The sequence below is a fragment of the Zoogloea dura genome (assembly GCF_012927165.1).
GTDB lineage: Bacteria > Pseudomonadota > Gammaproteobacteria > Burkholderiales > Rhodocyclaceae > Zoogloea > Zoogloea dura.
Genome location: NZ_JABBGA010000002.1, coordinates 115,344 through 230,247 on the forward strand (window position 1 = coordinate 115,344; position 114,904 = coordinate 230,247).

Sequence of the window (114,904 nt, forward strand, 5' to 3'; positions counted from 1 at the left end):
GCGTCTGGTCGAAGTAATAATCGCCGACCAGGCAGCCAAAGGGCTCGCCGCCGAACTGACCGTATTCCTCTTCGTAGATGCGCTTGAAGACCGGGCTCTGGTCCCAGGCCGTGCCCTTGAAGCGCTTCAGGTTCTTGTGCAATTCGGCCTTCGAAATGTTCATGACCCGGATCTTCAGCATCTCGTCGGTTTCGGTGTTATTGACGAGATAGTGAAGACCCCGCCATGCCCCCTCCAGCTTCTGGAAACTGGGGTTGTGCATGATCAGGTTGACCTGCTCCGACAGCTTCTTGTCGAGCTGGGCGATCATCGCCTCGATGGATTTGACGACGTCGCTGCCGATCAGCTGGGTCTGGGAGAGCGCCTGTTTGGCCAGGGTTTCGACGGCCTTGACGACGGCATCGCGTGCCTCTTCGGACTTGGGCTTGAACTCCTTCTGCAGCAGCGATGCAAACTCGTTGCTTTCTGCCCCGGCGACGCCCTTGGCGTCGGCCTGAAGTTGCGGATCGACCATGCTCAGATTCTCCGGTGGTTATGGGTGATGGCGCACGACCAGGCTTTGCCCGGTCAGCCTTCAGACGGCTTGGGCGCCGCGGCAAGGGTCTGCAACAGGGCGGGGTCGTTGAGCAGGCGGCCCACCAACTCCTCGGCACCGGTCTTGCCGTCCATGTAGGTGATCAGGTTGGACAGCTGCTGGCGGGCTTCGAGAAGCTTGTTGAGCGCATCCACTTTCCGGGCAATTGCGGCCGGCGTGAAATCGTCCATGCTTTCAAAGGTCAGCTCGACATTGAGGTTGCCCTCGCCGGTCAGGGTATTGGGAACCTGGAAAGCCGCCCGCGGCTTCATCGACTTCATGCGGCTGTCGAAATTGTCCACGTCGATTTCAAGAAACTTGCGCTCGGCAATGGGCGCAAGGGGCTCGGTGGGATTGCCGGACAGATCCGAAAGCACGCCCATGACGAAAGGCAGCTGGACCTTTTTCTCGGCACCATACAGCTCCACGTCATATTCGATCTGCACCCGCGGTGCCCGATTACGGGCAATGAATTTCTGACTGCTGTCTGCCATCTTGTGCCTCCATGTGGGGGTGGCGATATTGCACTGCGCAATTCGCCGGGATCACGACTCCGGATTCTCGAAACGCGCACCGACCACCTTTTCGGCCTGATTCAGGCCATCGGGCGCAAGGTCGTTCATGAGTTCGAGAAAATTCATGTTCATCATCTTCTGGGCCCGCCGCAGAACCATCGGAACCGGGCTGCCCGGCTCGGTCCGGGCCAGGAAATCGCATAGCCGGTCGAGGGTCTGGAGCACGTCGGCACGGGAGTTGATTTCACCGGGACGGGCCACCGCCCTGGCCACGGGCGCAGCACTGCCGCCCTCTGGAGTGGCATCGTCAACAGCGAGCTCCGGCTCGCCGGAATCGCCGGTGCAACGTTCGACCAACTGGCGTACCGGATACAACACCGTCTGAAGCGGCTTGAGATCAATGCCCTGGCTCGAACCGACCCGCTCGGACAGCAGCGTGTCGATGCCTTTGAGCAGGCCATCCAGATTGCGCACCCTGAGCGCGAGCCCGGCATCTTCGCCGATTCCGGCGGTGATCACGCCGATGACCTGGGACTCCGACATCGGCTCGGCCCCGTTCCTGGGCTGAAGCCGCCCCGCAGCCACCTCCACATCACGGACGGCGAGTGTGCCGATCTGGCGGGAACGCACGATCCAGGCATCACGCACCGTGGCCACCATGCCTTCCGCCACAAGGCCGGCCAGGGCGTTGATCCTCTCGGTGGGATCATCGTTGTCGTCACGGTCGAGCATGGGATGGACGTTGTCCCAGAAGCGCTCGAGCAGGCCGGCAACAAGCTGCAGCCCCTTTTCCAGCCCGGCCAGCCCATCTGAATGAACCAGGGCGCGGGTCAGGAAAACAGCAACGCGGATATCCTTGGTTCGAGCGAGAAGCCCCTCCGCCAACTTGCGCACCTTGACCCAGTCGGGCCCCACCCCTTCGATCCGGGTGACGCCATCTCCGTTGTCGGTGCCGAACTCCAGCTCGGGCGTACCGCTGGCCGCTTTTTCAAGCTCGCGGAAATCGTCGTCGTATTCAAGATTGGGACCACAGGGCGGATCGCCCAGCGTGGGTTCAAGCCATGCGTCCAGATTCACACTCACCCCCCGATGCACCCATACCCAAAACAGGCGGAACCAACATTGACCAGGCCTTTCCCGGGAACGCCGACAAAAGGAAAGAGCCTATATCAAAGGACGGACGGATTGAACTTTTGATGCCGCCCGCTGCCCTCCCTGCAGAAGACGGATTGATAACATACCCGCATCAGGTTTCATAGTAGTCAGTAATGGCGCCAATCTCGACTCAATCTTGAGAGTGGCCGGAAACTTGATTCCGCGGAATAATCCCCCACCTTTCACTCATTGATTCAGCGGAGAGATGGAGCCTCTTTCATCGTGATCGTCCTCGACCTGAGCTGTGACCGCGAGCACCGCTTCGAAGCCTGGTTCGCCTCCGGCGACGCCTTCGAACATCAACTCGCCGCTGGCCTGGTGAGCTGCCCGCATTGCGGCTCCAGCGGCATCCGCCGCCTGCCCTCAGCACCTTACGTGCAGACCTCGTCCCACTCGGCACCGGTGGTGCCGGCAGCGCCCGACCCCCAGGCCATCGCCCGCCGCCTGATCGAAGCCCTGCGTCAGGCTGCCAGCCAGTCGGAGGACGTGGGAGAACGCTTTGCCGAAGAGGCCCGCCGGATCCACCACGGCAATGCGGAGGAGCGCCCCATCCGCGGCCAGGCCAAGGCGGCCGAGATGATTGAACTGATGGAGGAAGGCATCCCCGTCCTGCCCGTCCCGCCCGACAAGGAAGACCTGCACTGACAGCCCCCCGGTCAGGCACCGCGGCGCGGATCGAAACGGGAGAGCAGTCTATAAACCGGATGGCGCAAGGCCATCGGCAGCATGGAGCGGAGCAGCGGCACGAAGCAGGCCAGGCGCTTCCACACGGGCAAGCCGATCAGCGCCGCCCCCCGGTAGCCGGTGAGCGCCCGCTCCAGGGCGTCGCGGAAGGCATGGCGTAGATGGCTGCTGGCGTCAAAACGATGCCGGATCAGGGCCTCCGGCAGATTGGCAAAACGCAGCCCGGCCTTCGCGCAACGGAACCACAGGTCGTAGTCCTCGCTGCGGCGCAGGTGGGTGCGATATCCACCCAGCGCCAGGATCGCCTCGCGCCGGTACATCACGGTCGGGTGGATCAGCGGGCAGGCCCACAGGCTGGCCAGGATCTCCACATGGCTCAGGGGCATCCTCCTCAGGCGACCGGGTACACCGGCGCTGTCGATCTCCAGGGCCCAGCCGCCCAGCACGTCCACCCCGCCCTCCGCAAAGGCGGCCAGCTGGCGGGCAAAACGCTCGGGGTCGGCCACATCGTCACTGTCGAAGCGGGCCACTAGTTCATGATGGGCTGCACCCAGCCCTTCGTTGAGAGCCCTGGCCAGCCCGACGTTGCCGGGCATGACCACGGACAACAAAGGTAGCCGGGAACGGTAGGCCTCAATGACTTCGCGCAGGGCCATGCCGAGAGGCCCGTCCTCCACCAGGATCACCTCGTCGGGCAGCACCGTCTGGTGGACCAGGCTCTCCAGGGCCTCAGCCAGGTAAGCCGGGTTGTCACGCCCGTAGGTCGCCATCAGAACCGAAAACCCCACGCTCGCCCCCGCCCTTCAGATGCCCGGCGCCGGCACACAGGCCGGCAGAGGCGGGGATGATACTAAATCCAGCCCGAGGCAGGCCGTCTTCAGCCGCGCAGGAACTCCCCGCAACCGGGCAGCACGTCGGAAAACTCCGGACAGGCACCCGGCCCGTCAGTGCTCATGTCGGGAACGAACAGCGTCGCCTGCCACGGATCATCAAGCAGGAAGGCCGCCGTGTCGGGCCCGAACAGCGAGTGGCAGAGCTTGCGGGCTAACAGATCAAAGATACGGGTCATGGATGTTCTCCTGCCGGAGCCCGGCGATGGAAACAATCCTGGGACACGCTCGTGACATACTGACGACAGACTGCTTGCAGCCGTGCGACAGCGCACCAGAGAGGGGTCGGGCTGGCAGAAGGAAAAAGCAGAGGGCACCACAAAACAAAACGGGGAAAACGGATTCTTTCGAATCATCGTTTTCCCCGTCGCATTCTGGAGCGGCAGAAGAGTCTCGAACTCTCGACCTCAACCTTGGCAAGGTTGCGCTCTACCAACTGAGCTACTGCCGCTTTGTTCTACACCTGGAGGCGCGAGCCGGAGTCGAACCGACCTACACGGATTTGCAATCCGGTGCATAACCGCTTTGCTATCGCGCCGTAAATCAAGAGGGGAAGCGATGCTTCCCCTTAAAACCTGGAGCGGCAGAAGAGTCTCGAACTCTCGACCTCAACCTTGGCAAGGTTGCGCTCTACCAACTGAGCTACTGCCGCTTGGAAGACCGTCATTATAGACAAAAAATTGAGTCTGTCAAGCCAAAGATCAGATCAGCGACTCCGCTTCATCAGCTCCGGCCAAGCGCAGCGCATGTAGTAGCCCATCGACCAGAGGGTCAGCACCGCGGCCACATAGATCAATACGGTGCCCAGGACGACACTGTCCATACCCAGCACCGGCGACTGGATGAGCAGCAGGGGGATCGCCGACATCTGCGCGGCAGTCTTGAGCTTGCCGACGAAGGCCACCGCCACGCTGCCCGCCGCCCCCACCTTGGCCATCCATTCGCGCAGCGCCGAGATGGTGATCTCGCGGCCGATGATGACCAGGGCGATGAGGGAATCCACCCGCCCCAGGTGCACCAGCACGATCAGCGCGGCCGCCACCATCAGCTTGTCGGCGACGGGATCGAGGAAGGCGCCGAAGGCGGAGGTCTGCCCCAGGCTGCGCGCCAGGTAGCCGTCGAACCAGTCGGTGACGGCCGCGGTGACGAAGGTGAGTGTGGCGATCAGGTTCTTGTCCTCGGCCAGCATGACGTGATCGGGGACGTAATAGATGCCGACGAAAAAGGGGATCAGGGCGATTCTCGCCCAGGTCAGGGTGTTGGGAATATTGAGGGGCATGTCGGCGTTCGCGGGCTATCGCAAGGCATTGTATATCTGTTCGGCGAGATGCCGGTTGATGCCTTCCACACGGCACAAGTCCTCGACCGTGGCATTCCGCACACCTTCCATTCCGCCAAAGGCGGCCAGCAGCTTGCGGCGGCGGGTCGGGCCGACCCCGGCAATGTCTTCCAGGCGCGAAGTGTTGCGGGCCTTGGCGCGGCGCGCCCGGTGGCCGGTGATGGCAAAGCGGTGGGCCTCGTCGCGGATTTCCTGGATCAGGTGCAGGGCCGGCGCATCGGGGCGCATATGCACCGGCTCCCGCCCGTCGGGAAAGACCAGCTCCTCGAGCCCCGGCTTGCGGCTCTCGCCCTTGGCCACGCCGAACATCATGATGTCCAGCCCGAGCTCGGCCAGCACCTCCCTGGCCACGCCCATCTGGCCCTTGCCACCGTCGATCAGGATGAGGTCGGGACGCACCCCCTCCCCGGCCGCCACCTTTTCGTAGCGCCGGGTCAGCGCCTGGCGCATGGCGGCGTAGTCATCGCCCTCGGTGATGCCGGCGATGTTGTAGCGGCGGTATTCGGACTTCTTCATGGCCTTGTCATCCCACACCACACAGGAGGCTACGGTGGCCTCGCCCATGGTGTGGGAGATGTCGAAGCACTCGATGCGGCCCGGCGTCTCGGCCAGGCCCAGGGCGTCGCGCAAGGCCTCCAGGCGCTGTTCGCCGCGGGACGAGGTCTGCTCCCGGGCCAGCAGGGCCAGGCTGGCATTGTTCTCGGCCATGCCCATCCAGGCGCGCTCGTTCTCGTAGCGGGCGGCCATGACCGGCGCCTTGCCTTCTACGAGCGCCTCCAGGGCTTCGCGGACAGCTCCGGGCTCGAGGTTGACCAGGATCTTCCCGGGCAGGGGCTGCTCCAGGTAGTGCTGCTCGACGAAGGCCACCAGCGCATCCAGCGGCGTGCAGCCCTGGGCGTTGCTGGGGAACAGGGGCCGGTCGCCCAGGTGGCGGCCACCGCGGATCATCGCCAGGTTGACGCACACCGCGCCGCCCTGCTCCACCGCGGCCAGCACGTCCACGTCCTCGTCCTTGGCGCTTTCGACGAACTGCTTGTGCAGCACCGCCTGCAGGTTGCGGATCTGGTCCCGGTACACCACGGCCTTCTCGAAGGCCAGGGCATCGGAGGCCGCCTGCATGCGTCGCGACAGATCATCCACCACGTCGCCATGACGGCCGTTGAGGAACAGGCTGGCGAGCTGCACATCGGCGGCGTAGGCCTCCTTGTCGATCAGGCCCACGCAGGGCCCGGTACAGCGCTGGATCTGGTGCAGCAGGCAGGGCCGCGAACGGTTGGCGAAGGTGGTGTCCTCACAGGTGCGCAGGCGGAAGATCTTCTGCATCAGGTGCAGGCTCTCGCGCACCGCCCAGGAGTTGGGGAAGGGCCCGAAGTAGCGCACACCTTTCCGGAAGCCGCCCCGGTGGTAGTAGATCTGCGGAAAATCCCCGCCCGACAGGGCGATGTAGGGATAGGACTTGTCGTCCCGGAACAGGATGTTGTACTTCGGCCCGAGACTCTTGATGAGGTTGTTCTCGAGGATCAGGGCCTCGGCCTCGGAGCGGGTCGCCGTGGTATCCACCCGCTCTACCTGCCCCACCATGATGGCGATGCGCGGGCTGAGCTGGGTGCGCTGGAAATACGAGGACACCCGCCGCTTGAGGTTCTTGGCCTTGCCGACGTAAAGCACCGTCTCGTCGGCACCGATCATGCGATAGACCCCGGGCTCCTCGGTGAGGGTGCGCAGGAAGGCTTTGGCGTCGAAGGCCACGCTGGTGCGCCCGGCTCAGGCGAGGGAACGGAGGGCGTCGCGGGCGTCGGTGTACGTCGCCCAGCCGGCCAGGGTCTGCGGATCCGTCGGCGCACTGCCGGGCTTCGGCCGCAGGGCGTGGATGCGCGCCTGGCTGTCGGCACCCACCTCCGGGCGCCAGCGGTCCAGCAGTTCGATGGCCAGCTCGGGGCGGTTGCACACCAGCACCATGTCGCAGCCCGCGCCATGTGCCGCCGCAGCCCGCTCGCGTATGCCGCCCGCCACGCTGGCGCCTTCCATGGTCAGGTCATCGCTGAAGATCACCCCCCGGAAGCCCAGGCGGCCGCGCAGCACATCCTGCAGCCAGAACGGCGAGAAACCCGCCGGCCGGGCGTCGATGTGCTCGAAGATGACGTGGGCCGGCATCACCCCGCCCAGCTCGCCCGCCAGCAGGCGGAAGGGCACGATGTCTTCGGCCCACACCGCATCGAAGCCGCGCCCGTCCACGGGAATGGCCACATGGGAATCAGCCTCCACGGCGCCGTGACCCGGAAAATGTTTGCCGACTGCACGCAGGCCGGCCTGGGCCAGGCCGGCGATGACTTCCCGGGCCAGCTCCGTGGCCACCGCGGGCTCCCGGTGGAAGGCGCGGTCACCGATCACGCTGCTGACGCCGTAGTCCAGGTCGAGCACCGGCGCGTAGCTGAGGTCCACCCCATGGGCCCGCAGCTCGGCCGCCAGCACCAGCCCGGCCTGGCGGGCGCAGGACTTGCCGAAGGCCGGGTCCAGCGCCCAGGCCTCGCCCAGGCGCCGCATGGCCGGCAGACGGGTGAAGCCGTCGCGGAAGCGCTGTACCCGGCCGCCTTCATGGTCCACCGAGATGATGAGTTCCGGCCGCGCCGTGCGGATCGCAGTGGTCAGGGCGCGCAGCTGCTCCGGTTCCGCATAATTGCGGGCGAACAGGATGACGCCGCCCACCAGGGGATGCTGCAGGACGTCCCGCTCCTCGGCGCTGAGTTCGTGGCCGGCCACGTCGAGCATGACGGGGCCCGGCAGGGCGTGGGATGGCTTCATGGCTTCTCGATGACGGCAAAGGCGACGACGTAGTCGGTCTCGTCGGACAGGCTGAGATGGGCGGCAAGACCCCGCTTCCGGAGGTAATCCTCCAGCTCCGGGGCATATTCGAACAGGGGTTTGCCAAGGGCGTCGTGACCCACGCGCACCGCGTGCAGGGTGGCCGGCGCGGCCACGCCGGTGCCGAGGGCCTTGCCGAAGGCCTCCTTGGCGGCAAAGCGTTTGGCCAGGAAGCGGCCCGGCATGCGCGACGCGCTGAAGGCCTCGCGCTCCTGCTCGTGCAGGATGCGCCAGGCGAAGCGCTCCCCGTGGCGGGCCAGCGCCTCGTCCATGCGGGCGACCCGCACGATGTCGGTGCCGACCCCGTGGATCACGCCACGTCGCCCTGCTCGGCGGCCTCGCGCATCAGGCGCTTCATCTCGCGCACCGCCTCGCGCAGGCCAGTGAACACCGAACGGCTGACGATGGAGTGGCCGATGTGCAGCTCGCGGATCCCCGGCAGGCGGGCAATCGGCTGGACGTTGTAGTAATTGAGGGCATGACCGGCATTGAAGCGCATGCCCAACTGACGGATGGCCGTGCCCGCAGCGCGGATCTTGGCCACCTCGGCGAGCACCGCGGGGCTCTCGGCATCCCGCCCTGCGCCATGGAAAACGTGGGCATAGGGGCCGGTGTGGATCTCGCACACCCGGGCGCCGATGCGCGCCGCGGCCTCCACCTGGGCCAGCTCGGCGTCGATGAAGACGCTGACGGTGATGCCATGCTCCGCCAGACGGGCCACCGCGTCCTTCAGGCGGGCCTCCTGGGAAACGATGTCGAGCCCGCCTTCGGTGGTCACCTCGTGGCGCCCCTCCGGCACGAACATGGCCATCTGCGGGCGGATGCAGCAGGCGATGCCGACCATCTCGTCGGTGGCCGCCATCTCGAGGTTGAGCTTGATCTGGGTCAGCTCGCTCAGCTTGCGCACGTCCGCGTCCTGGATGTGGCGACGGTCTTCGCGCAGATGCACGGTGATGCCGTCGGCGCCGCCGAGGTGGGCCTCGACGGCGGCCCAGCAGGGATCGGGTTCCCAGGTGCGGCGGGCCTGGCGCAGGGTGGCGACGTGGTCGATGTTAACGCCGAGTTCGATCAAGAGCTCTCTCCGGGATAGGCTAGCAATTCGGTGAAGACGCGGCGGGACTGGAGCACCTGCCCGCCAAGGTAATGCTGGATCAGGCGGCGCATCAGAGCCTTGCTGCCGGCCAGGGATTCCGGGTTGCGGAATTCGCCATGGGCCATGTCGAGCAGGGTCTGGCCAGCAACCACCGAGCTGTCGTCGCCAACGCCGTATTCGTCCAGGGGCACCGCACCGCGCTCGATTATATAGGCGTAGCGCGAGTCGGGCCGGATGGGCCGTCCGTCGCAGTCGGACTCGAGCTCCAGGCCGTAGCCCAGTTCCTGCAGCATGGCTAGCTCGAAGCGACGCAGCACGAACTCCCGCGACTCGTCGTCGGCAAGCGCGCGCAGGGCTTCGCCGTAGGCCCGGTAGAGCGCCGGATGGGCATCCTCGCGGGGCAGCAGGCGCATCAGCAATTCGTTGAGGTAGTAGGCACAGAGGAGCGCCTGACCGCCCAGCAGAGGCTGTCCGCCCTGCCATTCGGCGCGCACCAGGGTCTTCATCTCGCCGCCGCCGCTCCAGTCGATGAAGAGGGGCTGAAAGGCCATCAGCACGCCCCGCAACTGGGACATGGGGCGCCGGGCGCCCTTGGCCACCAGGCCGATCCGGCCATGGTCGCGGCTGAAGACCTCGACGATCAGGCTGGTCTCGCGGTAGGGATAGGTGTGCAGCACGAAGCCCGGCTGCTGGTCGACCCGCTGCCTGACGCTCACCGGGCGCTTCTTTCCGTGGGATTACTCGTAGCCGAGGCTCTTGATGGCGCGCTCGTCATCGGCCCAGCCACTCTTGACCTTGACCCACACCTCCAGGAAGACCTTGGAGTCGAACAGTTTTTCCATCTCGAGGCGGGCTTCGGTGCCGATCCGCTTGAGACGTTCGCCCCCCTTGCCGATGACCATGGCCTTGTGGGCAGACTTGTCGACGATCACCGCCGCGTGGATGCGGCGCAGGCCGGCCTCTGCCTCGAACTTCTCGATCTCGACGGTCATGCCGTAGGGCAGCTCCTCGCCAAGCTGGCGGAACAGCTTCTCGCGGATGAACTCGGCGGCCAGGAAGCGCTCACTGCGGTCGGTGATGTCGTCCTGGTCGAAGATCCACTCGCCTTCCGGCAGGTAGGGCTCGGCAGCCTTCACCAGCTGGTCGGTATTGCGGCCCTTTTCGGCGCTCACCGGCACGATCTCGGCAAACGGGTAGACGGCGCTCATCTTCTGCAGGAAGGGCAGCAGACGCGCCTTGTCCTCCAGCAGGTCAACCTTGTTGATCACCAGGATGACCTTGGCGCCCTCTGGCAGCAGCTTGACCACCTGTTCGTCGTCGGGGCCGTAGCGGCCGCTCTCGATCACGAAGAGCACCAGGTCCACGTCGGCCAGCACTTGGGTGACGGTGCGGTTCATGGCCCGGTTGAGGGCGTTCTTGTGGCGGGTCTGAAAGCCCGGCGTATCCACGAAGATGAACTGGGCCGCCCCCTCGGTGAGCACCCCGGTCACCCGGTGCCGGGTGGTCTGGGCCTTGCGGGAGACGATGCTGATCTTCTGGCCGATCAGGCGGTTGAGCAGGGTCGACTTGCCGACGTTGGGACGGCCGACGATGGCGACAAAGCCGGTACGGGCAGGCTGGTCGCCAGGAGTATTGAATTCGGTCATTGCTTGGGAAGGAGTTCCAGCGCCCGCTGGGCGGACTGCTGTTCGGCGGCACGGCGACTGACGCCGTTGCCGCGGGTCTTGAGGCCAAGGCCGGCGATCTCGCACTCGACCTCGAATTCCTGCTGGTGGGCCTCGCCCCGGGTCGCCGCGAGGCTGTAACGGGGCAAGGGCATGCGCCGCCCCTGCAGCCATTCCTGCAGGGCGGTCTTGGGGTCCTTGAGGGCGCGGGCCGGATCGAGTTCGGCCAGCGCCGGGGCATACAGCCGGTCGATCACCGAGCGGGCCGCCTCGAAACCCGCATCCAGGTACACCGCCGCGAAGATCGCCTCTAGGGCATCGGCCAGGATGGACGGACGGCGATGACCACCGCTCTTCAGTTCGCCCTCGCCCAGGTTCAGGTAATCCCCCAGGTGAAGGCTGTCTGCCACCCGGTGCAAGGCCTCCTGGCGCACGAGGTTGGCCCGCAGGCGGGACAGGTCGCCCTCGCGCAGGTCGTTGAAGCGATCGAACAGGGCGATGGCGGTGACGCAGTTGAGCACGCTGTCGCCAAGAAACTCGAGGCGCTCGTTGTGGGGCGACCCGAAGCTGCGATGGGTCAGCGCCTGGCTCAGCAACTCCGGGCGGGTGAAGCGATAGCCGATGGCCCGCTGCAATCCTTCGAGTTTCATTTGACGGCACTGCCGGCGCTGCTCGCCGACAGATCGAACAACAGGCTCACGCCGGAGAACAGGGGCACCTTGCGGCTGTAGTCCACCGAGATGACGATCTGGCCGTTTTCCTTGGTGATGTCCAGGTCGGTGGCGCTGACGCTGGTGATCTCATCCACCAGGGCACGCTTGGAAAACGCCATGCGCAGCTGGGGCACGGTGGCGGTCTGGGGATCGGCGGCGGCGGCCACGGCCGCGATGGCGCGCTTGACGCCGAAGAACTCACTGGCCACGGGGATCAGCTTGAGGCCCAGCAGCACGACGGCCGCCAGCACCACCCCGACGAACATGGTTCCGATGAGACTGAGGCCGGCCTGACTTTTACGTGTCATGATTAGTGGAAGCTGCCTATGCGTTTCAGATCGCTGAAATTGAACCAGATGAAGAAGGCCTTGCCAACAATGTTCTGCTCCGGGACGAAGCCCCAACCACGGCTGTCGAAGCTGCCGTCGCGGTTGTCACCCATCATGAAGTAGTGCCCCTGCGGCACGGTGCAGGACACGCCACGGCTAGTATAGGTGCAGTTCTCGCGGAAGGCGTAGGGCGTCACCTGGGACACGAAGGCAGGGGCGTCCTTGTCAGTGATGATGTTGTGCTCCACGTCGCCCAGCTTCTCGGTGAAGCGACTGGAGTAATAGAGGCGATCGGCGTGGAGGTAATCACCGGCCTCCTTCTGAGACATCGCCTGCCCATTGATGGTGAGCTTCTTGTCGATGTATTCGACCTTGTCACCGGGCAGGCCGACCACCCGCTTGATGTAGTCGAGGGATGGATCACCCGGGAAGCGGAAGACCATCACATCCCCGCGCTTGGGCTGATTCACCTCGATGATCTTCTTGTTGATCACCGGCAGGCGGATGCCGTAAGTCCATTTGTTGACCAGGATGAAGTCGCCCACCAGCAGGGTCGGGATCATCGAGCCCGACGGAATCTTGAAGGGCTCAACGACAAAGGAGCGCAGGCAGAACACCACCAGGATCACCGGGAAAAAGCTGGCGCCATACTCCACCCACCACGGTGACTTGGCTCCAACCGAACGGCGCCTGCTGGCCACGAAATGGTCCAGCGCCCACAGCACGCCGCTGGCCACCAGCAGGACGAAAAGTATCAAGGCAAAATTCACGCGCTCACTCCTGGAGCCGGCACCGCCGGCTTATTTACCTTCATCCACCCGCAGCACGGCCAGGAAGGCCTCCTGCGGAATCTCGACGTTGCCGACCTGCTTCATCCGCTTCTTGCCCTCCTTCTGCTTCTCGAGGAGCTTCTTCTTCCGCGTGATGTCGCCGCCGTAGCACTTGGCCAGCACGTTCTTGCGCAAGGCCTTGATGGTTTCACGAGCCACGATGTTGGAGCCGATGGCGGCCTGGATGGCCACGTCGAACATCTGGCGCGGGATCAGCTCGCGCAGCTTGGCGACCAGTTCGCGGCCGCGATACTGGGAGTTGGCCCGATGCACGATGATCGACAGGGCATCGACCTTCTCGCTGGACACCAGCACGTCGAGCTTGACCAGGTCGGCGGCCCGGTATTCCTTGAACTCGTAGTCGAGAGAGGCATAGCCCCGGGACACGGACTTCAGCTTGTCGAAGAAGTCCATGACCACTTCGTTCATGGGCATGTCGTAGACCAGCTGCACCTGGCGGCCGTGATACAGCATGTCCACCTGGGAACCGCGCTTCTGGTTACACAGGGTGATCACCGAACCGACATACTCCTGGGGCAGGAAGATAGTGGCCTTGATGATGGGCTCGCGCACTTCATCGATCTTCGACAGGTCGGGCAAGCGGGACGGGTTGGAGATCTGCTCGACGACGCCGTCCTTCATCAGGACTTCGTACACCACGGTGGGCGCCGTGGTGATGAGGTTCATGTCGAACTCCCGCTCCAGGCGCTCCTGCACGATTTCCATGTGCAGCAGACCGAGAAAACCGCAGCGGAAGCCGAAGCCCAGGGCCTGGGAGACTTCCGGCTCGAACTGCAGGGAGGCGTCGTTGAGGCGCAGCTTTTCGAGAGACTCACGCAGCTGGTCGTATTCGTTGGACTCCACCGGGTAGAGGCCGGCGAACACCTGGGGCTTGATCTCCTTGAAGCCGGCCAGGGGCTCTTCCGCCTTGCGGTTGGCCAGGGTGATGGTGTCCCCCACCTTCGCCGACTTCAGTTCCTTGATGCCGGCGATGATGAAACCCACCTGCCCTGCCGACAGGGTTTCGCGCTGCTGGGACTTGGGCGTGAACACACCGACCTGCTCGCACAGCTGCTGCACGCCGGTGGACATGAACATGATCCTGTCCTTGGGCTTCAGCACCCCATCCACCACGCGCACCAGCATCACCACACCGACGTAGTTGTCGAACCAGGAGTCGATGATCAGGGCCTTCAGCGGCGCATCGGGGTCGCCCTTGGGCGCCGGGATGCGCGCGATCACGGCTTCAAGGATGTCCTCCACGCCCATGCCGGTCTTGGCGGAGCAGGGGATGGCGTCGGTCGCGTCGATGCCGATGACGTCCTCGATTTCCTGCTTGGCCCCCTCCGGATTGGCCTGCGGCAGGTCCATCTTGTTGAGCACCGGCACCACCTCGACGCCCTGGTCGAGGGCCGTGTAGCAGTTGGCGACAGTCTGGGCCTCGACGCCCTGGGAGGCATCCACCACCAGCAGGCCACCCTCGCAGGCCGCCAGCGAACGGGACACCTCGTAGGAGAAGTCCACGTGGCCCGGGGTGTCGATGAGGTTCAGGTTGTAGATCTCGCCATTCCGGGCGCGGTAGCTGAGCGCCGCCGTCTGGGCCTTGATGGTGATGCCGCGCTCGCGCTCGATGTCCATCGAGTCAAGCACCTGGGCTTCCATTTCCCGCGAGGAGAGGCCGCCACAGAGCTGGATGATCCGGTCGGCCAGGGTGGATTTACCGTGGTCGATGTGGGCGATGATCGAGAAATTTCGGATGTGTTGCATATCAGTACGCGCCGAGCCGTCTCAAGGGCACCGACACCCCGATGGAGGGCAGTGAACACAGTGAGAGCGGGAGTTGTTTCATATGAGCCATGAAAAAGGGTGCCGAAGGGCACCCTGATAAATTTTGTTTGCCGGCAAAGACTTGGATTCTAACCGATACGCTGGAAATGAGCACGAACGGCGCCCTCGTCGAGGAAATGGTGGCAGATCTCCACCTCGCCTTCGAGCAACACGGGCACCAGTTCGTTCCAGCGTGCCTCGAGGGCTTCATCCGCATCCACATCCACCACCTGCAGGCCGAAGCCGAACTCCGCCTGCAGGGGCTTGAGCGCCTCGATCAGATCGTGGCATAGATGGCACCACTCCCGGCTCAGTACGGTCAGTTGCCGTTCAGCGCTCAAGGGTACGCACCGGCACGAAGGTCTGGAAGTCGCCGCGCGCCACCAGCAGGGTCACGCTCTGGCCGGACTCGAGGCCGGCTACCACGCGGTTGAACTGGTCCACAGAGCGGATATCGGTGCGCACGCCCTTGCTGACCAGCGCCAGGATGCCGTCGCCAGACTGGATCTCGGAGGCACGTGCGGAGGCACTCCGCAGGGTGTCCACCACCACGCCGCCATTACCGAAGCGGCCGTCCTTGCGCTGCTCCGCATTCGGCTCCACGACGGTGATGCCCAGCTTGTTGGCGGCAGCCGGCTCAGGCCGGGGAGCGCGCGACACGACTTTCTTCTGCTTGTCATCGGGCAGCTCGGCCACAACCACGCTCAGATCCTTTGCCACCCCGCGCCGCCATACCTGCACTGCCACCTTGTGGCCCGGCCGGGTGGCACCCACGATGCGCGGCAGGTCGGACGACACTGAGACCGGCCTGCCATCGAATGCCAGCACGATGTCGCCCTGCTCGAAGCCGGCCTTGTCTGCCGGGCTGCCTTTCTCCACCGAACTGACCAGGGCACCTACCGGTTTGCTCAATTTGAAGCTGTCAGCCAGCTCGCGGGACACTTCCTGGATCGCCACGCCGATGCGTCCGCGCTGGACCCGCCCGCTGGCGCGCAGCTGGTTCTGCACGTCCATCGCCACATCGATTGGGATGGCGAAGGACAAGCCCATGAAGCCACCGGTGCGGCTGTAGATCTGCGAGTTGATCCCCACCACCTCGCCCTTCATGTTAAATAGCGGACCTCCGGAATTGCCCGGATTGATGGCCACATCGGTCTGGATGAAGGGCACGAAATTCTCCTGCGGCAGGGAGCGCCCCTTCGCACTGACGATACCGGCCGTCACGGAATTCTCGAAGCCAAAGGGCGACCCGATGGCCACCACCCAGTCTCCTACCCTCAGCTTGTTCGGGTCTCCGAGCACAACCCGGGGCAGCCCCGCCGCGTCGATCTTCAGCAGGGCCACGTCGGTGCGCGGATCGGCCCCCATCACCCGGGCCCGGAACTCGCGCTTGTCGGTGAGCTTGACGATGATCTCGTCGGCGCCGTCCACCACGTGGGCATTGGTCAGCACATAGCCATCGCTGGAGACGATGAAACCCGAACCAAGGGAGCGGTTATCGGGCTCGCCACGCGGCACCGAGGGATGGCGGGGAATGAAGCGGCGGAAGAAATCGAACATGGGGTCATCCTCGTCCATGTTCGGCACCCCGGAACGTGCCGCCTTGACCGCCTGGGTGGAGCTGATATTGACAACCGCCAGGCCCTGCCTCTCGGCCAGGCCGGCGATGTCGGGCAGATCCCGCGCCATCGCGGACAATGCGGCGACAAGAAAGAAAAAGGCGGCAAGGTATTGTCTGAAGACCCGCACACTCATCGGGAACACCCTCCGCTTACAGTCAAATCGGCCCGCTCCAGGCGCAGCTGCGGGGCGTCCTGCCTGCGGCTCCGGGCCCGCCCGGCCAGGCCGGCCGCCAGGCCGCCTCCAACGGCGCCGACAGCCGCCAGCAGGTCGCCCTGCCCCGGCGAAGCCATCAGTGTTCCGGCCGCCGCGCCGACAATGACACCCAGAACCGGCCAGCCATAGGCCAGCAGCGCGGCACGCAGGGGAACGCCATCATCAACCACCACGGCCACGGTATCGCCCGGTCTGGCCTGGATGTGATTGGCGACCCGCACACTCCTGGACGACAAGGCCAGGGGGCGCGCGATATTGACTCCACCGCAGCCGCCCGGCTCGTTGCAACGGCCACAGCCGCCACTCACCGCCACATCCACCCAGGCATCATCAGCCTCGAGACGCCGGACCACCCCCGTCACCCGCATCACCGCCTGCGCTGCTCGATACCGTCAGCAATGCGGACCAGCGCCTGGGCCGGCACTTCACCCAGCACGGTGATACGGTGCTCCGCCACCACGCGACGGAAGATGTTGAAGGATCCCGAGGTGCTCAGTCCGCTCTGCACGGTGCCCTTGCCCGACTCGTGCTCGATGAACACCGAGATGGCGGCCAGCCCGTCGGAAAAGACCACGTGGTAGGCATCGCCCCTGTCCTTGCGGACCTGGCGGGCCACCGACACGACCTGGCGGAAGCCCGGAATGCTGTTGCGGAAGACCCAGCCGATGTCCTCGATCTTCACATCGCTGCCACGCGCATTCACTACCTTCCAGTCCGGCGAGCTGGTGAATCGCGGCTTGAGCTTGTCCCTGTCGATCGGAGCGCCGATCTGCACTTCGGTGAACACGAACTGCTCGATGCTGTCGCCCTTCTCGCCGACCAGCCGCGCCCGCAACAGCAGCCCGGAGGCCATGTCGGCCCACAGGTGATGGCCGAAGCGCAGGTCATCCTTGGGTTCCAGGATGATCTGCTGGCTCTCCATGCCTGCGATGCGGGCCACATCACCCTTGCGGATGCGGTAGTGCTCGGCCAGGGCGCTGGGAGACTGGGGCAGACGGGCCGGAAAACTGCGACGGGCACCGAACTGATCGACGATCAGCAGCTTCTGCTCGGGAAGGAAACACTGCACTTCATCGTTGTTGCGCACCACTTCACGGGGACTGCCATCGAGCGCTTCGAGCTTCTCGTACTCACCGCCGGCATCCACCATGTGGGTGATCCGCGAAGTCTCGACGTGCTTGCCGCTCTGGTAGGTGAAGGTGCCGGTGTAATTGAGCCGGTGAGCTGCGCTGGAGATACGCCCCAGCCAGCTGAGCGGATCAGTGGGGACCTGTGCCAGCGCAGCACCCACACAGGCCCAGCACAGTGCCAGAAAGCACAGGAAGCGCTTCATCGTTCGCCGGCCATCCGCGTGTCGGAAACGGAACGTACGTAATAGGCCACTCCTGGCATGGCCGCCGAGGGCGCCATGGCCTGATGGGCAATCAGATATTCCCGCTCGGAAGGCTCCGCGCTGGCCGACGCCAGCCGGGCCGACACGGCCGGATCAACCGCCGCCACTGCCGGGACCGGCGCCTTGACGGCGGCCAGGGACGGCGCCGGAGTGGCACCACCGCCATTGAGCATCATGGCAACCCAACCCACTGCCGCGGCGCCCATCACAGACGCCGCGATGGGCATCAGGTGACGTACCCAGTTGTTGCGGCTCTCGGTGCGGACCGGCGCAAGAACTGTCGGCTCCTGCTCCAGCTCGGCCATCAGGCGGCTGGTGAAATCGGCGGACAGGACGGGCTCGTCCCGCATCACATCCCCGATGAGGCTGTAGCGCTCCCAGTCCCGGCGCAGGGCCGGATCCCGTCGGAGGGTATCCAGCATGCGCGCGGATGCCATCTCATCAAGGGCGCCATCCAGCAGGGCAGAAACTTTCTCTTTCATCGTCTTACCACCTCTTGTTCGGAGCCGTATCGAGCAACGGCTTGAGCTTCTCGGAAATAGCTTCCCGTGCGCGGAAAATCCGCGAACGAACCGTGCCGATCGGGCACTCCATGATCGTGGCGATCTCTTCGTAACTCAAACCTTCGATCTCTCGCAGCACGATCGCCGTTCTCAATTCTTCAGGCAGCGCTTCCATGGCCACATTGACCGTCTCACCGATCTGCTTGGTCATGAGGAGCCGCTCGGGCGTGTTGATGTCACGGAGCTGATCGCCCTCCTCGAAGGTTTCCGCCTCCTCGGAGTCGAAATCCGTGGATGTGGGCGCACGCCTGCCCTGGGATACGAGGTAATTCTTGGCGGTATTGATCCCTATCCGGTAGAGCCATGTATAGAACGCGCTGTCCCCCCGGAACGACGGCAGGGCCCGATAAGCCTTGATGAACGTTTCCTGGGCAACATCCTCCACTTCGGCGGGATCCCGGATCAATCTCGACAGTAGCCGGGCGAGCTTGCGCTGATACTTGGTCACAAGCAGGCCAAAAGCCTGCTTGTCGCCTCGTTGCACACGCTCGACCAGTTGCTGGTCAATTTCGCGATCACTCATGGTCGGGGAATGTAAACCTTTGTTGCCGTGACCGGACCGGCCACCGACCGCGGAGTATACCGCGAGAGCCCCGCTTTCCTCGCCAAAGTGTCTTCTAGACTCTGCCGCCTGCGTATAGTTCAGTCGCCGAAGGGGTCTTGCGTGCTTCGGTCGGCCGGATGGCCCATGCTATAGTCGCCGCTTCGTAATATTGCCCTTTGCGGCACCCCCCTGAAGTGACCGCTTTCGATGTCCTCATCCTGGGCAGTGGCCTTGCCGGACAATCCATCGCTCTCCGCCTCGCCGATACCCACAAGGTTGCCCTGGTCACCAAACGCTCCCTCGAAGACAGCGCCAGCGCATGGGCCCAAGGTGGAATTGCCGCCGTGCTGGACCCGGCCGACAGCACCGATGCCCACGTAGCCGATACCCACACCGCCGGTGTCGGCCTGTGCTCCGACAGCGCCACGCGCTTCGTGGTCGAGAACGGCCCGCGGGCGATCCGCTGGCTGATCGACCATGGCGTCCCCTTCACCACCGACGCCAGCTCGGCAATCGGCTACCACCTCACCCGGGAAGGTGGCCACGGCCACCGGCGCGTAATCCACGTGGCGGACGCCACTGGTGCCGCCGTACAGGCCACCCTCACCGAGCAGGTCCGGGCCCATCCGAACATCACGATCTTCGAGCAGCACATCGCTGTCGACCTGATCATCGGCGACAAGATCGGTCGCCCCGACCAGGGCTGCCTCGGCGCCTACGTGCTCGATATCGCCAGGGACGAGGTGGTCACCTTTGCCGCACGTCACACCGTGCTGGCTACCGGCGGCACCGGCAAGGTCTACCTGTACACCACCAACCCTGACACCGCCACCGGCGACGGTGTGGCGATGGCCTGGCGAGCGGGCTGCCAGGTGGCGAACATGGAGTTCATCCAGTTCCACCCCACCTGCCTGTACCACCCGCAGGCCAAATCCTTCCTGATCTCCGAGGCCGTGCGCGGCGAAGGCGGCCTGCTGCGCCGCCCTGACGGCAGCCGCTTCATGCCGGAGCACGACTCCCGGGAAGAGCTTGCCCCCCGTGACGTGGTCGCCCGCGCCATCGACTTCGAGATGAAGAAACACGGCCTCGACTGCGTCTTCCTGGACATCAGCCACAAGCCCGCGGCCTTCCTGGAAGAGCACTTCCCCAACATCCTGGCCCGCTGTGCAGAGCTGGGCATCGACATCACGCGCCAGCCGATCCCGGTCGTGCCCGCCGCCCACTACTCCTGTGGCGGCATCGTGACCGACCTGCAGGCACGCACCGGAGTGGCCGGCCTCTACGCCGTCGGCGAATCGGCCTGCACAGGCCTGCACGGCGCCAACCGCCTGGCCAGCAACTCGCTGCTCGAATGCGTGGTGTATGGCGAAGCGGCAGCCCACGATATCGCCGGCACCCCGCGCGAACTGCCCGACACTCTGCCCCAGTGGGACGAGAGCAGGGTCACCGACTCGGACGAAGCCATCGTGATCTCCCACAACTGGGACGAGCTGCGGCGCTTCATGTGGGACTACGTGGGCATCGTGCGCACCAACAAGCGCCTGCAGCGCGCCCAGCACCGGATCCGCCTGCTGACCCGGGAAATCGAGGAGTTCTACAGCAATTTCCGGATCTCCAACGACCTCATCGAGTTGCGCAACCTGGTCCTGACCGCCGAGTTGATCGTCCGCAGTGCTCTCAAGCGCAAGGAAAGCCGCGGCCTGCACTTCAGCCGTGATTACCCGCAGACCCTGCCCCGCGCCCGGGACACGGTCCTCAAGCCGGGTCGCGGACGGAGCTGATTCCCCCCCTGCCCGGTGCCGGCTCCACGCCGAACCGGGCAGGGCCCCGCAGACGGGCCCAGCGCTGCAGCTGCCGCCAATCCCCCGGGAGAAGCTGGTCGGCAAACAACACCATCGCCACACGTCGCCCCTCCTCCTGCCAGACTAGCCAGAGCACGCGCTCAAGCACCACCGAGGACGGCAGCAACCCAACCGTCCGCTCGCCAGACAAGCCCGGCTCCAGGCACAGCCCTCCATCCTCCTGCAAGGCCAGACGACGGATGCCCGACTTCCGCCGGTGGATCTGCCACCCCAGCGACACCAGCAGCAATCCCCAGACCGGCCATCCCCAGACGTGCCGGACGGCATCCGGCAGCAGCAGGAAAGACAAAGCCGCCGCGGCATGAACCCCCGAAACCAGGAGGGTGCACAGCCGCGACGGCTTCATGACTTCAATGACAGCGCTCATGGGACCGGAAAAACTCCGTGACCCAGAGGCCCCATGGCCTCAGACCTTGCGGAACACCAGCGTGCCGTTGGTGCCGCCAAAGCCGAAGTTGTTCTTCACGGCCACGTCGATCTTCATCGGGCGGGCCACGTTGGCACAGTAGTCCAGATCGCAGGCCGGATCCTGCTCGAAGATGTTGATGGTGGGGGGCGAAACCTGGTTGTAGATCGCCAGGGTCGTCAGCACCGACTCGAGACCGCCGGCACCACCGAGCAGGTGACCAGTCATGGACTTGGTGGAATTGACCACCAGTTTCTTGGCCGCATCAGCACCGAAGGCGAGCCGGATGGCCTCGGTCTCGTTCTTGTCACCCAGCGGCGTGGACGTACCGTGAGCATTGACGTACTGCACCTCGTCCGGATTGACGCCCGCATTCTGCAGGGCGTTAACCATGCTGCGGCGGGGGCCGTCGGTATCCGGCGCGGTCATGTGATACGCGTCGCCGCTCATGCCGAAACCAGCCAGCTCGGCATAGATGCGGGCGCCACGCTTCACGGCGTGTTCGTATTCCTCGATCACCAGCACGCCGGCACCTTCGCCCAGCACAAAGCCGTCGCGGTCCTTGTCCCACGGACGGCTGGCGGTGGCCGGGTCGTCATTGCGGGTGGACAAAGCCTTGGCAGAGGCGAAGCCGCCAACCGCCAGGGGCGTCACAGTGGACTCGGCACCGCCACAGACCATCACGTCGGCATCGCCGTACTCGATCATCCGGGCGCTCATGCCGATGGCGTGCAGGCCGGTGGTGCAGGCCGTGACCACCGCCAGGTTCGGGCCCTTGAGGCCGAACATGATCGACAGGTTGCCGGAGATCATGTTGATGATCGTGCCGGGAATGAAGAAGGGGGAAATCTTGCGGGGGCCGCCGGCGAGGAAATCGTTGTGCGTATCCTCGATCATGGGCAGGCCGCCGATACCGGAACCGATGTTGACACCGATCCGGTGGGCGTTGGCATCGGTGACTTCGATGCCCGAATCACGGAAAGCCTGGATGCCCGCAGCGAGGCCGTAATGGATGAAGCCATCCATCCGGCGCGCCTCTTTCGGAGAAAGATAGGCCGCAAGATCGAAATCACGCACTTCACCGGCAATCTTCACCGGGAAGGACGAGGTATCGAAGCGGGTGATTTCACCGATGCCGGAACGCCCGTTGGTAATGGCGTCCCAAGCTTCAGCCACGGTATTGCCGACCGGCGAAATGACGCCAAGGCCGGTTACGACGACTCTGCGACGGGTCAAGGCAGGCTCCGGGAGTCTTACTTCTTGAGATGAGCGGTGACGTAGTCGATCGCCTGCTGAACGCTGGTGATCTTCTCGGCTTCTTCGTCGGGGATCTCGCACTCGAACTCTTCTTCGAGGGCCATCACCAGTTCGACGGTATCGAGGGAGTCGGCACCCAGATCATCAACGAAAGAGGATTCGTTCTTGATCTCGGATTCGTTCACGCCGAGTTGTTCGGCAACGATCTTCTTGACACGCTGTTCGATGTTTTCCATTTGTGTAACTCCTTCCCAATTTGGCGGGTGAATTCAAAAACCCCCGCATTCTACCAAAAACGCGCACCCTCGCCAGCGCGGCGAGACTTACGCCATGTACATACCGCCGTTCACGTGCAGGGTCGCCCCCGTCACGTAAGCAGCTGCGGGCGAGGCCAGAAAGCCTACGACGGCCGCGATCTCTTCGGGTTTGCCGAGGCGGCCAAGGGCGATCTTGCCCTGCAGGGCCTCGCGCTGGGCTTCGGGCAATTCCTTGGTCATGTCGGTATCGATAAAGCCCGGCGCAACGCAATTGACCGTGATGTTGCGGCTGCCCAGCTCCTGCGCCAGCGCGCGGGTCATGCCCGCCACACCGGCCTTGGCCGCGGCGTAGTTGGCCTGGCCGGCGTTGCCGGAGCTGCCCACCACCGAGGTGATGTTGATGATGCGGCCGCCACGGGCCTTCATCATGCCGCGCATCACGAGCTTGGACATGCGGAAGACCGCCTTGAGATTGGTGTCCATCACCGCATCCCACTCGGTATCCTTCATGCGCATCGACAGGTTGTCACGGGTGATGCCGGCGTTATTGACCAGCACCGCCACCGCGCCCAGCGTCTTCTCGATATCGGCGATGGCCGCCTCGCAGGCCTCCGCGCTGGTCACATCCAGCGCCAGTCCGCGGCCGCTGATGCCGGCCGCCTCGAGAGCCGCCTGAATGTCGGCAGCGCCGGATTCGGACGTTGCGGTCCCCACCACAGTGGCGCCCAGTCGACCGAGCTCCAGGGCGATGGCGCGACCGATGCCGCGGGATGCGCCGGTCACCAGCGCGACCTGACCTTGCAATACCTGACTCATGCTTCCCCCGTGGTCTTCAACGTTTCTTCCAGACTCGCCACATCGGCGATAGCTCCGCCCAGCAGGCTGCCCTCGATGCGCTTGGTCATGCCGGCCAGCACCTTGCCGGGGCCGCACTCGAACACATGGGTGGCGCCGCTGCGGGCGATTGCCTGCACGGTCTCGATCCAGCGCACCGGCGAATAGGCCTGGCGCACCAGGGCATCCTTGATGCGGGCGGGCTGATCTTCAACCGCCACATCCACATTGTTGAGCACCGGGATGGACGGCACGCGCACCTCGATCTCGGACAGGCGCTGCTGCAGGCGTTCAGCAGCAGGCTTCATCAGCGCGCAGTGGAAGGGCGCGCTGACCGGAAGCAGCACGGCACGCTTGGCGCCACGCGCCTTGGCGGCGGCAATCGCACGCTCCACAGCCGCCTTGGAACCGGCGATCACGATCTGGCCAGGACTGTTGAGGTTGGCGGCGGACACCACGTCACCCTGCGCCGCTTCGGCACAGGCTTCGGCTGCCGCCGGCTCGTCCAGGCCCAGCAGCGCGGCCATGGCACCCTCGCCCTGGGGCACCGCTTCCTGCATCGCCTGGGCGCGCAGGCGCACCAGCTTGACGGCCTCGGCAAAATCGAGGGCTCCGGCAGCCACCAGCGCGGAGTATTCCCCCAGGCTGTGGCCGGCCACCAGCGACGGAGCCGCGCCACCACGGGCAATCCACTCGCGGTAGACCGCAACGCCAGCGGTGAGCATCAAGGGCTGGGTATTGACGGTCTGGGCCAGCACCTCGGCCGGACCTTCCGCCACCATCTGCCAGAGATCCTGGCCCAGGGCCTCGGACGCCTCGGCAAAGGCCTGGCGGATCACGGCGGACTCGCCGTAGGCGGCCATCATGCCGACCGACTGGGAGCCCTGCCCCGGAAACACGAAAGCAAAATTCATCGTTGCCTACCTTTGAATGGGCTTAAACAAGCACGACGGATTGAAAAGGCTCAGAACCGCAGCAGCGTGGCACCCCACGCAAAACCGCCGCCGATGCCTTCGAGAATGACTTTCTGGCCGCGCTGGATGCGACCGTCCCGCACCGCTTCGTCGAGCGCCAGGGGAATGGAGGCGGCCGAGGTGTTGCCATGATGCGAGACCGTGGCGATCACCTTGCCCATGGACACACCGAGGCGCTTGCCGGTAGCTTGAATGATTCGGATGTTGGCCTGATGCGGAATCAGCCAGTCCACCTCGTCGAGGGAGACACCACCGATCTCCGCGACCTCCCGGGCCACATCGGCCAGCACCTTGACCGCGAACTTGAACACCGCCTGGCCATCCATGCGCAGGAAGGGATCGCCGGTCACGCTGCCGCGGTTGATCTGGCCGGGCACGCACAGGATCGGGTTGTAGCTGCCATCCGCATGGATTGCCGACGCCAGGATGCCCGGCGCATCCGACGCCTCGAGCACGATGGCACCCGCACCGTCGCCGAACAGCACGCAGGTGCCGCGGTCATTCCAGTCCAGGATGCGCGAGAACACCTCGGCACCGACCACCAGGGCGCGCTTGTGGCTGCCCGAACGGATGAACTTCTCCGCCGTGGCGAGCGCGTACGCAAAACCGGCACAGACCGCCTGCAGGTCAAAAGCCGCGCCGCCATTGGTGATGCCCAGCTTCGCCTGCAGCAAGGTGGCGGTACTGGGGAAGATGCAGTCCGGCGTGGAGGTGGCGACGATGATCAGGTCGATGTCGCCGGGCAGACAGCCCGCCGCTTCGATCGCCCGGATGCTGGCCTCATAGGCCAGCTGGCTCGACGTGACGTCAGGCTCGGCCAGATGGCGGGCGTGAATGCCGGTGCGCTCGGTGATCCACTCATCGGAAGTGTCGATCCCCCGTGCCACCAGATCATTGTTGGTAACGGGCTTGCCAGGCAGGAAACTGCCTGTCCCGGCCACGCGTGCATGGATCATGCGGCAGACCTTTCGCGTTCCATTCGTTCGCTGATGCGCTCGATGAGTCGGTTGCGGGCAGCTTCGGCGGCGCGCCAGATCGCCTGCTCGAAAGCAAAGGCATCGGCGGAACCATGGCTCTTGACGACCACGCCGCGAAGGCCGAGCAGGGCAGCGCCGTTGTAGCGCCGGGAGTCGAGCTTGTGCTTGAAGCCCTTCAAGGCGGACATAGCGAAGATCGCCGCCAGCTTGGTGAGCCAGTTGCGGGAGAACTGCTCGCGCAGGAAGGTGGCCATCATCTGGGCCAGGCCTTCGGAGGTCTTGAGCGCCACATTGCCGACGAAACCATCACAGACGACCACATCCACGGTGCCCTTGTAGATGTCATTGCCTTCCACGTTACCGTAGAAATTGAGGCCGCTGTTACGAAGCAGCTCTCCGGCCTGTTTGACGGTCTCGTTGCCCTTGATTTCCTCTTCACCGATGTTGAGCAGACCGACGCTGGGCCGCTCATTGTGCTCCACCGCCGCCACCAGCATGGCCCCCATGATGCCGAACTGCAGGAGATGCTCGGGCGTGCAGTCCACATTGGCGCCCAGGTCGAGCACATGGGTCTGCCCGCGCAGGGTGGGGAGCGTACTGCAGATCGCCGGACGGTCGATGCCCGGCAGGGTCTTGAGGACGAAGCGGGAGATCGCCATCAGCGCGCCGGTGTTGCCAGCGGACACGGCCGCCTGTGCCTCGCCCGACTTGACGAGATCCACCGAGACGCGCATTGACGAGTCTTTCTTGCTGCGCATGGCCAGAGCCGGCGGCTCGTCCATGCCCACCACTTCGGAAGCACGCTGAATGCGCAGCCGTTCGCCGAACTCCGCCTGGGCGGTACCCAGGTGGGGCTCGATGGCCTCGGCGCGCCCGACCAGCACGACCCGTGCTTCGCGATCAGCCCGCATGAAATGCAGGGCCGCGGGCACGGTCACCGAGGGGCCGTGATCGCCCCCCATGCAATCAATCGCCAGGGTGACGGTCATACGGCGCAGAAAGTTGATTTCATTTGCAAAAACGGCGCGATCACCCGAAGGCGTCGCGCCGCTTCCGAAGCAGGGAGATTACTCGCCCTTGGCCTTGGCAACCTTCTTGCCACGGTAGACGCCGGACGGCGACACGTGATGACGCAGGTGCACTTCGCCGGTGGTCGGCTCGACGGCCAGCGGGGGGGCAACCAGGAAATCGTGGGAACGATGCATACCGCGCTTGGACGGGGACTTCTTGTTCTGTTGGACAGCCATGAAACACTCCTTGAGGAATACTTAAACCTTGCCGCGCAACTGGCGCAGGACGGCGAAGGGCGAAATCTCTTCATCGACGCCGGCCTTCACCGGCGGTTCGCAATCATTGTGGCGGGGCACCAGAGGCATGGCGAGGAGCACTTCATCCTCCACCAGCGCCAGCAGATCCGTCGAGGGCTCCACTTCAAGCGCGTCGATTTCGTCGTTCTCGAGCTCGTCTTCCGGCAAAGCCTCGCCGGGACGGATCAGGAGCAGACGATTCTGCACCTCACAGGGCCACACCACAGCCTCAAGACAGCGCTGGCACTGCAGAACCAGGTCACCCCGGATCGACAGATCGACGTAGAGCTTGCCCTCGTCGTCACGCTCACCCTGAAACTCGAAAGTCATCGTCCCGACAGGCTCGAGCAGGGACTCGACCAAACGGCCGAAGCTCTCTACCGGAACCGTTGCCTGCACGCGGCGCCCATCTCTGGCCAGCGCTCGCAGATCGGTGATGAAGCTTTCTTGCGACATAAGCGCGGCATGATATTATTTTCGGCTCCCTGTGTCAAAACCCTGCATCACTGTCGCCGGGCATTCCCGTCGGCGTCGCCCCCCATGAAAATCGTCCTCGCCTCCACATCGGCCTACCGCCGCGAACTCCTGCAGCGTTTCGGCCTCCCCTTCGAAACCGCTCGTCCGGACATCGACGAGTCACCCCTGCCGGATGAAAGCCCCGCCACCACGGCCGGACGCCTTGCCGAACAGAAGGCCCGCGCCGTAGCGGAGCACCACCCCGACGCGCTGATCATCGGCAGCGATCAGGTCGCACACATGGGCAACACCCGCTTCGGCAAGCCGGGCAGCGTGGAGCGTGCCGTGGCGCAGCTCCGGTCCATGAGCGGCAAGACGGTGATCTTCCACACCGCCCTGGCCCTGCTCAATACCCGCAACGGGCGGCTCCAGGTGGACGCAGTCCCGACCGAAGTGCGCTTCCGCCAACTCTCCGAGGCGGAAATCGTCCGCTATGTAGACAAGGAGCGCCCGCTGGACTGCGCCGGCAGCGCCAAATCCGAAGGGCTCGGCATCACCCTGCTGGAAGCCCTGAGCGGCGACGACCCCACTGCACTGGTGGGCCTGCCCCTGATCGCCCTGGCCCGCATGCTGCGCAACGAAGGCGTCACCCTGCCCTGACCATGCCCGGCACCCTCTACCTGATCCCCGCCAGCCTTGGCCTCGACACCGCCAGCAGCCTGACCACCCCGACCGACGTCGCCGCAGTGGCACGCGGGCTCCACTACTTTGTCGTCGAGAACGCCAAGACGGCCCGCGCCGAGCTGAAACGCCTGGAGCACCCCGGGCCGCTGCGCGACCTGGACATCCGGGAGCTGCCCGAGAAGCCCGGACAGACGGATCTGGACAGCCTGCTCGCCCCGCTCGTGGAAGGCGCCGATGCCGGCCTGATGTCGGAAGCCGGCTGCCCGGCCGTGGCCGACCCTGGCGCCCTGCTCGTCCGCCGCGCCCACGAGCGCGGCATCCGCGTCGCCCCGCTGGTAGGCCCCTCGTCCCTGCTGCTGGCCCTGATGGCCTCCGGACTCAACGGCCAGAGCTTCGCCTTCCACGGCTACCTGCCGGTGGACGAGGCCGGCCGCGACAGGCGCATCCGCGAGCTGGAGGCCGAATCCGCCCGCTTCGCCCGCACCCAGCTGTTCATCGAGACGCCCTATCGCAACGACCGCCTGTTCGAGGCCCTGCGCCAGCACTGCCAGCCGGACACCCGCCTGTGCGTGGCCCGTGACCTGACCCAGGGCGAGGAGTGGATCGCCAGCCGCAGCATCGCCGCATGGCGCAAGGGCGACGCCCCCGACCTGGCCCGCCGGCCAACCGTGTTCCTGATCCTGGCGGCGCCCGAAACCCACAGCGCAAAACCCCGTCACCCCACCAGGTAGACGCCGCCGTCCCGCTCCTCCACCTCGACAGGCACCAGGGTCCGGCCCTTGCAGGGCCCCGCAAAACAGTAGCCGCTACCTGGTTCGTAGAGGGCGCCGTGTGTGGCGCAGATCAGGTAGCGTCGATCCGAATCAAAAAAGCGGCCGGGCTGCCAGTCTAGCTCCACCGGCACATGGGCACAGCGATTCAGGTAAGCACGCACCCGCCCCCCGTGGCGCACCACAAACGCGGGCTCCTCGCCGGTCGGTCGGGTTACGGTGAAACGGATGCCATCCCCGCCATCAAGCAGGTCGCCTGACGCGCAGATCACGCATGCGCCTCCAGCCAGGCACGCAGCTCGACCGGCGTATGCACGCAGGCAAGCGGCGACTCGGCAAGCAGCTGCTCCACCGGATGCGCGCCGAAGCTCACCGCCAGGCCTGCCACCCGCGCGTTGCGGGCCATCTGCATATCGTGGGTGGTATCGCCGATCATCAGGCAGGCCTCGCTCGCGACACCCAGCTCGTCCATCAGCTCCTCCAGCATGGCCGGATGAGGCTTGGAGAAACACTCGTCGGCACAGCGGGTGGCGTGAAAGAACGGCCCCAGCCCCGAATGCTCGAGCGCCCGCGCCAGCCCCTTGCGGCTCTTGCCCGTCGCCACTGCCAGCAGGCGCCCCTGGGCATGCAGGGACTCGATCAGCTCGCAGGCCCCCTCGAACAGGTTGAGTTCATGATCCGACGCCAGGTAGTGGTAACGATAGCGCTCAACCATCTTCGGGTAGTCCGCTTCCGCCAGTTCCGGCACGGCATGACGCAAGGCGTCGCCGAGCCCGAGGCCGATGACATGGCGGGCACGCGCATCCGGCGGCACCGGCAGCCCCAGGTCGGCACTTGCCGCCTGGATCGCCTGGACGATGGCCCCCGCCGAATCCAGCAAGGTACCGTCCCAGTCAAAGACAATCAGCTCAAAACGCTTAGCCATACTCCCTCTCCTCGGCCTGCTCGACAGCCACCACATACTCTTCGAGTTCGGCCGGCAAGGCCGCGGCAAGTTCAATCGACTGATCGGTCAGCGGATGGCGGAAGGCCAGCTTCGCCGCATGCAGGAACATTCTCTTCAGCCCGACCTTGTCGAGCCGCTTGTTGAGAGCAAAATCTCCATACTTGTCGTCGCCGTATAGCGGAAAGCCCAGGTGGCTCAGATGCACGCGGATCTGGTGGGTACGGCCGGTCTTCAATTCCACCTCCACCAGGCTGCATGAATGCCAGCGCTTCAGCAGGCGCACGATGCTATGGGCCGGCTTGCCCTCGGGATTGACGCTGACACGCCGCTCCCCCTCCTCGGTCAGGTACTTGTGGAGCGGCAGCTTGACGTGCTGCTGCAGATTGAGCCAGCGCCCCGCCACCAGGGTCAGGTAGCGCTTCTGCACCCGCCCCTCCCGCATCATGTCGTGCAGCACGGTCAGGGCGCTGCGCTTCTTGGCGACGATGAGCAATCCCGAGGTCTCCCGGTCGAGCCGATGCACCAGCTCCAGGAACTTCGCCTCCGGCCGCTGCCGGCGTAACTGCTCGATCACCCCGAAGCTCACCCCGCTCCCCCCGTGCACGGCCAGCCCGGCCGGCTTGTCGAGCACCAGCAGGGCTTCGTCCTCGTAGACGATATCGAAGGGCCTACCGACCGGCACCGCTACCTCGGCCTTTTCGGCCAGGCGGATCGGCGGGATGCGCACCTCATCCCCCTCCTGGAGGCGGTAGGTCTGATCGACCCGCCTGCTGTTCACGCGCACCTCGCCGCTGCGCAGGATGCGATAGACGTGACTCTTCGGCACGCCCTTGCAGATCCGCACCAGGAAGTTGTCGATGCGCTGCCCGGCGCTGCCTTCATCGACGGAAACACGGCTTACCGCGGGTGCTTTACTCAAGGCCATCGTTTTGAAATATACTAATTAACGGTTTTTCGGTCCTGATGCGTCGTGCCCGCCAGATGCGTGTTGTGCAGAATTCAACACCGGCACTCGCCGCCCCAGAGCGACTCGGTCCTGGCCTCGCCAGTCTCGTCCCCGCTCCCGAAGAACCAAAAGGAAGGTCCATCGCCGGACAAAAAGAGGGCGATGGTACTGTATTCGACAATAAACTTGTACCTATTGCGCGCCAGCGCGCCCGCAGATTGACGGCCCTGAACACAGGGGCAGCCAGTGAGTCAAAGCAGCAAGCCCGAGGTCGCGAAAAGGCATGCGGCGGTTCGATACCCCGCTCCGGATCCGCGAGACCAGTCGTGTAGCAGCCTCACTTCCGCCCCGGCGTAGTACGCGGTTCAGGGTGACATGACGAAGCTCCGCCGCTCACCACCTAGTTTGATTTCCCCGATGAAGGATAGTCGCGACAACGCCAAACTAAGTCACCGCAACTAAGCGGCGGCGCGTTTCGTCCTGCCCCCGTCCTGCGCGCGCTGCGCGGGAGAAGAAGACGAATGAAGCGCATGCTCTTCAATGCAACGCAGGCCGAGGAACTCCGCGTTGCCATTGTCGACGGTCAGAAACTGATCGATCTCGACATTGAATCGGCCGCCAAGGAACAACGTAAGAGCAACATCTACAAGGCCGTCATCACGCGCATCGAGCCCAGTCTCGAAGCTGCTTTTGTCGACTATGGCGCGGAGCGCCACGGCTTCCTGCCGTTCAAGGAAATTTCCCGCGCCTACTTCCAGCCCGGCGTGGAAGCCAGTCGTGCTTCCATCAAGGAAGCCCTGAAGGAAGGCCAGGAACTGATCGTCCAGGTCGAGAAGGACGAACGCGGCAACAAGGGTGCCGCGCTCACCACCTTCGTCTCCCTGGCCGGCCGCTACCTGGTGCTGATGCCCAACAACCCGCGCGGCGGTGGCGTATCCCGCCGCGTCGAGGGTGACGAACGCGCCGAACTGCGCGACGTGATGGACCAGCTCGAAGTACCGGGCGGCATGAGCCTGATCGCCCGCACCGCCGCCATCGGCCGCAACGCCGAAGAGCTGCAATGGGACCTCAACTACCTCCTGCAACTGTGGCGTGCCATCGATGGCGCCGCCCAGGCCCAGGAAGGCGCTTTCCTGATCTACCAGGAAGGCAGCCTGGTCATCCGCGCCATCCGTGACTACTTCCAGCCGGACATCGGCGAGATCCTGATCGACACCGACGACGTGTACGAACAGGCGCGCCAGTTCATGGCTCACGTCATGCCCCAGAACGTGAACCGGGTGAAGCGCTACCACGACGACGTGCCGCTCTTCTCCCGCTTCCAGATCGAGCACCAGATCGAGTCGGCCTATTCCCGCCAGGTCAGCCTGCCTTCCGGCGGCGCCATCGTGATCGACCACACCGAGGCCCTGGTCTCCGTGGACGTGAACTCCGGCCGCGCCACCCGTGGCGCCGACATCGAGGAAACCGCCTTCAAGACCAACTGCGAAGCCGCCGATGAAGTGGCCCGTCAGCTGCGCCTGCGCGACCTCGGCGGTCTGATCGTCATCGACTTCATCGACATGGAGTCCCAGAAGAACCAGCGCGAGGTCGAGAACCGCCTGCGCGACGCCCTGCGCTACGACCGGGCCCGCGTTCAGACCGGCAAGATCAGCCGTTTCGGCCTGCTCGAACTGTCCCGCCAGCGACTGCGTCCGGCCCTCGCCGAGACCAGCTACATCCCCTGCCCGCGCTGTAACGGCACCGGCCACATCCGCAGCACCGAATCCTCGGCCCTGCACATCCTGCGCATCCTCGAAGAAGAGGCCATGAAGGACAACACCGGCGCCCTGCACTGCCAGGTCCCGGTCGACGTGGCCACCTTCCTGCTCAACGAGAAGCGCGACGACATCGCCAAGATCGAGATCCGCCACAAGGTCGGCCTGGTGCTGATCCCCAACCGGCACCTCGAAACCCCGCAGCACGAAATCGTCCGCCTGCGTCACGACCAGCTGAACCAGGAAGACTCCAGCGTCCCGAGCTACCGCATGGCCACCAAGCCCGCGGACGAGAACTACACCCCGCCGTCGGCCAACACCGACAAGCCTGCGCGCCAGGAAGCCGCCGTCAAGGGCATCACGCCCGACCAGCCGGCCCCGGTGGTCGAAGCCAAGGCCGCCCCTGCGCCGGCCCCCGTGCCGGAAAGCCAGCCCGGCCTGCTGGCCCGCATCTTCGCGTTCTTCCGCGGTGAGAAGCAGCCCGAACCCGCACCGGTGGTGGCACAACCCGAAACCCCGCGGCGCGAATCCCGCCCCCGCAACGAGCGTGGTCGTCGTGAAGGCGGCCGTGACGGCCGTGGCCGTGGCCCGCGTGAAGAGCGTGGCGAGCGCACCGGCGAGCGCAGTGAAAGCCGGGAAGCCCGTGACGGCAACCGTGACAATGCCCGTAACAACAGCACCGAGGCTCCGGTCGAGGCCCGCGAGAAGCCCCAGCGCCAGCGTGGCGAGCGCACCGAACGCGGCGAGCGTGAAAGCCGCAATGGCGAACGTGCCGAACGCGGCGAGCGCAGCGGTGGCGAGCGCACCGAACGTGCAGAGCGTGGTGAACGCAACCGCAACCGCAACGGCGCCGCTCCGAAGGCCGCCGACGCCGAAGGCGTCGTGGCCAGCGCAGAGCAACTGACCGCCGCCGCCGCAGTGGCCGTGGCCGCCCCTGATGCGATCGCAGAGAGCAACGCCGCTGAAGGCGAAGCCAGCACCGAGCGCAGCCGCCGCAGCCGCCGCGGCCGTCGCGGTGGTCGCCGCAACGACGAGGCCGGCACCGCCGAAGGCGCCGCCCAGGGTGAGCTGGCCATCGGCGAACAGGCCGAGGTTCAGGCCAACTCGCAGGAGCAGGCTCCGGCAGCCGAGACCGCAGTGGCTGCAGCCGTTGCCACGCAGGTAGAGGCCCCCGCCCCCGCGGCCCTCAGTGAAGCGCTTGCCACCACCGTAACGGAAGCCGCTCCGGCTGTCGAAGCCGTCCCGGCCATCGCACCGGCAGCCACACAGGAAGCGGTCGCCAACACCGCCCCCGCAGGCGACCTGATCGAGAAGGCCATGGAGGCCATCAGCCATGCGTCCGTCGAGACGCCGGCGCCGGCGATCGCTACGGCCATCGAAATCGCTCCGGCCGAGCCTGCCGCCGTGGAAGTGGCACAGGCAGAAGCCGCCCCGGTCGAGACGGCCCCGGTGCTGGAGGCCGCAGCAGTCGCGGTCGCTCCCGTCGAAGTGGTCGTGACCGCTGAAATCCCGGCGACCGAGCCGGTGGTCGAGGCCGCCGTCGCGCAGGTGGAGGCCAGCGTCGCCACCGTCAGCGAAGCCACCGCAGTGGTTGTCGAGGTCGCCCCCGTGGTGGCTCCCGCGCCTGTTGCGCCGAGCGCCCCGATCGACCTGTCGGCTGGCCTCGAAGCCAGCGGCCTGGTGCTGATCGAGACCCGTCGCAGCACGCCCCAGGACGTCATCGCCGCAGCGGCTCCGGCGCAACCCCTGGGCCGCCGCCGCCGCAGCGCTCCGTTGATTGCCGACGAACCGCTGGTCCAGGTGGAAACCGACCAGAAGTAAGGCAGGCGTGCACCAAGCAAAAAGGCCAACCCCACGGGGTTGGCCTTTTTGTTGAGCGCCTGACGGGCAAGCCCCGCACGGTGGGCTCGGTCAGCTCACCGACCTGCGTCGCCGATTGACCTCTGGCAGGATGTCCTCGATCAGCCCCTGCACAGCATCCTCGCAGAGGTCGAGCACGGCATCGAAGCCCTTCGCGCCGCCGTAATACGGATCCGGCACGTCATCCCGGCGTGATTCCCGGGCATAGCTCATGAACATCCGGACCTTGTGACGGCAGCCCTCCGGCGCCCGATCCCGCAGATACTCGAAGTGCTCCCGGTCCATGGCCAGCAGCAGATCGAATTCTGCGTAATCCTTGGGCTGAACCTTGCGGGCCCGCAAGCGGGAAAGGTCATAGCCCCGCCGCAGGGCAGCCGCCTGACTGCGCGGATCGGGTGCCTCACCGGTGTGATAACCCTGAATCCCGGCCGAATCCACACCCACGGCTTCTTCGAGCCCGGACATCGCCAGCCACCGGCGCGCCACGCCCTCTGCCGTCGGTGACCGACAGATATTGCCGGTGCACACAAACAGTATTCTCATTGTAGGTGTCCCTCCTCCCGACAATTTAAACAGCCGGCGGGCGGAACGTACAAGTGCAAGTACCAATTTATGCAGGGTCTCTCAGCCTTTGGCGTCGGGTGAAGCGGATGCATCGTGCCCCTCAGCCCCGAAGGCCTGCTGCCGCAGGCGGAACAGACGGTCCCGTGCCGCCGCCGCCTTTTCGAATTCCAGGTTGCGCGCGTGGTCCAGCATGTCCTTCTCGAGCTGACGGATCGTCCTGGCCAGTGCCTTTTCATCCATCGCACCGTATTCGGCGCGAGGTTCTGCGGCATTGACGGCGGCATCCCCTGAACCTGCATCATAAACACCGTCGATGATGTCCTTTATGCGCTTTGTCACGGACCTCGGTGTAATACCGTTCGCCTCGTTGAAGGCGATCTGCCGCGCCCGGCGCCGCTCCGTCTCGCCCATGGCGGCCTTCATCGAATCGGTGATCCGGTCCGCGTAGAGGATCGCCGTGCCATTCAGGTGCCGCGCCGCCCGCCCGATGGTCTGGATCAGCGAACGCTCGGAGCGCAGGAAGCCCTCCTTGTCGGCATCCAGGATGGCCACCAGCGAGACCTCGGGTATATCCAGCCCCTCCCGCAGCAGGTTGATCCCCACCAGCACATCGAACTCGCCCAGGCGCAGGTCACGGATGATCTCCACCCGTTCGACGGTATCGATGTCCGAGTGCAGGTAGCGCACCCGGATCCCGTTCTCGGCCAGGTATTCGGTCAGGTCTTCGGCCAGGCGCTTGGTCAGCACGGTGACCAGGATCCGCTCCTGGACGGCCAGGCGCAGCTTGATCTCTCCCAGCAGGTCATCCACCTGGGTGGTCGCCGGACGTACGATGATGATCGGGTCCACCAGCCCGGTGGGGCGCACCACCTGCTCCACCACCTGCCCCTGGTGCTCCTTCTCGTAGGCTGCCGGCGTGGCCGACACAAACACGGTCTGGGGCAGCAGGCGCTCGAACTCCTCGAACTTCAGCGGCCGGTTGTCCATCGCCGAGGGCAGGCGGAAGCCATACTCGACAAGATTCTCCTTGCGCGCCCGGTCGCCCTTGTACATCGCTCCGACCTGGCCGATGGACACATGCGACTCATCGATGAACATCAGGCCGTCCTTCGGCAGGTAGTCGATGAGGGTCGGCGGCGCATCGCCTGCCTTGCGTCCGGACATGTGCCGCGAGTAGTTCTCGATGCCCTTGCAGAAGCCCAGCTCGTTGAGCATCTCAAGGTCAAAACGGGTGCGCTGCTCGATGCGCTGGGCCTCCACCAGCTTGCCGCCCTTCTGGAAGACCTCTATGCGCTCCCGCAGCTCATCCTTGATCGCCTCCACCGCACGTAGCACAGTGGCCCGCGGCGTCACATAATGGCTGGACGGATAAACGGTGAAGCGGGCGATCTTCTGCTTGAGGTGGCCGGTGAGCGGATCGAACAGGGTCAGGTGCTCGATCTCGTCGTCGAACATCTCGACCCGCAGGGCGTGCTCGGCACTTTCCGCCGGGTAGATGTCGATCACGTCGCCACGCACCCGGAAGGTGCCGCGTTTGAAATCCACGTCGGCGCGGCTGTACTGCATGGCCACCAGGCGCTGCACCAGTTCCCGGTGCACCACCCGCTCACCCTCGCGCAGGTGCAGCACCATGCTGTGGTAGTCCCCCGGATCACCGATACCGTAGATGCACGACACCGACGCCACGATCACCACGTCGCGCCGCTCCATCAGGCTCTTGGTGGCCGACAGGCGCATCTGCTCGATGTGCTCGTTGATCGCCGAGTCCTTCTCGATGAACAGGTCGCGGGACGGCACATAGGCTTCCGGCTGGTAGTAGTCGTAGTAACTGACGAAGTACTCCACCGCGTTCTCGGGAAAGAACTCACGGAACTCAGAATACAGCTGCGCCGCGAGGGTCTTGTTGTGGGCCAGCACCAGAGCCGGACGGCCACACCGGGCAATGACATTGGCCATGGTGTAGGTCTTGCCCGAGCCCGTCACCCCGAGCAGGGTCTGGAACATCAGGCCGTCGCCGATGCCCTCCACCAGTTGCCGGATGGCCTCGGGCTGATCCCCCCCGGGAGGAAAGGGTTGATGGAGCCGGAACGGGCTCCCCTCGAAAACCACCACTCGTCCGCTATCGGATTGATCGGCCATGATAAAATTTCAGATTCAAGTCAGTGGGTAGCGCCCGGCAGGATGCCGGACAATGCCCCATTATCGCCCAGCGGCCAGCACACAGTGCCCCGCACACTTCGCACCATTTGGAGAACCCATGAGCTCGTCGATCTTTGCTGCGGTGGAAATGGCCCCCCGCGATCCGATTCTTGGCCTGAACGAAGCCTTCAATGCGGATACCCGCAGCACCAAGGTCAACCTCGGCGTTGGCGTCTACTTTGACGATAACGGCAAGATCCCCCTGCTCGGCGCCGTCAAGACCGCCGAAAAGGCCCGCCTTGAAGCCGCTCCGCCCCGTGGCTACCAGCCCATCGAAGGCCCGGTCGCCTACGCCAACGCCGTGCAGAACCTGCTCTTCGGTGCCGACAGCGCCATCATCCGCGACGGCCGCGTCGTCACCGCCCAGGCCCTCGGCGGCACCGGCGCGCTGCGCATCGGCGGCGACCTGATCAAGCGCGTGGTGCCGGGCGCCACCGTGTACATCTCCGACCCCTCCTGGGAAAACCACCGCGCCCTCTTCGAGGCGGCCGGCTTCCCGGTGGACACCTACCCGTACTACAACCCGGAAACCCGCGGCGCCAACGCCGAGGCGATGATCGCCAAGCTGAACACCCTGCCCGCCGGCTCGGTGATCGTGCTGCACGCCTGTTGCCACAACCCCACCGGCGCCGACCTCACTGAAGCCCAATGGGCCGACGTGGTCAAGGCCTGTGCCAACCGTGGCCTGATCCCCTTCCTCGACATGGCCTACCAGGGCTTCGCCGATGGCATCGAGCCAGACGCCGTCGCGGTGAATCTGTTCTCCGCCTCCGGCCTGTCCTTCTTCGTGTCCAGCTCCTTCTCCAAGAGCTTCTCGCTGTACGGCGAGCGCGTCGGCGCCCTGTCCATCGTCACCCAGAGCAAGGACGAGTCCGCCCGTGTGCTGTCCCAGCTCAAGCGCGTGATCCGCACCAACTACTCCAACCCGCCGATCCACGGCGGCGCCATCGTGGCCGCAGTGCTGTCCACCCCGGCGCTGCGCCAGGAATGGGAAACCGAACTGGCCGGCATGCGCGACCGCATCCGTGCCATGCGTACCGGCCTGGTCGAGCAGCTGGCCGCCCGCAAGGTGGACCAGGACTTCTCCTTCGTCATCAAGCAACGCGGCATGTTCTCCTACACCGGCCTCAGCGCCGCCCAGGTGGAACGCATGAAGGACGAGTTCGGCATCTACGCCGTCGGTACCGGCCGGATCTGTCTGGCTGCGCTCAACAGCAAGAACCTCGACTACGTCGCCGACGCCATCGCCGCCGTGATCAAGGCCTGAGTCTTACCCGCTCCCGGCCCCGCCGGGAGCAAGAAGGCGCACAAAAGGGTTGACGAACTCCCGTTCGAATCCTAAAATGCGCGCCTCTGTTCCTCGATAGCTCAGTCGGTAGAGCGCCGGACTGTTAATCCGTAGGTCCCTGGTTCGAGCCCAGGTCGAGGAGCCAGAACAATTTGCGGTAATTTGCATCATCAATGATGCAGGTAACCAACCCGTCAGATCCTCGATAGCTCAGTCGGTAGAGCGCCGGACTGTTAATCCGTAGGTCCCTGGTTCGAGCCCAGGTCGAGGAGCCAAGACAAGCAAGCAGAAAAGCCAATCCGCGAGGGTTGGCTTTTTTGTTGTCTGGTCGATTGCTGGTACGTGGTTTTGATGGGCAGGGCCATCATCGCCCACCGGGGACCGTCCGGATCCGCCCCCCACCCCGTTCAACGCCCCCGGCTGGCCTCGACGCCAGCCCGGCCGACAGGATCAGCCCCAATACGGAGCAAGCGCCTGTCGCCACCCAGGTCAGGTGCCAGCCTCCGACATCCGCCGCAAGCATCGCAACCGCCGGGGGGCCGAAGAACTGCCCCGTCGAGGAGCACTGCTGCATCCAGCCCACCGTCGTGGACACCGTTCGTTCACTGGGTGCCGCGTGCACCACCTCCGCAAATAGCGAGCCGGGAATCAGCCCGCCGATGGCGGAATACAGCACGACGGCAAGGTAGCGCAAGACGGACAGATCGGCCGTCAGCGGATGGAATGCCAGGAAGGCCGATGCAGTCATGCTCAGGTAGCCGACATACAGCAAGTGCCGGGCGGAGACACCCCGATGCAGCAGACGCCCGGCGGCAACGCTGCCGCAGACATTCACGAAACAGGCGAAGGCGGTCAGCGCACCGGCGGCCGGCTTGCTGAACCCGGCCTGCTCGCAGACCAGGGGCAGAAAGCCGATGACCGCAAGCCACTGGCTGGTGTACAGGGCGAAGGCGATGGCTACGCGCCAGGGCTCCTTGCTGCTCAGGGTCAGCCTCAGGCGCTGCCACCAAGGGTCGGGCGCCGACGGGGCGGAGGAAGCCGCCATGGAGGCCCGCCGCCGCGCGTCCGACGGAATCGCGATCGACACCCAGGTCGCCATCCCGGCAGAGAGTGCCGCCAGCAACACCCACAGCCCCCGCCAGCCGATCAGCGCCATGATCGACGGCGCTCCCAGCAGGGCCAACGCGGCCCCCGTCGCCATGTAGGCCCCCCACAGCCCCAGATACGGGGTGAGCTGCCCGAGGGGAACCAATTGGCGGATCAGCCCGGGCGCGGACAGCACGGTGAGCAGAAAGCCCAGGCCTTCGAACGCCCGGAGCAGCAGCAGCGTCTCCGGTTGCTGGACCCACATGCTGCCCAGGCCGGCAATGGCGAGTATCAGCTGCCCGGCAATCACGCTGCGCCGCAGGCCGATCCCGTCGGTGGCGGTACCGATCAGCACGCCGACACTCATTCCGGCGAACTGCACGGTGGCAAGCAGGAAGCCGGCTTCGACCAGATTCACGCCCAACGCCTCGCGCAGGACCGGGATGGCCACCGGCATCTTGCCGATGTGCATGGCGGCGACAACGCCGGACAGGATGACCAGCAAGGCGGGTTCGATACGGTTCGCTGGCATGGTTCTCCTGAGGCGGCGTGGTTAGCAGGCTTGTGGAGACGATGATAATTGTTGATCCAGAACGGATAAATATCCGCTAGATTGCATGACTGCTTACTCCAGAAAAGCAATCATGGACCGACTCCACGCCATGCGGCTGTTCACCCGGATCGTCGAACTCGGCAGCTTCAGCCGCGCTGCCGAGCAGTTCAACCTCACCCGGGCCACCGCCACACAGATCGTCAAGCGCACCGAAGCCCAGCTCGGCGTCCGCCTGCTGTTGCGCACGACCCGGCAGGTGACCCCCACCGTCGACGGCGACGCCTACTACCAGCGCTGCATCACCATCCTGAACTACGTCGATGAGGTCGACGCCGAGTTCACCCAGGCGGCCCGGCAGCCGGAAGGCCGCATCCGCGTCGACCTGTCCGCGGCCATGTGCCGGCTGGTGCTGATACCGGCACTGCCCGCCTTTTTCGAGCGCCATCCGCTGATCCAGCTGGAGGTCAGCGTCAGCGACCGGCCGATCGACCTGATCCGGGAAGGCGTCGATTGCGTGCTGCGCAGCGGAAAGGTCGGCGACGTCGACCTCATAGCGCGGCAACTGGGCCTGCTGCCCCAGGTGACCTGCGCCAGTGCCGGCTATCTGGCGTGCCACGGGCAGCCCGGAACGCTGGAAGATCTGGCCGGCCACCATGCGGTCAACTACCTTTCGGCATCGAGTGGCAAGTCGATCCCCTTCGAATTCAGCGTCAATGGAGAGCTCCTCACGCGCCACCTGCCATCGAGCCTGGCGCTCAACAGCGGCGCGGCCTCCGTCGATGCCTGCGCGGCCGGCCTCGGCCTGATCCAGATACCGGCCTTTCTTGTGGCGCGGCAACTGGCGAGCGGTGAGTTCATCGAGGTGCTTCCCGGGCATCGTCCGCCACCGCTGATGTTCAGCGTGCTTTACCCGCCGAACCGCCACCTCTCGAACCGGGTCCGGGTATTCATCGACTGGCTGGCGGAGCTCTTCGCCTGACCGGCTTGCACTTTCAAAGACGATCAGTCTAATATGACCCATGGAAGTGAATCAACAGCCCCCCCGGCGGCGCGGCAGGCCGCCCAGACAGCGTGAAGACCTCGCGGACACCCGCGAGCTGCTGCTGCGCGCGGGCCTGGAAGTGCTCACCGAGAAGGGTTTCTCGGCCACCGGCATCGACGAGATTCTCGGCCGCGTCGGGGTGCCGAAGGGGTCCTTCTATCACTACTTCAGCAGCAAGGAGACCTTCGGGCTCGAACTGATCGAGCGCTACGGAGTGTTCTTTGCCCGCAAGCTGGACCGCCACCTCGGCAACCAGGCGCTCTCGCCCCTGGACAGGCTGCATGCCTTCGTGGTCGATGCGAAGGACGGCATGGCGCGCTATGAATTCCGTCGTGGCTGCCTGATCGGCAACCTCGGCCAGGAGATGGGGGCCCTTCCCGAGAGTTTTCGGGGGCGCCTCAAGGACACCTTCGAAGACTGGCAGGCCCGCTTTGCCGCCTGCCTGAACGAAGCCAGGGATGCCGGCGAGCTGGCCGCAGAAGTCGACACCCGGCAGCTCGCAGCCTTTTTCTGGATCGGCTGGGAAGGTGCCGTGCTGAGGGCCAAGCTCGAACAGAGCGCGGCGCCGCTGGAAGTGTTTGCCAGGTCTTTCTTTGCCGGCCTGCCAAAACGCTGATTTTTTTGAAGTCAAACTAGACGATCGGTCTAAATGGAGGCGACATGTTCAAGGGAATCCTGATCGAGAAAGACGAGTCCGGTTACCGCGCCAGCGTGAAGGCGCTCGACGAGGCGCAATTGCCCGAGGGCAACGTCACCGTCCGGGTGAGCCACTCCACGCTCAACTACAAGGATGGTCTGGCCATCACCGGCAAGGCGCCCGTGGTGCGGAAGTTTCCGATGGTCCCGGGGATCGACCTGGTCGGTGTGGTCGAGACCAGCAGCCATCCGGACTACCAGGCCGGTGATGCCGTGGTGCTCAACGGCTGGGGCGTGGGCGAAGGGCACTGGGGTGGCCTCGCCCAGAAGGCGCGTCTGAACGGCGACTGGCTGGTGCCCCTGCCGGCCGCATTCACACCGCAGCAGGCCATGGCCATCGGCACGGCGGGCTATACCGCCATGCTGTGCGTGCTGGCACTGGAGCGGCATGGCGTCCGGCCGGAAGACGGCGAGATCCTCGTCACCGGCGCGGCGGGCGGCGTGGGCAGCGTCGCCGTGGCGATACTGGCCAAGCTCGGCTACACGGTGGTCGCCGCCACCGGCCGGCCCCAGGATGCCGACTACCTGAAGGCCCTCGGTGCCGCCGAAATCGTGGAGCGTGCCCAGTTCTCCTCCCCCGGCAAGCCGCTTGGCCGGGAGCGCTGGGCCGGCGCCGTCGACGTGGTCGGCAGCCATGTGCTCACCAACGTCTGCGCCACCATGAAATACCGCGGCGTGGTGACGGCCTGCGGCCTGGCCGCAGGCATGGATTTTCCAGCCACGGTGGCGCCCTTCATCCTGCGCGGAGTCACCCTCGCGGGTATCGACAGCGTGATGTGTCCGCGCGCCGACCGCCTGGTGGCCTGGCAGCGCCTGGCCCGCGATCTGGACGTGGCCCGGCTCGGCACGATCAGCCAGGAGGTCGGGCTGGCCGACGCCATCCCGCTCGCCGAGCGCCTCCTGAAGGGCGAAGTGCGTGGCCGCGTGGTGGTGGACGTCAATCGCTAGCGCCGTGCCGGCAACACCAAAAAGAAGACCGTTTCACCATTCAAAGGAGAACAGCATGACCCAAGCACAGCAGGCGGCCGTAAGCCGTTTCCCGGTTCCCTCACTCGAAGACATGCCCGAGGACATCCGGGCACGCATCCTCGCCGTCCAGGAGAAGTCCGGCTTCATCCCCAACGTGTTCCTGACCCTGGCCCATCGTCCGGACGAATTCCGGGCCTTCTTCGCCTACCACGACGCCCTGATGGACAAGCCTGGCAACCTCACCAAGGCCGAGCGCGAGATGATCGTGGTGGCAACCAGCAACGTGAACCAGTGCCAGTACTGCGTGGTCGCGCACGGAGCGATCCTGCGCATCCGCGCCAAGAACCCGCTGATCGCGGATCAGGTCGCGACCAACTACCGCAAGGCCGACATCACCGAGCGCCAGAAGGCCATGCTGGATTTCGCGATGAAGGTCTCGCAGAGCGCCCACCTCGTGGGTGAGGCCGACTTCGAAGCCCTCAAGGCGCATGGCTTCACCGACGACGACATCTGGGACATCGCTGGCATCTCGGCCTTCTTCGGCATGTCCAACCGTCTCGCCAACGTCACGAGCATGCGGCCCAACGCCGAGTTCTACGCCCTCGGCCGTTGAGGCGCCCGGCCGGCATCTCAACGGCTCACTTCCCGAGGGTGTAGACCTGGAAGGTGTCGCCGGCCTTGTAGCCGAAGATCTGGTTGCCGCCTGCAGCCACCGCCACGTACTGCACGCCGTCGATCTGCCAGGTGACGGGCGGCGCATTGACCCCCGCCTCCAGGCGGTCGCTCCACAGCGTCTGTCCGGTGGCGGCATCGTAGGCATTGAAGCTGCCGTTGCCCTCGCCCATGAAGACCAGCTGGCCTGCCGTGGCCAGCACACCGCCCACCAGGGGCTGTGCCGTCTGGCGCTGCCATTTCATCCGGCCCGACGCCAGGTCGATGGCCGACAGCACACCCCAGCGCGGCACATCCATCAGCGGCTCCAGCGTGGTGTACTCCACCGCCGGCCTGTCCGGCGTGGCGGGGATGGCCCGCTTGGTGTACTTCACCGGCCAGTGGATCGCCGGCACGTAGGCGATCAAGCGCTGCGCGTCCACCGACGTGGGCGACCAGTTGATGCCGCCCAGCACGCCCGGCAGGATCACCTGCCCTTCCGGAGTGGGATTGGTGAAGGTGTTCTGGTGCACGACGAACTCGTCCGACTTGAGCAGCAACTCGCCGTTGAGGCGATTGTGTATGTAATACCAGCCGATCTTGGCCGCCTGGCCAACGGCCGGGACCCGCTGGCCCTTGTACGGGTAATCGAACAGCACGGCCGGGCTGGCCACGTCGTAGCCCCACTGGTCATGCGGTACCTGCTGGTAATGCCAACGGATCTTGCCAGTCTCCACCTCCAGGCAGACCAGCGACACGGTGTACAGGTTGTCGCCGGGCCGCGAGCTGCCGTCCATCTGGGGCGACGGGTTGCCGGTACCGAAGTAGAGGAGCCCGTTCTCACTGTCGATGGCCGGCGTGGACCAGGCCGAACCGCCGCCGTAGCGCGCCGCATCGGGATACTTGGGCAGATCGGCGCGCTCCTTGTCGATGTCCCGGTGAAGTGGCACGCCATCGGGCGTCGCCTGCCGGAACTCGCCCTCCCAGCGGGTCGGGGCGATGGTGTCGAACTGCCAGATGCGCTTGCCGGTATTCACGTCGAACGCGGCCAGGAAGCCGGGGCGGCCGTAGTTGCCGGCAAAGCCCACCACCGCCCCCAGCGGCGCGCCGTCCCGGTCGGAGTCGAGGTGCAGGCCGTAGCCCACTCCCGTCACGCCGATCAGCACCTTGCCCCGATGGACCACCGGCGCCATGGCGATCCCTACGCCCGATTGCCCCGCGATGGTGGCCTTGCGCAGCGGGTCCGACTCGGTGAGGGTCGCCACCGACTCGCTGCGCGCGCTGTCGCCATCCGCCACCTCCACATCCCACAACACCTTGCCCGACTTTGCATCTAGCGCCACGAGGCGCGCATCCACGGTGCCGATGAAGACCCTGCCGTCGGCCACCGCCACGCCGCGGTTCGCCGGCCCGCAGCACAGCGGGTAATCCTTCTTGCGCGGGTGCGTGTAGCGCCACAAGGACTTGCCGGTCACGGCGTCCAGCGCCACCACGTCGTTGAACGGCAGCGACAGGAACACCGTGCGCCCCACCATGATCGGTGTCGCCTGGAAAGTGGCCTTGACGCCGCTCTGGTAGGCCCACGCCCGGGTCAGCCTGCCGACGTTGGACGTATTGATCTGGTCGAGCGTGGCATAGCGCTGGTTGCTGTGGTCGCGGCCATACGTCGGCCAGTCGATGTCGGCGGCAGAGGCTGGCGCAGGCGCCAGGGCCGGGGTGAGCACGAAGGCGGTGAGGACGTGGAGCAAACGTTTGTAGATGGGCATTTTTGGTCCTGGCTTGGAAACGGCAGGTTTGCGGCAGCTTTGACCCGGCTGCGGCAAACCTGCCGGGGTAAGGATCAGTTGTTGCGCAGTACCACGCCGTGCCGCCTGAAGATGGCTGCCACCGTGCCCTCCTGCTGCAACTCGGCCAGGGCGCCGCTGAGGGCGGAGGCCAGGTCGCCGGCATCCGCCTTGACGGCCATGCCCACGGCCCAACGCTTGGGCGTCAGTTCGCCGAGCCTGGCCTCCTCCACCGCAAAGCGGGTCTCGCCGGCCAGCGCCCCCTCGAGCTCGCCGAGTGGTGCCATGACCGCCGCAACGCTGTCTTCCTTCAAGGCCTGGGTGGCGCCGGCCACCGAGCGGAAGTGGCTGATGTTGGCGCGCAGCCGGCCCTGCAGCACGCCCCCCAGGAAGGCGTCAGCCAGCGTGTCGCCTTCAACGCCGATCTTCTCGCGGGTGAAGACCTCCAGCGCCACCGCCGCCGAACCCGTGGGGGCCGGAATGCGGCTGGCCACCCGCGCCATGCCCATCACCTCCTGCTGGTAGGTGCCAAAGATGCGCGCCTGCTCGTTGGCTTCGGCAAACACCGGGTCCACCGGCACGCGCATCATCACGTCGGCCGGCTCACCGCGCAGGTAATGGCCCTTCCAGACCATGTTGCGCAGGTCGTCGCCCATGTCCTCGCCCGCCAGGAAGCCGATGATCTCGACCTTCAGCCCGAGCTTGGCGGCGAGCGCCTCGCCCAGCTCCACGTCGATGCCCTTGCCCGCGTCGGAATAGGGCGGGAAGTTGTTATAGACGGCCACCTTCAGCCGGCCGCGCTTGCGGATGGAGTCCAACTGTTCGTCGGCCTGCGCCGGCAGATGGCTGCCGAGCAGCAGGGCGGCAAGCGCGAACAGGAAGGGGCGGCGGCGGGAACGATTCATGCGCGGTCTCCGGAATGTCTGACAGGGTTGGGGTCTTGTTTTTCCGGATTCTAGGCGCCGGCTCTCATAACGGAAGCGGCCACTGGCCGTCTCGGGCAGATTCGACCGCAGCACCGGGCAAATTGCCCGCCCCTGCGGTGCTGCGGCACCGATCCGACATGTCGGCAGCCGGCTGCCCACAGGAAGCAAGCCGTCGGTCCCGACGATGAAACCCATCGATCTCCCCAGCAAAGGAGTCAGCCGCCTTTTGCCAGCTGCGCAACGGGCGGTACACATCGCTTCGGTCCGGCGGGCCGCCATGGAACATGGCACGGGACTGCCAGCCAATCATGGCGGGCATCTTGGCAAGGCACAGCGTCGCGGAGCACACTTGCGTCACAGCAGCTCATGTGTAAAAAAACGCAATATTCCATCACCTGATGGCATGACTGCCGCACAGGAAGTCCGCTGATGGCACTCCAATCCGCTCTCGCGCTCAGCCCCCGCCATTGGCCTCTGCGGATGAAGCTGGCACTGTGCGCCATGCTGACCGTCGCTCTCGGTGTGGGCCTGCTGTCAGCCTACGTGGTCAACGGGTTACGCCAGGACTTCGAACACGTGGTGGCAGCAGAGCAGGCCACCACGGCTGACTTCGTCGCACGGACCATTGATCGCGAGCTGAACCTGCGCACGGATCTCCTGCAGAGCATCAGCCCGCGGGTCAGCCAGCTGCTCCGCGGCGACCCTCGCCAGTTGCAGGCCTATCTTGCCGACAGGCTGTTGACGCAAAAGATCTTCAGTCGAGACATCTATGTGCTGTCAAAAACGGGGGTCCGGATCGCCGAGGCCCCGGTGCGCGGCACGATCGGCACCCGCTACCTGGACTCGACCTACTTCCAGGAGGTCATGGCCACCGGCAAAGCGGTGGTCAAGCCGTTGCTGGGCCGCTTCTCGCACCAGCCCGCGCTCGTGGTGGCGGTTCCGCTGTACGCGGCAGACGGCTCCATCGCTGGCGTCCTCTGCGGCTCGGAATTGATCTCCAGCGGCAGCCCCTTCCATTTCGCAGGCATCGCACGCAACGGAGAATCGGGCGGATTCCACATCCTGTCGCTCAAGGAACGGCTCTTCGTCACCAGCACCGACGCCACGCGCATCCTCTCGCCGTTTCCGGCGCCGGGGATCAACCCGCTTTTCGACAAGCGGCTGCAGGGCTATCTGGGCCCCGGCGTGATCGTCAATTCGCGGGGCCAGGAGAATCTCAGCGTTGCCGCCCGGACCAGCGCCACCGACTGGCTCGTCGTCGCCTACCTGCCCACCGCCGAAGCCTTCCTGCCCATCCGCGGTGTGGGCACCCGCATCTATTCCGGCGCGCTGCTGGTTGCGCTGCTGGCCGGCCTATCGTTCTGGTTGCTGGTACGCCGGGAGCTGCAACCGCTGGAAGCAGCCGCCCGCCAGCTCGGGGAGTCGGGATCCAGCAAGGACACGGAAGCGCCACTCTCCGTCCGTGGAAGCATCGAGATCCGCCAGCTGCTGAGCAACTTCAACGGCATGCAGCAACGCCTGCAGGAACAGAATGCCCTCATCCGGCACGAGCAGGCGCAGCTGGAAGCCACTGTCGAGCAGTGCCGGGAGATCGAAGCCGCCCTGCTCGACCGCGATTTCAAGCTGAGCGCCATCATCAACCACTCGCCTGCGGCCCTGTCGCTCAAACACACCGACGGCCGCTATGCCCTGGCCAATCCCAATCTGCAGCGCATCCACCACCTCGACGAAGCCGAGATCATCGGCAAGACCGATTTCGACCTGTACCCCGAAGACAGCGCCCGCCAGTTCCGGACCAACGATGCCCTGGTGCTTGGCAGCATGACCCGCCATTCCATCGAAGAGCGCCTGCTGGTGGACGGCGAGCCACGCATTTTCATGGCCCACATGTTCCCGGTGGTCGATGCCAGCGGCGAGGCCCGCTTCATCTGCCGCATCGCCCTCGACATCACCGCCCGCAAGCAGGCCGAGGCCGCCTTGCTGCAGCTCAACCAGGAGCTGGAAAGCAAGGTTGAAGCGCGCTCCCGGAAGATCGCCGATCTGCACAGTCTGCTCAATGAAGTGCTCGAAGCCCTGCCCTTCGGTGTCGTGGTGTATGACGAAAACCGGAAGCTCGTCCTGCGCAACCACCTGTTTGCCGAGATGCTGGATTACCCGCCGGAGTTGTTCCAACAGGCAGACCTGGGCTTCTCCGACCTTGTCCGCATCAATGCCGAGCGGGGTGACTACCCCGGCCAGACCTTCCAGGAAGCCTTGTCCGGCTTCATCCACATGATGGAGGGCCGGCAGACCCACGCCTTCGAACGCTGCCAGTCCAACGGCACCCACCTGGAAATAAAGGGCCAGCCCATCTCTGCCGGATGGACCCTGCTGACCTATACCGACATCACGGCGCACAAGCTTGCCGAACACGCAATCGAGGAAGCCAAGGCCGCCGCCGAGGCCACCAGCCGGGCAAAGAGCGCCTTCCTGGCCAACATGAGCCATGAGATCCGCACACCGATGAACGGCATTCTCGGCATGACCCACCTGCTGCGCCGCCATGACGACCTGACCCCGCGGCAGGCCGGCCTGCTCGACAAGATCATGGTCTCGGCCAAGCACCTGCTGGGCATCGTCAACGACATCCTCGACCTGTCGAAGATCGAGGCCGACAAGCTGACCCTCGAGGACACCGACTTCGTGCTGGCCGAGGTGGTGCAGAGCAGCCTTGCGGTGATCGGCGAGAGCATCGCCGCCAAAGGCCTGGAAGTCCGCATCGATCTGACCGGGGTGCCGTCGTCCTTGCGCGGTGATCCGACCCGGCTGTCCCAGGTCTTCGTCAATTACCTGGCAAATGCCGTCAAATTCACCGAGCACGGCAGGATATCGCTGAGCGGCAGCGTGCTCGACGAACAAGCGGACCGGTATCTGCTGCGCTTCGCCGTCAGTGACACCGGCATCGGCATGACCGAGGCGCAGCGGATGCGGCTGTTTGAAGCCTTCGAGCAGGCCGACAGTTCCACGACCCGGAAATACGGCGGAACCGGGCTGGGCCTGGCGATTGCCCGCCGGATTGTCGGCCTGATGGGCGGCACGGTCGGCGTGGAGAGCGTGCCGGGCCGCGGCAGCTGCTTCTGGATGACGGCCTGGCTGGGCAAGGGGCAGCACGAGATCGCTGAAGACACCATCGGTTGGCCCGCCGAGGATGCCGAAACGCGGCTGCAGCAGCGGCATGGCGGCAAGCGCATCCTGCTTGCCGAGGACGAGCCGATCAACCAGGAGGTGGCGCTGATGTTCCTGCGGGATGCGGGGCTCGCACCCGATCTGGCCCGCAACGGTCGCGAGGCCGTCCGCCTGGCGCAGGAGAACGCTTACGCCCTGATCCTGATGGACGTGCAGATGCCGGAGATGGATGGCCTGGAGGCCACCGCAACCATCAGGAGATTGCCCGCTTATGCCGCCGTGCCCATCCTGTCGATGACCGCCAATGCCTTTGTTGAAGACCGGAACAAGTGCCTGGCGGCGGGCATGGATGACTTCATCGCCAAGCCCGTCGATCCCGATGCGCTGTTCGCGACGATCCTGGGCTGGCTGGAAAAGCCGGCAGCCCCCCGCAGCTGACGGACTCAGCGGGCCGCCGCGACCCCGCGGTGCAGCCCCCGGCCCACCTGCCTGAGCGCCGATGCCGGCTGTGGCGCCTCACCAAAGGCAGCAGGCAGCTTGAACACGGCCACGGACTCGACCAAGCCACGGGCCTGGGCCTCCAGGCTCTCTGCGGCGGCTGCGGCCTCCTCCACCAGGGCGGCGTTCTGCTGGGTGACCTGGTCCATCCTGGCCATCGCGACACTGACCTGGCTGATGCCAAGACTCTGTTCCTGGCTCGCGCTGCTGATCTCGGTCACCAGGCCCGCCACCTGGCGGAAGGCATCCACCACCTGCTCCATCGCGGTGCCCGCCTCGTTGGCGAGCCCGGCCCCGCCCGCCACCTTCTGCCCCGAGATCACGATCAGCTCCTTGATCTCGCGGGCCGCCAGCGCACTGCGCTGGGCCAGCTGCCGCACCTCGTTGGCCACCACCGCAAAACCCCGGCCCTGCTCCCCGGCGCGCGCTGCCTCCACCGCGGCATTCAGCGCCAGGATGTTGGTCTGGAAGGCAATGCCATCGATCACCCCGATGATGTCGGAAATCTGGCGCGAACTGTCCTGGATGTCCGCCATGGTGTCCACGACACGCTTGACCGCCTGGCCTCCCTGATTGACCACGGCAAAGGAGTGGTCGGCAAGGGTGTTGGCCCGCTGGGCGTTGTCGGCGTTCTGCCTCACCGTGGCGTTCAGCTCCTCCATGGAGCTGGCGGTTTCCTCCAGGCTGCTGGCCTGCTCCTCGGTCCGGCGGGACAGGTCGGCGTTGCCCGAAGCGATCTCCCGGGCGGCCATGTCGATCGATCGGGCCGTCCCCTGCAGGCTCGCCACCAGTTCCTGCAATCGGCTCACCGTTGCGTTGGCGTCGTTCTTGAGCTGTGCAAAGGTGCCCTCGAAACTGCCGTCGATCCGCTGGGTCAGATCACCCCGGGCGAGCGCCTCGAGGATGCGGGTGACGCCGGCCAGGCCGGTATCGCTGGACTCCATCAGCCGGTTCAGGCCCAGCACCATGCCCCGGAAGGCGTGCTGGAAGGCGTCCGCATCGCCGCGGGCAGTGAAGTTGCCAGCGGCGGCCTCGTCCACCAGGGTCTGGATCTGGGCATTGATGGCGTGCAGGCTGGCCTTCACGTCGTCGATCGCCCGGGTGACCTGCTCCTGCTGGCCCGGCAGCCTGTCCATGTCCACCGACAGATCACCCACGGCATAGCGCCGGACCACCTCCACCACCTTCACGTTAGTCGCAATATGAGCCTGCACCAGCGTATTGATTGAACGCGCCATGTCGCCGTACACGCCAGGAAAGCGGCCGGCATCGATCTGCTGGTCCACCATCCCGAGGCCGTGCTGGCGCGCGTTCTCGGCCTGGGCATCAACGAAGCCCCGGAAGGTATCCACCATGCGCTGCATCGACTGCAGCAGCAGCCCGGTCTCGTCCCGCGCGGAGATGTCGATCTGTCCCGGCAGATTGCCTGCCGCCACCGCCTGGCTGATGACCACCGCCTGGGCGAGCGGGCGGCTGACGCTGCGGCGGATCAGCCACGCCGCCACGGCCCCGGCCAGCACCATGACCACCGAGAACGCCCCGACAAGCTGCAGGGCACGGAGCACCGCGGCATCGAAGGCCGCGTGGGCCGCCCGCGTCTCCTCCTGCTGCAGCTTCAGCAGCCTGGCAAAGGCGGCGCCGATGGGCTTGTCGGCCCCTGCGATGGCCTTGTCGATCTCGGTCACCGTGGCACCGTTGGCCCGCAGCTCCACCACCCGGCCCACCGCGGCCCGGTACTTCTTCCCGCTGGCCCCGATCTCCCCAAGCGCGTCTTCGGCCTCCAGGGGGAGCACCGCACCGGCGCGATACTCCCCGGCGATGCGGTCGATCTCGTCCATGCTCGCGGCGAACTTTCCGGGGTAATCCCCACCGCGCAGCACGCTGTTCTTGAAATAGTGGATGGCGTTACCGAGCGCCACCTGCCCACGGTAGGCAAGGCGCTCCCTGGCGACCATCTGTTCGTCGTACAGGCTGAACTGCTGCCGGAGGCCCGTCAGGTTGTAGAAGGCGGTCACGGCAACAATCATCCCCAGCAGCAGGACAAATCCGAACCCCAGCGTGAGGCGCTTGCCGATCGTCAAGTTGTTCAAGTTTCACTCCCTCGATCAAGCCCGCACAGCCTGGGCCTCCACCCGGAGCCCAGGCTGTGCGGGCCGTTGTCAGACAGGCGTTCACGGCAGCAAGGCGGGTCCTCTTGACCTCTGCACATCGACAGCCTTTCAGGAAAGCATCTTTTTGTTGAATTTAAATTAATTTTCAACGTAATATCAATTTACGCACCACACCAACGCCGGGAGAGCCCATGAACTTCGACCCCAAGAACCTGCCCCCCATGGAGTACTACCAGCTGATGATCGGCGCCATCATCCCGCGCCCCATCGCCTGGATCAGCACCCTCAGCAGCGACGGCATCACCAATCTCGCGCCCTACTCCTTCTTCACCGTTGCAAGCGTGGTCCCGCCCGTGCTGGCCGTCACCCACGTCAATCCCCGCGACCAGCGCAAGGAAAAGGACACCCTGCGCAACCTGCGGGAAACCGGCGAATGCGTGGTCAATATCGTCGACCAGGCCCACGCCGAGATCATGAACGCCACCTGCGCCAACTACCCAGCCGAGGTGAGCGAGTTCGATGCGCTGGGGGTCGGCCAGGTGCCGAGCCACCGGGTCAGGCCGCCGTCGGTGGCGGGCGTCCCGGCGCGCTTCGAGTGCACCCTGCGCGACATTCTGTCGATCGGCGGCGGCCCCCAGGGCGGCCACCTCATGCTGCTCGACGTGATCCACATCGACATCCGCGACGACACCCTCGAAAACGGCCTGCTGCTGCCGGAAAGGGTCAACGCCGTCGGCAAGCTCGGGGCCGATGACTACAGCACCATCCACGAACGCTTTGCCTACGCCCGGCCCGTCATCAAGTAAGCCCGGCTCCCGATCCACCGCCCCTCACACATCGAACGGACTCCCCACCATGACGACCACCGTGACCACCGAGCCGCTGAGCGAAGCGCAGACGAGCCGCTTCGTCCGCATCCAGGAAGGCGACCTGAACCTGCAACTGCATTACAACGATGCCGGCGAGGGCCGCGAAACCGTGGTCATGCTCCACGGCTCCGGCCCCGGCGCCAGCGGCTGGGCCAACTTCAACCGCAACGTGGAACCCCTGGTGGCCGCCGGCTACCGGGTGATCCTGATGGACTGCCCGGGCTGGAGCAAGAGCGACCCCATCGTCTGCACCGGGTCCCGCTCGGAGCTCAATGCCCGCGCACTCAAGGGCCTGATCGACGCGCTGGCACTCGAACGGGTGCACATCATCGGCAACTCCATGGGCGGCCACAGCGCCGTGGCCTTCGCCCTGGCCTACCCGGAACGTGTCGGCAAGCTGATCCTGATGGGCGGCGGCACCGGCGGCCCGAGCCAGTTCGTGCCGATGCCCACCGAGGGCATCAAGCTGCTCGACGGGCTGTATCGCGAACCCACCATCGAGAACCTCAAGAAGATGATGGCGGTCTTCGTGTTCGACCCGAGCAGCCTGACCGAGGCGCTTTTCCAGGCACGCCTGGAAAACATGCTGGCCCGCCGCGACCACCTGGAGAACTTCGTCAAGAGCCAGCAGGCCAACCCGCGGCAGTTCCCCGACCAGAGCCCGCGCCTGGGCGAGATCACCGCCCCGGCCCTGGTCATCTGGGGGCGCGACGACCGCTTCGTACCGCTGGATGGCAGCCTGCGCCTGATCTGGGGCATGCCCAACGCCGAACTGCACGTATTCAACCGCTGCGGCCACTGGGCCCAATGGGAGCACGCCGACAAGTTCAACCGCATGGTGCTGGACTTCCTCGCCCACTGAGCGCAGCGCCCGCCCTGAAGGCCAGCAGGCGGGCGGCGTCCAGGCCGGGAGGCGCGGGTCGCCCCACCTTCGGCATGCTTGCGCATCCCCCGGGGGTCGGGCAGACTCGGCTGCCGCAGCTGCCATCGAGTCCCTGAAACACGGCGGCGGCGCTCCACACCTTCAGCCCCACCCGCGCCTGCCCGATGATCCGCTTCTTCCTCGTATTCCTGCTCCTGCTCCCCACCCTCCTGGTGCTGGAGCTGACCGGCCCCGTCCAGCAATGGCTGGTGGTGCCCTGGACGTCGCTGCTGACCCGCATCTCGGCCTTCCTGCTGGGGGTTTTCGACCCGGGCGTGCTGTCCTACGGCAAGGTCCTCATGGATGCGAAGACCGGCATCGGCGTCTCAGTGGAAGCCGGCTGCAACGGCATCGAGGCCTGCCTGATCCTGATTGCCGCCATGGCGGCCTACCCGGCGAGCTGGAAGATGAAGCTGTTCGGCCTCCTGGCCGGCAGCCTGGCCGTGCAGGCGGTGAATGTGCTGCGGGTCGTCTCCCTGTTCTACCTGGCCCGCTGGAACAAGGAATTCTTCGAGTTTGCCCACCTCTACCTGTGGCAGGCCCTCATCATGATCGACGTGCTGGTCGTCTGGCTGGTGTGGATCCGCCTGGTGGCCAGGCAGGCATCCGATGATGGCACGCCCCCGTCGGGCAGCCTGCCGGCGGGAGCCTGACGCCATGAGCCCGCAATTCAGCGTCATCGGCAGCTTCTTCCTGCGCACCCTGCTGTTCCTCGTCCCGACGCTGGCGCTGTGGTACGGCGCCCGCGACTGGGTTGTCACGCCGCCGGCCTGGCTGGCCGGCGAGGCGTTGCGCCATCTTTATCCCTCCTGGGTGCTGGGCATGGAGCGGGACGGTGTCAGCCACGTGCTGGTGACCAATCTGCGCATACTTGCCCAAAACGGGCGGATCGGCGAGCTGGCGCCCGAGATCCGCGCCTTGAGCTATTGCTACGGCTCGGCGCTGCTGCCCGCCCTGCTGCTGGCCAGCCGGGCCAAGGGGTTGTGGTGGAAGCTGCCCGCCGGCCTGGCCCTGCTGATCCCCTTCCAGGCCTGGGGCATCAGCTTCGCGTGGCTGTTGCAGGTGGCGGTCCAGTCCGGTCCCCAGGTCGCCCATCAGGCCGGCTTCTCCAGCCTGGGCATCAACCTGGTGGCGGTCGGCTACCAGTTCGGTTACCTCCTCTTCCCTGCCCTGGCGCCGGTCCTGATCTGGTTTGCCTTCGATCGCAGGCTGGTCGCCACCGTGCTGGTCGAAGGCAGCCTGTCGGCAAGGCACTGAGCCCATGCGCCGGAGTGCGGCGGGCTTCGCGCGGCCCGCCCGGCGGTTGCTCTCCCCTGCCTCAGCCTCCATAATTTTCTGAAAAGCACCGCCACTTGTCGAAGGACAAGGCGTCGGCGGCGCCGCGACACTTATAAAACGGCCTTCTCCAGCCGCCCCAGACAGACGCGATGACCCAGAGAGTGATTCCCCTCGCCGACGAACGCCAGTTGCGGCGGCAGCCCACCATCCCGCAGGTGCTGTCAGCCCCGACAGGACAGCTGCTGGACAGCCGGGGACGGGCCGTGAAGGACTTGCGCATCTCCGTCACCGATCGCTGCAACTTCCGTTGTGTGTACTGCATGCCCAAGTCGGTGTTCGACAAGGATTACGCCTTCCTGCCCCGCACATCCCTGCTCAGCTTCGAGGAGATCACCCGGCTGGCCCGCCTGTTCGCCGCCCATGGCGTCACCAAGATCCGCCTGACCGGCGGCGAGCCACTGCTGCGGCGCAATCTCGAGCAGCTGATCGAACAGCTGGTGCGCATCCCCGACATGGAGGTGACCCTCACCACCAACGGCGTGTTGCTGCCACGCAAGGCGGCGGCCCTGCGTGACGCCGGCCTGCGCCGCCTGACGGTCAGCCTGGACTCCCTCGACGATGCCACCTTCCGCGTCATGAACGACATGGACGTGCCCGTTGCCGAAGTGCTGCACGGCATCGAGGCGGCCCGCGCGGCCGGGCTCGGCCCGATCAAGATCAACATGGTGGTCAAGCGCGGCCTCAACGACCAGGAGATCCTGCCGATGGCCCGCCACTTCCGGGGCAGCGGCCACATCCTGCGCTTCATCGAGTTCATGGACGTGGGCAGTTCGAATGGCTGGCGGATGGACGATGTCGTTCCCTCAGGCGAAGTCCTGCAACGCATCCACGCCGAGTTTCCCCTGCAGCCGGTCGATCCCAACTACACCGGCGAAGTGGCCGAGCGCTGGCGCTACCTGGATGGCCAGGGCGAGATCGGGGTGATCTCGTCGGTCACCCAGGCCTTCTGTTCGAGCTGCACCCGGGCCCGCCTGTCCACCGAGGGCAGCCTGTACACCTGCCTGTTCGCCCAGAGCGGACATGACCTGCGCTCCCTGCTGCGGGCCGGCCACAGCGATGCGGAAGTCTCCGCCGTGATCGGCCGGATCTGGAACAGCCGGGGCGACCGCTACTCGGAGCTCCGCACGGCCGAAACCGCCGCCCTGCCCAAGATCGAGATGTCGTACATCGGCGGCTGAAGCGCCTGCCCGACGGCCGCCCAGCCTGTGACAAGATTCATAATCTGCAGGTGATTTTCTTGGTCGACTACGTCCCCGTCTTCGTTATGGTGCAAAATTTCATGTTGCCAGCGCCGGAAGGCGGGCACGATAACAATAGAGGCTAGCGCCTCCCCCAACCCTCAGCCCCAAGAGCGGACCATGGACAACAACGTTCCGGAAGGCACCAAACAGGTCATTGAAGGCCGTGAGCGTGTCTTCTACTCAGGTTACTGGGTCAAGACCTACAAGGTGCCCGAAGACACTCTCCAGGCCAAGCGCCAGCTCATCGGCGCCCTGACCCGGCGCCTCTTCAACCACGTCGAGCACGGCCTCAACATCCCAGGCAGCCGACTCAACGAGGCACGCAAGAGCTACGAGGAAGAAACCAGCCCCGAGCGACGCCGGGTCAAGGGGGCAATGCTTGCCGGCGCCCTCTTCAACCGCGCGGCCGACATCTTCACCAAGCTGGTCGAACTGCAGAGCGTGGGCATCGAAATCCAGTCCGACAACGCTCTCATGCGCGAATGCGGCCGCTGCCTGCAGGAAGCCCTCGGGCTCGGCCGGCTGGTCCTGCACCGCTCCGGCGAAGAAGGCATCGATGAACTGTGGGGCGAGCCCTTCAAGGCCTTCTCCATCCCTCTCGAAGACTTCTACGAGAGCCGCTACGTCAAAATCGCCATGACGCTGCGGGACATCGACCGGATCGCCGAGACCATCCAGACCACCTTCGAACAATTGCCCTGTTTCACCGGCATCGCCCCGCATGTGCGGGACTTTGCCGATGCCGCCAAGATCAAGACCGAAACCCTGCGTACCGATCCGGACATCTTCGACATCTGGACCAGCTTCGTCACCGCCGCCGAGCGCCTGTGCGGCCACTTCAACAGCGACGCCATGCCGGCCCAGCTGGAGGAGCAGCACCTGGTCGAGGACGGGCGCCTGCTGGTACAGCAAGGTCGCGACCTGGTCAGCTACATCACCCGGGCCCGCACCCCCATGCCCAAGAGCACCGCCGACTACACCGAGCGCTGCAAGGCCTACGTGGAACGCTGCGCCCGCAGGGCGGGCTGAAACCGCTCCCGCAATAACCCTTTTGCAACCAGGCCCATTGCGGGCGGGGAAGCATCGCCGGAGAATATCGTGTTCAAGGCGGCGCAATGCCGCCAACCCAGTCATACCAAGAAGAGGAAGCTGGCCATGAGCACGAAAGACAACACCTCCGGCAAAGCCCGGGCCCCCCGCCGCGCAAGGGCGGGCGACACCGCGCCACGCAACACGCCCGAATCCATCGAGCACTTCGTCGTCGACGAAGCCATCGCCGCCGCCCGCGAAGCCAAGGCCAGCGCGGTCAGCGACATCGTCGCCACCCTGGCGCGCCACGACACCCACAGCATCGCCGAGACCCTGCAGGCCATCATGGCCGGCGCCTCGCCGGACGACGCCGCCATCCTGCGCAACGCCCTGCTGGCCGAGGATGAGGCGGTCTACAAAAAGCTGCCCTCCCACCCGGACGAAGAGCTCGCCGACGGCTGGCGCGAAGGCGGCTATCCCTACAAGAACCTGATGTCCCGCAAGGCCTACGAGCGCCAGAAGTACCGCCTGCAGGTCGAGCTCCTCAAACTCCAGGCCTGGGTCAAGGAGACAGGCCAGCGGGTGGTGATCCTCTTCGAAGGCCGCGACGCAGCCGGCAAGGGCGGCACCATCAAGCGCTTCATGGAGCACCTCAACCCCCGCGGCGCCCACGTCGTGGCCCTCGAAAAGCCCACCGAGACCGAGCGCGGCCAATGGTATTTCCAGCGCTACGTGCAGCACCTGCCGACCGCCGGCGAGATCGCCCTGTTCGACCGTTCCTGGTACAACCGGGCCGGCGTTGAACGGGTCATGGGTTTCTGCACCCCCGACGAATACCTCGAATTCATGCGCCAGACGCCCGAGTTCGAGCGTCACCTGGTACGCAGCGGTGTGCACATCATCAAGTTCTGGTTCTCGGTCAGTCAGCAGGAGCAACGGCGCCGTTTCAAGGAGAGGGAATCCCATCCCCTCAAGCAGTGGAAGCTGAGCCCCATCGACATGGCCTCCCTCGACAAGTGGGACGACTACACCAAGGCCAAGGAAGCCATGTTCTTCCACACCGACACGGCTGACGCCCCGTGGACGGTGATCAAGTCGGATTGCAAGAAGCGCGCGCGCCTCAATGCCATGCGCTATGTCCTGCACAAGCTGCCCTACACCAACAAGGACATCGAGCATATCGGCCCACTGGACCCGCTGCTGGTCGGACGTGCCCACGTGGTGTACGAACGGGGCGAGCACGCCGGCAGCCCGCTGCTCTGAAGCACGGCACAAAGAGGGAGTAGTCCTTCGAGCCACTACGCCGCGGAGAGCACCAGGGGTAAACTCCGCGGCGTGACCGCCAAGCCCCCCCTCCCCGCCTTCGCCCTCTTCGACAACAACCTCGACCCGGGAGCCGCCGGCGCCTGGCTGCTGCGTGAGCTCAGGGAAACCCTGACCTGTCGCCCCGGCGACGACTGGCAGGCCGCCCTGCGCAAGCTGGAGGAGGCCTCCCGGCAAGGTGCCTGGGTCGCCATCGCCGCCAGCTACGAGCTGGGCTGCCTGATCGAACCCCGCCTGCGCCCCCTGCTCCGCAGCCCCGACCAGATCCTGCTGACCGGCTGGATCTTCGAACACGGCGAGTGGCTTGACGAGGCGGCCTGCGAAGCCTGGCTGGAATCCCGGGCCTACCAGCCGGCCGGCGGCGTCGGCGCCATCCGGTCTGGCATCACCGAATCCGGCTACCTCGCCCATATCGCCCGCATCCGGCAATACATCGCCGATGGCGACTGCTACCAGGTCAATTACACCTTCCCGCTGGAAGGCGAGCTGTTCGGTGACCCGGTCCACCTTTACCAGGCCCTGCGGCGCGCCCAGCCGGTTCGCTACGGCGCCTTCATCCAGCACGCCGAAGGCTGCATCCTGTCCCGCTCCCCGGAGCTTTTCCTGGAGCGCAGCGGGGACCGCCTGAGCAGCCAGCCCATGAAGGGCACCGCCCCGCGGGATTCCGACCCGGCCATCCTGGGCGCCTCGGCCAAGGACAAGGCCGAGAACATCATGATCGTGGACCTGATCCGCAATGACATGGGACGGCTGGCACCGCCCGGCGGCGTGCGGGTCGAGGACCTGTTCCGGATCGACCCCTATCCCACCGTCTGGCAGATGACCTCCCGGGTCGTGGCCGAGCCGGTGCAGGCCGATCTGGCGGCCATTTTCAGCGCCCTCTTCCCATGCGGCTCAATCACCGGTGCCCCCAGGATCCGCGCCATGGAGATCATCCACGAGCTGGAGCCCACCGAACGCGGTCTCTACTGCGGCGCACTCGGCTGGCTGCGCCCTGGCGGCGACTTCCGTTTCAGCGTACCGATCCGCACCGTGCTGGCAGACTCACAGGGCCGCGCCCGACTCAACCTGGGCAGCGGCGTGGTGTACGATTCCGTGGCGGAAGCCGAATGGGCCGAATGCCACCTGAAGGGTCGTTTTCTGACCGAGCTGCCCAAAGGCCTGCGGCTGATCGAAACCCTGCGCTACGACCCCGGCGAAACGCCCTTCCCGTTCTTGCCCGAACACCTGGAACGCCTGTCGGCATCAGCACAGTGGTTCGCTTACCCCTGTGACGAAAGTGCCGTCCGCCAAACACTCGCCCGAGTGGGAGGGGAGACCCCCCTGAGGGTGCGCCTGACACTGGGGCAAGCCGGGGACCTGCAACTCGAGACTGCTCCGCTTTCCATCGGCGCCCCGGGCGCGAACCCCACCATCGTCCTGTCACCCCTGCACACCGACAGCCGCGATCCGCTCTATCGTCACAAGACCACCGCCCGCCAGCTCTACGACCGGGAGCTGGCACGGGTCATGGCCGCAGGGCATTTCGACGCCGTCTTCGTGAACGAGAAGGGGGAGCTCACCGAAGGCGCGCGCAGCAACATCTTCGTGGAAAAAGCCGGCGAATGGCTGACGCCACCGGTCGAGGCGGGGGTGCTCGACGGCGTCCTGCGGCGGCGCCTGATCCGCGAAGGACGGGCCCGGGTGACCCGGCTTACAGCCGCAGACCTGCAACAGGCCGATGCCCTCTACATGGGCAACGGCCTGCGGGGACTGGTACGCGTCAGCCTGACCACGGCCTGGGCCTGACGCGCCCTTATCCCCTTCCTACTTCGCGCTCTTGCCCTTGGGCACCACGGCGAGACGTTCCACCAGGGCGCGCGTGTTGACCGTGGTTTCCTTGAGCAGCAGCTGGACACCCGCCCGCAGCAGCTCCGACTTGGTGCAGATGCGCCCGGCCTTGGCCAGGGCTTCGCGCAACAGCTTGAGCTGGGTGTGCTCGCTCTTGGGCATGGAGAAGGAGTCCCGCACCACCTTCTCGCGGATCACCTTGGGCGCCTTCACCGCCTTGGCGGCTTTCTCTTCCTTCACGGCCTTGAGCGGCTTCTCGGCCTTGACAGTCTTTTCCACCTTCACCGGCTTCTCGGCCTTCACAGGCTTTTCCGCTCGCACCGGCTTGGCCTTGACGGCGGCAGCCTTGACGGGCGCTTCGACCGCGGCCGGCAGGGGGGCCGCTTCAACCGGCTTGACGGCCTTCGCCGCCACCTTCTTTGCCGGGGCCGGCTTGACAGCCTTGGCCGCCACGGGCTTGTCGGCAACAGCCTTGGCCGGCCGCTTGGCGGCCGGCTTGGCGGCAGCCTTCACCGGCACCGGGGCTGCAACGGCCGGAGTCTCGGCAAGCGGAGCCACCGGGGCCTCGACAGCCTCGGCCTCGGGAGCGGCCGCCACGGCCGCCACCTCTACAACCGCAGGCTCGGCCACCGCTGCCACCACGGGCTGCTCGGGCAGGCGCGCCTCGAGGGACTCGCTCTCCTTCTGCAAGGTGGAACGAAGGGCCGATTTGATAGTGCTGTTCATACTTTCTCTCCTGTCAGTTTCAATACTTCAACAACCAGTTTGTCCACCTCCCGCGCGGCCTCGGAACCGGCCCGGCCCATCTGGTGGACCGAGGCACCGATCACGGCGCTCTGGGCGTAGGCATTACGCTGGGAAAGCGCCGCCCCCAGCATGGGAAGTGAGAAATCCCGCATCACCTCAAGAACATCCCAGGCCAGATTGGTTCGAACCACCCGGTTCGGCACCAACGCAGCCCGGAGGCTCTTGCGCACGGCCTGCACCTGCAGGACCAGCCGTTCGATACCCTTGGTGGACCACAGGTCCGCGGGGCTCGGCACCACCGGGATCAAGGCCAAATCGGCCTCCTGCAAGGCTGCCAGGACGGCCGGATGCTCAATGGAGGGTGGGCAGTCGATAAGCACGAAATCCCGCTGATGGGCCAGCCGCTTCAAGACTGCACGCAGGCCGGCGGGGTCTGCCAAACCTTCGACCACCGCCGGAAAAGGCTTACCCTCCGGCGCACTGCCAGCCCAGCGCAAGGCCGTCTCCTGGGAGTCGAGATCCAGCACGGCAACCCGGCGGTCCTTACTCGCCAGCCCACCGGCCAGCTGCATCGTCATCGTAGATTTCCCCGCCCCACCCTTCTGGGAGAGGATGGTGATCACCCTGATTCGTGCCACAACGCCTCCATTGCGTAATACCGTATTATTCTTGCGCAAATATCGCGAGCTTTCAAGAGCCATGTGACTCCGGCATCGCTAAGGGCTCGATGCTCCACCCTCTGCCCGGCACAAGGCAACGACAAAAGCCGGCGCACCCCACGGATGCGCCGGCTCAGCTTGTACTGCCCAGAAAATTCAGCGCTTCAGTACTTCAGCGCATGAAGTCCTGCTCGAAGGTGGCTCGCTGCGGCTTCGACCGGATCATGATGCGCCCCGGGCTGCCACGGCCCGGGCGCGCTGCACCGCCGTCGCACTCCTGCAGGACACCTCGCGTGCCGAGGCGAAGGCACTGCACGCCCAGCGGGTCGGAACAGCTGCCCGGCAGGTTGGCCTCCGGCCCCTCCTCCATGTGATCGATGCGCAGCAGCTCCAGAAAGCGCGACGCCGAATCACGGCAGCCAAACACGGTCAGGCGGCCGTCATTGGCACACAGCCAGCGCTCGTCGACCGTGATGCCTACACAGCATTCCCGCCCCCCACTCAGGCTGTGGATCCGCACCCGAGCCTGCCCCAGGCGCCAGAGCGGCGCCACCGCGAGTTCCAGCCATGTGGCATTGCGTCCCTTGAGTTCCATGTCTCTCCTCCTGTCTTGTAGTTGTAGTGCCCCGTAGTCAGTACCAAAAACCAGCGGCATGCATGGGACTTTGAGTATTATCGGCAACCGAGGATCGCGCGGGTAGGTGACGAATCCCGGATATTGATCAGGGAAAACCCTGTGATGAATCCGGCATACTCATCCAGCCGACGTACCCACTGATTTCAATCGGAGAAAAACACAATGAAACTCGAGACTCTCGCCGTCCACGGCGGTTACAGCCCGGACCCGACCACCAAGGCGGTGGCCGTGCCGATCTACCAGACCACCTCCTACGCCTTTGACGACACCCAGCACGGTGCCGATCTGTTCGACCTGAAGGTAGCCGGCAACATCTACACCCGCATCATGAATCCCACCCAGGCGGTGCTCGAAGCCCGGGTAGCGGCCATGGAAGGCGGCATCGCCGGACTCGCCCTGGCCTCGGGCATGGCGGCCATCACCTACGCGATCCAGACCATCGCCGAAGCCGGTGACAACATCGTCTCGGCGTCCACGCTGTACGGCGGCACCTACAACCTGTTCGCCCACACCCTGCCGCAGATCGGCATCCACGTGCGCTTCGCCGACTACCGCGACCCGGACTCCTTCGCGCCGCTGATCGACGAGCGGACCAAGGCGATCTACTGCGAGTCGGTCGGCAACCCGTTGGGCAACATCACCGATTTCGAAGCCCTGGCGGCCATTGCCCACGCCCACGGCATTCCGCTGATCGTGGACAACACGGTGCCCTCGCCCTACCTATGCCGCCCCATCGAGCACGGCGCCGACATCGTGGTGCACTCCCTCACCAAGTACCTGGGCGGCCATGGCACCTCCATCGGCGGCATCATCGTCGACAGCGGCAAGTTCCCGTGGGCCGAGCACAAGGAGCGCTTCCGCCGCCTGAATGAACCGGATGTGTCCTACCACGGCGTGGTCTACACCGAAGCCCTCGGCCCGGCAGCCTTCATCGGCCGCGCCCGGGTGGTGCCCCTGCGCAACATGGGCGCGGCAATCAGTCCCTTCAATGCCTTCCTGATCCTGCAAGGGGTCGAGACCCTGGCCCTGCGCATGGACCGGATCTGCGAGAGCACCCTGAAGGTGGCCGAATTCCTGAAGGGCCACGCCAAGGTGGCCTGGGTCAACTACGCCGGCCTGGCCGACCACCCCGACCGCGCGCTGGTCGACAAATACATGGGCGGCCGCGCCTCCGGCATCCTGAACTTCGGCGTGAAGAGCGCCGACGGTGACGGCAAGGCTGCCGGTGGCCGCTTCCAGGACGCCCTCAAGCTGGTGACCCGCCTGGTGAACATCGGTGACAGCAAGAGCCTGGCTTGCCATCCGGCCTCCACCACCCACCGTCAGTTGTCGCCGGAGGAGATGAAGAAGGCCGGCGTGTCCGAAGACATGGTCCGCCTGTCCATCGGCATCGAGCACATCGACGACATCCTGGCCGACCTGGACCAGGCCCTGGCCGCGGTGTAAGCCCGCCTCCAGCACCAAAGCAAAGGGCCGGGAATTCCCGGCCCTTTGTGTTTCAACAGCTCACGCGTCAGGCTGCACAGTCAGCGAAGAGCGTCTCCACCGATACCGCCCCGCTGCCCTCGCGGACACGGATGCGGTTGGCCGCGCTGACGATGGCACGGATCGACGCCGTCACCGTGCTGCGATCCATGCCGGCGCCGAAGGTGCTACCGGCCACGCCCTCCATGGCCACCTCGATCATCGCCATCGCGGCAGCATCAGCACCCTCGCCCATCGAGCGCTCCTCGAAGCTCTGCACCCGGATCGGCATGCGGAGGGCCGCCACGGCCGCCTCCACGGGGCCGTTACCTTCACCGCGGATCTCCATGCAACGCCCATTCACCTCGACCTCGAGGCGGATGCCCTGGCGCTCGCCAGCCTCGTAGAGGTGATGCCCCATGTAGCGCACCGGCGTAGCGGCCTCGAGGTATTCGCGGCTGAAGAGATTCCACAACTGGTGGGCATCCACTTCCTGGCCGCTCTCGTCGGTGAGGCACTGCACCGCGGTGCTGAACTCCACCTGCATGCGGCGCGGCATCACGAGCCCATACACGGTGTGGAGCAAGTGGGCTACGCCGCCCTTGCCGGACTGGCTGTTCACCCGGATCACCGAATCGTAGGTACGGCCGAGATCGGCCGGATCCACCGGCATGTAGGGCACGGCCCAGAGGGCGTCCGCCTGCTGCACCTCGAAGCCCTTCTTGATGGCGTCCTGGTGCGACCCGGAGAATGCGGTGAAGACGAGATCGCCGACGTAAGGATGGCGGGGATGGATCGGCAACTGGGTGCATTCCTCGGCCACCCGGGCCACATCGTTGATGTCCGAGAAGTCGAGGCCGGGGTGGATGCCCTGGGTGTACATGTTGAGGGCGAGGGTCACCACATCCACGTTGCCGGTACGCTCGCCATTGCCGAAGAGGCAGCCCTCGACCCGGTCTGCGCCCGCGAGCATGGCCATCTCGGCGGCGGCAACGCCGGTGCCCCGATCGTTGTGGGGATGCACGCTGAGCACGATCTGGTCGCGCCGGGCAAGATTGCGGTGCATCCACTCGATCTGATCCGCATAGACATTGGGCATCGCCACCTCGACCGTGGAGGGGAGGTTGATGATGACCTTCTCGCCCGGCCGCGGATCCCACTCCGCCACCACGGCATCACAGACTTCCTTGGCGAAGTCGAGCTCGGTGGCGGTGAAGGTCTCGGGGCTGTACTGGAGCACCCACTCGGTCTCCGGCTGGCTGGCGGCGAGCTCCTTGACGAGGCGCACGCTGGACACGGCAAGGGCCTTGACCTCGTCCTTGCTCATGCCGAACACCGTCTCACGGAACACCGGCGACGTGGCGTTGTAGATGTGCACGATGGCCCGGCGGGCGCCACGGAGGGACTCCATGGTGCGACGGATGAGGTGTTCCCGGGCCTGGCTGAGGACCTCGATGGTCACGTCGTCGGGGATCTCGCCCTGCTCGATGAGATGGCGGACGAAGTCGAAATCGGTCTGGGAGGCGGAAGGGAAAGCGACTTCGATTTCCTTGAAACCAATCGCCACGAGCTTGCGGAACATGCGCAACTTGCGGGCGGCATCCATGGGTTCGAAGAGGGCCTGGTTGCCGTCACGGAGATCGGTGCTCATCCAGATCGGCGGATGGGTGATCGTGCGGGCGGGCCACTGACGGTCGGCGAGGGCGACCGGGGGAAAGGCGGAATACTTGGTGTTCGGGTTCTTCAACATGATCTTGTCCTTTGCTTTCGTCGGAAACGGTTCGGGTGTTCGGATGCGGACGCAGGGCTGCCAGACTGCCGCGGGCTCGTGGCCTGGCAACCGGGGCGCAGTCGTAGGGACAGCAGGGCAAGATTCAGCGTGTTCATGGCAAAGCTCCGTTCAGCAAGCGTGTGAGGACGCAATTCGCCCGGATGGGCGACAGGGAACGACAACAGGAGGGGGAAGAGATGTGTGCCCGTTAGGGCAGCAGCAGACCCAGCCCGGAGAGGGCCAGTAGGGAGAAGAGATTGGTCTGTTGCGCGGAGGTCATGGGCAAAACAGTATCAGGACTTGCTCAAGCGCGTCAATCACTGATCCCGATAAAAAAATGACTATCCAGGACTGCACCTAAACCACGGCGCAGGGAGAGATCTGGTAGCCGGGTCCACCCGCCATGGCGCTGCCCGGCTCGAGCTTGAGCATCCGCGTCCCCAGACGGGCAAAGACCTGCCCCCCAGCCCGCATGAAACCCGGCTCGCATACCACCCGCACGCTGCGCCCCCGCACGGCCGGCTCACACAGGATGCCGATCCAGCTCCGCTGGCCGTCGTCAAGCACTACCTGCTGGGGATCGCTGGAGATCGTCTGCAGCCCGACCGAGACCCGCGCACGATCATCGAAACGGACACGCCGTACCAGCGCGAGCACCCAGCGGCCGGTCTCGCCCACGTGGGCTCCGACCAGGGCCCCCACCCGACAGACATCGGCGTCATACATAGCGGACTGGACGCCGAAGCCGTTGCGGCTTGCATCCAGCAGGGTCCAGGCTGCTGCCGGGCGAAGCAGGGCATCCCCCGACAACTGGGAGCGGATGAAACCCAGCCCCGTCGCCAGGGCCAGCTGCCCCTGCACGACATGACGGCGAAACTGGCGCATTGGCGGCTGAGGCCCCCACTGGCGCGCCAGATGCCGGACGGTGGCGGTGACCGATGGCAGGCTGATCCCGGCAAAGGCCGGCGCGGACGAGGCATCCGCCAGGCTGCGGGCGAGTTCGTCCAGCGCCGGCAAGGCATCACCGGGGCGGAAGAAACGCAGGTCGCCGGAGGGCTTGTCCGGCAGGGTCAGGCAGCGGCGCGGCGGCGCCAGCCTGTCCAGATCCACCGCAAACTGGCTGCCGGACAAGGGCTCGGCGCTCAGATCGAGGGCCGGCTGCAGGTAGCGGACCAGCTTGTCGGTGGCCTCGATGCGCTCGGGGGAGAGCTGATCGAGACTGGCGCAATGCAGGGCCACCAGGCGCACGAACTCGCGCTGGATGGTGGAGCGGGTCTCCCGCCCCTCGCGGATATTGATGGGCACATTGAGCCCACCGACATTGTGGGCATCGCGAAACGCCTGCCCTGCCCGCTGCCACACATCGCCAGGCAAGCCGTGATAATCGAAAGCCGCCCACTTCATCTCGCCAGCAGCGCTGCGCACCGTGCGCAAGCGGATCTCGGCGCGCAGGGGGTCGTCGACGGGCAGCGCGAAATCGGTGGCGAGGCCATCCAGCACGAGATCGTAGGCCCGCCCCAGGCTGGCGTAAAAATCCTTGCCGAGCGCCTTGTAGCGCAGGCTGCGCGAACCGAAGGCATTCGACAGGTAGAGCCCGGCAGCCTGACGCAGCTGAGGCTGGGCCGCCTCATCGAGCACTACCACCAGGCGGGCCAGTTCGGCGATGGGCAGTTCGGCTTCGTACTGGAAGGAATCGAGCCAGCGGATCAGCTCGACAATGGCCGTGGGCGCCGCGCTGGTAGCGATGTCGGTAAGCGCCTGACGGAGCTGTGCGGGCTCAAGAAGAGGATGCTGATTGTGAACCACGGTGCCCCCCTCCATGACTGCGCTGCGCCTCCCTGACGGCCCGATCGAGATCGTTGATTTGTGCTGGGCGATGTTAGCACAAGCCCTCATGCCCATGCCGGGCACTCCCCGCCACGAGACACGTCGGCCACATTTCGCCCCGGCCCCTGCATCGGGTAGACTTGCGGGCCTTTACTCCCCCTGCCCCCGGAATCATGCGCCAGTACCTTGAACTCATGCGCCACGTGGCGGAACGCGGCCACCGCAAGGATGACCGCACCGGCACCGGCACCCTCTCGGTCTTCGGCTGGCAGATGCGCTTCGATCTGGCCGAGGGCTTTCCGCTGCTCACCACCAAGAAACTGCACACCCGCTCGATCATCCACGAGCTGTTGTGGTTCCTGCGCGGCGACACCAACATCCGCTACCTCAAGGACAACGGTGTCTCGATCTGGGATGAATGGGCCGACGCGGACGGCGAACTGGGGCCGGTGTACGGCAAGCAGTGGCGCCGCTGGGAAGCCCCGGACGGGCGCAGCATCGACCAGATCAGCCAGCTCATCGAGGCGCTCAAGAAGAATCCGGATTCACGCCGCCACATCGTGTCGGCCTGGAATCCGTCGGAGGTGGACCGCATGGCCCTGCCTCCATGCCATGCCCTGTTCCAGTTCTACGTGGCTGGCGGCAAGCTGTCCTGCCAGCTTTACCAGCGCAGCGCCGACATCTTCCTGGGCGTGCCCTTCAACATCGCCAGCTACGCCCTGTTCACCCTGATGGTGGCCCAGGTCTGCGGCTATGAGCCGGGCGACTTCGTGTGGACGGGCGGCGACTGCCACTTGTACCTGAACCACCTGGAGCAGACCAAACTGCAGCTCTCCCGGGAACCCCGCGCTCTGCCCACCCTGCGCATCAACCCGGCGGTGAAGGACATCTTTGCCTTCACCATCGACGACTTCACCCTCGAGGGCTACGATCCGCATCCGCACATCTCTGCACCGGTGGCCGTGTGAGCACGCGCCAGCCCCTCCTTGCCCTGATCGCGGCCTGCGGCAAGGGCCGCGTGATCGGCATCGACAACCGCCTGCCCTGGCACCTGCCGGAAGACCTGAAGCACTTCCGCGAGACCACCCGCGGCAAACCCGTGATCATGGGCCGCAAGACCTGGGAATCCCTGCCCGACGCCTTCCGCCCCCTGCCTGGTCGCGCCAACATCGTGGTCAGCCGCAATGCTGGCTATACCGCCGCGGGCGGCACGGTGGTCGACGGCCTTCAGGCAGCCCTCGCAGCAGCCGGCGAGGCGGACACTGCCTTCGTGATCGGCGGTGCCGAGCTGTACCGCCAGGCCCTGCCCCTTGCCGACCGGCTGATCCTGACCGAGATCGACCAGGACTACCCGGGTGACGCCTTCTTCCCCGAGTTCAAACCCGATCAATGGGTGGAAGTGGAACGGGCGACGCACGTGTCCGGGTCCGGCCTGTCCTTCGCCTTCGTCACCTATGACCGACAACGCTGACATGCTGTCCAGCAAGTAAAAACGCCGCGGAGTCCGCGGCGTTTTTACTGGAGCCATCAACTTCCGTCAGTCCTTCACACAATCCACGAAGTAGTGGATGCGCCCGTCGCGCGGCTCCTTGACCAGGCCGTGCACGTCGGTTTCAAAGCCCGGGAAGCGTTCGTTGAACTCGCGGGCGAACTGCAGGTAGCGCACCACCGTCCGGTTGAAGCGCTCACCCGGGATCAGCAGGGGGATGCCCGGCGGATAGGGGGTCAGCAGCACGCTGGTGACCCGCCCTTCGAGCTCGTCGATGGACACCCGCTCAATGTTGCGGTGGGCCATCTTGGCAAAGGCATCGGCGGGCTTCATGGCCGGCACCATGTCGGACAGGTACATCTCGGTGGTCAGGCGGGCCACATCGTTGGAACGGTAGACCGCATGGATGTCCCGGCACAGGTCACGCAGGCCGACCCGCTCGTAGCGGGGGTTCTTCTGCACGAACTCGGGCAGCACCTTCCACAGCGGCTGGTTCTTGTCGTAGTCATCCTTGAACTGCTGCAGCTCGGTCACCATGCTGTTCCAGCGGCCCTTGGTGATGCCGATGGTGAACATGATGAAGAAGGAGTAGAGGCCGCACTTCTCGACGATGACCCCGTGCTCGGCCAGGTACTTGGTGACGATGGCCGCCGGAATGCCCCGCTCGGCAAACTCGCCATCCACGTCCAGGCCCGGGGTGATGATGGTGGCCTTGATCGGGTCGAGCATGTTGAAGCCTTCGGCCAGGTTGCCGAAGCCGTGCCAGCGCTCGCCGGGCTTGAGCATCCATGCCTCGCGCTCCTCGATGCCCTCTTCGGAAAGGTCGTCCGGGCCCCACACCTTGAACCACCAGTCGGCGCCCCACTCCTCGTCCACCTTGCGCATGGCCCGACGGAAGTCCAGGGCCTCGGCGATGGACTCCTCCACCAGGGCGGTGCCGCCCGGCTCTTCCATCATCGCCGCCGCCACGTCGCAGGAGGCGATGATCGCGTACTGGGGACTGGTCGAGGTGTGCATGAGGTAGGCCTCGTTGAACACATCCCGGTCGAGGCGCTGCGCTTCCGCGTCCTGCACGAGGATCTGCGACGCCTGGGACAGGCCGGCCAGCAGCTTGTGGGTGGACTGGGTGGAGAAGATCATCGACTCCTTGCAGCGCGGGCGGTCGGCACCGATGGCGTGGTAATCGCCATAGAAATCGTGGAAAGCCGCGTGGGGCAGCCAGGCCTCGTCGAAGTGCAGGGTGTCGATCTTGCCGTCCAGCTCTTCCTTGATCGCCTCGACGTTGTAGAGCACCCCGTCGTAGGTGGACTGGGTGATGGTCAGCACCCGCGGCTTGGCGGTCTTGTCGGCGATGAAGGGGTTGGCGTCGATCTTGCGCTGGATGCTCTCCCAGGCGAATTCGCTCTTGGGGATGGGGCCGATGATGCCGAAGTTGTTGCGGGTCGGCATCAGGAAGACCGGGATCGCTCCGGTCATCATGATGGCGTGGAGGATGGACTTGTGGCAGTTGCGGTCCACCACCACGATGTCGCCCGGCGCCACGGTGGAGTGCCAGACGATCTTGTTGGACGTGGACGTGCCGTTGGTGACGAAATAAAGGTGATCGCAGTTGAAGATGCGCGCCGCATTGCGCTCGGAGGCGGCCACCGGGCCGGTGTGGTCGAGCAGCTGGCCCAGCTCCTCTACCGCGTTGCAGACGTCGGCACGCAGCATGTTCTCGCCGAAGAACTGGTGGAACATCTGCCCCACCGGGCTCTTCAGGAAAGCGACGCCGCCGGAGTGGCCAGGGCAGTGCCAGGAGTAGGAGCCGTCCGAGGCGTAATGGACCAGGGCCCGGAAGAAGGGCGGCGGCAGGGACTCCAGATAGGCCTTTGCCTCACGCACCACGTTGCGGGCGATGAACTCCGGGGTGTCCTCGTACATGTGGATGAAGCCATGCAGCTCGCGCAGCACATCGTTGGGGATGTGGCGGGAGGTACGGGTTTCACCATGCAGGAAGATGGGGATGTCGGCGTTGCGCAGCCGGATCTCGCTGACAAAGGCACGCAGGTCGGCGATGGCCTTGGCGGCGGCTTCCGGGGACGAGAACTCCTCGTCGTCGATGGACAGGATGAAGGTCGAGGCCCGGCTCTGCTGCTGGGCAAACGAGGAGAGATCGCCGTAGCTGGTGACACCCAGGACCTGCAGACCTTCCTGCTCGATGGCTTCTGCCAGGGCGCGGATACCCAGCCCCGACGTGTTTTCCGAACGGAAGTCCTCGTCGATGACGATGACCGGAAAATTGAAGCGCATGCTCGAACTCCTCGAAACCCCGTTTTCAACGCGGGGGGATCAACAAAAAAGCTTTGGGCGGACCCGCGTGCCTGCGCATGGTCCGCCCCGTGTCCGGATACTAATCCGAAAGTATTTCAGATTTTGGGCAGTGTCACGCCCGTCTGACCCAGATATTTACCGCCCCGGTCCTTGTAGGAGGTGGCACACACCTCATCGGACTCGAAGAAGAGCATCTGGGCGACACCCTCGTTGGCGTAGATCTTGGCCGGCAGCGTCGTGGTGTTGGAGAACTCGAGGGTCACGTGGCCCTCCCACTCCGGCTCCAGCGGCGTCACATTGACGATGATGCCGCAGCGGGCATAGGTGGACTTGCCCAGGCACACGGTCAGCACGCTGCGCGGAATGCGGAAGTACTCCACCGTGCGGGCCAGCGCAAAGGAATTGGGCGGAATGATGCAGACATCGCCATTGAAATCCACGAAATTGCGCTCGTCGAAGTTCTTCGGATCGACGATGGTGGAGTTGATGTTGGTGAAGATCTTGAATTCGTTGGCGACGCGCACATCGTAGCCGTAACTCGACGTGCCGTAGGACACGATCTTGCCGCCCTCATTCTGGCGCACCAACTCAGGGGCGAAGGGCTCGATCATGCTCTGCTCGCCCTCTGCCATGCGGCGGATCCACTTGTCCGATTTGATGCTCACGCTGCGCCCCTGCCTAAAAAACGCGCATTCTAAGACAAGTCAAGAGACAACGCGCGCCTCAATTCTTTTTCGGCTCGTCGTCGTCCTTGACCGCGTCGTAGACACCCTTGCCCACCTTGAACGGGATCTTCACCACCTCGACCCCCACATCGACCGCGGTCCCCACCACCGCACCCACCACGCAGCCCGACAGGCCCGTCGTGCAGGCCACCAGCACGGCGGCCCGCATCAGGAGGCGTGCACTCATGTGTTCTGCACCACGATGCTCGGGAACTTGTGGCTCATGTCCTTCTGGCGCTCGGCGATGGCGATGGCGACCTGGCGGGCGATACCCTTGTAGAGCTCCGCCACGCGCCCCTCCGGATCGGCCACCACGCTGGGCACGCCGCCATCCACCTGCTTGCGGATCTGGATATCGAGAGGCAGCGCGCCGAGGAAGGGCACGCCGTAATCCTTGCACATGGCCTCACCGCCGCCGGAACCGAAGATGTGCTCCTCGTGGCCGCACTTGGAGCAGATGTGGATGCTCATGTTCTCGACGATGCCGATGATGGGAACCCCCACCTTCTCGAACATCTTGAGACCCTTGCGGGCATCCAGCAGGGCGATGTCCTGGGGCGTGGTGACGATCACCGCGCCGGTCACCGGCACGCTCTGGGACAGGGTCAGCTGGATGTCGCCGGTACCCGGCGGCATGTCGATGATGAGGTAGTCCAGCTCCTTCCAGTTGGTTTCCTTGAGCAACTGGTTGAGAGCCTGGGTAGCCATCGGGCCACGCCACACCATCGGCGTCTCCACATCCACCAGGAAGCCGATCGACATCACCTGCAGGCCGTGGGCCTGCAGCGGCTCCATCGACTTGCCGTCGGCGGATTCGGGCTGCTGGCCACCAATGCCGAGCATCTGGGGCTGGGACGGGCCGTAGATGTCGGCATCCAGGATGCCGACCGTGGCGCCCTCGGCGGCCAGGGCCAGGGCCAGGTTCACCGAGGTGGTGCTCTTGCCCACGCCGCCCTTGCCCGAGGCCACGGCGACGATGTTCTTGACCCCCGGCAACAGCTTGACGCCCTGCTGAACGGCATGGGCGACGATGCGGGTGAACACGTTGGCGCTCACGTTGCCGACGCCCGGCACACCCTTCACCGCGCCGATCACGCCCTGGCGGATGGCGTCGATCTGGCTCTTGGCCGGGTAACCCAGCTCAATGTCAAAGGACACGTCGGCCCCGCTGACACGCACATTCTTGACCCAGCGGGCGGACACGTAATCCTTGCCGGTATTGGGGTCGGCGTACTGCCGGAGGCTGTCGAGGACGCTTTGTTCGGTAAGACTCATGGTGTCGGAGGCCGGGCCGCGGCGGAAAAATGAAAACATGGCGGAATCGGGCGAAGGAAGCAAACCCGAGTAATTTACTCCAGTTTGCCCCGCAGTTTACCCAATTCCCGCCCTGTCCGCGACGGGGCGGGGGGTGAATCGCTTTGCTAGAATGGCGGATTCCGAATTCACACGCAGCACGCCGCCCATGACCACCCCGCGCAAGATCCTCGTCACCAACGCCCTGCCCTACGCCAATGGCGACATTCACCTCGGCCACTTGGTGGGCTACATCCAGGCCGACATCTGGGTGCGCTACCAGCGCATGCGCGGCAACGCGGTGCATTACGTCTGCGCGGACGACACCCACGGCACGCCGGTGATGCTGCGCGCCGAAAAGGAAGGCCTGACCCCCGAGCAGCTCATCAACCGGGTGCATGGCGAGCACTCCCGTGACTTCCGCGACTTCGGCGTGGCCTTCGACAACTATCACTCCACCCACAGCGAAGAAAACCGCTGGTACGCGGAAGACATCTACACCCGTCTGCGCGACGGCGCCCGGCTGATCGAAACCCGCGCCATCGAACAGTTCTACGACCCGGTCAAGGAGATGTTCCTGCCCGACCGCTTCATCAAGGGCGAGTGCCCCAAGTGCGGCGCGGCGGACCAGTACGGCGACAACTGTGAGGTCTGCGGGGCCGCCTACGCACCCACCGAGCTCAAGAACCCGTATTCCGCGGTGTCCGGCGCCAAGCCGGTGCTGAAGACCTCCGAACACTACTTCTTCCGCCTGTCTGACCCACGCGCAGTGGAGTTCCTGCGTGACTGGACCCAGGGCACCACGCCCGACGGCTCCCGCCGCCTGCAGCTGGAAGCGGCCAACAAGATGAAGGAGTGGCTGGGCGACGCCGGCGAGAACAAGCTCTCCGACTGGGACATCTCCCGTGACGCCCCCTACTTCGGCTTCGAGATCCCCGACGCGCCGGGCAAGTATTTCTACGTCTGGCTGGATGCGCCGATCGGCTACTTCGCCAGCTTCAAGAACCTCGCCGCCCGCAACCCGGACATCGACGTCGCCGCCTTCACCGAGTCCGGCCCGGCCGCCGCCACCGGCACCGAGCTGATTCACTTCATCGGCAAGGACATCTTGTACTTCCACGCCCTGTTCTGGCCCGCCATGCTTCACTTCGCCGGCTACCGCTCGCCCACCCAGCTGTGCGTCAACGGCTTCCTCACCGTTGACGGCGCCAAGATGAGCAAGAGCCGCGGCACCTTCATCACTGCCCGCTCCTACACCGAGCAGAAGCTCAATCCCGAGTGGCTGCGCTACTACTTCGCCGGCAAGTCCAACGGCACCATGGAGGACGTGGACCTCAACCTCGACGACATGATCGCCAAGGTCAATTCCGACCTGGTGGGCAAGTTCGTCAACATTGCCAGCCGCTGCGCCGGCTTCATCGCCAAGCGCTTCGACGGCAAGCTGGGCAGCCACGACGCAGCCGCCGCCCTGGACTGGAACCTGGACGAAGTCGCCGCCGCCTACGAGAACCGCGACTACAGCCGCGCCCTGCGCCGGATCATGGAGTTTGCCGACCAGGCCAACGGCTACGTGAATGACAACAAGCCCTGGGAGCTGGTCAAGCAGGAAGGCCAGGAGGCCCGCCTGCATGTGGTATGCACCACTGCCATCAACATCTTCAAGGCGCTCACCGGCCTGCTCAAGCCGGTGCTGCCGAGCCTCGCCGCCCAGGTCGAGACCTTCCTGGCAATCGAACCGCTGAGCTGGGACAACCTGCTCGCCCCCCTGCCCGCCGGCCACGCCATCGGCGCCTACAGCCACCTGATGACCCGCATCGAGCGCAAGCAGGTGGATGCCCTGCTCGAGGCCAACCGCGAGTCCCTCGCCCCTGCCACCACCGAAACCCAGCCCGCCAAGGGCGCCAAGGATGCGGCCAAGGCGGCACACTCCGAACAGCGCCACGCCCAGCACCAGGCCAATGCCGCCGCCACCGAAACCGAACAGGCCAGCGAGTTCGAGCCCTACATCTCGATCGACGACTTCGGCAAGGTGGACCTGCGCATCGCCCGTATCGTCAGCGCCGAGCACGTCGAAGGCGCCGCCAAGCTGCTGCGCCTGCAGCTCGACATCGGCGAGACCCAGGACGGCCAGATGCGACCCCGCCAAGTCTTTGCCGGCATCAAGAGCGCCTACGACCCGGCCACCCTGGTCGGCCGCCTCACCGTGATGGTGGCCAACCTGGCTCCGCGCAAGATGAAGTTCGGCATGTCGGAAGGCATGGTGCTGGCCGCCTCCGACGCCTCCGGTGAAACCCCGGGCCTCTTCATCCTGTCTCCCGACGCCGGCGCCATGCCGGGCATGCGGGTCAAGTAACGGGACACGCACAGCAGCGGCAGGCCTGCCCGAGCGCAAGCCTGCCGTAAGCAGCCTGTCAGCCCCATACCCTAGCTTTACACCCCGTCATGAGCACCCAACGATCTCCCCTTCCACGCCTGACGCCCGCCTTCTGGGGCTGGGCCGCCCTCGACATGATCGGGGTCATGGTGCTCGCCGTCGGCGCCGCCTACCTGCTCGAGGATCGTGCCTCGATCCTGCCGGGCTTTCCGGCCAACAGCCTGCAGGCCTGGATCTGCGTGGGGGGCGGCATCGTCACCGTGTTCATCGCCGCTGTGAAGATGCTGGTCGAAGTCATGCACAGCGCCTCGGCCGGCCGCGACGCCGCCAACGACAGCAACTTTTCCTGACCCGCCCCCGGCCCATGCCCCTCACCGCCTGCAAACGATGGATCGTCCAGCATCGTACCGGGCCGGGCCCACACCCTCCGCAAGACGCACCTTCGGGTGACGCAATCCCCCCTCATTTGCGGAGGTACCATGAAATTCGTATTTCGCCCCAAACTCCTCGACACGCTTCCCGGCTATAACGGCGCCCAGTTCGGCCGCGATGCCTCGGCCGGCCTCACCGTCGGGGTGCTCGCACTGCCCCTGGCCATGGCCTTCGCCATCGCCTCCGGCATGTCCCCCACCGCCGGCATCTGGACGGCCATCGTCGCCGGCTTCCTGATCTCCGCCCTCGGCGGCTCCCGAGTGCAGATCGGCGGCCCCACCGGAGCCTTCATTCCCATCATCTACGGCATCGTCGTCGAATACGGCGTGCAGAACCTGCTGGTCGCCACCATGCTGGCCGGCGCCATGCTGGTGGCGATGGGCCTGTTCCGCCTCGGCAACCTGATCCGCTTCATCCCCAAGACGGTGGTGATCGGCTTCACCAATGGCATTGCGGTGGTGATCTTCCTGGCCCAGATAAAAGACTTCCTGGGCCTCCGGATCGACCACCTGCCGGGCGAGTTCTTCGGCAAGGTGAAAGCCCTCGTCACGCACCTGGACACCATCGACCTGCCCACCGTGGGACTGTCGGTGGCCTCGCTGGCGGTGCTCCTCTCCTGGAACCGCCTGGCCCGACGCTTCAAGCCCCTGGCCAGGCTGCCCGGCCCCCTTGGAGTGCTGGTGATCGCAACCGTGGTCAATGCCATCCTGCAACTGCCCGTGGAAACCATCGGCAGCCGCTTCAACGGCATCCCCCAGGATCTGCCCGCCTTCGCCCTGCCGGAGCTGTCCCTCGAAACCCTGGGCAAGCTGATCTCTCCGGCCCTGACCATCGCCCTGCTGGGCGCCATCGAGTCGCTGCTGTCGGCGCGGGTCGCCGACGCCGCCATCGAAGACCGCCATGACCCCAACCAGGAACTGATCGCCCAGGGCCTGGCCAACCTGGTGGCGCCGCTGTTCGGGGGCTTTGCCGCCACCGGCGCCATCGCTCGCACCGCCACCAACGTCCGCACCGGCGGCCGCTCCCCGGTGGCCGGCATCGTCCATTCCCTCGTCCTTCTGGCTGTGGTCCTCGTGCTGGCCCCCTTTGCCAAGCACATTCCACTCGCCACCCTGTCGGCAATCGTGGTGGTGGTGGCGGTCAACATGGGTGAATGGCATGAATTCCGCGGGCTCGGGCGCTTCGCCGCCACCTATCGCACCATCCTGCTGACCACCTTCTTCGTCACCGTTTTCTTCGACCTGACCCTCGCGGTTGAGCTCGGCATGGTGATGGCCAGCCTGTTCTTCATCTACCGCATGTCCGACCTGACGCGGGTCGAGCGCATGCCCCTCGGCGAACTGTCGATGCTGCCGGACTTCCTGTACCCGGACGGCACGCCGCGGGTGGTGGCCTATTCACTGTACGGAACGCTGTTCTTCGGCGCCATCCACAAGCTCGAGGCCCTGCTCGACCCAGCCGAGCGGCATCCGGAGGTGGTCATCCTCGACATGCATCACCTGGTCAACCTGGACACCACCGGCCTGGAGGGCCTCGAAAGCCTGTGCAGGAACCTGCACAAGCGCGGCTGCGCCCTGATCCTGTGCAACCTCAATGCCCAGCCTGAATCCCTGATCCATCGCTCCGGCTTCGAGGACGAGGTCGGCATCAACAACATCTGCGGCGATATCTATTCGGCCCTCGCCCGGGCCCGCAACTTCCTGCCGCGCCTCATGGATGAAGACAATATCTGAAGCCGGTCGCCAACCCACGGCCCGGGGATGCCATATGTAATATTCACGGCGCATCCTTTCAAAAGCGTTAAAATGAGTTTCTCAATCAAACTCCAGGCTCCAGCGCACCGGAATCGACAGCAGCCGTGCTTGCCTTGCCCTCCTCCGAAGATCCCGACAACTGGGCGTTCCAGCTGTCGCTCTTCGAGCATTTTCCGACCCTGATCTGGCGCTCCGGCGCGGATGCGCGCTGCACCTACTTCAACAAGACCTGGCTGGATTTCACCGGCCGCAGCCTGGGGCAGGAGGTCGGCGACGGCTGGACCATGGGCGTGCACCCGGAGGACTTCGACCGCTGCGTCAGCACCTACCTGGAACATTTCACGGTCCGCACGCCCTTCGAGATGGAGTTCCGGCTCCGCCGCAAGGACGGCAACTACCGCTGGATCCTCAACACGGGCCGCCCCCTGTACGACCAGGCCGGCGAGTTCGCCGGCTACATCAGCTCGTGCATTGACATCACCGACCGCCGCAACACGGAGGCCGAACTGCGCGAGCGGGAAACCCGCATGCGCACCCTCCTCGCCTCCATGGGCGAAGGCGTGATCATGCGCGACGCCGGCGGCGTCCTGCTGCTCCACAACGTCATGGCCGAGGAGATCCTCGGCCTGAGCGCCGAGCAGATGAAGGGCTGGGACATCCACAACAAGCTCATCACCTACCTGGATGAAGAGGGCGAACCCCTTGCTCCCTCCCAGACCCCGGCGATGCAGGCCCTGTCCACCGGGCTGCCCCAATCCGGCCTGCTCGGGCTCGATCGCCCGGACGGCGGGCGGCGCTGGCTGTGGACCAACTCCGTCCCGCTCTTCTACGATCATTCCGACGAACGCCGCGGGGTGGTGACCACCATCGCCGACGTGACCGCCCGGCGTGACAGCGAAGAACAGCTGCGCCTGGCCTTGACGGTGTTCCGCAACAGCATCGAAGCCATCATCGTGACCGACGCGCAGCAGCGCATCCTGTCGGTGAACCAGGCCTTCACCGATGTCACCGGCTACACCTCCGCGGAGGCCGTCGGCCAGACTCCGCGCCTGCTGCATTCCGGCCACCATGACCGCAGCTTCTACGAGGCCATGTGGCGGGACATCAGCATCAACGGCTTCTGGCAGGGCGAGATCCACGACCGGCGCAAGGATGGCACGCTCTACCCGGCTGCCCTGTCGATCAGCACCGTGCGCGACCGCAGCGGCCGGGTCACCCACTACGTGGCGGTGTTCTCCGACATCACCGAACGCAAAGCTTCGGAAGCGCGCATCGCCTTCCTGGCCCAGCATGATCCGCTGACCGGCCTGCCCAACCGCACCCTGCTGCAGGACCGCCTGGATCAGTCACTGGCCCAGGCGGCACGCCATGGCTCGCGCATTGCCCTGCTCTTCCTCGACCTGGACCGCTTCAAGACCATCAACGACTCCCTCGGCCACATGGTGGGCGACCGCCTGCTGCAGGGGGTCGCCCTGCGCCTGAGCGCCTGCATCCGCGAGACCGACACGGTCAGCCGCCAGGGTGGCGACGAATTCCTGATCGTGCTGACCGACATCAAGGCGCCGGACGACGCCGCCCGGGTGGCAGAGAAGATCCTCGACAAGCTCTGCCCGGCCTTTGAGATCGAGGGCCAGCAACTCGCCACGTCCTTCTCCATCGGCATCGCCCTCTACCCCGAAGACGGGGAGTGCGCCGAGACCCTGATGAAGAACGCCGACACGGCCATGTACCACGCCAAGGAAGAGGGGCGTAACACCTACCGCTTCTTCGACGAGGTCATGAACGTCAATGCCCTCGAGCGGCTGCACATGGAAAACGCGCTGCGCCGGGCGCTGGACCAGCAGGAATTCCAGCTTTACTACCAGCCCCAGGTGAACCTGGCGAGCGGCCGCATCATCGGCATGGAAGCCCTGCTGCGCTGGTTCAGCGGCACCCTGGGCGGCATCTCGCCGGCCCACTTCATTCCGCTGGCGGAGGAGTGCGGGCTGATCGTCCCGATCGGCCGCTGGGTGCTGTTCGAGGCCTGCCGCCAGGCCCGCCAGTGGCAGGACCGGGGGTTGCCCCCGGTACCCGTGGCGGTCAACCTGTCGGCCCTGCAGTTCCGCCGCGCCGACATGGTGGCTACCATCCGCGAAGCCCTCGAAGCGGCCAGGCTCGACGCCCGCTGGCTGGAGCTGGAGCTCACCGAATCCCTGCTGATGCAGTCGGGAACCGAAGTGGAGGCGACGCTGCGGGAGCTCAAGGCGCTGGGCGTGCGCATGTCCATCGACGATTTCGGCACCGGCTACTCGAGCCTGGCCTACCTCAAGCGCTTCCCGGTGGATTGCCTGAAGATCGACCAGAGCTTTGTGCGCGACCTCACCGACGATCCGGATGACGCCGCCATCGTGCGGGCGGTGATCCAGCTGGGGCGCAGCCTGCGCCTGGAGGTCATCGCCGAGGGCACCGAGACCCCCGACCAGCTCGACTTCCTGCGCAACGAGGGCTGCTCCGCGGCCCAGGGCTATGTCTTCAGCCCCCCCCTGCCGGCAGATGCGGTGACCGAACTGCTGCGCATCGGAACGCTCCCGGCCGCCCCCATCATCCCCTGCTGACTGCGCCCGGCCGAGCAGGCGCAGCCTCTCCGATCAACCGTAGATGACCTCCACCGCCTCGGGCGGCAACCATTCCCTGAGGCTCTCCAGCAGGCTGTCGTCCGGCCGCACCCTCCAGGCCGCCCCCAGGGGCAGATCACCCTCGGCCACGCCGTTGCGGTAGCGCACCCGGATCGGGCACTCGCCATCACGGAACGGTGCCAGCACGCTCTGCAGGCGCTCGGCCGCAGCGGCAGCCCCGCCCGCAGTACCCACTTCGCCGTTCAGGCGGAGTTGCAGGACCCGGGCAAAACGGCCGCGGGCCTCGCCGAGGGTCATCAGCTTGTCGGCCACGATGCGGAAACCACCGGTAAAGTCGTCGTTGCTGACCTTGGCATCGACGATCAGCACCTCGTCCACCACGATGCGCTGGCGGTTGTTGTCGAAGACCTCCGAGAACACCGAGACTTCCCGCGGGGTGGTGCCATCGTCCAGCAGGACGAAGGCGATCTTGCCCCGAGCGGTCATCTTGGCACGGACCTCCATCACCACCCCCGCCATGGTGATCAGGTCCTTGGAGGGCTCGACCTGCGCCAGCGGGCGCCGCACGAAGCGCCGCACCTCTTCCTTGAAGGCGTTGAACGGGTGGCCCGACAGGAAGAAGCCGATGGCCAGCTTCTCTTCCTTGAGCTTCTCCCGGTCGCCCCAGGGGCGCACCTTGACATAGTCGACCATCGGCCCGGCGTCTTCGCCGGGAATGTCGAACAGGCCGCTCTGCAGGGCGTTGGCCGCCTGCTGCTCGGCCGCCTCCATGGCGATGCCGACCGTGGCCATCAGGGTGTGGCGGTCGGCCGGCTGGGTCGGGGCGATGGTGTCGAAGGCTCCGGCCCGCACCAGGGCCTCGATGACCCGGCGGTTGGCCAGACGCTTGTCCACCCGGCAGCAGAAATCGAAGAGATCCTTGAACGGCCCGCCAGCCTGACGTGCCGCCAGGATGGCCCGCACTGCCGGCTCGCCCACCCCCTTCACCGCCCCCAGGCCATAGCGGATGGTCTTGGCATCGGTGGGCACGAAACGGTAGTCGGACTGGTTCACGTCCGGCGGCAGGACCACCACCTTGTTGGCGATCGTGTCCTCGTAGAAGATCTTGATCGTATCGGTGTTGTCCAGGTCGGCCGACATGGTGGCGGCCATGAAGGCCGCGCAGTGGTAGGCCTTGAGCCAGGCGGTGTGGTAGGTCACCACCGCGTAGGCGGCCGTGTGCGACTTGTTGAAGCCGTACTCGGCGAACTTGGTCATCAGGTCGAACAGCTGTTCGGCCAGGGCCGGGTCGTAGCCCTGCTTGCGGGCACCATCGGCGATGGTCTCCCGGTGCTTGGCCATCTCCTCCGGCTTCTTCTTGCCCATCGCCCGGCGCAGCATGTCGGCGCCGCCCAGCGTGTAGCCCCCGATGATCTGGGAGATCTGCATCACCTGTTCCTGGTACACGATGACGCCGTAGGTGGGCTCCAGACAGGCCTGCAAGTCCGGGTGGAAGTAGTCGATGGCCTGCTGGCCCTTCTTGCGCAGGATGAAGTCGTCCACCATGCCCGAGCCCAGCGGGCCCGGCCGGTACAGCGCCAGCACGGCGATGATGTCTTCGAAGCGGTCGGGGGCGAGCTTCTTGAGAAGCTTCTTCATGCCCTCGGATTCCACCTGGAAGATCGCCGTGGTGTTGGCGTCGCGGAGGATCTGGTAGGCCGCCTGATCGCCGAAACCCAGGCTCATCAGGTCTGGCCGCTTGCCGGTGAGGCGCTCGATGTACTCCAGGGCCAGTTCGATGATGGTGAGGTTGCGCAGGCCCAGGAAGTCGAACTTGACCAGGCCGACGCCTTCCACATCGTCCTTGTCGAACTGGGAGACCGGAGTGGCGTCCTCGCCATCGGCGATGTACAGCGGACAGAAGTCGGTGAGCTTGCCCGGTGCGATGAGCACGCCGCCGGCGTGCATGCCGACGCCACGGGTCAGGCCCTCAAGGGGCTCGGCCAGGCCCCACAGCTCCTGGATCGACTCGCCGTCGTTGCCGTCGGCCATCAATTCGTTGATCTGGGGCTCCTGCTCCCGTGCATCGGACAGGGACAAAGGCTTGTTCTGCACCACCGGGATCAGCTTGGAGAGCCGGTCGCACAGGCCGTAGGGCAGGTCGAGCACCCGCCCCACGTCGCGCACCACCGCCTTGGAGGCCATGGTGCCGAAGGTGGCTATCTGGCTCACCGCGTCCTTGCCATAGCGCTCGCGCACGTACTCGATGACGCGGTAGCGGTTGTCCTGGCAGAAGTCGATGTCGAAGTCGGGCATCGACACCCGCTCCGGGTTCAGGAAGCGCTCGAACAGCAGGGCGTAGGCCAGCGGATCCAGGTCGGTGATGCGCAGGCTGTAAGCCACCAGCGAGCCGGCACCGGAACCCCGCCCGGGGCCTACCGGCACACCGTTTTCCTTGGCCCAGATGATGAAGTCGGCCACGATCAGGAAGTAGCCCGGGAAACCCATCTGGATGATGGTGTCGGTCTCGAACTTGAGCCGGTCCTCGTAGCGCTGGCGCTGAGCCTCCCGGTCCACCTCGTTGGGGTAGAGCTCCTTGAGGCGCTCCTCCAGGCCCCGCTTGGCCTCGGCCACCAGGAAGTCGTCGAGGGTCATGCCCTCGGGGGTCGGGAACTGGGGCAGGAAGTTCTTGCCCAGCTGGATCGTCAGGGAGCAGCGGCGGGCAATCTCGATGCTGTTCTCGAGGGCCTCCGGGATGTCGGCGAAAAGCTCGCACATCTCGGCCTGGGTCTTGAAATATTGCTGCTCGGTGAAGTCCCGCGGCCGGCGTTTGTCGGCCAGCACATTGCCCTGGGCGATGCAGACGCGGGCCTCGTGGGCCTTGAAGTCCTCCGGCCGGGTGAACTGAACCGGATGGGTAGCCACCACCGGCAGGTCCAGGTTCGAGGCGATCTGCAGGGCTTCACGGATGTAACCTTCGGTGCCCGGATGCCCGGCGCGCTGGATCTCGATGTAGAAGCCGCCCGGGAAACGCGCCGCCCAGTCGGCGGCGAGCTGCTCGGCCTGGCGGGCATTGCCGTTGGCCAGAGCCTGGCCGATGTCGCCATCCTTGGCGCCGGACAGGCACAGCAGGTCGCTGGCGCTGTCGACGGTCAACCAGTCGCGGCGGATCTCCGCACGACCCCGGTACTTGTTCTCCATGTAGGCCCGGGTCAGCAGTTCGCAGAGCTGGCCGTAGCCCTTGCGGTTCTTGCTGATCAGCAGTACCCGGTAGGGCTTGTCCCGATCGGTGTCCTGGGTGATCCAGGCATCCACGCCGCAGATCGGCTTGATGCCCTTGCCGCGGGCGCCCTTGTAGAACTTGACCATGCCGAAGAGGTTGGCCAGATCGGAGATGCCAAGGGCCGGCATGCCATCGGCGGCAGCACGGGCGATGGCGGAGTCCACCTGCACGATCCCGTCGGAGATCGAATACTCGGTATGGAGACGCAGATGGACGAAGCGGGGGGAATGGGAGGCGTGGGTTTCAGACATCCCGCAATTTTACCCGTCCGCGAGGGGTGCTTTCACCCCTCGCCGGAGATTTCTCCGGTGGCGCCGTCGAGCCGGCTCACCAGCAACTGGTCGATGCGGTGGTTGTCCACGTCCAGCACCTCGAAGCGGTAGCCGGCAAAATCCACCCGGTCGGTACGTCGTGGGATCTTGCGCAGGTGGTACATCATGAAGCCGGCAACGGTTTCGTAGTGCTCGCTGCCGCCCCCGTCATCGATGTCGAGCACGCGCATCAGGTCGGCAGCGGCGGTGGCTCCGTCCACCAACCAGGAGTTGTCATCGCGGCGCAGGATCTGCTCCTCCTGAACCTGCTCCACATCATCACCCACCAGGGCCCGGATGATGTCGTTGAGGGTGATCACGCCCACCACCAGCGCGTACTCGTTGATGATCACCGCAAAGTCGTCCCGCGCCTCGCGCAGGCGCTCCAGCACTTCGGACAGGGTCAGGGAGTCCGGCAGAGCCAGCAGCGGGTTGATCGGCGCATCCGCCTTCATGGACAGGGACTGGCCCGCCAGCACCCGGTTGAGCAGGTCCTTGGCATCCACATAGCCCACCACGTGATCGATGCTGCCGTCGCATACCGGAAACCGGTTGAAGGGCCGGCTGGTGATCTTCTGGCGGATGCTCTCCTCGCTCTCCTCCAGGGTGAAGAACACCACGCTCTCGCGCAGGGTCATGGCCGAAGGAGCACTGCGCACCTCCAGGCCGAAGACGTTCTCGATCATGGCGTGCTCCTGCTCGGCCAACACGCCAGCCTGAGCCCCCGCCTCCACCACCGCGATGATCTCGTCCGGCGTCACCGTGTCATTGCGGGCGGTTGGCACGCCAAGCAACCGGAAGAGCAGGTCGGCTGCACCGTTGTAGAGCCACAGCAAGGGCTGCAGCCAGCGGATCAGCAGGATCATCGGCCCGGCAATGGCGCTGGCCAGCCGCTCCGGCGAAGCCATGCTGAGGCGCTTGGGCATCAGGTCGGCAAACAGGATGAATAGGGAAGTCACCAGCACGAAGGACAGCGTGAAGGCCACGCTGTCCAGGTAGGCCTCCGGCAGCATGGGCCCCAGGAATTCGGTCAGCCAGGGCGAGAAGGCACCCTCGCCGACAATGCCGCCCATGATCGCCACGCCGTTGAGACCGATCTGCACGAGCGTGAAGAAAGGCCCCGGCCGGGCCTGCAGGGCCAGCACCCGGGCCGCGCCCTCGTCGCCGCTCTCGGCCAGCACCGCAAGGCGCGACTTGCGCGACGCCGCCACGGAGATTTCGGACACCGAAAAAAAGGCACTGATGCCCACCAGCAGGACAATCAACAGGATCTGTTGCGTAAAGCCCATTCCGCCCCCTCCAGGCACCGCCTTCAGCGGCCGCTGTCTTGCATCGATTTGCGCAGGCGGATCTGCAGCAGGATGTTGTCAGCCTGCACCTGCAGGCTACGGGAGCGCTCCAGCCAGACCGACTGATGGGTCTCCAGCGCCTGCACCAAGGCCTTCACCGCATCACGGCGGGCTGTCGCATACTCTATCAGTTCATCACGGTACCACTCGTGGCCGGCGGGCGCCTCCCGCCAGGACAGCTGGGTGATCTGCCGCTCCCAGCGCACAAGGCACTCGTGCTCGAGCGCATCCCGCACAGCTCCCTCGGTGGCGCGCCTCTGCCGCAGCGCATCCATCAGGGAAGCCTGCTCCCGCAACAGCTCCTGCTCTTCCACGGAAAAACGCTGCAAGGTCTCTTGAAAGGCCGCGCCGATCTCGTGGCGTCGTACGACCTCCGGTGCCTGCTTCCACATCAAAGCCCCAAGCACGACCATCACGGCAACGCCCCCCAAAAGACGGGGTGAAAGCCAGCGCACCGGCTTCGGTGCCGCCAGCGGTGCCGCCATGACCGCACCGAGAACGAGCCCCGCAAGCAGCCCTCCCAGATGCGCAGCGTTGTCGATGCCCGGCAACGCAAAGCCGGCAAACAGCGAGTAACCGATGAAACCGAGGGTCCCGGAGCGCATCTCCTTGAACACCTCGCCCGGGACCGAACCACGCTGCACGGTGAGATAAGCCAGCAGCGCGCCATACACACCGAAGATCGCTCCGGAAGCCCCCACGCTGACCGGCCCCTGCTTCCACCACAGGCTGGCCACATTGCCAAACAGTCCGGCCAGCAGGTAAACCAGGGCAAAGCCGGCCCGGCCAAAGAGGCGCTCAACCACCTGTCCCGCCTGATACAAGGCCAGCATGTTCAAACCCACATGGAGCAGCCCTCCATGCAGAAACAAGGCTGTGGCGAGACGCCAGGCCTCCCCCTTCTGGACCAGCGGCGCGAAGTTCCCGCCAAAGCGAATCAACAGATCGGAAGGGATCTGCATCACACCATGCCCCAACAAGGCCAGCAACGCAAAAACCACACCGTTGACCAGCACCAGCGCCCAGGTCAGATCAGCCCGGGGAACACGGCTGAACAACAAGTTGATGAATGTGTCGTAGTTCAAGAGATTGGGATCACATGCCGATTGGCAACATCCGGATTATCGCATGCGCCCACTCCTTACCTTCTTACAGAAGCCCGCCGCTCCAGACGGCGCGCCCGACCAGCCGCAACCCGGCGAGCGCCTCACCAGACAGAAAGATCTCACGGAACACCGGGTTGTCACAGCGAATGAAAAGGCCACCCTCCAGGTCGGACTGCAGACGCCGGATCCGCAGCCGCCCTGCGTATTCGATCGCATGAATGCCATCTCCACCAAGCGGCACGGCCCGGGCATCCACAAGGACGAGGGCACCCTGCCGGATCGTCGGCGCCATGGAGTCGTCTTCCGCTGTGATACCCAGCAGAGCAACAGGATCAAGCCCCTGCCCCTCCAGCCAGGCGCGGCGAAAAGCCATGTCGGCCGGCACGGGGCCATTCCCTGCGGACGGAACAACGACAAGCTCATCTCTCGATACGCGGTAGTCGGCGGCCGGCTCGGCCAGCCGCTCCCGGATGGCCCCGGCAGCCCCTCCAGGGGCCGACCGCTCCTGCAGCCCCCTCCTCCCCGCCTCGAGGCGAAGCGCCAGTAACTCTCCGAGATCAGCACCGGTTGCCGCTGCGAAAACAGCGAGAAAATCGATATCCGGAAGCCGCTCGCCCCGCTCGTAGTTCCCCAATGTGTTCTTGTGAACACTCATGCGCAGCGCCAGCTCATCCAACGTAAGCCGACCTCGCACACGCCTGAGGGCTTCACCGATCATTGCCTCGAGCCTCTCATCGTCCCCCTGGCCCCGGAGCCACAGCACGCAAAATCATCATTCCTCAATGAGGATCTACAAAAAACCATTTTTAATCGAAAAAAAGATAGATAACGCCAAAAAACCCCATCTTGACAATATTCTCAAGACATAAAAAACAACAATTGCATGATTGACCAAGAACACACAAGAAGGTGTAATCAGACAAACCTAGCGCTCTCACTAGTCAGCAGCAAACGCACCAGAGCCGCACCAGAACAACAATTGACGCCTACCGGAGGTTCCCTGCGCAGCGCCCGCCCAGGTACAGGTCTTACACAGCCTCGAAGCGGCGTTCAACCCTCCCCGAAAATGAAAAGCACATCCTGACGAAATGCGCCATCGTCCCCTTATCGCCTGCAGTGTAGCGCTCACCGGCATTGGCGCAATGCCCACTTCATACGTTGGCACACTCATGCGAACCCATCCAGCCCCCTCCCCAAGCCCCGTCTCGCCGACTTCACTTCAGGACGACGGCTTTTTTTCCCTGCGGATCACGCTGCACACGATCGAACTGCTGGATGCCGTCGCCAGACACGGCAGCGTAGCCTCGGCGGCAGAAGCCCTGTCGATACCCTCCTCCACCCTTGTCACCGCCCTGCAAACGCTTGAAGCCAGTCTGGGCCTTACCTTGTTCTACCCAGGCAGCGCCCCGACACAGCCCACCCCCGCGTGCCGGGCGCTCCTGGCCGAAGGGCGCCTCCTCCTGCAGGCTCAGGCCATCGACGGCCCCCCGATCAGGCAGCGCCCAGGCCCGTGAAGAATTGCGCGCCGACCACTGCGATTCCACGCAAACATGAAGGCCGCCTGCGCTAATATCGTTCGCCTGACAGCCACCCGATGCGGCACCATGATCCACGTCCTCAAGCATGTCGAGTCGATCACCCAGCACAGGGACAGGGCCCTGCTTGAGCTGGGCGTAGCGTCGGCACTTTTCGAGCTGGTCAAGGCGCAGGAGGTCAATCTCTACAAGGCCAGCCAGCACGGCGAGGAAACCTATCTCGCACGGGTCACCCACGTGGGGCAGGACGGCGTGAGCTATTCCCAATCCGAATTCGACGAGGGCGGCGAACCCCTACCGCTCCACGACCGCCCCGAAATGATCGCCAGCGTTGAGCAGAGCCAGATCGTCCGGCGCCACGACACCGAGCGCAACCTCCATATCCACTGCTTCCCAATCTCGATCGACAGTCGCGTCCTGGGCGTACTTGAGGTCGTCTGCGGCGCCCCCCTCGCCGACGACGACCTGGGAACCGCCGAGGGCTTCCTCGGGCTGTATCGCAACTATCTCAGCCTGCTCGATTACAGCGAACGTGACACGCTCACGGGCCTGCTCAACCGCAAGACCTTTGACGAAAATCTGAGCAAGATCCTGGGCCATCTGCTGAGCAGCCAGGACGGCGATGCCGCCACGGCCCAACGCAGGCGGGTCCAGCACGATGAGGGCAATCACTGGCTGGCCGTCCTGGACGTCGACCATTTCAAGCGGGTGAACGACCAGTTCGGCCACCTCTATGGCGACGAGGTGCTGCTATTGCTGGCACGCCTCATGCTGGAGAGCTTCCGCCACCAGGACCGCCTGTTCCGCTTCGGTGGCGAAGAATTCGTTGTCGTGCTGCGGGCCACCTCGGAAGAAGAAGTAGCAACCGCCCTGGAGCGCTTTCGCAACACCGTGGAGAACCGTGACTTCCCCCAGGTGGGCAGGGTCACGATCAGCATCGGCTATACGGCTGTACACGCCCGCGACTCCATTCCCGACATCGTCGGCAGGGCGGACGAAGCCTTGTACTTCGCCAAGGAAAATGGCCGGAATCAGGTCTGCAGCTACGAACTGCTGCTCGGCACCGGCAAGATCATGCCCCGGGCTGCACCTGAAAGCGAGATGGAGCTTTTCTGACGCGCTCCCGCGTCAGCGCGTGGCGGCCTGAGCCGGCAGATCCCGGAGCGACTGCTTGCGCTCCCCGTCAGCCGCGAAGATCAGGGCTTTCTGCTCATCGCTCAGCGGCCCCTTCAGATCCCGTTCGAGGGAACTGAAGATGCGGGCCAGGCGGTCCGTCAGACGCCCCTTGGCCGGAATCGCCCTGAGCACCTGCTCACGGCTTGCCCCGGTGATACTCATCACCTTCTGCAGGAAACCCTCTTCAATGCGGCGGGTTTCAGCCTGAACGAACGCAGCCTGGACGGGCGTCAATACCATGGGAGCACCGGCCGGCACGGTGGGCGCGGCCGCCGCAGGGAACGCCGCCAAGCCCAGCAGAAGGACCGTGAGTGCAGCAGACAGGGAAACTTGTTTCATGATCAGGGCAGCAGCACGCTAGAACCAGTCGTCCGCCGGGCTTCCAGCTCACGATGGGCCGTAGCCGCCTCCTTCAGCGGAAAACGTTGATTGATGGACAGGCGCACCTGGCCGGCCTCCACCACGGCAAAGAGCTCCGCGGCCATGGCCAGCAGGTCCTCGCGCCGGGCGATGTAGTGAAATAGGGTCGGCCGGGTCAGGAACAGCGACCCCATCCTGGCCAGCAGGCCCGGATCAAAGGGAGGCACCGGCCCGGAGGCATTGCCAAAGGTCACCATGGTTCCGAGCGGCCGCAGACAGGCCAAGGAATCCATGAAGGTGTCCTTGCCGACGGAGTCGTAAACCACGGGCACACCCTCTCCCCCGGTGATCTCCCGCACACGCGCCGAGACACTGTCCACCGGGGTGACGATGGCGTGATCACAACCATTGGCGCGCGCCAGTTCCGCCTTGGCCTCCGAGCTCACCGTGCCAATGACCGTAGCCCCGAGCGCCTTGGCCCACTGGCAGACGATCAGGCCGACGCCACCGGCAGCGGCGTGGATCAGGATGCAGTCCCCGGGCTCGACCCGGTAAGTCCGCCGGAGCAGATACTGTGCGGTCAGGCCCTGCATCATCATCGCCGCGCCCTGCTCGAAAGACAGGGAATCCGGCAGCTTGACGAGGGAGCTGGCCACAACATTGCGGATTTCGGAGTAGGCCCCGAGGGCGCCCCCCACATAGGCGACCCGATCGCCGGGAGCGAATTCGGCAACACCCTCCCCCACCGCTTCGATCACCCCGGCAGCCTCCTGACCGATGCCTGAAGGCAAGGGAACCGGGTACAGGCCCGAGCGGTGGTAAGTGTCGATGAAGTTCAGGCCAACCGCCTGATGGCGGACGCGCACCTCACCCGCAGCGGGTGGCGGCACCTCAACCTCGACCCACTGCAGGACCTCGGGGCCGCCGGTACGCTCGAAACGGATGGCATGGGGCATGGGGATCACCTCAGGGACAACGGAACATTGAATGATGGACCAATTGTACCGGAGGGGATCCCAAAATGACCCTGCAGTGCCCCACTCCCAGACGGGAGCGGGGCCGGTCAGGACTCAGCGCTGCGCTTCGGCCCGCTGCTCGGCGGCATCCACCACGGCCAGCGCGGTGATATTGACCAGGCGGCGAACCGACGCCGACGGCGTCAGGATGTGCACGGGGCTTGCGCTGCCCAGCAGGATGGGGCCCACCGAGACACCGTCGCCATTGGCCACCTTGAGGAGGTTGAAGGCGATGTTGGCTGCATCAAGGTTGGGCATGACCAGCAGGTTGGCCTCGCCATTGAGCGTGGAGTCCGGGTGCAGGCGATCACGGATCTCCGGCGACAGGGCCGAGTCACCGTGCATTTCGCCATCGCACTGCAATTCCGGCGCCTTGACCCGCAGGATGTCGCGTGCCTCCCGCATCTTCAGGGAGGAGGTGCTGCGGGCGCTGCCGAAGTTGGAGTGGGACAGCAGGGCCACCTTCGGCTCGATGCCAAAACGCTTCAGCTCATCGGCCGCCATCACGGCGATCTCCGCGGTTTCCTCGGCGCTCGGGGTCTCGTTAACGTAGGTGTCGGTGATCGCCAGGGTGCGCTGGGGCAGCAGCAGGATGTTCATGGCCGCATACAAGGTGGCCCCCTTCTTCAGGCCGATCAGGTTGCGGACGTGATCGAAATGGTGGTCGTAGCCGCCGGTGGTGCCGCAGATCAGGGCATCCGCATCGCCGCGACGCAGCAGCATGCAGCCGATCAGGGTGGAGTCGGCGCGCATGGCTTCGCGGGCCGAGTCGGGGGTCACGCCATCGCGGCCCATGACACGGTAGTACTCCTGCCACAGCTCGCGGTAGCGGCTGTCGGACTCGACGTTGACCACGTCGAAATCACGGCCGGCCTGCAGGTTGAGGCCGAACTTCTCGATACGCATGTCGATCACTGCCGGGCGGCCGATCAGGATCGGGCGGGCCAGATTCTCATCCACCACTGCACGCACCGCACGCAGCACGCGCTCGCTCTCGCCTTCCGCGTAAAGCACGCGCTTCTTGTCGGCGGGAATGGCCTTGGCCATGGTGAACACCGGCTTCATGATGATGCCGGACTGATACACGAACTCGTTGAGGCTCTGGACGTAGGCGTCCATGTCGATCTTGCGGGTGGCCACCCCGGAGTCGATGGCCGCCTGCGCCACGGCCGGCGCGATCTTGACGATCAGGCGCGGGTCGAAGGGCTTGGGGATCAGGTAGTTCGGGCCGAAGTTCAGGTCGGCACCGCCGTAGGCCTGGGCAACCACGTCGGACTGCTCGGCTTCGGCCAGCTCGGCGATGGCTTTCACGCAGGCGAGCTTCATTTCCTCGTTGATCTTGGTCGCGCCGGCGTCCAGCGCACCACGGAAGATGAAGGGGAAGCACAGCACGTTGTTGACCTGGTTCGGATAGTCCGAACGGCCGGTGGCGATGATGGCGTCGGGGCGCACTTCCTTGGCCAGCTCCGGCATGATTTCCGGGGTCGGGTTGGCCAGGGCGAAGATCAGCGGCTTGTCGGCCATGGTCTTGACCATCTCCGGCTTGAGCACGCCGGCGGTGGACAGGCCCAGGAAGACGTCGGCGCCGACCAGCGCATCGGCGAGGGTGCGGAAGGCGGTCTGCTGGGCGAAGCGGGCCTTGGTCGGCTCCATCTTTTCGTCACGGCCCACGTAGATCACACCCTTGGAGTCGCACACGAAGACGTTCTCGCGCTTGATGCCCAGACCGCACCACAACTCAAGGCAGGCAATGGCGGCGGCACCGGCGCCGGACACCACGACCTTGACCTCGTCGATCTTCTTGCCCACCACCTTCAGGCCATTGAGCATGGCCGCGGCGGAGATGATGGCGGTGCCGTGCTGGTCGTCGTGGAAGACCGGAATGTTCATCCGCTCGCGCAGCTTCTGCTCGATGTAGAAGCACTCGGGGGCCTTGATGTCTTCCAGATTGACACCGCCAAGGGTCGGCTCGAGGGCGGCGATGATGTCAATCAGCTTGTCCGGGTCGTTTTCGGCCAGCTCAATGTCGAACACGTCGATGTTGGCAAACTTCTTGAACAGGCAGCCCTTGCCCTCCATCACCGGTTTGGCGGCCAGCGGGCCGATGTTGCCGAGGCCGAGCACCGCGGTGCCGTTGGTGACGACCGCCACCAGGTTGCCGCGGGAGGTGTATTCCTGCGCGTCGGCCGGGTCGGCCACGATCGCGTCGCAGGCAGCCGCCACACCCGGGGAATAGGCCAGCGCCAGATCACGCTGGTTGGTCAGCCCCTTGGTCGGCACCACGGCGATCTTGCCGCGGGTCGGGCTACGATGGTATTCGAGGGCGGCGGCGATGAAATCCTTGTCCATGTTCTCTCTTCTCGTAAATGGCCCGGCCTCCCCACAAGTCAATCGGCATATCGCCACAGGTGGGGAAAACTCCGATGTTCCGGGCAAAAATCTGGATGCGTTCTGGGTACCCTGAGGCGAGCATTGGCCTCGTTTCGACAGTCGGGCGGCATTTGCCGCCCAGCCGGAGTTTCGCTTCCGGGAGGGGGTGCGAAGACTTCGTTTTATTTTGAATAAGAGTTTACCCGACCCCGGCCGTTTGCGCACCCTCGGCAAATTCGGCGCGGCCCCGAAGGCATGGCACAATCCCGCGGATCCAGAACAGAACAAAGACGGGAGAAAGAATGCGACGCGTGGTGTTCAACCAGAAGGGGGGCGTGGGCAAGTCGACGATCACCTGCAACCTGGCCGCGATCAGCGCCCATCAGGGCCTGCGCACGCTGGTGGTGGACCTGGACCCTCAGGGCAACTCCACCCACTACCTGCTTGGCGACGCCGCCGATGACGCGGACGACACCGTCGCCGGCCTGTTCGAGCAGACCCTGAACTTCAAGTTCAACCCCAAGAAGACTGCCGAGTTCATCCGCCCGACCCCCTTCGCCAACCTGTCCATCCTGCCCTCCCACCCGGACCTGGAAGAACTGCAGGGCAAGCTGGAATCCCGCTACAAGATTTTTAAACTGCGGGACGCCCTGGACGAGCTGGCCGACGACTTCGACGCGGTCTTCATCGACACGCCGCCAGCCCTGAATTTCTATACCCGCTCGGCGCTGATCGCGACCCGGCTGTGCCTGATCCCCTTCGACTGCGACGACTTCTCCCGGCGGGCCCTGTATTCGCTGCTGGAAAACGTGCAGGAAATCAAGGCCGATCACAACCGGGAGCTCGAAGTGGAAGGCATCGTGGTGAACCAGTTCCAGCCGCGCGCCACCCTGCCCCAGAAACTGGTCCAGGAGCTGATTGAGGAAGGCCTGCCGATCTTCAAGACCTACCTGTCCAGTTCAATCAAGATCCGCGAAAGCCACGAACAGGCCAAGCCGATGATCCACCTGGACCCGAAGCACAAGCTGGCCCAGGAATTCACGGCCCTGCACAACGAACTACGGCGCTGAGCCGGCGACGCTCACACGGGCGTCAGCTTGGCCATAGCCAGCATCAGCCACTTTGCCCCGGCTTCGGCAAACTTCACCTGGACCCGGGCATCGTTGCCGCTGCCTTCGGCAGCCACGATCACCCCATCACCGAAGCGGGCGTGATTCACGCTCTGGCCGATGCGCAAACCTCCCAGGTCACGGGACTTCTGCGGTGGCGGCGGGGGCATCGCCGGTGCCGCCGCCTTGCCCGCGCCCGGGTTGTAATAGCGGGTGGAGGGCTCCGACACGAAACTGCGCCGAGGACTGGGCGGCGTCAGCCACTTGGTGAGGCCCTCGGGAATCTCCTCCAGGAAACGGGACCGCAGGTTGTAGCGCACCTGGCCATGCAACATCCGGCTCTGGGTGAAGCTCAGGTAAAGGCGCTGGCGGGCACGCGTCACGGCCACGTACATCAGGCGCCGCTCCTCCTCCAGCCCGTCGGACTCCTGGGCGCTGTTCTCGTGGGGGAACAAACCCTCCTCGAGGCCAGACAGGAACACCACGTCGAACTCCAGGCCCTTGGCCGCATGCACGGTCATCAGCTGGACCGCCTCGATGCCCGCATCGGCCTGGTGATCGCCCGCTTCCAGGGAAGCATGGGCGAGAAACTCGGCGAGCACGGCGGAGGTTTCGGAAGGCTGCTCTCCGGGGATCTGTCCGGCCCCTACTTCAGCACTGAAATTGGCCGCCGCATTGATCAGCTCGTCCAGGTTCTCCAGGCGCTCCTGCCCCTCCTTCTCGGTCTTGTAGTGCGCCCGCAGGCCGGACAGTTCAATGACGTGGTCCACCATTTCGTGCAGGGGCAGCTCCCGCGTCTCCTGGCGCAGACGCTCGATCAGCACCACAAACTGGGCCAGCGAGGTACCGGGCTTGCCGGACAGGTGGGGGACGGTCTGGTACAGCGGCGTGTTCCACGTCCGTGCCGCATCCTGCAGCGCCTCGAGCGAACGGGCGCCAATACCGCGGGTCGGGAAATTGACCACCCGGGTAAAGGCGGTATCGTCATCCGGGTTGGCGATCAGGCGCAGGTAGGCCAGGGCATGCTTGACCTCCTGGCGCTCGAAGAAGCGCAGGCCGCCATACACCCGGTAGGGAACACCGCTGGAAAACAGTTGGTGCTCCAGCACCCGTGACTGGGCATTGGAGCGGTACAGCAGCGCGATATCGGCCCGCCCCATGCCGTCGCGCACCAGGGACTGGATCTCCTCGACAATCCAGCGGGCCTCGTCCGTGTCGGTGAAGGCCTCGTAAACCCGGATCGGCTCGCCGGCCCCCTTGTCGGTCCACAGGTTCTTGCCAAGGCGCTTGGTGTTGTTGGTGATCAGTGCATTGGCCGCGTCGAGGATGTTGCCCTGGGAGCGGTAGTTCTGCTCCAGGCGGATCACGTCGGTCACCCGGAAATCCCGCTCGAAGTCACGCATGTTGCCGATCTCCGCACCACGGAAGCGGTAGATCGACTGATCGTCGTCGCCCACGCAGAACAGGCAGGCCCCGCCCTCCCCTCCCTGGCCACCGGCGAGCAGCTTGAGCCAACGGTACTGCAGCACGTTGGTGTCCTGGAATTCATCCACCAGGATGTGGCGGAAGCGGGCCTGGTAATGGCGGCGGATCGGCTCGTTGCGCTCGAGCAGCTCGTAGCTGCGCAGCAACAACTCGGGGAAATCCACAACTGCCTCGCGCTGGCACTGTGCTTCATACTCCACGTAAAGCTCGACCCTGCGGCGTGTGTAATCGTCCCAGGCCTCGACCGCCGCCGGGCGGATACCCGCTTCCTTCTGCCCATTGATGAAATGCTGGAGGTCACGGGGCGGAAATTTCTCGTCGTCGATGTTGAGGGTCTTCAGCAGGCGCTTGATCGATGCCAGCTGGTCCCCCGAATCCAGGATCTGGAACAGCTGGGGCAGCCCGGCATCGCGGTGGTGGGCCCTCAAGAATCGGTTGCACAGGCCGTGAAAGGTGCCGATCCACATGCCCCGGGTGTTGATCGGGAACATGGCAGAAAGCCGCGTCACCATCTCTTTGGCGGCCTTGTTGGTGAAGGTGACCGCCAGGATGCCCTGGGGCCCGCAGAAGCCGCTCTGGATCAGCCAGGCAATCCGGGTCGTGAGCACCCGGGTCTTGCCCGAGCCGGCTCCGGCAAGGATCAGGGCGTGGCGGGCCGGCAGGGTGACGGCGGCAAGCTGTTCGGGATTGAGGTTGTCGAGAAGCTGGGACATGGGGCAAGCGGTTGGCGGAGCGGGTTGCCATTCTAAACCCCCGCCGGGCGCCCAACCCAGCCGAGAAACGGGCAGGCCGGGTCATGCGCAGTGTTGCGGAAACACCATGGCCCCGTGATGAATTACTTGCATCAAAACCAAAAGGCGCTTGCAGGGAGGCCGGCAAGTACCTACACTGAAATTGTGCAATGCAACAAACAAGCTTACTGAGAGCACCGGAGAGTCAGTGAATACGTGGAAATACGCTGAAAAACGCATTATTGCAGCGCACCACAAACATCACTCGAAGCACCTGACTCCAAAACGGTCCCACTTGTTTGATGCCCCAATACAGGAGTAACAGCAAATGAAGACACCCAAACTACTACCGTGGCACGCCCGCAAGGCCGGCGTCCCGATCGAACGCGCCGAAGCCCTCTGGCGCAAGGCCCTCCGTGAAGCCACCGCCGACACCGGCTGGGTTGGCACTTCCGAATTCTGGGGCGCCGCCGAGGCCCGCTTCCTTGAACTGCTCGCGGAAGAACAGAGCACGCTCTGCGCCCCGCATGTCGAGACCTTCGTGCGCAGCCAGCACCGCATGGGCCTGCTGCCCCTGCTGGCCGCCGAACAGGTGTTCTCAGCCATGTCTGCCAACTGGCAGCGCTTTTGCAACCAGATGAACAAGGCCGCCTGAAGGCGCCCTGCAACCGGGTTTTTCTCCCTCCTCTCCTTCCAAGGAGATTTCGACGGCGTCTGTTGCAAAACAGACGCCGCTTTTTTTTGTCGCCGGGCACCGCCCCAAGACGCCCCCCCAAGGGGCAGCGAGCCGCACAGGGGGGAGCGCGGGGGCCTTCTTTCGTCGCCGGGCCGCCCCAAGACGAAAGTCCCCCCGGGGGGCAGCGAGCCGCACAGCGGGGAGCGCGGGGGCCTTCTTTCGTCGCCGGGCCGCCCCAAGACGAAAGCCCCCCCGGGGGGCAGCGAGCCGCACAGCGGGGAGCGCGGGGGCCTTCTTTCGCCCTTCCCTCCTGCACAGCCGCTCGAAAGCCCTCCCCCGCCTGCTGCTATAATCAGCCACTTTGCTTTTCAACCCGGAGTTTAATGTGCTGATTTCCAACGCGTTTGCCCAAGCGGCACCGGCCGCATCCCAAGACCCGCTCGGCGGCCTCGGCGGCATTCTGCCCATGATCTTCATGTTCGCAGTGCTGTGGTTCCTGATGATCCGTCCGCAGATGAAACGCACCAAGGAACATAAAGCCCTGCTCGAAGGTCTGCAGAAGAACGACGAAGTCCTGACCCAGGGTGGCATCGTCGGCAAGGTGGTCCAGATCTCCGATGCCTACGTGCATGTGGAAGTGGCTCCCAACACCCAGATCGTGATCCAGAAGCAAGCCATCGGTGCCGTGCTGCCCAAAGGCACCCTGAAGTCGATCTGATCCGGCTCCGGGCCGGGGTCAGCCCCCGGTCCCTCCACTGCAGCCGCGCCTGTTACATCTCCTTTCCGCCAGACCATGAACCGCTATCCCCTCTGGAAAAACCTCCTCATCGGGCTCGTCCTGTTGTGGGGTCTGATTTACACCCTGCCGAATTTCTACGGGGAGGTACCCGCCGTCCAGGTCTCCAGCGGCAAGGCCACTCTCAAGCTGGACCCCGGCACCGTCATGAAGCGCGTGGAGGAGAGTCTCGGCAAGGCCGGTCTCCAGCACGACGGGTTGTTCGCCGATCTGACCAGCGTGCGTGCCCGCTTCCGCGACACGGACACCCAGCTGAAGGCCAAGGACGCCATCGAAAAGGCCTTCAATCCGGATCCGACCGACCCCTCCTACGTGGTCGCCCTGAACCTCCTCTCGGCGAGCCCCCAGTGGCTGACCTCCATCCACGCCCTGCCCATGTATCTGGGCCTGGACCTGCGGGGCGGCGTGCACTTCCTGCTCCAGGTGGACATGAAGGGAGCCGTCACCAAGCGTCTCGACGCCACCGCCGGCGATCTCCGCACCCTGCTGCGCGACAAGAACGTCCGCCATGCCGGCATCAGCCGTGAAGGGCAGAACGTGGTCGTGAAGTTCCGCGAGGCCGAGGCCCAAAGCCGCGCCCGTGCCGTGATCATGGCCGCCAACAACGACCTGCAGATCACCGAAGGTCAGGACGGCGCCGATTTCAAGCTCACCGCAGCCCTCTCGCCCCTGGCCCAGAAGTCCATCCAGGAGTCGGCCCTCAAGCAGAACATCACCACCCTGCACAACCGGATCAACGAACTCGGAGTGGCCGAGCCGGTGATCCAGCAGCAAGGCCTCGACCGTATCGTGGTTCAGCTGCCGGGCGTGCAGGATGTGGCCAAGGCCAAGGACATTCTGGGCCGCACCGCGACCCTCGAGATCCGCATGGTCGACGACACCCCGGGCGCCCTCGAGGCAGCCGTGGGCGGCGCCATCCCGGCCGGCACCGAGGTCTACAACGACCGCGACGGCCGCCCGATCCTGGTCAAGAAGCAGGTCGTGCTGACTGGCGAGCGCCTCACCGACGCCCAGCCCGGCTTCGACGGCCAGAACCACGAGCCGGCCGTGCACCTCACCCTCGACTCCGCCGGCGCCCGCATCTTCAAGGACGTGACGCGCGAGAACATCAACAAGCGCATGGCCATCCTGCTGATCGAAAAGGGCAAGGGCGAAGTCGTCACCGCCCCGGTCATCCGCAGCGAGATCGGCGGCGGTCGCGTGCAGATCTCCGGCAAGATGAGCTCCGAGGAAGCCACCGACACCGCCCTGCTGCTGCGTGCCGGCTCCCTCGCCGCCCCGATGGAGATCATTGAGGAGCGTACCATCGGCCCCAGCCTTGGCGCCGAGAACATCAGCAAGGGCTTCCACTCCACCCTGTGGGGCTTTGTCGCCATTGCCGTCTTCATGTGTGCCTATTACATGCTGTTCGGCCTCGTGTCGGTGCTGGCCCTGGCCTCCAACCTGCTCCTGCTGGTGGCCTTGCTGTCGCTGCTGCAGGCCACCCTGACCCTGCCGGGCATCGCCGCCATTGCGCTGACCCTGGGTATGGCCATCGACGCCAACGTGCTGATCAACGAACGCATCCGGGAAGAGCTGCGCAACGGCGCCACCCCGCAGGCCGCCATCCACGCCGGCTACGACCGGGCCTTCGACACGATCCTGGACTCCAACGTCACTACCCTGATCGCAGGCATTGCGCTGCTGGTCTTCGGCTCGGGCCCGGTGCGCGGCTTTGCCGTGGTGCACTGCCTGGGCATCCTGACCTCCATGTTCAGCGCCATCCTGGTCTCCCGCGGCCTGGTGAACCTGGTCTATGGCAAGAAGCGCAAGCTCGACAAGCTGGCCATCGGCCAGGTGTGGAAGCCGGGCCTCTGACGCGCCCTGAACACGAAACGGACACGCCACCATGGAATTTTTCCGCATCCGCAAAGACATCCCGTTCATGAAGCACGCGCTGGTGTTCAACGTCATCTCGTTGATCACCTTCCTGCTCGCGGTGTTCTTCCTGGCCACCAAGGGCCTGCACTTCTCGGTCGAGTTCACCGGCGGCACGCTGATGGAGGTCAGCTATGCCGAGCCTCCCGCCCTGGAAAAGATCCGCGAGGCCATGGCCAAGGAAGGCTACCAGGACGCGCAAGTCCAGAACTTCGGCAGCGCCCGCGACGTGCTGATCCGCCTGCCCAACCGGGAAGGCATGGAAACCGGCAAAGTCAGCGACAAGGTGCTGGCCAGCCTGAGCACCCTCGACGGCCCCAAGGCCGAGCTGCGCCGGGTTGAATTCGTCGGCCCGCAGGTGGGCAAGGAGCTCGCCTCCGACGGCGCGATGGCCCTGCTGCTGGTGATCGGGGGCATCGTCCTTTACCTGGCGATGCGCTTCGAATGGCGCTTCGCGGTATCGGCCATCATTGCCAACCTGCACGACGTGATCATCATCCTGGGCTTCTTCGCCCTGTTCCAGTGGGAGTTCTCCCTGCCGGTGCTGGCCGCCACCCTGGCCGTGCTAGGCTACTCGGTGAACGAGTCGGTGGTGGTCTTCGACCGGGTCCGCGAAACCTTCCGCAAGAAGCGCGGCCTGACCACCCCACAGGTCCTCGACCACGCCATCACCAGCACCATCAGCCGGACCATCATCACCCACGGCAGCACCCAGATGATGGTCCTGTCCATGCTGCTGTTCGGCGGCGAAACCCTCTACTACTTCTCCCTGGCCCTGACCATCGGCATCTGCTTCGGCATCTACTCCTCCGTCCTCGTCGCCAGCCCGCTGGTGATGTGGCTGGGCGTGTCCCGCGAACAGTTCATGCAGGTCAAGAAGGACAAGGAAGAAGCCGTAGTCTGAGCCGCCTGGCGGCACCGCGCCTCGCCGCTTTCAATGCGGCAGCGCGGGATACATGTTATTTTTCGGTGGGCGGCAGTCCCGCAGTCCACGCACACCCATGGCGGCAAAGAGTCAGCATTGGCTCGTCGTCGACACAATCATCGAGGGAAGAAACATGGTTACAGGGAAATCGAAGATCATCTACACGCTGACTGACGAGGCGCCGCTTCTGGCCACGTGTGCATTCCTTCCCATCATCCGCACCTTCACCGCCCCCGCCGGCATCGAGATCGAGAAAGCCGACATCTCGGTGTCCGCCCGCGTGCTGGCCGAGTTTCCCGAATACCTGAGCGACGATCAGAGAGTACCGAACACCCTTGCCGAACTGGGCAAGAAGACCCTCGAAGCCGACGCCAACATCATCAAGCTGCCGAACATCAGCGCCTCGGTGGGCCAGCTGAAGGTCTGCATCAAGGAACTGCAGGCCAAGGGTTACGCCGTTCCCGACCTGCCGGAAGCCCCCTCGACCGATGAAGAGAAGTCCATCGCCGCCCGCTACGGCAAGTGTCTGGGCTCCGCGGTCAACCCGGTCCTGCGCGAAGGCAACTCCGACCGCCGCGCGCCGCTCGCCGTCAAGAACTACGCCCGCAAGAACCCCCACTCCATGGGTGAATGGAAGCCCTGGTCGCGGACCCACGTGTCCCACATGCACCATGGCGACTTCTACCACGGCGAAAAGTCCCTGACCCTGGACAAGGCCCGCAACGTGCGCATGGAGCTGATCGCCAAGGGCGGCAAGATCACCGTGCTGAAGCCGAAGGTCGCGCTGAAGGAAGGCGAGATCATCGACTCCATGTTCATGAGCAAGAAGGCCCTGTGCGACTTCTACGAGAAGGAACTGGAAGACTGCCGCGAGTCCGGCATCCTCTTTTCCCTGCACGTGAAGGCCACCATGATGAAGGTGTCCCACCCCATCGTGTTCGGCCACTGCGTCAAGATCTTCTACAAGGAAGCCTTCGAGAAGCACGAGGCGCTGTTCGCCGAGCTGGGCATCAACGTCAATAACGGCATGGTCGACCTCTACGAGAAGATCAAGACCCTGCCGGAGTCCAAGCGTGACGAGATCATCCGCGACCTGCACGCCTGCCAGGAACACCGTCCGAAGCTGGCCATGGTCGACTCGGCCAAGGGCATCACCAACTTCCATTCGCCCAACGACGTCATCGTCGACGCCTCCATGCCGGCCATGATCCGCCAGGGCGGCAAGATGTGGGGTGCCGACGGCAAGCAGTACGACAGCAAGTGTGTCATGCCGGAATCGACCTTTGCCCGCATCTACCAGGAGATGATCAACTTCTGCAAGACCAACGGCAACTTCGACCCGAAGACCATGGGCACCGTGCCGAACGTCGGCCTGATGGCCCAGAAGGCCGAGGAATACGGCTCCCACGACAAGACCTTCGAGATCCCCGAAGACGGCATCGCCAACATCGTCGACATCGACTCCGGCGAAGTGCTGCTGACCCAGAACGTGGAAGCCGGCGACATCTGGCGCATGTGCCAGGTCAAGGACGCGCCGATCCGTGACTGGGTCAAGCTGGCCGTCACCCGGGCCCGCAACTCCAACACCCCGGCGGTCTTCTGGCTGGACTCCTACCGCCCCCACGAAGCCGAGCTGATCAAGAAGGTGGAAACCTACCTGAAGGATCACGACACCAGCGGCCTCGAGATCTACATCATGTCCCAGGTCCGCGCCATGCGCTTCACCCTGGAGCGCGTGATCCGCGGCCTCGACACCATCTCGGTGACCGGCAACATCCTGCGCGACTACCTGACCGACCTGTTCCCGATCATGGAACTCGGCACCTCCGCCAAGATGCTGTCCATCGTCCCCCTGATGGCGGGCGGCGGCATGTACGAAACCGGCGCCGGCGGCTCCGCACCCAAGCACGTGCAGCAGCTCACCGAAGAAAACCACCTGCGCTGGGACTCCCTTGGCGAATTCCTGGCCCTGGCCGTATCGCTGGAAGACCTGGGCATCAAGACCGGCAACACCCGTGCCGTACTGCTGGCCAAGACCCTCGACGCAGCCACCGGCAAGCTGCTGGACAACCGCAAGTCGCCGTCCCCCAAGACCGGCGAGCTCGACAACCGCGGTTCCCAGTTCTACCTGGCCATGTACTGGGCCCAGGAACTGGCCAACCAGACCGAGGATGCCGAACTGGCCGCCCGGTTCTCGAAGCTGGCCAAGAGCCTGACCGAGAGCGAAGCCCAGATCGTTGCCGAGCTGAAGACCGTACAGGGCAAGGCCGTGGATATCGGTGGCTACTACAAGGCCGACTCCGAGAAGTGCAAGGCCGTGATGCGTCCGAGCCCCACGCTCAACGCAGCGCTGCGCGCCGCCCAGGCCTGATGAGGCGGGTGGCCCCCACCAGCGGGGACCATGCCTGAAAGGGGGCCACCGGAAACGGTGGCCCTTTTTACATCCGCTCGATCATCGCGTCGCCAAAGGCCGAACAGGACACCTCCGTGGCACCCTCCATCAGGCGGGCAAAGTCATAGGTCACGATCTTGTCGCCGATGGCCGCCTCCATCGCCTTGATGACCAGATCGGCCGCCTCGCCCCAACCCAGGTGGCGCAACATCATCTCGGCCGACAGGATGAGCGACCCCGGATTCACCTTGTCGAGCCCGGCATACTTCGGGGCCGTACCGTGGGTGGCCTCGAAACAGGCGTACTGGTCCGAGATGTTAGCCCCCGGCGCAATCCCGATCCCACCCACCTGGGCGGCCAGGGCGTCGGAGATGTAGTCGCCATTGAGGTTGCAGGTGGCGATCACGTCATACTCCGCCGGCCGCAGCAGGATCTGCTGCAGGAAAGCGTCGGCAATGGCGTCCTTGACGATGATCTCGCGACCGGTATTCGGGTTCTTGAACCTGCACCACGGCCCGCCATCGATCGGCTGGGCACCGAACTCCTCCTGGGCCACCTTGTAGCCGGTGTCACGGAACAGGCCCTCGGTGAACTTCATGATGTTGCCCTTGTGCACGATGGTCACCGACTTGCGATCATTGTCGATTGCATACTTGATGGCCGCACGTACCAGGCGGGTGGAGCCCTCGATGGATACCGGCTTGATGCCGATGCCGGAGGTCTCCGGGAAGCGGATCTTCCTGACCCCCATCTCCTCGGTCAGGAACTTGATGACCTTCTTCGCACTGTCGGACTGGGCCGCCCATTCCACCCCCGCGTAGATGTCCTCGGTGTTCTCGCGGAAGATCACCATATTGACCAGCTCGGGCTGTTTCAGCGGTGAGGGCACGCCCTGGAAGTACTGCACCGGGCGCACGCACTGATAGAGATCCAGTTCCTGGCGCAGGGCCACGTTGAGGGAGCGGATACCACCGCCCACCGGAGTGGTCATCGGCCCCTTGATGGAGACTGAGAACTCCTTCAGCGCATCAAAGGTCTCCCTCGGGAACCACTCGTCCGGGCCATACAGCTGGGTGGATTTCTCACCCGCATAGACCTCCATCCAGTAGATCTGCTTCTTGCCGCCATAAGCCTTGTTCACGGCGGCGTCGATGACCTTGATCATCACCGGGGTGATGTCCACACCGATGCCATCGCCCTCAATGAAGGGGATGATCGGATTATCGGGAATTGCCTGGCCCGGAACGATTTTTTGACCGCCAGCCGGCACCTTGATCAGAGAAGTAGTCATTCCAGCTCCCTCACATAGGATTTCGTGTCTTACGGATCGGCCGACGCACGGTACTGAGCCTGGGGCCGCCCCTCCCGGAGCCACCCGGCGCGCGCGCCACCGATTCACTGCCTGCCCCGCGCTGACGCTGCCCGCACGGAGCAAACTGAGAAGATTATGGACGATTTCCGGGCCGGGTCAATGCTGCACCGCCCACCGCCGACACGCCGGAAAGCCACGCCTGCCGGGCTTTTCGGCGCAGGGCGGAGGCGCCGCGGGTGCTAGAATTTTGAGTACCTACAAGGCCCCGGGCCAGCTTCCGGCAAGCCTTCAGAGCACTGCCAGAACAACGAAAGTCGCAGCGCGCGACGCGGGGGAGATGATGGACGTCACCAGCAACGAGAACCCGGTTGCCCTGGCCATCGCCCAGGCCATGATCGAGGGCTTCAACAAGCACTACCGCATCTTCCGGGAGACCTCCCGGCACGCCAAGCAGAGCTACGAGGCGGCGGAATGGCAGGAGCAGCTCGCCGCCGTGAGGGATCGCGTGCAGTTCTACGACGACCGGGTCAACGAGGCCGTCCTGCGCCTGCACGAGGAATTCAACGCAGAGTCCATCGACGACGCCACCTGGCAGGCCGTCAAGCTGCACTTCATCGGCCTCCTCATCAACCACAAGCAACCGGAGCTGGCCGAGACCTTCTTCAACTCGGTGACCACCAAGATCCTGCACCGGGAGTACTTCAACAACGATTACATCTTTGCCCGGCCGGCCATTTCCACCGACTACATCGAGTCCTTTCCACCCACCTACTCCAGCTACTACCCCCAGGACGATGGGCTGCGCGCCACCATCGCCCGGCTCATCGAGGACTTCGACTGGCAACGCCCCTTCGAGAACCTCGAGCGGGACGTGGACTATGTGATGCGGACCGTCGAAAAGCACCTGGAGAGCTGGCCGAAGATGGAGGTGAACTGCCAGATCCAGGTCCTGTATTCAGCCTTCTACCGCAACAAGACCGCCTACATCATCGGCAAGGCGATCAATGGCTACCAGGAGTATCCCTTCGTGATCCCGGTGCGCCACGGCACCTCCGGCATGCTCTACCTCGACACCATCCTGCTCGACACCTGGCGCATCTCCCTGCTCTTCTCCCTGTCCCGCGCCTACTTCCTGGTGGACATGGAAGTACCCTCGGGCTACGTGCAGTTCCTGCGCAGCATCATGCCCAACAAGCCGCGCTCCGAGCTCTACACCATGCTCGGGCTGGGCAAGCAGGGCAAGACGATCTTCTTCCGCGACCTGATCGCCCACCTGCGCCACTCCAACGACCAGTTCATCGAGGCACCGGGCATCCGCGGCCTGGTCATGCTGGTGTTCACGCTGCCGTCCTATCCCTACGTGTTCAAGATCATCAAGGACGTCTTCGGCAGCTCCAAGAACATGGACAGGGCCACCGTCAAGCGCAAGTACCTGCTGGTACGGCAGGTCGACCGGGTCGGGCGGATGGCCGACACCCTCGAGTTCTCCAATGTAGCCCTGCCCCGCAGCCGCTTCCACCCGGACCTGATCCTGCAACTCAAGGAGCTCGCGCCCTCGGTTCTCGAGGAGGATGGCGACGCCCTGGTGATCAAGCACCTCTACATCGAAAGGCGCATGACTCCGCTCAACCTCTATCTGGCCAAGGCCAGTGACGAGCAGATCGACGAGGTCGTGCGCGAATACGGCCAGGCCATCAGCGAGCTGGCCATCGCCAACATCTTTCCGGGCGACATGCTGTGGAAGAACTTCGGCGTGACCCGCTACGGCAGGGTCGTGTTCTACGACTACGACGAGATCGAGTACATGACCGACTGTAACTTCCGCAAGATCCCGCCGGCCCCCAACGAAGAGATGGAGATGTCCGGCGAGCCCTGGTATTCGGCTGCGCCGCTGGACATCTTCCCGGAAGAATTCGCCACCTTCCTGCTCGGCCAGCCCAAGATCCGCAAAGCCTTTCTCAAGCACCACCGCAACCTGCTCGACCCCCGGTTCTGGCAGGACGCCCAGGACAAGATCCGCCAGGGACACGTGGAGGACTTCTACCCCTACCCCCAGGAAATGCGCTTCCGCCACACCTTTGCCGAAGCCCCCGGCTCCGGCTGAGACCCGGCTTCGTAACACCCGGATTGCACGCACATTACATGCAGAGAACCGCCGGCCCGCCCGGCGGTTCTTCATTGCGATGCAGGTAAACCCGAGTGCCGTAAACCCCAGTGTCGAAGCAAGCCGTTTGGCATCAACATGGCCGTGAAGCCCCTCTTCCGGGCGCTTCCACAATCAATAAAGGAGGAGACACATGAACAACCGCGTCAGACGGAATTCACTTGCCCTGGCCATCAGCAGCGCCCTGCTGGTAGCCGCTTGCGGAGGTGGTGGTGGCGGCGGCAGCGCCCAGCTTTCGGGCATTGCCGCCGAAGGCCAGGCCATCGCCAACGTGACGGTCACCGTCAAGGACCGGCTGGGCCAGACCCGCACGGCCCAGACCGATGCCAGCGGCAACTACACCATGAATGTCTCCGGCCTAAGCTACCCGCTCATGTTCCAGATCACCGGCAGCAAGGGCACCTGGCACGCCCTCGCCACCGAAGCCGACAGCAACCAGCGGATCAACATCAACAACGCCACCAACAGCATTGCCATGCTGGCCCTGGGACTGGCCAATGACAACGCGCTCAAGGGTGCCTTCGCCTCAGGCAACTTCACCCAGGTCACCGCGGCGGCCATTGCCGAGGCAGACAGCAAACTGCTCGACGCCTACCAGGCCGAACTCGGAAAGCGGCCCGCCAGCCTGCGCAATGCCGTGTTCGTCCCGGCCACGGCGGTATCCGAGGGTGACGAAACCGACCGCCTGCTCGGCATGATCGACCTCCAGCCATCCGGCGGCGGCTTCGGCACCTACAACCGCCTTCCTGACCGCATCCAGGCCGACTCACTCAGCACCCGGACCTACGATGGCAGCAGTGACGACCTGCTCACTGCCGGTCTCGGCAAGACCGGCCTCGGCGCAGCAGCGGCCCCGGCCTACGCCAACCCGGCCTCACCCACCGCGGCCGAACTGCGCCGCAACGCCATCTACAACAACTATCGCGCCCTGGTCGACGCCAACAAGGCCACTGGCGGCTATGGCAGCCTGTACGGCCCCAACATCGACGTAAACGGTGGCGACACCCTGGGCGAAGGCAGGATCGCCGGTACCGAGACCATCGCCTTCTCCGGCGACGACAGCGGCAAGCGCCTGGTGACCCTGATGGTCCAGGTGCCGAACAGCTTCGACCCGACCAAGCCCTGCATTGTCACCGCCACCTCCTCGGGCTCCCGCGGCGTCTACGGCGCCATCGGCACCGCCGGTGAATGGGGGCTGAAGCACGGCTGCGCCGTCGCCTACTCCGACAAGGGCAGTGGCAACGGCATGCACGACCTGGCCCGCGACACCGTGAACCTGATCGATGGCACGGTCAGCACCGCCAGCGCCGCGGGCAAGCGCGCCCACTTCGCCGCCGACCTGAGTAAGAACCAGCTCGACGCCTTCAACCTGGCCTTCCCCAACCGGATCGCCTACAAGCACGCCCACTCCCAGCAAAATCCGGAGAAGGACTGGGGTCACACCACCCTGGACGCCGTCACCTTTGCCTTCTACGTGCTCAACGAGAAATATGGCACCGCCAACGGCGCCGGCAAGAAATCGCGCACGCTGCGACCGTCCAACACCCTGGTGATCGCCTCCTCGGCCTCCAACGGTGCCGGCGCAGCCCTGCTCGCCGCCGAACAGGACCACTGGGGACTCATCGATGGCGTGGCCGTCAGCGAACCGCAGATCCAGCCTAAAGACGTCAGTGGCCTGTCAATCAAGCAGGGCAATGCAAGCGTCCCGACCATAGGCAAACCGCTCATCGACTACTTCACCTACGCCAACCTGTACCAGCCCTGCGCAGCCCTCGCCACCGCGGCCACCGGCTCTCCGGGGGCCGGCCTGATCGCCTTCTACGCCAGCAACCGCTGCACGGCACTGAAGGCCAAGGGCCTGCTCAGTGGCGCCACTCTGCAGGCCCAGGCCGATGAGGCCCTGCAGAAGCTGCACAACTATGGCTGGGCGGCAGAGCACGATCTCTACCACGCCTCCCACCACGCGCTGGCGACTCCTTCCATCGTGGTCACCTACCTGAACACGCTGGGACGCTTCAGTGTCACAGACAACGTCTGCGGCTTCAGCTTCGCTTCCACGGTGGGCGCCGCCGGAGCAAGCCTCGGCAACGTCACTGCCATCAGTGCGGCCGTGCAGGCGGGGATCTTCGCCAACGGCAACGGCGTGCCACCGACGGCGGGGATCAACCTGGTGTACAACGACGCCACTGGCGGCGCCAAACGGGATGTCCTGGCCGTATCACCGTCCACCGGGCTGGCCGATGCGGCCCTCGATGGCGCCCTGTGTGCCCGCGCCCTGGTCACCGGCACGGATCCGGTCAGCGGCTCAGCGCTGACCGGCACGCTGCTGGCCCAGTCCGAAAGGGTCAAGAAAGGCATCGCGGAAGTTCAGGCGACGGGGTCTCTGGGCGGCAAACCTGCCGTGATCGTGGCTGGACGTTCCGACACCCTGATCCCGGTCAACCAGGCATCCCGCGCCTACTTTGGCGCCAGCCGCAAGGCCGACGGCAACAACAGCAAGCTGCGCTACTACGAGGTGACCAACGCCCAGCACTTTGACGCCTTCATCGACAACGCCGCCCTGCCCGGCTACGACAGCAACCTGATCCCGCTGCACGTGTACTTCAACCAGGCCATGGACCTGATGTATGCCCACCTGAGGAACGGCACGGCCCTGCCCGACTCCCAGGTCATCCACACCACCCCGCGGGGCGGCACGGCGGGATCGGCGCCGGCCATCAGCGCAGCCAACCTCCCGGCCATTGCGGGCAGCCCAACCGCCGACAAGCTGATCAGTTACAGCAACGGTACGGTCAGCATCCCCGACTGAAGCCGGGAAACACCTCAACGCCAGCCGGACTCCTGGATCCAGGGGCCCGGCCCGGCCGCAAGGGCATCACGGACATAGGGCACGATGGTGTCCGGCAGAGCACTGCGGGAAAACCACTGCAGCGCATCGCACTTGTCGGGCTCGGCAATCCGGGGTTCCCCCTGCCAGCATCGCGCCGCCAGGAAAAAATCGATCCGGTTGGTGTCGGAACGGCGATGCACCACACCGACGACCGCCAAATCAGCCTCGGCCAGCACGACGCCCACTTCCTCGGCCATCTCGCGGATGGCGGTGGCGCGCAGCGACTCACCCTCCTCCACATGCCCGCCGGGCAGGCTGTAGAGACCATCGAAAAAGCCGGTGCCAGCGCGGCGCATCAGCAGCACCTTCCCGTCCCGCTCGAGCAGGACATGCACGCCGGCAGGGATACCCGCATGACGCATCAGTGCTTGCCGGTACTGCCGAAGCCACCGGCACCCCGCTCGCTTTCCGAGAAATCGTCCACCACGTTGAAGGCCACCTGCAGCACCGGCACCACCACCAGCTGGGCAATCCGCTCCATGGGCTGGATCATGAAATGCTCATGCCCCCGGTTCCACACCGAGACGAAGATCTGCCCTTGGTAGTCCGAATCGATCAGGCCGACCAGGTTGCCCAGCACGATGCCGTGCTTGTGGCCCAAGCCCGAGCGCGGCAGGATCATCGCCGCCAGCCCGGGATCCGCCAGATGAATGGCCAGGCCAGTCGGTACCAGCGTGGTCTGCCCCGGCGCCAGATCGATCGGCGCATCCAGGCAGGCGCGCAGGTCCAGGCCCGCGGAACCTCCGGTTGCATAGGCCGGAGGCTGGATCTTGAGGCGTTCATCGAGGATCTTGATGTCGATTCGGTGCATGTTGATAGGTCCGGGCGAAAGGAATGGATCAGGATTCAGGCAGCAAAGCCGCCAAGTGGGCCACGATGGCGCGCGCGACTTCGGGCTTGGGCGCCTTCGGCACAGGATGGCGGCCCGCTTCGTCATACAACACGACCTCGTTGTCGTCACCGCCCAGGCCGTCCTGCACCAAGTTGCCGACAACCATGGGCAGCTTCTTGGCCTTGCGCTTGCCTTCGGCGTACTCGTCGAGATTTCGGCTTTCCGCGGCAAAGCCCACGCAGAAAGGAGGCTTCGGCAGCCCCGCCACCTCGGCTAGGATGTCCGGATTGGGCGTCAGGGTGATCGCCAGCTCGGCACCGGACTTCTTGATCTTGTGCTCGGCGGCGGCAGCGGGCCGGTAGTCGGCCACCGCGGCCACCCCGATGAACACATCTGCACCCGGCAGAGCCGCGAATACGACCTCCCTCATCTCGAGGGCGCTGCGCACGCTGACTCGCTGCGCCCCGTCGGGCACTGGCAGGGCCACCGGACCGCTCACCAGGGTCACGTCCGCCCCGGCCTGCACACAGGCCCGGGCCAGACCATAGGCCATCTTGCCGGAGCTGGAGTTGGTGATGCCCCGCACCGGGTCGATGGGCTCGAAGGTCGGCCCGGCCGTCATAACAATGCGCCGACCGGCCAGCAGCTTGGGCTGGAAGAAGGCGATCACCGCCTCGCACAAGGCCTCGGGCTCGAGCATGCGCCCCAGTCCGACCTCACCACAGGCCTGCTCGCCAGCAGCCGGCCCCAGTAGCGATACGCCATCCGCCGCCAGCTGGAGCGCATTGCGCCGGGTCGCCGGATGCTCCCACATCTGCCGGTTCATGGCGGGCGCCACAAGCAAGGGGCAATCCCGGGCCAGGCACAGCGTCGTCAACAGGTCATCGGCCAGCCCATGCACCAACTTGGCCATCACATCGGCGGTGGCCGGGGCAATCAGGATCGCATCCGCATCCCGCGTCAGGTCGATGTGTGCCATGTTGTTGGCCATGCGCGGATCCCACAGGTCCGTCCAGACCGGGTTGCCGGACAGCGCCTGAAAGGTCACCGCCGTCACGAAACGGGCTCCCCCTTCCGTCAACACCACGTGTACGTCGGCACCCGCCTTGCCGAGGAGGCGTACGAGTTCGGCCGCCTTGTAGGCTGCCACGCCGCCAGTCACCCCCAGCACCAGCTTCCTGCCCTTGAGCTCAATCATGCCAATGGTATTATTCGAAAACTTCAGATGCAGGAATTCTACACGCCATGGCAATCACAGACTGGCCGGCCGACGAACGCCCCCGTGAACGCCTGCTGGCGCGTGGCGCAGCGGCCCTGTCCGACGCCGAACTCCTGGCCCTGTTCCTGCGGGTCGGCATCCGAGGCAAGAGCGCGGTCGACCTCGCCCGCGACCTGATCTCACATTTCGGCGGGCTCACCGCACTTTGCAATGCCAGTGCCGACGCCTTCTCGGCCGTACCCGGCATGGGGCCGGCCAAATACGCCCAGCTCCAGGCAGTGCTCGAACTTGCCCGCCGCGCACTGGGAGAGGAAATGGCCCACCGCGACGTCTTCGACTCGCCCGGCGCAGTACGCGACTGGCTGCGCCTCAAACTCGGCCAACTGCCTCACGAGGTCTTCATGATCCTGCTGCTGGATGCGCAGAACCGGGTCATGGCCAGCGAGGAACTGTTCCGCGGAACGCTGTCGCAGACCTCCGTGTACCCCCGGGAAGTCGTCAAACTGGTGCTCAAGCACAACGCCGCAGCCGTCATCCTGGCCCACAACCACCCCTCTGGAGTCGGCGAGCCCAGCCATGCCGACCAGGCCCTGACGCGCAGCCTGTCGCAAGCCCTGTCCCTGATCGATGTCCGTGTCCTGGACCACTTCATCATAGCTGGCAACACGCCCCCGTTTTCCTTTGCCGAACGCGGACTCCTCTAGCTGTCGCCAACTGCGTGCAGCCCAAAACGCACAAAAGTATTGATTCGCCCAACATCGATCCTTTATAATCGAGAGTCTTATCGAATCAAAACCAGTTTGGAGCAACAAATGGCTCGCGTTTGCCAAGTGACCGGAAAAGCACCGATGGTTGGGAACAACGTCTCCCACGCCAACAACAAGACCAAGCGCCGCTTCCTGCCGAACCTGCAAAATCGCAAGTTCTGGAGCGAGGCTGAAAACCGCTGGGTGCGCCTGCGCGTATCCAACGCTGCCCTGCGCACCATTGACAAAAAAGGCATCGACACCATCGTCGCTGAGCTCCGCGCTCGCGGCGAAAAGGTCTAAGCCTTTACACCGCTGGAGATAAACCAAAATGGCAAAAGGCGGCCGCGAAAAGATCAAGCTCGAGTCCACTGCTGGCACCGGGCACTTCTACACCACCTCGAAGAACAAGCGCACGACTCCGACCAAGCTTGAGTTCAACAAGTACGATCCCGTTGCCCGCAAGCACGTGCCGTACAAGGAAGTGAAACTCAAGTAATTGCTTCCGGCACGCGATTACCGCTTGTTGCATGCAAAGAACCCGCCATGAGCGGGTTTTTTGTTGCCTGCGATTCGGAGAAATGCCACCCCTGGCAGGAACTTGCAGCAAGGAGCTTGCGGCGAAAACCTTGCAGCAAACCTCACACCCATCACACCCGGCAGCGCTCCACATAGCTTCTCACAGCCCCGCATGGCGACCGGCATGGCCGCCGGACACAAAGCCCCCCCGCACGAAGCCCCGAACCTGAAAGTAAAACCGCCGACCTGCTTGCGCAAATCGGCGGTTTGTCATCACGGTGTCAGAGCCCGCAGGCCCGACAAGCCGGAAGGCTCAAGCGCGCTGGATGTTGGACGCTTGCTTGCCCTTCGGGCCCTGCGTGACCTCGAACTGAACCTTCTCCCCCTCCTTCAGCGACTTGAAACCGGCCATGGTAATGGCGGAGAAGTGCGCAAACAGGTCTTCGCTGCCATCGTCCGGCGTGATGAAGCCGAAGCCCTTGGCGTCGTTGAACCACTTAACAGTACCAGTTGCCATATTGCTAATTCCTTCTTGATTTCAATAACACGATCCGGACGTCCGGCATGCGGTCGGGTCAGGAAAAGCGGGGGACTTTCGAGGGTATTGCTTTGAACACGCTACGCAAGAACCTTCGCTTCAACCTCGGCGCGAACACAGCTTTGCTTTTACGTGACTTGCCAAAGCGCGTCAACGCATTTGTGATTCGGCACAAATGTTGCATCACAGCATCAAAACAGGCGCCTTATGTCGCTTTTGACAGCTTTTCGACACAAAGCACCTGTTTTGGCGTGACTTAATTCTCGCTTGCGGCGCACCAATATTGGGCGGAGTGCTGCTTGCGAAATTCGCCCGGCGAGCGTGCCAGGACACTCTTGCACAATCATCGAGGTTGTTTAGAATGGGTCGCATGGTCATCAAAAAGCAGGATGAGTCTGTTCTTGAAGCAACGGTCACGCGGATCAAACCGCCCCCCATGTTCAAGGTCATGCTCCTTAACGACGATTTCACCCCCATGGATTTCGTGGTGGCAGTGATACAGAAATACTTTGGCAAGGACCGCGAACAAGCCACGCGGATCATGCTCAAAGTCCACAGAGAGGGCGTTGGTGTTTGCGGGGTCTTCCCCCGGGATGTTGCCGCCACCAAAGTCGAGCAGGTCATCGCATACGCTCGCCAGCATCAACACCCGCTGGCGTGTGTCATGGAGGAAAACTGAAATGATCGCGCAAGAGCTTGAAGTCAGTCTGCACATGGCGTTTGTCGAGGCACGGCAGAAACGTCATGAGTTCATCACCGTGGAGCACCTCCTGCTTGCGCTCCTCGACAACCCGTCCGCTGCGGAAGTACTCCGCGCCTGCGCAGCAAAGACCGATGAGCTGCGCAAGGAACTCACCGCCTTCGTCAATGAGCACACCCCAAAGGTGGAAGGCACGGAAGACATCGACACGCAGCCCACCCTTGGCTTCCAGAGGGTGATCCAGCGCGCCATCCTTCACGTTCAGTCGTCTGGAAAGAAGGAAGTCACCGGCGCCAATGTGCTGGTCGCGATCTTCGGCGAAAAAGACTCCCACGCGGTCTATTTCCTGCAACGCCAGAACATCTCCCGCCTGGACGTGGTGAACTTCATCTCCCACGGCATCACCAAGACGCCGCAACAGGGTGCAAATCCTGCCGCACGTTCGTCAGGTGAATCCGAGCAGGGAGAGCAGGAACAGGAAGGCACGTCAGCCGGCGGCGCCCTCGACAACTACACACAGAATCTCAATCAGCAGGCCCTGCTGGGCAAGATCGATCCGCTGATCGGCCGCGACAAGGAAGTCGAGCGCGTCATCCAGACCCTCTGCCGCCGCCGCAAGAACAATCCCCTGCTGGTCGGCGAAGCCGGCGTGGGCAAGACCGCCATCGCCGAGGGCCTCGCCCGCCGCATCGTCGAAGGCCGCGTCCCGGACATCCTGGCGGACGCCCAGGTCTACGCCCTCGACATGGGCGCCCTGCTGGCCGGCACCAAGTACCGGGGAGACTTCGAGCAACGCCTCAAGGCGGTGCTCAAGCAGCTTGCCGACCACCCCAATGCGGTGCTCTTCATCGACGAGATCCACACCCTGATCGGCGCTGGCGCGGCCTCCGGCGGCACCCTGGACGCCTCCAACCTGCTCAAGCCGGCGCTCTCCTCCGGCCAGATGAAGTGCATCGGTGCCACCACCTACACCGAGTTCCGGCAGATCTTCGAAAAGGATCACGCGCTCTCCCGCCGCTTCCAGAAGGTGGACGTGGTTGAGCCCTCGGTGTCGGAAACCGTCGAGATCCTCAAGGGACTGAAGTCCCGCTTCGAGCAGCATCACGGCATCAAGTATTCCGCCTCGGCACTGTCCAGCGCAGCTGAGCTGTCGGCACGCTACATCAACGACCGTCACTTG

General features: G+C 65.0%; 103 protein-coding genes and 5 tRNA genes (2 of these 108 only partly in view). 43 read left to right on the forward strand and 65 right to left on the reverse strand.

Translation table 11 applies throughout. The annotated features are described in order from the left end of the window. The 3 genes in view from tssC to tssA are tightly spaced (at most 53 nt apart) and all read right to left on the reverse strand, a layout consistent with a single transcriptional unit that may run on beyond the window. Positions 1–514: the 5' portion of a type VI secretion system contractile sheath large subunit gene (gene tssC / locus HHL15_RS03370; RefSeq protein ID WP_169144416.1), read on the reverse strand. Its footprint begins 980 nt before the window's first position; the window shows 514 of its 1,494 coding nt (coding positions 1–514); the start codon lies at positions 512–514; the stop codon falls past the left edge of the window. Positions 515–567: 53 nt separating this feature from the next. After that, the gene (gene tssB, locus HHL15_RS03375) at positions 568–1,068 is read right to left on the reverse strand and encodes a type VI secretion system contractile sheath small subunit (RefSeq protein WP_169144417.1); all 501 of its coding nucleotides are present in this window, start codon (positions 1,066–1,068) and stop codon (positions 568–570) included. Between the two features lie 51 nt (positions 1,069–1,119). Further along, positions 1,120–2,166 carry a type VI secretion system protein TssA gene (gene tssA, locus HHL15_RS03380; protein ID WP_169144418.1) on the reverse strand — a complete coding sequence of 349 codons (1,047 nt, stop codon included), beginning with the start codon at positions 2,164–2,166 and terminating at the stop codon, positions 1,120–1,122. 300 nt (positions 2,167–2,466) lie between these two features. On the opposite strand from tssA, the gene HHL15_RS03385 reads away from it, so the two are divergent. Continuing rightward, positions 2,467–2,889, forward strand: coding sequence for a DUF1178 family protein (locus tag HHL15_RS03385; RefSeq protein ID WP_169144419.1), 423 nt, complete (start codon positions 2,467–2,469; stop codon positions 2,887–2,889). Between the two features lie 11 nt (positions 2,890–2,900). On the opposite strand, the gene HHL15_RS03390 is transcribed toward HHL15_RS03385, so the two are convergent. The 22 genes from HHL15_RS03390 to rpoE form a co-directional block, all read right to left on the reverse strand. Further along, positions 2,901–3,716, reverse strand: a complete 816-nt coding sequence (locus HHL15_RS03390; RefSeq protein WP_169144420.1) for a glycosyltransferase — start codon at positions 3,714–3,716, stop codon at positions 2,901–2,903. A gap of 89 nt (positions 3,717–3,805) precedes the next feature. Then, positions 3,806–3,997, reverse strand: a complete 192-nt coding sequence (locus HHL15_RS03395; RefSeq protein WP_169144421.1) for a hypothetical protein — start codon at positions 3,995–3,997, stop codon at positions 3,806–3,808. A gap of 196 nt (positions 3,998–4,193) precedes the next feature. After that, positions 4,194–4,269, reverse strand: a tRNA-Gly gene (locus tag HHL15_RS03400). Between the two features lie 13 nt (positions 4,270–4,282). After that, a tRNA-Cys gene (locus tag HHL15_RS03405) sits at positions 4,283–4,356 on the reverse strand. A gap of 38 nt (positions 4,357–4,394) precedes the next feature. After that, a tRNA-Gly gene (locus HHL15_RS03410) sits at positions 4,395–4,470 on the reverse strand. A 54-nt stretch (positions 4,471–4,524) separates the two neighbouring features. After that, entirely contained in the window at positions 4,525–5,097 is a 573-nt protein-coding gene (gene pgsA, locus HHL15_RS03415) for a CDP-diacylglycerol--glycerol-3-phosphate 3-phosphatidyltransferase (protein ID WP_169144422.1), read from the reverse strand. A gap of 15 nt (positions 5,098–5,112) precedes the next feature. Then, positions 5,113–6,846, reverse strand: a complete 1,734-nt coding sequence (gene uvrC / locus HHL15_RS03420; protein WP_235943225.1) for an excinuclease ABC subunit UvrC — start codon at positions 6,844–6,846, stop codon at positions 5,113–5,115. 75 nt (positions 6,847–6,921) lie between these two features. Continuing rightward, positions 6,922–7,959, reverse strand: coding sequence for a beta-N-acetylhexosaminidase (gene nagZ, locus HHL15_RS03425; protein WP_235943208.1), 1,038 nt, complete (start codon positions 7,957–7,959; stop codon positions 6,922–6,924). Then, the gene (gene acpS, locus HHL15_RS03430; RefSeq protein WP_169144424.1) at positions 7,956–8,333 is read right to left on the reverse strand and encodes a holo-ACP synthase; all 378 of its coding nucleotides are present in this window, start codon (positions 8,331–8,333) and stop codon (positions 7,956–7,958) included. The genes nagZ and acpS overlap by 4 nt, the downstream gene beginning before the upstream one ends. Beyond that, a complete protein-coding gene (locus tag HHL15_RS03435) occupies positions 8,330–9,091 on the reverse strand; it encodes a pyridoxine 5'-phosphate synthase (protein WP_169144425.1) in 762 nt (253 codons plus the stop codon). The genes acpS and HHL15_RS03435 overlap by 4 nt, the downstream gene beginning before the upstream one ends. Next, a complete protein-coding gene (gene recO, locus HHL15_RS03440) occupies positions 9,088–9,828 on the reverse strand; it encodes a DNA repair protein RecO (protein ID WP_169144426.1) in 741 nt (246 codons plus the stop codon). The genes HHL15_RS03435 and recO overlap by 4 nt, the downstream gene beginning before the upstream one ends. Positions 9,829–9,849: 21 nt before the next feature. Beyond that, complete coding sequence (gene era / locus HHL15_RS03445) at positions 9,850–10,758, reverse strand: GTPase Era (protein WP_169144427.1); 909 nt, start codon at positions 10,756–10,758, stop codon at positions 9,850–9,852. Beyond that, positions 10,755–11,426, reverse strand: a complete 672-nt coding sequence (rnc, locus tag HHL15_RS03450; protein ID WP_169144428.1) for a ribonuclease III — start codon at positions 11,424–11,426, stop codon at positions 10,755–10,757. Before rnc ends, era begins: the two co-directional genes overlap by 4 nt. Continuing rightward, positions 11,423–11,797 (reverse strand): DUF4845 domain-containing protein, encoded by a 375-nt coding sequence (locus tag HHL15_RS03455; protein ID WP_169144429.1) that lies wholly within the window; start codon positions 11,795–11,797, stop codon positions 11,423–11,425. Before HHL15_RS03455 ends, rnc begins: the two co-directional genes overlap by 4 nt. A gap of 2 nt (positions 11,798–11,799) precedes the next feature. Further along, a complete protein-coding gene (gene lepB, locus HHL15_RS03460) occupies positions 11,800–12,588 on the reverse strand; it encodes a signal peptidase I (protein WP_169144430.1) in 789 nt (262 codons plus the stop codon). Between the two features lie 30 nt (positions 12,589–12,618). Continuing rightward, positions 12,619–14,415, reverse strand: a complete 1,797-nt coding sequence (gene lepA / locus HHL15_RS03465; RefSeq protein WP_169144431.1) for a translation elongation factor 4 — start codon at positions 14,413–14,415, stop codon at positions 12,619–12,621. Between the two features lie 149 nt (positions 14,416–14,564). After that, a complete protein-coding gene (locus tag HHL15_RS03470; protein ID WP_169144432.1) occupies positions 14,565–14,816 on the reverse strand; it encodes a glutaredoxin family protein in 252 nt (83 codons plus the stop codon). Continuing rightward, positions 14,806–16,164: a DegQ family serine endoprotease gene (locus HHL15_RS03475; RefSeq protein WP_235943209.1), complete on the reverse strand. Its 1,359-nt coding sequence runs from the start codon at positions 16,162–16,164 to the stop codon at positions 14,806–14,808. The genes HHL15_RS03470 and HHL15_RS03475 overlap by 11 nt, the downstream gene beginning before the upstream one ends. A 62-nt stretch (positions 16,165–16,226) precedes the next feature. After that, the gene (locus HHL15_RS03480; RefSeq protein ID WP_235943226.1) at positions 16,227–16,679 is read right to left on the reverse strand and encodes a SoxR reducing system RseC family protein; all 453 of its coding nucleotides are present in this window, start codon (positions 16,677–16,679) and stop codon (positions 16,227–16,229) included. Beyond that, the gene (locus tag HHL15_RS03485) at positions 16,679–17,644 is read right to left on the reverse strand and encodes a MucB/RseB C-terminal domain-containing protein (protein WP_169144435.1); all 966 of its coding nucleotides are present in this window, start codon (positions 17,642–17,644) and stop codon (positions 16,679–16,681) included. Before HHL15_RS03485 ends, HHL15_RS03480 begins: the two co-directional genes overlap by 1 nt. Continuing rightward, positions 17,641–18,186: a sigma-E factor negative regulatory protein gene (locus HHL15_RS03490; RefSeq protein ID WP_169144436.1), complete on the reverse strand. Its 546-nt coding sequence runs from the start codon at positions 18,184–18,186 to the stop codon at positions 17,641–17,643. Before HHL15_RS03490 ends, HHL15_RS03485 begins: the two co-directional genes overlap by 4 nt. 4 nt (positions 18,187–18,190) lie before the next feature. After that, positions 18,191–18,790: an RNA polymerase sigma factor RpoE gene (rpoE, locus tag HHL15_RS03495; RefSeq protein WP_169144437.1), complete on the reverse strand. Its 600-nt coding sequence runs from the start codon at positions 18,788–18,790 to the stop codon at positions 18,191–18,193. 215 nt (positions 18,791–19,005) lie between these two features. On the opposite strand from rpoE, the gene nadB reads away from it, so the two are divergent. After that, the gene (gene nadB / locus HHL15_RS03500) at positions 19,006–20,592 is read left to right on the forward strand and encodes an L-aspartate oxidase (protein ID WP_169144438.1); all 1,587 of its coding nucleotides are present in this window, start codon (positions 19,006–19,008) and stop codon (positions 20,590–20,592) included. On the opposite strand, the gene HHL15_RS03505 is transcribed toward nadB, so the two are convergent. The 9 genes from HHL15_RS03505 to HHL15_RS03545 form a co-directional block, all read right to left on the reverse strand. Beyond that, entirely contained in the window at positions 20,567–21,040 is a 474-nt protein-coding gene (locus tag HHL15_RS03505) for a protein YgfX (RefSeq protein ID WP_169144439.1), read from the reverse strand. The genes nadB and HHL15_RS03505 overlap by 26 nt on opposite strands. A gap of 39 nt (positions 21,041–21,079) precedes the next feature. Then, positions 21,080–22,315 (reverse strand): beta-ketoacyl-ACP synthase II, encoded by a 1,236-nt coding sequence (gene fabF, locus HHL15_RS03510; protein ID WP_169144440.1) that lies wholly within the window; start codon positions 22,313–22,315, stop codon positions 21,080–21,082. A gap of 17 nt (positions 22,316–22,332) precedes the next feature. Continuing rightward, positions 22,333–22,572, reverse strand: coding sequence for an acyl carrier protein (gene acpP, locus HHL15_RS03515; RefSeq protein WP_079435598.1), 240 nt, complete (start codon positions 22,570–22,572; stop codon positions 22,333–22,335). An 87-nt stretch (positions 22,573–22,659) separates the two neighbouring features. Beyond that, positions 22,660–23,409 carry a 3-oxoacyl-ACP reductase FabG gene (gene fabG / locus HHL15_RS03520; RefSeq protein ID WP_169144441.1) on the reverse strand — a complete coding sequence of 250 codons (750 nt, stop codon included), beginning with the start codon at positions 23,407–23,409 and terminating at the stop codon, positions 22,660–22,662. After that, positions 23,406–24,341: an ACP S-malonyltransferase gene (gene fabD, locus HHL15_RS03525; RefSeq protein WP_169144442.1), complete on the reverse strand. Its 936-nt coding sequence runs from the start codon at positions 24,339–24,341 to the stop codon at positions 23,406–23,408. The genes fabG and fabD overlap by 4 nt, the downstream gene beginning before the upstream one ends. Before the next feature lie 50 nt (positions 24,342–24,391). Next, positions 24,392–25,357, reverse strand: a complete 966-nt coding sequence (locus tag HHL15_RS03530; protein WP_169144443.1) for a beta-ketoacyl-ACP synthase III — start codon at positions 25,355–25,357, stop codon at positions 24,392–24,394. After that, on the reverse strand, positions 25,354–26,367 hold the full coding sequence (gene plsX, locus HHL15_RS03535) for a phosphate acyltransferase PlsX (RefSeq protein ID WP_169144444.1): 1,014 nt from the start codon (positions 26,365–26,367) through the stop codon (positions 25,354–25,356). The genes HHL15_RS03530 and plsX overlap by 4 nt, the downstream gene beginning before the upstream one ends. A gap of 78 nt (positions 26,368–26,445) precedes the next feature. Further along, on the reverse strand, positions 26,446–26,625 hold the full coding sequence (gene rpmF / locus HHL15_RS03540) for a 50S ribosomal protein L32 (RefSeq protein WP_079435603.1): 180 nt from the start codon (positions 26,623–26,625) through the stop codon (positions 26,446–26,448). A gap of 21 nt (positions 26,626–26,646) precedes the next feature. Further along, entirely contained in the window at positions 26,647–27,141 is a 495-nt protein-coding gene (locus HHL15_RS03545) for a YceD family protein (protein ID WP_169144445.1), read from the reverse strand. Positions 27,142–27,225: 84 nt separating this feature from the next. On the opposite strand from HHL15_RS03545, the gene HHL15_RS03550 reads away from it, so the two are divergent. Both HHL15_RS03550 and HHL15_RS03555 read left to right on the forward strand, forming a co-directional pair. Further along, positions 27,226–27,801: a Maf family protein gene (locus HHL15_RS03550; protein ID WP_169144446.1), complete on the forward strand. Its 576-nt coding sequence runs from the start codon at positions 27,226–27,228 to the stop codon at positions 27,799–27,801. Between the two features lie 2 nt (positions 27,802–27,803). Beyond that, complete coding sequence (locus HHL15_RS03555) at positions 27,804–28,556, forward strand: SAM-dependent methyltransferase (protein ID WP_169144447.1); 753 nt, start codon at positions 27,804–27,806, stop codon at positions 28,554–28,556. Here HHL15_RS03555 and HHL15_RS03560 read toward each other — a convergent pair. From HHL15_RS03560 to HHL15_RS03570, 3 genes are read right to left on the reverse strand one after another with little or no spacing between them, the layout of a single operon-like run. Next, entirely contained in the window at positions 28,541–28,867 is a 327-nt protein-coding gene (locus tag HHL15_RS03560) for a Rieske (2Fe-2S) protein (RefSeq protein WP_328824985.1), read from the reverse strand. The two genes, HHL15_RS03555 and HHL15_RS03560, sit on opposite strands and share 16 nt — an antisense overlap. After that, positions 28,864–29,520: an HAD-IA family hydrolase gene (locus HHL15_RS03565; protein WP_169144448.1), complete on the reverse strand. Its 657-nt coding sequence runs from the start codon at positions 29,518–29,520 to the stop codon at positions 28,864–28,866. The genes HHL15_RS03560 and HHL15_RS03565 overlap by 4 nt, the downstream gene beginning before the upstream one ends. Next, on the reverse strand, positions 29,513–30,466 hold the full coding sequence (locus HHL15_RS03570; protein ID WP_169144449.1) for an RluA family pseudouridine synthase: 954 nt from the start codon (positions 30,464–30,466) through the stop codon (positions 29,513–29,515). The genes HHL15_RS03565 and HHL15_RS03570 overlap by 8 nt, the downstream gene beginning before the upstream one ends. Before the next feature lie 542 nt (positions 30,467–31,008). On the opposite strand from HHL15_RS03570, the gene HHL15_RS03575 reads away from it, so the two are divergent. Continuing rightward, on the forward strand, positions 31,009–34,065 hold the full coding sequence (locus tag HHL15_RS03575; protein ID WP_169144450.1) for an Rne/Rng family ribonuclease: 3,057 nt from the start codon (positions 31,009–31,011) through the stop codon (positions 34,063–34,065). Positions 34,066–34,155: 90 nt separating this feature from the next. Here the strand turns inward: HHL15_RS03575 and HHL15_RS03580 are convergent, their stop codons facing one another. Beyond that, the gene (locus HHL15_RS03580) at positions 34,156–34,647 is read right to left on the reverse strand and encodes a low molecular weight protein-tyrosine-phosphatase (protein WP_169144451.1); all 492 of its coding nucleotides are present in this window, start codon (positions 34,645–34,647) and stop codon (positions 34,156–34,158) included. An 81-nt stretch (positions 34,648–34,728) separates the two neighbouring features. Continuing rightward, positions 34,729–36,807 carry an excinuclease ABC subunit UvrB gene (gene uvrB, locus HHL15_RS03585; protein ID WP_169144452.1) on the reverse strand — a complete coding sequence of 693 codons (2,079 nt, stop codon included), beginning with the start codon at positions 36,805–36,807 and terminating at the stop codon, positions 34,729–34,731. Positions 36,808–36,925: 118 nt separating this feature from the next. Here uvrB and HHL15_RS03590 point away from each other — a divergent pair, with 118 nt between their 5' ends. The 3 genes from HHL15_RS03590 (at position 36,926) to HHL15_RS03600 (ending at position 38,430) form a co-directional block, all read left to right on the forward strand. After that, positions 36,926–38,134, forward strand: coding sequence for an amino acid aminotransferase (locus HHL15_RS03590; protein WP_169144453.1), 1,209 nt, complete (start codon positions 36,926–36,928; stop codon positions 38,132–38,134). A gap of 90 nt (positions 38,135–38,224) precedes the next feature. Beyond that, positions 38,225–38,300: transfer RNA gene (locus tag HHL15_RS03595), tRNA-Asn, on the forward strand. A gap of 54 nt (positions 38,301–38,354) precedes the next feature. Beyond that, positions 38,355–38,430: transfer RNA gene (locus HHL15_RS03600), tRNA-Asn, on the forward strand. Between the two features lie 89 nt (positions 38,431–38,519). On the opposite strand, the gene HHL15_RS03605 is transcribed toward HHL15_RS03600, so the two are convergent. After that, positions 38,520–39,773 (reverse strand): MFS transporter, encoded by a 1,254-nt coding sequence (locus HHL15_RS03605; RefSeq protein ID WP_169144454.1) that lies wholly within the window; start codon positions 39,771–39,773, stop codon positions 38,520–38,522. 112 nt (positions 39,774–39,885) lie between these two features. Here HHL15_RS03605 and HHL15_RS03610 point away from each other — a divergent pair, with 112 nt between their 5' ends. Genes HHL15_RS03610 through HHL15_RS03625 form a run of 4 tightly spaced genes read left to right on the forward strand, consistent with a single transcriptional unit; the run spans position 39,886 to position 43,114 of the window. After that, positions 39,886–40,773, forward strand: coding sequence for a LysR family transcriptional regulator (locus HHL15_RS03610; RefSeq protein WP_169144455.1), 888 nt, complete (start codon positions 39,886–39,888; stop codon positions 40,771–40,773). A 40-nt stretch (positions 40,774–40,813) separates the two neighbouring features. Continuing rightward, positions 40,814–41,452, forward strand: a complete 639-nt coding sequence (gene acuR / locus HHL15_RS03615) for an acrylate utilization transcriptional regulator AcuR (RefSeq protein ID WP_169144456.1) — start codon at positions 40,814–40,816, stop codon at positions 41,450–41,452. A gap of 44 nt (positions 41,453–41,496) precedes the next feature. Further along, entirely contained in the window at positions 41,497–42,480 is a 984-nt protein-coding gene (gene acuI, locus HHL15_RS03620) for an acrylyl-CoA reductase (NADPH) (RefSeq protein WP_169144457.1), read from the forward strand. 55 nt (positions 42,481–42,535) lie between these two features. After that, on the forward strand, positions 42,536–43,114 hold the full coding sequence (locus HHL15_RS03625; protein ID WP_169144458.1) for a peroxidase-related enzyme: 579 nt from the start codon (positions 42,536–42,538) through the stop codon (positions 43,112–43,114). Between the two features lie 25 nt (positions 43,115–43,139). Here the strand turns inward: HHL15_RS03625 and HHL15_RS03630 are convergent, their stop codons facing one another. Both HHL15_RS03630 and HHL15_RS03635 read right to left on the reverse strand, forming a co-directional pair. Beyond that, positions 43,140–44,918: a pyrroloquinoline quinone-dependent dehydrogenase gene (locus HHL15_RS03630; protein WP_169144459.1), complete on the reverse strand. Its 1,779-nt coding sequence runs from the start codon at positions 44,916–44,918 to the stop codon at positions 43,140–43,142. Between the two features lie 74 nt (positions 44,919–44,992). Further along, positions 44,993–45,841 (reverse strand): substrate-binding periplasmic protein, encoded by an 849-nt coding sequence (locus HHL15_RS03635; protein WP_169144460.1) that lies wholly within the window; start codon positions 45,839–45,841, stop codon positions 44,993–44,995. 450 nt (positions 45,842–46,291) lie between these two features. Here HHL15_RS03635 and HHL15_RS03640 point away from each other — a divergent pair, with 450 nt between their 5' ends. Continuing rightward, positions 46,292–49,465 carry a response regulator gene (locus tag HHL15_RS03640; RefSeq protein WP_169144461.1) on the forward strand — a complete coding sequence of 1,058 codons (3,174 nt, stop codon included), beginning with the start codon at positions 46,292–46,294 and terminating at the stop codon, positions 49,463–49,465. A 5-nt stretch (positions 49,466–49,470) separates the two neighbouring features. Here the strand turns inward: HHL15_RS03640 and HHL15_RS26875 are convergent, their stop codons facing one another. Beyond that, positions 49,471–51,615: a methyl-accepting chemotaxis protein gene (locus HHL15_RS26875; RefSeq protein ID WP_169144462.1), complete on the reverse strand. Its 2,145-nt coding sequence runs from the start codon at positions 51,613–51,615 to the stop codon at positions 49,471–49,473. Between the two features lie 212 nt (positions 51,616–51,827). On the opposite strand from HHL15_RS26875, the gene HHL15_RS03650 reads away from it, so the two are divergent. The 8 genes from HHL15_RS03650 (at position 51,828) to pabB (ending at position 60,146) form a co-directional block, all read left to right on the forward strand. Continuing rightward, positions 51,828–52,442: a flavin reductase family protein gene (locus HHL15_RS03650; protein ID WP_169144463.1), complete on the forward strand. Its 615-nt coding sequence runs from the start codon at positions 51,828–51,830 to the stop codon at positions 52,440–52,442. Positions 52,443–52,491: 49 nt separating this feature from the next. Next, a complete protein-coding gene (locus HHL15_RS03655; protein ID WP_169144464.1) occupies positions 52,492–53,367 on the forward strand; it encodes an alpha/beta fold hydrolase in 876 nt (291 codons plus the stop codon). Positions 53,368–53,552: 185 nt separating this feature from the next. Continuing rightward, positions 53,553–54,080, forward strand: coding sequence for an exosortase H (gene xrtH, locus HHL15_RS03660; RefSeq protein WP_169144465.1), 528 nt, complete (start codon positions 53,553–53,555; stop codon positions 54,078–54,080). A gap of 4 nt (positions 54,081–54,084) precedes the next feature. Further along, complete coding sequence (locus HHL15_RS03665; RefSeq protein ID WP_169144466.1) at positions 54,085–54,684, forward strand: exosortase H-associated membrane protein; 600 nt, start codon at positions 54,085–54,087, stop codon at positions 54,682–54,684. 170 nt (positions 54,685–54,854) lie between these two features. Beyond that, positions 54,855–55,943 carry a GTP 3',8-cyclase MoaA gene (moaA, locus tag HHL15_RS03670; RefSeq protein WP_169144467.1) on the forward strand — a complete coding sequence of 363 codons (1,089 nt, stop codon included), beginning with the start codon at positions 54,855–54,857 and terminating at the stop codon, positions 55,941–55,943. Positions 55,944–56,123: 180 nt separating this feature from the next. Beyond that, positions 56,124–57,035, forward strand: coding sequence for a hypothetical protein (locus HHL15_RS03675; RefSeq protein WP_169144468.1), 912 nt, complete (start codon positions 56,124–56,126; stop codon positions 57,033–57,035). 126 nt (positions 57,036–57,161) lie between these two features. Next, positions 57,162–58,298, forward strand: a complete 1,137-nt coding sequence (gene ppk2, locus HHL15_RS03680) for a polyphosphate kinase 2 (RefSeq protein ID WP_169144469.1) — start codon at positions 57,162–57,164, stop codon at positions 58,296–58,298. A 72-nt stretch (positions 58,299–58,370) separates the two neighbouring features. Continuing rightward, a complete protein-coding gene (pabB, locus tag HHL15_RS03685; protein WP_169144470.1) occupies positions 58,371–60,146 on the forward strand; it encodes an aminodeoxychorismate synthase component I in 1,776 nt (591 codons plus the stop codon). 18 nt (positions 60,147–60,164) lie between these two features. On the opposite strand, the gene HHL15_RS03690 is transcribed toward pabB, so the two are convergent. From HHL15_RS03690 to HHL15_RS03700, 3 genes are all read right to left on the reverse strand, one after another. After that, the gene (locus tag HHL15_RS03690) at positions 60,165–60,914 is read right to left on the reverse strand and encodes a hypothetical protein (protein ID WP_169144471.1); all 750 of its coding nucleotides are present in this window, start codon (positions 60,912–60,914) and stop codon (positions 60,165–60,167) included. Then, positions 60,911–61,573, reverse strand: a complete 663-nt coding sequence (parA, locus tag HHL15_RS03695; RefSeq protein ID WP_169144654.1) for a ParA family partition ATPase — start codon at positions 61,571–61,573, stop codon at positions 60,911–60,913. Before parA ends, HHL15_RS03690 begins: the two co-directional genes overlap by 4 nt. A 193-nt stretch (positions 61,574–61,766) precedes the next feature. Beyond that, positions 61,767–62,189: a hypothetical protein gene (locus HHL15_RS03700; RefSeq protein ID WP_169144472.1), complete on the reverse strand. Its 423-nt coding sequence runs from the start codon at positions 62,187–62,189 to the stop codon at positions 61,767–61,769. A 204-nt stretch (positions 62,190–62,393) separates the two neighbouring features. Between HHL15_RS03700 and HHL15_RS03705 the strand changes: the two genes are divergently transcribed. Next, a complete protein-coding gene (locus tag HHL15_RS03705; protein ID WP_169144473.1) occupies positions 62,394–63,677 on the forward strand; it encodes an O-acetylhomoserine aminocarboxypropyltransferase/cysteine synthase family protein in 1,284 nt (427 codons plus the stop codon). A gap of 67 nt (positions 63,678–63,744) precedes the next feature. Here the strand turns inward: HHL15_RS03705 and leuA are convergent, their stop codons facing one another. Both leuA and HHL15_RS03715 read right to left on the reverse strand, forming a co-directional pair. Continuing rightward, positions 63,745–65,445, reverse strand: coding sequence for a 2-isopropylmalate synthase (gene leuA, locus HHL15_RS03710; RefSeq protein WP_169144474.1), 1,701 nt, complete (start codon positions 65,443–65,445; stop codon positions 63,745–63,747). A gap of 378 nt (positions 65,446–65,823) precedes the next feature. Further along, entirely contained in the window at positions 65,824–67,272 is a 1,449-nt protein-coding gene (locus HHL15_RS03715) for a hypothetical protein (protein WP_169144475.1), read from the reverse strand. Between the two features lie 194 nt (positions 67,273–67,466). On the opposite strand from HHL15_RS03715, the gene HHL15_RS03720 reads away from it, so the two are divergent. Both HHL15_RS03720 and HHL15_RS03725 read left to right on the forward strand, forming a co-directional pair. Further along, entirely contained in the window at positions 67,467–68,261 is a 795-nt protein-coding gene (locus tag HHL15_RS03720) for a thymidylate synthase (protein WP_169144476.1), read from the forward strand. After that, positions 68,258–68,764, forward strand: coding sequence for a dihydrofolate reductase (locus tag HHL15_RS03725; protein ID WP_169144477.1), 507 nt, complete (start codon positions 68,258–68,260; stop codon positions 68,762–68,764). The genes HHL15_RS03720 and HHL15_RS03725 overlap by 4 nt, the downstream gene beginning before the upstream one ends. A gap of 66 nt (positions 68,765–68,830) precedes the next feature. On the opposite strand, the gene HHL15_RS03730 is transcribed toward HHL15_RS03725, so the two are convergent. From HHL15_RS03730 to apbC, 4 genes are all read right to left on the reverse strand, one after another. Further along, positions 68,831–71,074 (reverse strand): arginine/lysine/ornithine decarboxylase, encoded by a 2,244-nt coding sequence (locus HHL15_RS03730; RefSeq protein ID WP_169144478.1) that lies wholly within the window; start codon positions 71,072–71,074, stop codon positions 68,831–68,833. A 116-nt stretch (positions 71,075–71,190) separates the two neighbouring features. After that, positions 71,191–71,760 carry a dCTP deaminase gene (gene dcd / locus HHL15_RS03735; RefSeq protein ID WP_169144479.1) on the reverse strand — a complete coding sequence of 190 codons (570 nt, stop codon included), beginning with the start codon at positions 71,758–71,760 and terminating at the stop codon, positions 71,191–71,193. Positions 71,761–71,818: 58 nt separating this feature from the next. Then, the gene (locus HHL15_RS03740) at positions 71,819–72,007 is read right to left on the reverse strand and encodes an NF038104 family lipoprotein (protein WP_169144480.1); all 189 of its coding nucleotides are present in this window, start codon (positions 72,005–72,007) and stop codon (positions 71,819–71,821) included. Further along, positions 72,004–73,095, reverse strand: coding sequence for an iron-sulfur cluster carrier protein ApbC (gene apbC / locus HHL15_RS03745; RefSeq protein WP_169144655.1), 1,092 nt, complete (start codon positions 73,093–73,095; stop codon positions 72,004–72,006). Before apbC ends, HHL15_RS03740 begins: the two co-directional genes overlap by 4 nt. 187 nt (positions 73,096–73,282) lie before the next feature. Here apbC and metG point away from each other — a divergent pair, with 187 nt between their 5' ends. The 4 genes from metG to HHL15_RS03765 all read left to right on the forward strand — a co-directional run bounded on the left by metG (position 73,283) and on the right by HHL15_RS03765 (position 80,267). After that, entirely contained in the window at positions 73,283–75,466 is a 2,184-nt protein-coding gene (gene metG / locus HHL15_RS03750) for a methionine--tRNA ligase (RefSeq protein ID WP_169144481.1), read from the forward strand. A gap of 89 nt (positions 75,467–75,555) precedes the next feature. Further along, a complete protein-coding gene (locus HHL15_RS03755; RefSeq protein WP_169144482.1) occupies positions 75,556–75,837 on the forward strand; it encodes a hypothetical protein in 282 nt (93 codons plus the stop codon). 129 nt (positions 75,838–75,966) lie between these two features. Continuing rightward, positions 75,967–77,652 carry a SulP family inorganic anion transporter gene (locus HHL15_RS03760; RefSeq protein ID WP_169144483.1) on the forward strand — a complete coding sequence of 562 codons (1,686 nt, stop codon included), beginning with the start codon at positions 75,967–75,969 and terminating at the stop codon, positions 77,650–77,652. A gap of 134 nt (positions 77,653–77,786) precedes the next feature. Then, on the forward strand, positions 77,787–80,267 hold the full coding sequence (locus HHL15_RS03765) for a sensor domain-containing protein (RefSeq protein ID WP_169144484.1): 2,481 nt from the start codon (positions 77,787–77,789) through the stop codon (positions 80,265–80,267). Between the two features lie 33 nt (positions 80,268–80,300). Here the strand turns inward: HHL15_RS03765 and dnaE are convergent, their stop codons facing one another. From dnaE to HHL15_RS03785, 4 genes are all read right to left on the reverse strand, one after another. Then, a complete protein-coding gene (dnaE, locus tag HHL15_RS03770; protein WP_169144485.1) occupies positions 80,301–83,801 on the reverse strand; it encodes a DNA polymerase III subunit alpha in 3,501 nt (1,166 codons plus the stop codon). Positions 83,802–83,833: 32 nt separating this feature from the next. Further along, on the reverse strand, positions 83,834–85,150 hold the full coding sequence (locus HHL15_RS03775) for a hemolysin family protein (RefSeq protein WP_169144486.1): 1,317 nt from the start codon (positions 85,148–85,150) through the stop codon (positions 83,834–83,836). A gap of 23 nt (positions 85,151–85,173) precedes the next feature. Then, a complete protein-coding gene (locus HHL15_RS03780; RefSeq protein ID WP_169144487.1) occupies positions 85,174–86,295 on the reverse strand; it encodes a rhomboid family intramembrane serine protease in 1,122 nt (373 codons plus the stop codon). 64 nt (positions 86,296–86,359) lie between these two features. Further along, positions 86,360–87,034 carry an XRE family transcriptional regulator gene (locus HHL15_RS03785; protein WP_169144488.1) on the reverse strand — a complete coding sequence of 225 codons (675 nt, stop codon included), beginning with the start codon at positions 87,032–87,034 and terminating at the stop codon, positions 86,360–86,362. Between the two features lie 451 nt (positions 87,035–87,485). On the opposite strand from HHL15_RS03785, the gene HHL15_RS27000 reads away from it, so the two are divergent. Beyond that, entirely contained in the window at positions 87,486–87,830 is a 345-nt protein-coding gene (locus HHL15_RS27000) for a helix-turn-helix domain-containing protein (protein ID WP_169144489.1), read from the forward strand. Between the two features lie 90 nt (positions 87,831–87,920). After that, positions 87,921–88,967, forward strand: a complete 1,047-nt coding sequence (locus HHL15_RS03795) for a GGDEF domain-containing protein (RefSeq protein ID WP_169144490.1) — start codon at positions 87,921–87,923, stop codon at positions 88,965–88,967. 12 nt (positions 88,968–88,979) lie between these two features. On the opposite strand, the gene HHL15_RS03800 is transcribed toward HHL15_RS03795, so the two are convergent. From HHL15_RS03800 to HHL15_RS03810, 3 genes are all read right to left on the reverse strand, one after another. After that, complete coding sequence (locus HHL15_RS03800) at positions 88,980–89,366, reverse strand: hypothetical protein (RefSeq protein ID WP_169144491.1); 387 nt, start codon at positions 89,364–89,366, stop codon at positions 88,980–88,982. A 2-nt stretch (positions 89,367–89,368) separates the two neighbouring features. Continuing rightward, a complete protein-coding gene (locus HHL15_RS03805; protein WP_169144492.1) occupies positions 89,369–90,343 on the reverse strand; it encodes a quinone oxidoreductase family protein in 975 nt (324 codons plus the stop codon). Positions 90,344–90,457: 114 nt separating this feature from the next. Continuing rightward, positions 90,458–92,752, reverse strand: a complete 2,295-nt coding sequence (locus HHL15_RS03810; protein ID WP_169144493.1) for an NADP-dependent malic enzyme — start codon at positions 92,750–92,752, stop codon at positions 90,458–90,460. A gap of 323 nt (positions 92,753–93,075) precedes the next feature. Between HHL15_RS03810 and HHL15_RS03815 the strand changes: the two genes are divergently transcribed. Next, positions 93,076–93,843 carry a ParA family protein gene (locus HHL15_RS03815; protein ID WP_169144494.1) on the forward strand — a complete coding sequence of 256 codons (768 nt, stop codon included), beginning with the start codon at positions 93,076–93,078 and terminating at the stop codon, positions 93,841–93,843. An 11-nt stretch (positions 93,844–93,854) separates the two neighbouring features. Here HHL15_RS03815 and HHL15_RS03820 read toward each other — a convergent pair whose 3' ends face one another. Next, complete coding sequence (locus HHL15_RS03820; RefSeq protein WP_169144495.1) at positions 93,855–96,080, reverse strand: UvrD-helicase domain-containing protein; 2,226 nt, start codon at positions 96,078–96,080, stop codon at positions 93,855–93,857. Positions 96,081–96,426: 346 nt separating this feature from the next. On the opposite strand from HHL15_RS03820, the gene HHL15_RS03825 reads away from it, so the two are divergent. The 5 genes from HHL15_RS03825 to HHL15_RS03845 all read left to right on the forward strand — a co-directional run bounded on the left by HHL15_RS03825 (position 96,427) and on the right by HHL15_RS03845 (position 102,783). Further along, entirely contained in the window at positions 96,427–96,753 is a 327-nt protein-coding gene (locus tag HHL15_RS03825) for a hypothetical protein (protein ID WP_169144496.1), read from the forward strand. Positions 96,754–97,159: 406 nt separating this feature from the next. Next, positions 97,160–97,492 carry a preprotein translocase subunit YajC gene (yajC, locus tag HHL15_RS03830; protein WP_169144497.1) on the forward strand — a complete coding sequence of 111 codons (333 nt, stop codon included), beginning with the start codon at positions 97,160–97,162 and terminating at the stop codon, positions 97,490–97,492. A 75-nt stretch (positions 97,493–97,567) separates the two neighbouring features. Further along, the gene (gene secD / locus HHL15_RS03835; RefSeq protein WP_169144498.1) at positions 97,568–99,427 is read left to right on the forward strand and encodes a protein translocase subunit SecD; all 1,860 of its coding nucleotides are present in this window, start codon (positions 97,568–97,570) and stop codon (positions 99,425–99,427) included. 31 nt (positions 99,428–99,458) lie between these two features. Further along, positions 99,459–100,391 carry a protein translocase subunit SecF gene (gene secF, locus HHL15_RS03840; protein ID WP_169144499.1) on the forward strand — a complete coding sequence of 311 codons (933 nt, stop codon included), beginning with the start codon at positions 99,459–99,461 and terminating at the stop codon, positions 100,389–100,391. Between the two features lie 154 nt (positions 100,392–100,545). Next, on the forward strand, positions 100,546–102,783 hold the full coding sequence (locus tag HHL15_RS03845; protein WP_169144500.1) for an NADP-dependent isocitrate dehydrogenase: 2,238 nt from the start codon (positions 100,546–100,548) through the stop codon (positions 102,781–102,783). A 67-nt stretch (positions 102,784–102,850) separates the two neighbouring features. Here HHL15_RS03845 and icd read toward each other — a convergent pair whose 3' ends face one another. Continuing rightward, positions 102,851–104,095: an NADP-dependent isocitrate dehydrogenase gene (gene icd / locus HHL15_RS03850; protein ID WP_169144501.1), complete on the reverse strand. Its 1,245-nt coding sequence runs from the start codon at positions 104,093–104,095 to the stop codon at positions 102,851–102,853. 361 nt (positions 104,096–104,456) lie between these two features. On the opposite strand from icd, the gene aceK reads away from it, so the two are divergent. Continuing rightward, positions 104,457–106,220 carry a bifunctional isocitrate dehydrogenase kinase/phosphatase gene (gene aceK, locus HHL15_RS03855; RefSeq protein ID WP_169144656.1) on the forward strand — a complete coding sequence of 588 codons (1,764 nt, stop codon included), beginning with the start codon at positions 104,457–104,459 and terminating at the stop codon, positions 106,218–106,220. A 193-nt stretch (positions 106,221–106,413) separates the two neighbouring features. Continuing rightward, the gene (locus tag HHL15_RS03860; RefSeq protein WP_235943212.1) at positions 106,414–109,089 is read left to right on the forward strand and encodes a 3-hydroxybutyrate oligomer hydrolase family protein; all 2,676 of its coding nucleotides are present in this window, start codon (positions 106,414–106,416) and stop codon (positions 109,087–109,089) included. Between the two features lie 14 nt (positions 109,090–109,103). Here HHL15_RS03860 and HHL15_RS03865 read toward each other — a convergent pair whose 3' ends face one another. The 3 genes from HHL15_RS03865 to coaBC are packed head-to-tail and all read right to left on the reverse strand — an operon-like array spanning position 109,104 to position 111,200. After that, positions 109,104–109,532, reverse strand: a complete 429-nt coding sequence (locus HHL15_RS03865) for an NUDIX hydrolase (protein ID WP_169144502.1) — start codon at positions 109,530–109,532, stop codon at positions 109,104–109,106. Then, a complete protein-coding gene (gene dut, locus HHL15_RS03870) occupies positions 109,532–109,981 on the reverse strand; it encodes a dUTP diphosphatase (RefSeq protein ID WP_169144503.1) in 450 nt (149 codons plus the stop codon). Before dut ends, HHL15_RS03865 begins: the two co-directional genes overlap by 1 nt. A 28-nt stretch (positions 109,982–110,009) precedes the next feature. Then, positions 110,010–111,200 carry a bifunctional phosphopantothenoylcysteine decarboxylase/phosphopantothenate--cysteine ligase CoaBC gene (gene coaBC / locus HHL15_RS03875; RefSeq protein ID WP_169144504.1) on the reverse strand — a complete coding sequence of 397 codons (1,191 nt, stop codon included), beginning with the start codon at positions 111,198–111,200 and terminating at the stop codon, positions 110,010–110,012. A 47-nt stretch (positions 111,201–111,247) separates the two neighbouring features. Between coaBC and radC the strand changes: the two genes are divergently transcribed. The 3 genes from radC (at position 111,248) to rpmG (ending at position 112,466) form a co-directional block, all read left to right on the forward strand. Next, a complete protein-coding gene (gene radC / locus HHL15_RS03880) occupies positions 111,248–111,925 on the forward strand; it encodes a RadC family protein (RefSeq protein ID WP_169144505.1) in 678 nt (225 codons plus the stop codon). A gap of 108 nt (positions 111,926–112,033) precedes the next feature. After that, positions 112,034–112,270: a 50S ribosomal protein L28 gene (gene rpmB / locus HHL15_RS03885; protein WP_169144506.1), complete on the forward strand. Its 237-nt coding sequence runs from the start codon at positions 112,034–112,036 to the stop codon at positions 112,268–112,270. A 28-nt stretch (positions 112,271–112,298) separates the two neighbouring features. Next, positions 112,299–112,466: a 50S ribosomal protein L33 gene (gene rpmG, locus HHL15_RS03890; RefSeq protein ID WP_169144507.1), complete on the forward strand. Its 168-nt coding sequence runs from the start codon at positions 112,299–112,301 to the stop codon at positions 112,464–112,466. A 333-nt stretch (positions 112,467–112,799) separates the two neighbouring features. On the opposite strand, the gene HHL15_RS03895 is transcribed toward rpmG, so the two are convergent. Then, positions 112,800–113,003, reverse strand: a complete 204-nt coding sequence (locus tag HHL15_RS03895) for a cold-shock protein (RefSeq protein ID WP_153161165.1) — start codon at positions 113,001–113,003, stop codon at positions 112,800–112,802. 391 nt (positions 113,004–113,394) lie between these two features. Here HHL15_RS03895 and clpS point away from each other — a divergent pair, with 391 nt between their 5' ends. Continuing rightward, entirely contained in the window at positions 113,395–113,703 is a 309-nt protein-coding gene (clpS, locus tag HHL15_RS03900) for an ATP-dependent Clp protease adapter ClpS (protein ID WP_169144508.1), read from the forward strand. 1 nt (position 113,704) lies between these two features. Then, a protein-coding gene (clpA, locus tag HHL15_RS03905; RefSeq protein WP_169144509.1) for an ATP-dependent Clp protease ATP-binding subunit ClpA crosses the window boundary here: on the forward strand, positions 113,705–114,904 show its 5' portion. It continues 1,080 nt past the right edge of the window; only the first 1,200 of its 2,280 coding nucleotides appear in the window; its start codon is at positions 113,705–113,707; the stop codon falls past the right edge of the window.

Excerpts from the sequence above, each read along its gene's own strand:
- tssB (WP_169144417.1), bottom strand. The coding sequence starts at position 1,068 with ATGGCAGACAGCAGTCAGAAATTCATTGCCCGTAATCGGGCACCGCGG.
- HHL15_RS03395 (WP_169144421.1), bottom strand. The coding sequence starts at position 3,997 with ATGACCCGTATCTTTGATCTGTTAGCCCGCAAGCTCTGCCACTCGCTG.
- pgsA (WP_169144422.1), bottom strand. The coding sequence starts at position 5,097 with ATGCCCCTCAATATTCCCAACACCCTGACCTGGGCGAGAATCGCCCTG.
- uvrC (WP_235943225.1), bottom strand. The coding sequence starts at position 6,846 with ATGATCGGTGCCGACGAGACGGTGCTTTACGTCGGCAAGGCCAAGAAC.
- nagZ (WP_235943208.1), bottom strand. The coding sequence starts at position 7,959 with ATGAAGCCATCCCACGCCCTGCCGGGCCCCGTCATGCTCGACGTGGCC.
- era (WP_169144427.1), bottom strand. The coding sequence starts at position 10,758 with ATGACCGAATTCAATACTCCTGGCGACCAGCCTGCCCGTACCGGCTTT.
- rnc (WP_169144428.1), bottom strand. The coding sequence starts at position 11,426 with ATGAAACTCGAAGGATTGCAGCGGGCCATCGGCTATCGCTTCACCCGC.
- HHL15_RS03455 (WP_169144429.1), bottom strand. The coding sequence starts at position 11,797 with ATGACACGTAAAAGTCAGGCCGGCCTCAGTCTCATCGGAACCATGTTC.
- lepA (WP_169144431.1), bottom strand. The coding sequence starts at position 14,415 with ATGCAACACATCCGAAATTTCTCGATCATCGCCCACATCGACCACGGT.
- HHL15_RS03475 (WP_235943209.1), bottom strand. The coding sequence starts at position 16,164 with ATGGCGCGGGATCTGCCCGACATCGCCGGCCTGGCCGAGAGGCAGGGC.
- HHL15_RS03480 (WP_235943226.1), bottom strand. The coding sequence starts at position 16,679 with ATGCGGGTGACGGGGGTGGTCCGGCGTCTCGAGGCTGATGATGCCTGG.
- HHL15_RS03485 (WP_169144435.1), bottom strand. The coding sequence starts at position 17,644 with ATGAAGCGCTTCCTGTGCTTTCTGGCACTGTGCTGGGCCTGTGTGGGT.
- HHL15_RS03490 (WP_169144436.1), bottom strand. The coding sequence starts at position 18,186 with ATGAAAGAGAAAGTTTCTGCCCTGCTGGATGGCGCCCTTGATGAGATG.
- rpoE (WP_169144437.1), bottom strand. The coding sequence starts at position 18,790 with ATGAGTGATCGCGAAATTGACCAGCAACTGGTCGAGCGTGTGCAACGA.
- HHL15_RS03505 (WP_169144439.1), bottom strand. The coding sequence starts at position 21,040 with ATGAGCGCTGTCATTGAAGTCATGAAGCCGTCGCGGCTGTGCACCCTC.
- acpP (WP_079435598.1), bottom strand. The coding sequence starts at position 22,572 with ATGGAAAACATCGAACAGCGTGTCAAGAAGATCGTTGCCGAACAACTC.
- fabG (WP_169144441.1), bottom strand. The coding sequence starts at position 23,409 with ATGAGTCAGGTATTGCAAGGTCAGGTCGCGCTGGTGACCGGCGCATCC.
- fabD (WP_169144442.1), bottom strand. The coding sequence starts at position 24,341 with ATGAATTTTGCTTTCGTGTTTCCGGGGCAGGGCTCCCAGTCGGTCGGC.
- HHL15_RS03530 (WP_169144443.1), bottom strand. The coding sequence starts at position 25,357 with ATGATCCATGCACGCGTGGCCGGGACAGGCAGTTTCCTGCCTGGCAAG.
- plsX (WP_169144444.1), bottom strand. The coding sequence starts at position 26,367 with ATGACCGTCACCCTGGCGATTGATTGCATGGGGGGCGATCACGGCCCC.
- rpmF (WP_079435603.1), bottom strand. The coding sequence starts at position 26,625 with ATGGCTGTCCAACAGAACAAGAAGTCCCCGTCCAAGCGCGGTATGCAT.
- HHL15_RS03545 (WP_169144445.1), bottom strand. The coding sequence starts at position 27,141 with ATGTCGCAAGAAAGCTTCATCACCGATCTGCGAGCGCTGGCCAGAGAT.
- HHL15_RS03550 (WP_169144446.1), top strand. The coding sequence starts at position 27,226 with ATGAAAATCGTCCTCGCCTCCACATCGGCCTACCGCCGCGAACTCCTG.
- HHL15_RS03555 (WP_169144447.1), top strand. The coding sequence starts at position 27,804 with ATGCCCGGCACCCTCTACCTGATCCCCGCCAGCCTTGGCCTCGACACC.
- HHL15_RS03565 (WP_169144448.1), bottom strand. The coding sequence starts at position 29,520 with ATGGCTAAGCGTTTTGAGCTGATTGTCTTTGACTGGGACGGTACCTTG.
- HHL15_RS03570 (WP_169144449.1), bottom strand. The coding sequence starts at position 30,466 with ATGGCCTTGAGTAAAGCACCCGCGGTAAGCCGTGTTTCCGTCGATGAA.
- HHL15_RS03575 (WP_169144450.1), top strand. The coding sequence starts at position 31,009 with ATGAAGCGCATGCTCTTCAATGCAACGCAGGCCGAGGAACTCCGCGTT.
- HHL15_RS03580 (WP_169144451.1), bottom strand. The coding sequence starts at position 34,647 with ATGAGAATACTGTTTGTGTGCACCGGCAATATCTGTCGGTCACCGACG.
- uvrB (WP_169144452.1), bottom strand. The coding sequence starts at position 36,807 with ATGGCCGATCAATCCGATAGCGGACGAGTGGTGGTTTTCGAGGGGAGC.
- HHL15_RS03590 (WP_169144453.1), top strand. The coding sequence starts at position 36,926 with ATGAGCTCGTCGATCTTTGCTGCGGTGGAAATGGCCCCCCGCGATCCG.
- HHL15_RS03605 (WP_169144454.1), bottom strand. The coding sequence starts at position 39,773 with ATGCCAGCGAACCGTATCGAACCCGCCTTGCTGGTCATCCTGTCCGGC.
- HHL15_RS03610 (WP_169144455.1), top strand. The coding sequence starts at position 39,886 with ATGGACCGACTCCACGCCATGCGGCTGTTCACCCGGATCGTCGAACTC.
- acuR (WP_169144456.1), top strand. The coding sequence starts at position 40,814 with ATGGAAGTGAATCAACAGCCCCCCCGGCGGCGCGGCAGGCCGCCCAGA.
- acuI (WP_169144457.1), top strand. The coding sequence starts at position 41,497 with ATGTTCAAGGGAATCCTGATCGAGAAAGACGAGTCCGGTTACCGCGCC.
- HHL15_RS03625 (WP_169144458.1), top strand. The coding sequence starts at position 42,536 with ATGACCCAAGCACAGCAGGCGGCCGTAAGCCGTTTCCCGGTTCCCTCA.
- HHL15_RS03630 (WP_169144459.1), bottom strand. The coding sequence starts at position 44,918 with ATGCCCATCTACAAACGTTTGCTCCACGTCCTCACCGCCTTCGTGCTC.
- HHL15_RS03635 (WP_169144460.1), bottom strand. The coding sequence starts at position 45,841 with ATGAATCGTTCCCGCCGCCGCCCCTTCCTGTTCGCGCTTGCCGCCCTG.
- HHL15_RS03640 (WP_169144461.1), top strand. The coding sequence starts at position 46,292 with ATGGCACTCCAATCCGCTCTCGCGCTCAGCCCCCGCCATTGGCCTCTG.
- HHL15_RS03650 (WP_169144463.1), top strand. The coding sequence starts at position 51,828 with ATGAACTTCGACCCCAAGAACCTGCCCCCCATGGAGTACTACCAGCTG.
- HHL15_RS03655 (WP_169144464.1), top strand. The coding sequence starts at position 52,492 with ATGACGACCACCGTGACCACCGAGCCGCTGAGCGAAGCGCAGACGAGC.
- xrtH (WP_169144465.1), top strand. The coding sequence starts at position 53,553 with ATGATCCGCTTCTTCCTCGTATTCCTGCTCCTGCTCCCCACCCTCCTG.
- HHL15_RS03665 (WP_169144466.1), top strand. The coding sequence starts at position 54,085 with ATGAGCCCGCAATTCAGCGTCATCGGCAGCTTCTTCCTGCGCACCCTG.
- moaA (WP_169144467.1), top strand. The coding sequence starts at position 54,855 with ATGACCCAGAGAGTGATTCCCCTCGCCGACGAACGCCAGTTGCGGCGG.
- HHL15_RS03675 (WP_169144468.1), top strand. The coding sequence starts at position 56,124 with ATGGACAACAACGTTCCGGAAGGCACCAAACAGGTCATTGAAGGCCGT.
- ppk2 (WP_169144469.1), top strand. The coding sequence starts at position 57,162 with ATGAGCACGAAAGACAACACCTCCGGCAAAGCCCGGGCCCCCCGCCGC.
- HHL15_RS03690 (WP_169144471.1), bottom strand. The coding sequence starts at position 60,914 with ATGAACAGCACTATCAAATCGGCCCTTCGTTCCACCTTGCAGAAGGAG.
- HHL15_RS03700 (WP_169144472.1), bottom strand. The coding sequence starts at position 62,189 with ATGGAACTCAAGGGACGCAATGCCACATGGCTGGAACTCGCGGTGGCG.
- HHL15_RS03705 (WP_169144473.1), top strand. The coding sequence starts at position 62,394 with ATGAAACTCGAGACTCTCGCCGTCCACGGCGGTTACAGCCCGGACCCG.
- leuA (WP_169144474.1), bottom strand. The coding sequence starts at position 65,445 with ATGTTGAAGAACCCGAACACCAAGTATTCCGCCTTTCCCCCGGTCGCC.
- HHL15_RS03720 (WP_169144476.1), top strand. The coding sequence starts at position 67,467 with ATGCGCCAGTACCTTGAACTCATGCGCCACGTGGCGGAACGCGGCCAC.
- HHL15_RS03730 (WP_169144478.1), bottom strand. The coding sequence starts at position 71,074 with ATGCGCTTCAATTTTCCGGTCATCGTCATCGACGAGGACTTCCGTTCG.
- HHL15_RS03740 (WP_169144480.1), bottom strand. The coding sequence starts at position 72,007 with ATGAGTGCACGCCTCCTGATGCGGGCCGCCGTGCTGGTGGCCTGCACG.
- apbC (WP_169144655.1), bottom strand. The coding sequence starts at position 73,095 with ATGAGTCTTACCGAACAAAGCGTCCTCGACAGCCTCCGGCAGTACGCC.
- metG (WP_169144481.1), top strand. The coding sequence starts at position 73,283 with ATGACCACCCCGCGCAAGATCCTCGTCACCAACGCCCTGCCCTACGCC.
- HHL15_RS03755 (WP_169144482.1), top strand. The coding sequence starts at position 75,556 with ATGAGCACCCAACGATCTCCCCTTCCACGCCTGACGCCCGCCTTCTGG.
- HHL15_RS03760 (WP_169144483.1), top strand. The coding sequence starts at position 75,967 with ATGAAATTCGTATTTCGCCCCAAACTCCTCGACACGCTTCCCGGCTAT.
- dnaE (WP_169144485.1), bottom strand. The coding sequence starts at position 83,801 with ATGTCTGAAACCCACGCCTCCCATTCCCCCCGCTTCGTCCATCTGCGT.
- HHL15_RS03775 (WP_169144486.1), bottom strand. The coding sequence starts at position 85,150 with ATGGGCTTTACGCAACAGATCCTGTTGATTGTCCTGCTGGTGGGCATC.
- HHL15_RS03785 (WP_169144488.1), bottom strand. The coding sequence starts at position 87,034 with ATGATCGGTGAAGCCCTCAGGCGTGTGCGAGGTCGGCTTACGTTGGAT.
- HHL15_RS27000 (WP_169144489.1), top strand. The coding sequence starts at position 87,486 with ATGCGAACCCATCCAGCCCCCTCCCCAAGCCCCGTCTCGCCGACTTCA.
- HHL15_RS03795 (WP_169144490.1), top strand. The coding sequence starts at position 87,921 with ATGATCCACGTCCTCAAGCATGTCGAGTCGATCACCCAGCACAGGGAC.
- HHL15_RS03800 (WP_169144491.1), bottom strand. The coding sequence starts at position 89,366 with ATGAAACAAGTTTCCCTGTCTGCTGCACTCACGGTCCTTCTGCTGGGC.
- HHL15_RS03805 (WP_169144492.1), bottom strand. The coding sequence starts at position 90,343 with ATGCCCCATGCCATCCGTTTCGAGCGTACCGGCGGCCCCGAGGTCCTG.
- HHL15_RS03810 (WP_169144493.1), bottom strand. The coding sequence starts at position 92,752 with ATGGACAAGGATTTCATCGCCGCCGCCCTCGAATACCATCGTAGCCCG.
- HHL15_RS03815 (WP_169144494.1), top strand. The coding sequence starts at position 93,076 with ATGCGACGCGTGGTGTTCAACCAGAAGGGGGGCGTGGGCAAGTCGACG.
- HHL15_RS03820 (WP_169144495.1), bottom strand. The coding sequence starts at position 96,080 with ATGTCCCAGCTTCTCGACAACCTCAATCCCGAACAGCTTGCCGCCGTC.
- HHL15_RS03825 (WP_169144496.1), top strand. The coding sequence starts at position 96,427 with ATGAAGACACCCAAACTACTACCGTGGCACGCCCGCAAGGCCGGCGTC.
- secD (WP_169144498.1), top strand. The coding sequence starts at position 97,568 with ATGAACCGCTATCCCCTCTGGAAAAACCTCCTCATCGGGCTCGTCCTG.
- secF (WP_169144499.1), top strand. The coding sequence starts at position 99,459 with ATGGAATTTTTCCGCATCCGCAAAGACATCCCGTTCATGAAGCACGCG.
- HHL15_RS03845 (WP_169144500.1), top strand. The coding sequence starts at position 100,546 with ATGGTTACAGGGAAATCGAAGATCATCTACACGCTGACTGACGAGGCG.
- icd (WP_169144501.1), bottom strand. The coding sequence starts at position 104,095 with ATGACTACTTCTCTGATCAAGGTGCCGGCTGGCGGTCAAAAAATCGTT.
- aceK (WP_169144656.1), top strand. The coding sequence starts at position 104,457 with ATGGACGTCACCAGCAACGAGAACCCGGTTGCCCTGGCCATCGCCCAG.
- HHL15_RS03860 (WP_235943212.1), top strand. The coding sequence starts at position 106,414 with ATGAACAACCGCGTCAGACGGAATTCACTTGCCCTGGCCATCAGCAGC.
- HHL15_RS03865 (WP_169144502.1), bottom strand. The coding sequence starts at position 109,532 with ATGCGTCATGCGGGTATCCCTGCCGGCGTGCATGTCCTGCTCGAGCGG.
- dut (WP_169144503.1), bottom strand. The coding sequence starts at position 109,981 with ATGCACCGAATCGACATCAAGATCCTCGATGAACGCCTCAAGATCCAG.
- coaBC (WP_169144504.1), bottom strand. The coding sequence starts at position 111,200 with ATGATTGAGCTCAAGGGCAGGAAGCTGGTGCTGGGGGTGACTGGCGGC.
- radC (WP_169144505.1), top strand. The coding sequence starts at position 111,248 with ATGGCAATCACAGACTGGCCGGCCGACGAACGCCCCCGTGAACGCCTG.
- rpmB (WP_169144506.1), top strand. The coding sequence starts at position 112,034 with ATGGCTCGCGTTTGCCAAGTGACCGGAAAAGCACCGATGGTTGGGAAC.
- rpmG (WP_169144507.1), top strand. The coding sequence starts at position 112,299 with ATGGCAAAAGGCGGCCGCGAAAAGATCAAGCTCGAGTCCACTGCTGGC.
- HHL15_RS03895 (WP_153161165.1), bottom strand. The coding sequence starts at position 113,003 with ATGGCAACTGGTACTGTTAAGTGGTTCAACGACGCCAAGGGCTTCGGC.
- clpS (WP_169144508.1), top strand. The coding sequence starts at position 113,395 with ATGGTCATCAAAAAGCAGGATGAGTCTGTTCTTGAAGCAACGGTCACG.